The sequence below is a fragment of the Microcosmobacter mediterraneus genome, assembly GCF_031846265.1.
Taxonomy (GTDB): domain Bacteria; phylum Bacteroidota; class Bacteroidia; order Flavobacteriales; family Flavobacteriaceae; genus Microcosmobacter; species Microcosmobacter mediterraneus.
Window position 1 is genome coordinate 461374 of record NZ_JAVRIA010000001.1, and the last position, 115343, is coordinate 576716.

General features: G+C 32.2%; 117 protein-coding genes and 1 other RNA gene (2 of these 118 only partly in view). 49 read left to right on the forward strand and 69 right to left on the reverse strand.

What is annotated here, in order from left to right; genetic code table 11:
* Window positions 1-371: the 5' portion of a DUF6452 family protein gene (locus tag RM697_RS02120; protein WP_311426193.1), read on the reverse strand. Its footprint begins 178 nt before the window's first position; 371 of the gene's 549 nt are visible here — the first part of the coding sequence; the start codon lies at window positions 369-371; its stop codon lies beyond the left edge, outside the window.
* A 3-nt stretch (window positions 372-374) separates the two neighbouring features.
* Window positions 375-1826: a 23S rRNA (uracil(1939)-C(5))-methyltransferase RlmD gene (rlmD, locus tag RM697_RS02125; RefSeq protein WP_311426194.1), complete on the reverse strand. Its 1452-nt coding sequence runs from the start codon at window positions 1824-1826 to the stop codon at window positions 375-377.
* Between the two features lie 144 nt (window positions 1827-1970).
* On the opposite strand from rlmD, the gene RM697_RS02130 reads away from it, so the two are divergent.
* From RM697_RS02130 to rocD, 4 genes are all read left to right on the forward strand, one after another.
* The gene (locus RM697_RS02130) at window positions 1971-2477 is read left to right on the forward strand and encodes a hypothetical protein (RefSeq protein WP_311426195.1); all 507 of its coding nucleotides are present in this window, start codon (window positions 1971-1973) and stop codon (window positions 2475-2477) included.
* Window positions 2478-3029 (forward strand): RNA polymerase sigma factor, encoded by a 552-nt coding sequence (locus tag RM697_RS02135; protein ID WP_311426196.1) that lies wholly within the window; start codon window positions 2478-2480, stop codon window positions 3027-3029.
* Between the two features lie 74 nt (window positions 3030-3103).
* Complete coding sequence (locus RM697_RS02140) at window positions 3104-3490, forward strand: DUF6768 family protein (protein ID WP_311426197.1); 387 nt, start codon at window positions 3104-3106, stop codon at window positions 3488-3490.
* A 169-nt stretch (window positions 3491-3659) separates the two neighbouring features.
* Window positions 3660-4937, forward strand: a complete 1278-nt coding sequence (gene rocD / locus RM697_RS02145; RefSeq protein WP_311426198.1) for an ornithine--oxo-acid transaminase — start codon at window positions 3660-3662, stop codon at window positions 4935-4937.
* Window positions 4938-4997: 60 nt separating this feature from the next.
* Here rocD and RM697_RS02150 read toward each other — a convergent pair whose 3' ends face one another.
* Window positions 4998-5333, reverse strand: a complete 336-nt coding sequence (locus RM697_RS02150; RefSeq protein WP_311426199.1) for a CCC motif membrane protein — start codon at window positions 5331-5333, stop codon at window positions 4998-5000.
* 11 nt (window positions 5334-5344) lie between these two features.
* Window positions 5345-5629, reverse strand: coding sequence for a DUF2752 domain-containing protein (locus RM697_RS02155; protein ID WP_311426200.1), 285 nt, complete (start codon window positions 5627-5629; stop codon window positions 5345-5347).
* A 120-nt stretch (window positions 5630-5749) separates the two neighbouring features.
* On the opposite strand from RM697_RS02155, the gene RM697_RS02160 reads away from it, so the two are divergent.
* Window positions 5750-5962 carry a hypothetical protein gene (locus RM697_RS02160; protein ID WP_311426201.1) on the forward strand — a complete coding sequence of 71 codons (213 nt, stop codon included), beginning with the start codon at window positions 5750-5752 and terminating at the stop codon, window positions 5960-5962.
* A complete protein-coding gene (locus RM697_RS02165) occupies window positions 5952-6512 on the forward strand; it encodes a DUF8465 domain-containing protein (protein WP_311426202.1) in 561 nt (186 codons plus the stop codon). Before RM697_RS02160 ends, RM697_RS02165 begins: the two co-directional genes overlap by 11 nt.
* Here RM697_RS02165 and RM697_RS02170 read toward each other — a convergent pair.
* Window positions 6509-7450, reverse strand: coding sequence for a hypothetical protein (locus tag RM697_RS02170; RefSeq protein ID WP_311426203.1), 942 nt, complete (start codon window positions 7448-7450; stop codon window positions 6509-6511). The two genes, RM697_RS02165 and RM697_RS02170, sit on opposite strands and share 4 nt — an antisense overlap.
* Window positions 7451-7571: 121 nt before the next feature.
* Here RM697_RS02170 and RM697_RS02175 point away from each other — a divergent pair, with 121 nt between their 5' ends.
* The gene (locus tag RM697_RS02175) at window positions 7572-8711 is read left to right on the forward strand and encodes a cysteine desulfurase family protein (protein ID WP_311426204.1); all 1140 of its coding nucleotides are present in this window, start codon (window positions 7572-7574) and stop codon (window positions 8709-8711) included.
* The gene (locus RM697_RS02180) at window positions 8708-9340 is read left to right on the forward strand and encodes a CHAP domain-containing protein (RefSeq protein WP_311426205.1); all 633 of its coding nucleotides are present in this window, start codon (window positions 8708-8710) and stop codon (window positions 9338-9340) included. The genes RM697_RS02175 and RM697_RS02180 overlap by 4 nt, the downstream gene beginning before the upstream one ends.
* On the opposite strand, the gene RM697_RS02185 is transcribed toward RM697_RS02180, so the two are convergent.
* From RM697_RS02185 to RM697_RS02200, 4 genes are read right to left on the reverse strand one after another with little or no spacing between them, the layout of a single operon-like run.
* Window positions 9341-9988 (reverse strand): hypothetical protein, encoded by a 648-nt coding sequence (locus RM697_RS02185; RefSeq protein WP_311426206.1) that lies wholly within the window; start codon window positions 9986-9988, stop codon window positions 9341-9343.
* Window positions 9985-10647 (reverse strand): hypothetical protein, encoded by a 663-nt coding sequence (locus tag RM697_RS02190; RefSeq protein WP_311426207.1) that lies wholly within the window; start codon window positions 10645-10647, stop codon window positions 9985-9987. The genes RM697_RS02185 and RM697_RS02190 overlap by 4 nt, the downstream gene beginning before the upstream one ends.
* Entirely contained in the window at window positions 10648-13146 is a 2499-nt protein-coding gene (locus tag RM697_RS02195; RefSeq protein ID WP_311426208.1) for a TonB-dependent receptor, read from the reverse strand.
* A 12-nt stretch (window positions 13147-13158) separates the two neighbouring features.
* The gene (locus RM697_RS02200; protein WP_311426209.1) at window positions 13159-14844 is read right to left on the reverse strand and encodes a M23 family metallopeptidase; all 1686 of its coding nucleotides are present in this window, start codon (window positions 14842-14844) and stop codon (window positions 13159-13161) included.
* A 186-nt stretch (window positions 14845-15030) separates the two neighbouring features.
* On the opposite strand from RM697_RS02200, the gene RM697_RS02205 reads away from it, so the two are divergent.
* The 4 genes from RM697_RS02205 (at window position 15031) to rny (ending at window position 17417) form a co-directional block, all read left to right on the forward strand.
* Window positions 15031-15321, forward strand: a complete 291-nt coding sequence (locus RM697_RS02205) for a hypothetical protein (RefSeq protein WP_311426210.1) — start codon at window positions 15031-15033, stop codon at window positions 15319-15321.
* 13 nt (window positions 15322-15334) lie between these two features.
* Complete coding sequence (locus RM697_RS02210) at window positions 15335-15628, forward strand: cell division protein ZapA (protein ID WP_311426211.1); 294 nt, start codon at window positions 15335-15337, stop codon at window positions 15626-15628.
* A gap of 52 nt (window positions 15629-15680) precedes the next feature.
* Window positions 15681-15788: non-coding RNA, 6S RNA (gene ssrS, locus RM697_RS02215), on the forward strand.
* 51 nt (window positions 15789-15839) lie between these two features.
* The gene (gene rny / locus RM697_RS02220) at window positions 15840-17417 is read left to right on the forward strand and encodes a ribonuclease Y (protein WP_311426212.1); all 1578 of its coding nucleotides are present in this window, start codon (window positions 15840-15842) and stop codon (window positions 17415-17417) included.
* A 75-nt stretch (window positions 17418-17492) separates the two neighbouring features.
* Here rny and xerD read toward each other — a convergent pair whose 3' ends face one another.
* Window positions 17493-18389, reverse strand: coding sequence for a site-specific tyrosine recombinase XerD (gene xerD / locus RM697_RS02225; RefSeq protein ID WP_311426213.1), 897 nt, complete (start codon window positions 18387-18389; stop codon window positions 17493-17495).
* Window positions 18390-18602: 213 nt separating this feature from the next.
* Here xerD and RM697_RS02230 point away from each other — a divergent pair, with 213 nt between their 5' ends.
* From RM697_RS02230 to RM697_RS02240, 3 genes are all read left to right on the forward strand, one after another.
* Window positions 18603-19109, forward strand: coding sequence for a porin family protein (locus RM697_RS02230; RefSeq protein ID WP_311426214.1), 507 nt, complete (start codon window positions 18603-18605; stop codon window positions 19107-19109).
* 81 nt (window positions 19110-19190) lie between these two features.
* A complete protein-coding gene (gene aroQ / locus RM697_RS02235; RefSeq protein WP_311426215.1) occupies window positions 19191-19610 on the forward strand; it encodes a type II 3-dehydroquinate dehydratase in 420 nt (139 codons plus the stop codon).
* Window positions 19611-19620: 10 nt separating this feature from the next.
* Entirely contained in the window at window positions 19621-20109 is a 489-nt protein-coding gene (locus RM697_RS02240; protein ID WP_311426216.1) for a hypothetical protein, read from the forward strand.
* A gap of 55 nt (window positions 20110-20164) precedes the next feature.
* Here RM697_RS02240 and lpdA read toward each other — a convergent pair whose 3' ends face one another.
* From lpdA to smpB, 5 genes are all read right to left on the reverse strand, one after another.
* Window positions 20165-21541 carry a dihydrolipoyl dehydrogenase gene (gene lpdA, locus RM697_RS02245; RefSeq protein ID WP_311426217.1) on the reverse strand — a complete coding sequence of 459 codons (1377 nt, stop codon included), beginning with the start codon at window positions 21539-21541 and terminating at the stop codon, window positions 20165-20167.
* Between the two features lie 95 nt (window positions 21542-21636).
* Window positions 21637-23532: a Xaa-Pro dipeptidyl-peptidase gene (locus RM697_RS02250; RefSeq protein WP_311426218.1), complete on the reverse strand. Its 1896-nt coding sequence runs from the start codon at window positions 23530-23532 to the stop codon at window positions 21637-21639.
* Window positions 23533-23602: 70 nt separating this feature from the next.
* Entirely contained in the window at window positions 23603-24124 is a 522-nt protein-coding gene (locus tag RM697_RS02255; RefSeq protein ID WP_311426219.1) for a hypothetical protein, read from the reverse strand.
* 27 nt (window positions 24125-24151) lie between these two features.
* A complete protein-coding gene (locus RM697_RS02260; RefSeq protein WP_311426220.1) occupies window positions 24152-26734 on the reverse strand; it encodes a DUF5686 and carboxypeptidase regulatory-like domain-containing protein in 2583 nt (860 codons plus the stop codon).
* A 25-nt stretch (window positions 26735-26759) separates the two neighbouring features.
* Window positions 26760-27218, reverse strand: coding sequence for an SsrA-binding protein SmpB (gene smpB / locus RM697_RS02265; protein WP_311426221.1), 459 nt, complete (start codon window positions 27216-27218; stop codon window positions 26760-26762).
* Window positions 27219-27317: 99 nt separating this feature from the next.
* Here smpB and RM697_RS02270 point away from each other — a divergent pair, with 99 nt between their 5' ends.
* Window positions 27318-28070: a DUF6503 family protein gene (locus RM697_RS02270; RefSeq protein ID WP_311426222.1), complete on the forward strand. Its 753-nt coding sequence runs from the start codon at window positions 27318-27320 to the stop codon at window positions 28068-28070.
* On the opposite strand, the gene RM697_RS02275 is transcribed toward RM697_RS02270, so the two are convergent.
* Both RM697_RS02275 and deoC read right to left on the reverse strand, forming a co-directional pair.
* Window positions 28056-28940 (reverse strand): histidine phosphatase family protein, encoded by an 885-nt coding sequence (locus RM697_RS02275; RefSeq protein ID WP_311426223.1) that lies wholly within the window; start codon window positions 28938-28940, stop codon window positions 28056-28058. The two genes, RM697_RS02270 and RM697_RS02275, sit on opposite strands and share 15 nt — an antisense overlap.
* Window positions 28941-29015: 75 nt before the next feature.
* Window positions 29016-29675 (reverse strand): deoxyribose-phosphate aldolase, encoded by a 660-nt coding sequence (gene deoC, locus RM697_RS02280; protein WP_311426224.1) that lies wholly within the window; start codon window positions 29673-29675, stop codon window positions 29016-29018.
* 189 nt (window positions 29676-29864) lie between these two features.
* On the opposite strand from deoC, the gene RM697_RS02285 reads away from it, so the two are divergent.
* The 6 genes from RM697_RS02285 to ettA all read left to right on the forward strand — a co-directional run bounded on the left by RM697_RS02285 (window position 29865) and on the right by ettA (window position 34564).
* Window positions 29865-30398 carry an NADPH-dependent FMN reductase gene (locus RM697_RS02285; protein WP_311426225.1) on the forward strand — a complete coding sequence of 178 codons (534 nt, stop codon included), beginning with the start codon at window positions 29865-29867 and terminating at the stop codon, window positions 30396-30398.
* Window positions 30398-30835, forward strand: coding sequence for a MarR family winged helix-turn-helix transcriptional regulator (locus RM697_RS02290; RefSeq protein WP_311426226.1), 438 nt, complete (start codon window positions 30398-30400; stop codon window positions 30833-30835). Before RM697_RS02285 ends, RM697_RS02290 begins: the two co-directional genes overlap by 1 nt.
* Before the next feature lie 25 nt (window positions 30836-30860).
* Window positions 30861-31766, forward strand: coding sequence for a pirin family protein (locus RM697_RS02295; protein ID WP_311426227.1), 906 nt, complete (start codon window positions 30861-30863; stop codon window positions 31764-31766).
* A gap of 71 nt (window positions 31767-31837) precedes the next feature.
* Window positions 31838-32554: a pirin family protein gene (locus tag RM697_RS02300; RefSeq protein ID WP_311426228.1), complete on the forward strand. Its 717-nt coding sequence runs from the start codon at window positions 31838-31840 to the stop codon at window positions 32552-32554.
* Between the two features lie 107 nt (window positions 32555-32661).
* Window positions 32662-32844: a CAL67264 family membrane protein gene (locus RM697_RS02305; protein WP_311426229.1), complete on the forward strand. Its 183-nt coding sequence runs from the start codon at window positions 32662-32664 to the stop codon at window positions 32842-32844.
* 28 nt (window positions 32845-32872) lie between these two features.
* Entirely contained in the window at window positions 32873-34564 is a 1692-nt protein-coding gene (gene ettA, locus RM697_RS02310) for an energy-dependent translational throttle protein EttA (RefSeq protein WP_311426230.1), read from the forward strand.
* Between the two features lie 2 nt (window positions 34565-34566).
* Here ettA and RM697_RS02315 read toward each other — a convergent pair whose 3' ends face one another.
* The 16 genes from RM697_RS02315 to RM697_RS02390 all read right to left on the reverse strand — a co-directional run bounded on the left by RM697_RS02315 (window position 34567) and on the right by RM697_RS02390 (window position 53065).
* The gene (locus RM697_RS02315) at window positions 34567-35253 is read right to left on the reverse strand and encodes a LytR/AlgR family response regulator transcription factor (RefSeq protein WP_311426231.1); all 687 of its coding nucleotides are present in this window, start codon (window positions 35251-35253) and stop codon (window positions 34567-34569) included.
* Window positions 35250-36305, reverse strand: coding sequence for a sensor histidine kinase (locus RM697_RS02320; protein ID WP_311426232.1), 1056 nt, complete (start codon window positions 36303-36305; stop codon window positions 35250-35252). Before RM697_RS02320 ends, RM697_RS02315 begins: the two co-directional genes overlap by 4 nt.
* Window positions 36292-36951 carry a hypothetical protein gene (locus RM697_RS02325; protein WP_311426233.1) on the reverse strand — a complete coding sequence of 220 codons (660 nt, stop codon included), beginning with the start codon at window positions 36949-36951 and terminating at the stop codon, window positions 36292-36294. The genes RM697_RS02320 and RM697_RS02325 overlap by 14 nt, the downstream gene beginning before the upstream one ends.
* Window positions 36952-37071: 120 nt before the next feature.
* Entirely contained in the window at window positions 37072-37335 is a 264-nt protein-coding gene (locus RM697_RS02330) for a DUF202 domain-containing protein (RefSeq protein WP_311426234.1), read from the reverse strand.
* A complete protein-coding gene (locus tag RM697_RS02335) occupies window positions 37335-37712 on the reverse strand; it encodes a DoxX family protein (protein ID WP_311426235.1) in 378 nt (125 codons plus the stop codon). The genes RM697_RS02330 and RM697_RS02335 overlap by 1 nt, the downstream gene beginning before the upstream one ends.
* A 160-nt stretch (window positions 37713-37872) precedes the next feature.
* Window positions 37873-38241 carry a hypothetical protein gene (locus RM697_RS02340; protein ID WP_311426236.1) on the reverse strand — a complete coding sequence of 123 codons (369 nt, stop codon included), beginning with the start codon at window positions 38239-38241 and terminating at the stop codon, window positions 37873-37875.
* Complete coding sequence (locus RM697_RS02345; RefSeq protein ID WP_311426237.1) at window positions 38195-38581, reverse strand: hypothetical protein; 387 nt, start codon at window positions 38579-38581, stop codon at window positions 38195-38197. Before RM697_RS02345 ends, RM697_RS02340 begins: the two co-directional genes overlap by 47 nt.
* Window positions 38582-38585: 4 nt before the next feature.
* Window positions 38586-39080 carry a DoxX family protein gene (locus RM697_RS02350; protein WP_311426238.1) on the reverse strand — a complete coding sequence of 165 codons (495 nt, stop codon included), beginning with the start codon at window positions 39078-39080 and terminating at the stop codon, window positions 38586-38588.
* 108 nt (window positions 39081-39188) lie between these two features.
* Window positions 39189-40358, reverse strand: a complete 1170-nt coding sequence (locus RM697_RS02355; RefSeq protein ID WP_311426239.1) for a helix-turn-helix domain-containing protein — start codon at window positions 40356-40358, stop codon at window positions 39189-39191.
* Between the two features lie 101 nt (window positions 40359-40459).
* A complete protein-coding gene (locus RM697_RS02360; protein WP_311426240.1) occupies window positions 40460-41194 on the reverse strand; it encodes an FISUMP domain-containing protein in 735 nt (244 codons plus the stop codon).
* A gap of 70 nt (window positions 41195-41264) precedes the next feature.
* A complete protein-coding gene (locus RM697_RS02365) occupies window positions 41265-43676 on the reverse strand; it encodes an alpha-ketoacid dehydrogenase subunit alpha/beta (protein WP_311426241.1) in 2412 nt (803 codons plus the stop codon).
* 173 nt (window positions 43677-43849) lie between these two features.
* A complete protein-coding gene (locus RM697_RS02370; RefSeq protein WP_311426242.1) occupies window positions 43850-46618 on the reverse strand; it encodes a gluzincin family metallopeptidase in 2769 nt (922 codons plus the stop codon).
* A 66-nt stretch (window positions 46619-46684) separates the two neighbouring features.
* Entirely contained in the window at window positions 46685-47953 is a 1269-nt protein-coding gene (locus RM697_RS02375) for an endonuclease/exonuclease/phosphatase family protein (protein ID WP_311426243.1), read from the reverse strand.
* Window positions 47954-47989: 36 nt separating this feature from the next.
* A complete protein-coding gene (locus tag RM697_RS02380; protein WP_311426244.1) occupies window positions 47990-48679 on the reverse strand; it encodes an LOG family protein in 690 nt (229 codons plus the stop codon).
* A gap of 12 nt (window positions 48680-48691) precedes the next feature.
* Window positions 48692-51535 carry an excinuclease ABC subunit UvrA gene (gene uvrA / locus RM697_RS02385; RefSeq protein ID WP_311426245.1) on the reverse strand — a complete coding sequence of 948 codons (2844 nt, stop codon included), beginning with the start codon at window positions 51533-51535 and terminating at the stop codon, window positions 48692-48694.
* Window positions 51536-51646: 111 nt separating this feature from the next.
* Complete coding sequence (locus RM697_RS02390; protein ID WP_311426246.1) at window positions 51647-53065, reverse strand: alpha/beta fold hydrolase; 1419 nt, start codon at window positions 53063-53065, stop codon at window positions 51647-51649.
* A 134-nt stretch (window positions 53066-53199) separates the two neighbouring features.
* On the opposite strand from RM697_RS02390, the gene RM697_RS02395 reads away from it, so the two are divergent.
* The gene (locus RM697_RS02395; protein ID WP_311426247.1) at window positions 53200-53724 is read left to right on the forward strand and encodes a DUF8685 domain-containing protein; all 525 of its coding nucleotides are present in this window, start codon (window positions 53200-53202) and stop codon (window positions 53722-53724) included.
* Window positions 53725-53840: 116 nt separating this feature from the next.
* Here RM697_RS02395 and RM697_RS02400 read toward each other — a convergent pair whose 3' ends face one another.
* The 5 genes from RM697_RS02400 to RM697_RS02420 are packed head-to-tail and all read right to left on the reverse strand — an operon-like array spanning window position 53841 to window position 58867.
* Complete coding sequence (locus tag RM697_RS02400; RefSeq protein WP_311426248.1) at window positions 53841-54938, reverse strand: hypothetical protein; 1098 nt, start codon at window positions 54936-54938, stop codon at window positions 53841-53843.
* Window positions 54939-54980: 42 nt separating this feature from the next.
* Window positions 54981-55871 (reverse strand): ATP-grasp domain-containing protein, encoded by an 891-nt coding sequence (locus RM697_RS02405; RefSeq protein WP_311426249.1) that lies wholly within the window; start codon window positions 55869-55871, stop codon window positions 54981-54983.
* A complete protein-coding gene (locus tag RM697_RS02410) occupies window positions 55871-56539 on the reverse strand; it encodes a DNA alkylation repair protein (protein ID WP_311426250.1) in 669 nt (222 codons plus the stop codon). Before RM697_RS02410 ends, RM697_RS02405 begins: the two co-directional genes overlap by 1 nt.
* On the reverse strand, window positions 56539-58269 hold the full coding sequence (ggt, locus tag RM697_RS02415; RefSeq protein WP_311426251.1) for a gamma-glutamyltransferase: 1731 nt from the start codon (window positions 58267-58269) through the stop codon (window positions 56539-56541). The genes RM697_RS02410 and ggt overlap by 1 nt, the downstream gene beginning before the upstream one ends.
* Window positions 58262-58867, reverse strand: coding sequence for an acyl carrier protein phosphodiesterase (locus RM697_RS02420; protein WP_311426467.1), 606 nt, complete (start codon window positions 58865-58867; stop codon window positions 58262-58264). The genes ggt and RM697_RS02420 overlap by 8 nt, the downstream gene beginning before the upstream one ends.
* 70 nt (window positions 58868-58937) lie before the next feature.
* Between RM697_RS02420 and glmM the strand changes: the two genes are divergently transcribed.
* Window positions 58938-60326 carry a phosphoglucosamine mutase gene (gene glmM, locus RM697_RS02425; RefSeq protein ID WP_311426252.1) on the forward strand — a complete coding sequence of 463 codons (1389 nt, stop codon included), beginning with the start codon at window positions 58938-58940 and terminating at the stop codon, window positions 60324-60326.
* Between the two features lie 12 nt (window positions 60327-60338).
* The gene (locus RM697_RS02430) at window positions 60339-61844 is read left to right on the forward strand and encodes an aminotransferase class V-fold PLP-dependent enzyme (RefSeq protein WP_311426253.1); all 1506 of its coding nucleotides are present in this window, start codon (window positions 60339-60341) and stop codon (window positions 61842-61844) included.
* Here the strand turns inward: RM697_RS02430 and RM697_RS02435 are convergent.
* Complete coding sequence (locus tag RM697_RS02435) at window positions 61834-62736, reverse strand: lysophospholipid acyltransferase family protein (RefSeq protein WP_311426254.1); 903 nt, start codon at window positions 62734-62736, stop codon at window positions 61834-61836. The two genes, RM697_RS02430 and RM697_RS02435, sit on opposite strands and share 11 nt — an antisense overlap.
* A 60-nt stretch (window positions 62737-62796) precedes the next feature.
* Here RM697_RS02435 and RM697_RS02440 point away from each other — a divergent pair, with 60 nt between their 5' ends.
* A complete protein-coding gene (locus tag RM697_RS02440) occupies window positions 62797-63447 on the forward strand; it encodes a rhomboid family intramembrane serine protease (RefSeq protein WP_311426255.1) in 651 nt (216 codons plus the stop codon).
* Between the two features lie 157 nt (window positions 63448-63604).
* Window positions 63605-65098: a RagB/SusD family nutrient uptake outer membrane protein gene (locus RM697_RS02445; protein WP_311426256.1), complete on the forward strand. Its 1494-nt coding sequence runs from the start codon at window positions 63605-63607 to the stop codon at window positions 65096-65098.
* A gap of 60 nt (window positions 65099-65158) precedes the next feature.
* Here RM697_RS02445 and RM697_RS02450 read toward each other — a convergent pair whose 3' ends face one another.
* Complete coding sequence (locus tag RM697_RS02450; protein WP_311426257.1) at window positions 65159-66310, reverse strand: redoxin domain-containing protein; 1152 nt, start codon at window positions 66308-66310, stop codon at window positions 65159-65161.
* A 105-nt stretch (window positions 66311-66415) separates the two neighbouring features.
* Between RM697_RS02450 and mnmE the strand changes: the two genes are divergently transcribed.
* Entirely contained in the window at window positions 66416-67804 is a 1389-nt protein-coding gene (gene mnmE, locus RM697_RS02455; protein WP_311426258.1) for a tRNA uridine-5-carboxymethylaminomethyl(34) synthesis GTPase MnmE, read from the forward strand.
* Window positions 67805-67807: 3 nt separating this feature from the next.
* On the opposite strand, the gene RM697_RS02460 is transcribed toward mnmE, so the two are convergent.
* From RM697_RS02460 to RM697_RS02470, 3 genes are read right to left on the reverse strand one after another with little or no spacing between them, the layout of a single operon-like run.
* Window positions 67808-68197, reverse strand: a complete 390-nt coding sequence (locus RM697_RS02460; protein ID WP_311426259.1) for a hypothetical protein — start codon at window positions 68195-68197, stop codon at window positions 67808-67810.
* Between the two features lie 4 nt (window positions 68198-68201).
* A complete protein-coding gene (locus RM697_RS02465; RefSeq protein WP_311426468.1) occupies window positions 68202-68864 on the reverse strand; it encodes an ABC transporter ATP-binding protein in 663 nt (220 codons plus the stop codon).
* 49 nt (window positions 68865-68913) lie between these two features.
* A complete protein-coding gene (locus tag RM697_RS02470) occupies window positions 68914-71352 on the reverse strand; it encodes a DUF5916 domain-containing protein (RefSeq protein ID WP_311426260.1) in 2439 nt (812 codons plus the stop codon).
* A gap of 276 nt (window positions 71353-71628) precedes the next feature.
* Here RM697_RS02470 and RM697_RS02475 point away from each other — a divergent pair, with 276 nt between their 5' ends.
* The gene (locus RM697_RS02475; RefSeq protein WP_311426261.1) at window positions 71629-71898 is read left to right on the forward strand and encodes a hypothetical protein; all 270 of its coding nucleotides are present in this window, start codon (window positions 71629-71631) and stop codon (window positions 71896-71898) included.
* Here RM697_RS02475 and RM697_RS02480 read toward each other — a convergent pair whose 3' ends face one another.
* The 14 genes from RM697_RS02480 to RM697_RS02545 all read right to left on the reverse strand — a co-directional run bounded on the left by RM697_RS02480 (window position 71899) and on the right by RM697_RS02545 (window position 87230).
* Complete coding sequence (locus tag RM697_RS02480; RefSeq protein ID WP_311426262.1) at window positions 71899-72714, reverse strand: DUF4249 family protein; 816 nt, start codon at window positions 72712-72714, stop codon at window positions 71899-71901. It lies immediately after the preceding gene.
* Between the two features lie 2 nt (window positions 72715-72716).
* Complete coding sequence (locus RM697_RS02485) at window positions 72717-75092, reverse strand: TonB-dependent receptor (protein ID WP_311426263.1); 2376 nt, start codon at window positions 75090-75092, stop codon at window positions 72717-72719.
* Between the two features lie 50 nt (window positions 75093-75142).
* Window positions 75143-76078 carry a pyridoxal-phosphate dependent enzyme gene (locus RM697_RS02490; protein ID WP_311426264.1) on the reverse strand — a complete coding sequence of 312 codons (936 nt, stop codon included), beginning with the start codon at window positions 76076-76078 and terminating at the stop codon, window positions 75143-75145.
* A 78-nt stretch (window positions 76079-76156) separates the two neighbouring features.
* Window positions 76157-78376, reverse strand: coding sequence for an NADP-dependent isocitrate dehydrogenase (locus tag RM697_RS02495; protein WP_311426265.1), 2220 nt, complete (start codon window positions 78374-78376; stop codon window positions 76157-76159).
* 804 nt (window positions 78377-79180) lie between these two features.
* Window positions 79181-79531, reverse strand: a complete 351-nt coding sequence (rplS, locus tag RM697_RS02500; RefSeq protein ID WP_311426266.1) for a 50S ribosomal protein L19 — start codon at window positions 79529-79531, stop codon at window positions 79181-79183.
* 106 nt (window positions 79532-79637) lie between these two features.
* Entirely contained in the window at window positions 79638-79973 is a 336-nt protein-coding gene (locus RM697_RS02505) for a hypothetical protein (protein WP_311426267.1), read from the reverse strand.
* 6 nt (window positions 79974-79979) lie between these two features.
* On the reverse strand, window positions 79980-80459 hold the full coding sequence (locus RM697_RS02510) for a GyrI-like domain-containing protein (RefSeq protein WP_311426268.1): 480 nt from the start codon (window positions 80457-80459) through the stop codon (window positions 79980-79982).
* Between the two features lie 68 nt (window positions 80460-80527).
* Window positions 80528-81208 (reverse strand): tRNA (guanosine(37)-N1)-methyltransferase TrmD, encoded by a 681-nt coding sequence (gene trmD, locus RM697_RS02515; protein WP_311426269.1) that lies wholly within the window; start codon window positions 81206-81208, stop codon window positions 80528-80530.
* A 189-nt stretch (window positions 81209-81397) separates the two neighbouring features.
* Window positions 81398-82216: a hypothetical protein gene (locus tag RM697_RS02520; protein WP_311426270.1), complete on the reverse strand. Its 819-nt coding sequence runs from the start codon at window positions 82214-82216 to the stop codon at window positions 81398-81400.
* Between the two features lie 115 nt (window positions 82217-82331).
* Entirely contained in the window at window positions 82332-82769 is a 438-nt protein-coding gene (locus RM697_RS02525) for a GNAT family N-acetyltransferase (protein WP_311426271.1), read from the reverse strand.
* 127 nt (window positions 82770-82896) lie between these two features.
* A complete protein-coding gene (locus RM697_RS02530; protein ID WP_311426272.1) occupies window positions 82897-83385 on the reverse strand; it encodes a TlpA family protein disulfide reductase in 489 nt (162 codons plus the stop codon).
* Window positions 83386-83444: 59 nt separating this feature from the next.
* The gene (locus RM697_RS02535) at window positions 83445-84071 is read right to left on the reverse strand and encodes a tRNA (guanine-N1)-methyltransferase (protein WP_311426273.1); all 627 of its coding nucleotides are present in this window, start codon (window positions 84069-84071) and stop codon (window positions 83445-83447) included.
* Between the two features lie 135 nt (window positions 84072-84206).
* Window positions 84207-85655 carry a glyceraldehyde-3-phosphate dehydrogenase gene (locus tag RM697_RS02540; RefSeq protein ID WP_311426274.1) on the reverse strand — a complete coding sequence of 483 codons (1449 nt, stop codon included), beginning with the start codon at window positions 85653-85655 and terminating at the stop codon, window positions 84207-84209.
* Between the two features lie 159 nt (window positions 85656-85814).
* Window positions 85815-87230, reverse strand: a complete 1416-nt coding sequence (locus RM697_RS02545) for a trypsin-like peptidase domain-containing protein (RefSeq protein ID WP_311426275.1) — start codon at window positions 87228-87230, stop codon at window positions 85815-85817.
* A gap of 127 nt (window positions 87231-87357) precedes the next feature.
* Between RM697_RS02545 and dapF the strand changes: the two genes are divergently transcribed.
* From dapF to RM697_RS02570, 5 genes are all read left to right on the forward strand, one after another.
* A complete protein-coding gene (dapF, locus tag RM697_RS02550) occupies window positions 87358-88134 on the forward strand; it encodes a diaminopimelate epimerase (protein ID WP_311426276.1) in 777 nt (258 codons plus the stop codon).
* Window positions 88131-88655, forward strand: coding sequence for a GNAT family N-acetyltransferase (locus RM697_RS02555; protein ID WP_311426277.1), 525 nt, complete (start codon window positions 88131-88133; stop codon window positions 88653-88655). Before dapF ends, RM697_RS02555 begins: the two co-directional genes overlap by 4 nt.
* On the forward strand, window positions 88655-89701 hold the full coding sequence (gene mltG / locus RM697_RS02560; protein WP_311426278.1) for an endolytic transglycosylase MltG: 1047 nt from the start codon (window positions 88655-88657) through the stop codon (window positions 89699-89701). Before RM697_RS02555 ends, mltG begins: the two co-directional genes overlap by 1 nt.
* Window positions 89701-90612 carry a DUF2279 domain-containing protein gene (locus RM697_RS02565; RefSeq protein ID WP_311426279.1) on the forward strand — a complete coding sequence of 304 codons (912 nt, stop codon included), beginning with the start codon at window positions 89701-89703 and terminating at the stop codon, window positions 90610-90612. The genes mltG and RM697_RS02565 overlap by 1 nt, the downstream gene beginning before the upstream one ends.
* Before the next feature lie 114 nt (window positions 90613-90726).
* Window positions 90727-91386: a peptidoglycan-binding protein LysM gene (locus RM697_RS02570; protein ID WP_432277875.1), complete on the forward strand. Its 660-nt coding sequence runs from the start codon at window positions 90727-90729 to the stop codon at window positions 91384-91386.
* A 4-nt stretch (window positions 91387-91390) separates the two neighbouring features.
* On the opposite strand, the gene RM697_RS02575 is transcribed toward RM697_RS02570, so the two are convergent.
* The 4 genes from RM697_RS02575 to dnaA form a co-directional block, all read right to left on the reverse strand.
* Window positions 91391-92107 (reverse strand): SAM-dependent methyltransferase, encoded by a 717-nt coding sequence (locus RM697_RS02575; RefSeq protein WP_311426280.1) that lies wholly within the window; start codon window positions 92105-92107, stop codon window positions 91391-91393.
* On the reverse strand, window positions 92107-93513 hold the full coding sequence (locus RM697_RS02580; protein WP_311426281.1) for a PQQ-dependent sugar dehydrogenase: 1407 nt from the start codon (window positions 93511-93513) through the stop codon (window positions 92107-92109). The genes RM697_RS02575 and RM697_RS02580 overlap by 1 nt, the downstream gene beginning before the upstream one ends.
* A gap of 72 nt (window positions 93514-93585) precedes the next feature.
* A complete protein-coding gene (locus RM697_RS02585) occupies window positions 93586-94044 on the reverse strand; it encodes a low molecular weight protein-tyrosine-phosphatase (protein ID WP_311426282.1) in 459 nt (152 codons plus the stop codon).
* 12 nt (window positions 94045-94056) lie between these two features.
* On the reverse strand, window positions 94057-95484 hold the full coding sequence (gene dnaA, locus RM697_RS02590; RefSeq protein ID WP_311426283.1) for a chromosomal replication initiator protein DnaA: 1428 nt from the start codon (window positions 95482-95484) through the stop codon (window positions 94057-94059).
* A gap of 188 nt (window positions 95485-95672) precedes the next feature.
* Here dnaA and RM697_RS02595 point away from each other — a divergent pair, with 188 nt between their 5' ends.
* On the forward strand, window positions 95673-96083 hold the full coding sequence (locus RM697_RS02595) for an acyl-CoA thioesterase (protein ID WP_311426470.1): 411 nt from the start codon (window positions 95673-95675) through the stop codon (window positions 96081-96083).
* Here RM697_RS02595 and RM697_RS02600 read toward each other — a convergent pair.
* The 5 genes from RM697_RS02600 to RM697_RS02620 are packed head-to-tail and all read right to left on the reverse strand — an operon-like array spanning window position 96080 to window position 99714.
* Window positions 96080-96688: an IMPACT family protein gene (locus RM697_RS02600; protein ID WP_311426284.1), complete on the reverse strand. Its 609-nt coding sequence runs from the start codon at window positions 96686-96688 to the stop codon at window positions 96080-96082. The two genes, RM697_RS02595 and RM697_RS02600, sit on opposite strands and share 4 nt — an antisense overlap.
* Window positions 96685-97551 carry an EamA/RhaT family transporter gene (locus RM697_RS02605; protein WP_311426285.1) on the reverse strand — a complete coding sequence of 289 codons (867 nt, stop codon included), beginning with the start codon at window positions 97549-97551 and terminating at the stop codon, window positions 96685-96687. Before RM697_RS02605 ends, RM697_RS02600 begins: the two co-directional genes overlap by 4 nt.
* Window positions 97548-98159 carry an HAD-IA family hydrolase gene (locus RM697_RS02610; RefSeq protein WP_311426286.1) on the reverse strand — a complete coding sequence of 204 codons (612 nt, stop codon included), beginning with the start codon at window positions 98157-98159 and terminating at the stop codon, window positions 97548-97550. The genes RM697_RS02605 and RM697_RS02610 overlap by 4 nt, the downstream gene beginning before the upstream one ends.
* Window positions 98152-99258, reverse strand: coding sequence for a bifunctional diaminohydroxyphosphoribosylaminopyrimidine deaminase/5-amino-6-(5-phosphoribosylamino)uracil reductase RibD (gene ribD / locus RM697_RS02615; protein ID WP_311426287.1), 1107 nt, complete (start codon window positions 99256-99258; stop codon window positions 98152-98154). Before ribD ends, RM697_RS02610 begins: the two co-directional genes overlap by 8 nt.
* Window positions 99259-99714 (reverse strand): LEA type 2 family protein, encoded by a 456-nt coding sequence (locus RM697_RS02620; protein ID WP_311426288.1) that lies wholly within the window; start codon window positions 99712-99714, stop codon window positions 99259-99261.
* Window positions 99715-99799: 85 nt separating this feature from the next.
* On the opposite strand from RM697_RS02620, the gene RM697_RS02625 reads away from it, so the two are divergent.
* The 5 genes from RM697_RS02625 to RM697_RS02645 all read left to right on the forward strand — a co-directional run bounded on the left by RM697_RS02625 (window position 99800) and on the right by RM697_RS02645 (window position 104713).
* A complete protein-coding gene (locus RM697_RS02625; protein ID WP_311426289.1) occupies window positions 99800-100291 on the forward strand; it encodes a GNAT family N-acetyltransferase in 492 nt (163 codons plus the stop codon).
* A complete protein-coding gene (gene prmC, locus RM697_RS02630; RefSeq protein WP_311426290.1) occupies window positions 100288-101160 on the forward strand; it encodes a peptide chain release factor N(5)-glutamine methyltransferase in 873 nt (290 codons plus the stop codon). The genes RM697_RS02625 and prmC overlap by 4 nt, the downstream gene beginning before the upstream one ends.
* Window positions 101157-101738 (forward strand): LOG family protein, encoded by a 582-nt coding sequence (locus tag RM697_RS02635; protein ID WP_311426291.1) that lies wholly within the window; start codon window positions 101157-101159, stop codon window positions 101736-101738. The genes prmC and RM697_RS02635 overlap by 4 nt, the downstream gene beginning before the upstream one ends.
* Window positions 101739-103730 (forward strand): NAD-dependent DNA ligase LigA, encoded by a 1992-nt coding sequence (gene ligA, locus RM697_RS02640; protein ID WP_311426292.1) that lies wholly within the window; start codon window positions 101739-101741, stop codon window positions 103728-103730.
* Window positions 103731-103978: 248 nt separating this feature from the next.
* The gene (locus RM697_RS02645) at window positions 103979-104713 is read left to right on the forward strand and encodes a hypothetical protein (protein WP_311426293.1); all 735 of its coding nucleotides are present in this window, start codon (window positions 103979-103981) and stop codon (window positions 104711-104713) included.
* On the opposite strand, the gene RM697_RS02650 is transcribed toward RM697_RS02645, so the two are convergent.
* The 3 genes from RM697_RS02650 to RM697_RS02660 are packed head-to-tail and all read right to left on the reverse strand — an operon-like array spanning window position 104702 to window position 106819.
* Complete coding sequence (locus tag RM697_RS02650) at window positions 104702-105091, reverse strand: DoxX family protein (protein WP_311426294.1); 390 nt, start codon at window positions 105089-105091, stop codon at window positions 104702-104704. The two genes, RM697_RS02645 and RM697_RS02650, sit on opposite strands and share 12 nt — an antisense overlap.
* Window positions 105092-105146: 55 nt before the next feature.
* Window positions 105147-106058: a bifunctional metallophosphatase/5'-nucleotidase gene (locus tag RM697_RS02655; RefSeq protein ID WP_311426295.1), complete on the reverse strand. Its 912-nt coding sequence runs from the start codon at window positions 106056-106058 to the stop codon at window positions 105147-105149.
* 2 nt (window positions 106059-106060) lie between these two features.
* Complete coding sequence (locus tag RM697_RS02660; protein ID WP_311426296.1) at window positions 106061-106819, reverse strand: 5'-nucleotidase C-terminal domain-containing protein; 759 nt, start codon at window positions 106817-106819, stop codon at window positions 106061-106063.
* Between the two features lie 70 nt (window positions 106820-106889).
* Between RM697_RS02660 and RM697_RS02665 the strand changes: the two genes are divergently transcribed.
* From RM697_RS02665 to RM697_RS02705, 9 genes are all read left to right on the forward strand, one after another.
* Complete coding sequence (locus RM697_RS02665; protein ID WP_311426297.1) at window positions 106890-107408, forward strand: DUF6913 domain-containing protein; 519 nt, start codon at window positions 106890-106892, stop codon at window positions 107406-107408.
* A complete protein-coding gene (gene dapA, locus RM697_RS02670; protein WP_311426298.1) occupies window positions 107408-108286 on the forward strand; it encodes a 4-hydroxy-tetrahydrodipicolinate synthase in 879 nt (292 codons plus the stop codon). The genes RM697_RS02665 and dapA overlap by 1 nt, the downstream gene beginning before the upstream one ends.
* Before the next feature lie 121 nt (window positions 108287-108407).
* The gene (locus RM697_RS02675; RefSeq protein WP_311426299.1) at window positions 108408-109220 is read left to right on the forward strand and encodes an outer membrane protein assembly factor BamD; all 813 of its coding nucleotides are present in this window, start codon (window positions 108408-108410) and stop codon (window positions 109218-109220) included.
* A gap of 7 nt (window positions 109221-109227) precedes the next feature.
* On the forward strand, window positions 109228-109560 hold the full coding sequence (locus RM697_RS02680) for a DNA-directed RNA polymerase subunit omega (protein ID WP_311426300.1): 333 nt from the start codon (window positions 109228-109230) through the stop codon (window positions 109558-109560).
* 16 nt (window positions 109561-109576) lie between these two features.
* Window positions 109577-110788: a bifunctional phosphopantothenoylcysteine decarboxylase/phosphopantothenate--cysteine ligase CoaBC gene (coaBC, locus tag RM697_RS02685; protein WP_311426301.1), complete on the forward strand. Its 1212-nt coding sequence runs from the start codon at window positions 109577-109579 to the stop codon at window positions 110786-110788.
* Window positions 110781-111668 (forward strand): type IX secretion system protein PorD, encoded by an 888-nt coding sequence (porD, locus tag RM697_RS02690; RefSeq protein WP_311426302.1) that lies wholly within the window; start codon window positions 110781-110783, stop codon window positions 111666-111668. Before coaBC ends, porD begins: the two co-directional genes overlap by 8 nt.
* A 56-nt stretch (window positions 111669-111724) precedes the next feature.
* Window positions 111725-113377, forward strand: a complete 1653-nt coding sequence (gene recN, locus RM697_RS02695) for a DNA repair protein RecN (protein ID WP_311426303.1) — start codon at window positions 111725-111727, stop codon at window positions 113375-113377.
* Window positions 113378-113426: 49 nt separating this feature from the next.
* Entirely contained in the window at window positions 113427-114239 is an 813-nt protein-coding gene (locus RM697_RS02700) for an enoyl-ACP reductase FabI (RefSeq protein ID WP_311426304.1), read from the forward strand.
* 10 nt (window positions 114240-114249) lie between these two features.
* Window positions 114250-115343: the 5' portion of a T9SS type A sorting domain-containing protein gene (locus tag RM697_RS02705; protein WP_311426305.1), read on the forward strand. Its footprint extends 655 nt past the window's final position; the window shows 1094 of its 1749 coding nt (coding positions 1-1094); its start codon is at window positions 114250-114252; its stop codon lies beyond the right edge, outside the window.

Below are 115343 nucleotides of genomic sequence, written 5' to 3' on the forward strand. Positions count from 1 at the left end.
GTATATGTTATTTCTATAATATCTGTATTAGAAAACGTGGTATCATCTCCGTCATCATCAAAATCTGCATCTTGTATTAATGCATAACGTGTGGTAATTGGTGTGGTTTCGTTCTCGTCTTGTACGTGTAAAGGAAGTGCTATTGCATTTGTTGTAGATATAGATCCTATGGTAGCAATTGGTGTTAGAGATTGGTCTAAGGCTACCACCAGGAGCTGACGAACATTTTTAGGATCATCTAAAGTTTCGTTGTCATTAAAGTTAATAATTAATGTAGGAGTGGTTTCAGTTGCCTCTGCACAAATATCATCACGCTCACACCCTATTAGTCCGATGGCAATTATAAGTATAAATATATTTAGCTTTTTCATTAATTATTTCTCAAACAAAACTACAGTTTCAATGTGTGCTGTATGTGGAAACTGATCCACTAAGCTTATCTTTTTTAAGTGATATCCAGCAAGCATTAATTGCTCAGTATCTCTAGCTTGTGTAGCAGGATTACAAGATACATAAACCAAACGTTCTGCGTTAAGGTTTATTATTTTTTTAAGGGTTTTAGGTGCAATACCAGCACGAGCAGGATCTAAAATAATAGTTATAATTTTATTGGTATAATCTGGATGTTCAGATAAGAATTTACCAACATCTGCTGCATGAAATTTTAAACCACTGATATTATTACGCTTAGCATTTTTCTTAGCGTCTTCAATTGCTGAAGCAACTATATCTACTCCAACAATTTGAGTATTATTAGCTTTACTGGCTATAATTTGTCCTATTGTACCAGTACCACAGAATAAATCTAGCACAACAGAATTATCTATAGCTTCTTTATTTTCTAAAGCATAATCAATAACTTTTGAGTATAATTTTTCGGCACATTTTGGGTTGGTCTGAAAAAAGCTTTTCATACTTATTTCAAAGTTTAAACCTAACAGCTTCTCAACTATTTTATCCTCTCCATATACGAGGTTTATGCTTCCTGTAGTTGCTATTGTGCGATCTCCAACTTCATCATTAATGGTATGAAGTAAACCTGCAACTCTATTACCAAACAATTCTACCAAATAGTTTGCAAATTTATCCAAATCGAACTTAGACAGATCATAAGATGTAGTAACTAAATTAAATAAGAGTTTATCTGTTTTATAGGATTTTCTGACAACAAAGTATCTGAAAAAACCCTCTTTCCTTGGACCATGCCAAGCTGCTAAACCTGAAGATTCACAATAGTGTCTAATATCTTTTAGATGGTTCTCCAATTCCTTATCGAATAAGCCGGAATCCCGATTTAAGTTCTCACCACACCACCAAAGACCACGTCTTTTAAAGCCTAATGTAAATTCATCAACATCTGTTTTTTGCACTCTATCATAACCAATAGCAGAAAAACCATATTCCATTTTGTTTCTGTAATTAAACGTATGAGGTGATTTTACAAACTCATCAAATTTATCTTCAATATCAGCAACTTTACCAATACGTTTAAACAAATCTAGTGTGCTCTGTTTTTTGAAGTTATGTTGCTTTTCTATGGGTAATTGTATGTATGGAGCACCAGGAATATCTTGATAAGGGACTTCAATTTCGTCTTTAGAAGCTTTTAGAACTTCAAGTAATTTGCATTCAGCATACTTCTTACTCGATTTTTTTACTTGAGCTTTTACTAATTGTTCTGGTAAGGTATTGGGAACGAAAACTACAAATTCGCCATACTCATTTCGAATACGTCCAATACCTTTTCCACCAAAAGCATAATCTTCGATTAATATCTCAATGATTTGTCCGCGTTTTACAAATTTGTTGCGCTCTCTTCGTGGCATGTATTCTCAATTAGAGTGCAAATATATATAGATAGCTCAAATTTAATAGCCATATTTTAGGTTATCTTTATGACAAAATCCTATAAGATTCTCACTTTCTTGGGAAATAATTTGAACCTTTTTAATTTTCTTCGTCTATAGTGTATGAAAGTTGTAAATATTCATAAACGTCAAATTCATCAGCCTAAAGAACAAGTATCACGATTGTTTAAAACATTATCTAGTGCAAATGATTTGGTTTGGCCCTATGAAAACTGGCCAGCGATAAGATTTAAAGATGGATTAAGAGTTGGGAGTAAAGGTGGTCATGGACGTATACGATATACAATAATTGAATTTATTGAAGGCGAACGTATAAAATTCCAGTTCACTAAACCTGATGGTTTTAATGGAACACATGAATTAATAATAAATGCTATTAATGATTTGAACACAGAAATAATTCATGAGATTAGAGCAGAAACAACATTTAAAGCTACATTTTTTTGGGTCTTCGTAATTCGTTGGTTGCATAATGCTTTAATTGAAGAGGCTTTTGATAAAGTTGAAAATTATTTTACTGAAACTAAAAAAGAACGGAGATATAATCTTTGGGTAAAGTTACTAAGAGATGTTTACAAAAGAAGAACGTTTCAAACCAAACATGCGTAATTGAAAACTGACCAAAGCATAGATGAAAAATTAGTAGAATCCTTTAAGAAAGGTGATAAAAAAGCTTTAGCTACTTTAGTGAAACGTTGGCATAAACTTTTTTGTAATAAAGCCTATTGGATGGTTAAGGATAAAGATGCTGCAAAGGATATAGCTCAAGATACTTGGGCAATTATAATACATAGAATAAGCACACTTAAAGACCCTAAACAGTTTAAATATTGGGCTTACAGAGTTGTATGTAATAAATCAACAGATTGGCTTCGATTGCAAGCAAAAAAAAGAAATAAGGTTGTAGGTTACACCTTTGAGATTGAAAGCGATAGTACAGAATACTCAGAGAACGATCAATTAAAACAAAAACTATTAAAAGCTATAAATGATTTACCAGTCAACCAAAAGGTCATAGTAAGGCTTTTTTATATGGAGTCTTATAGCCTAAAACAGATTAGTGATTTGCAGAATATATCTGTGGGAACAGTTAAATCGAGATTATTTCACGCAAGAGAAAAATTAAAAACAATTTTAAATATAAAAACCAAGCATAGTTAAAAAGATTTTGCAAATAATAACTTTTATATGCCAACACATTTTTACAATAAACAATAAGAATTAAAAAATGAATTATGAAAACTAAAATGGAAGATATAGATCAATTAATAAAAGAAACACTTACCGAAGAAGAGGCTAAGTTTTATGATGAATTAGAAGAACAAAACTTGTTACAAATGATATCTGGTATTTTTTCAGGAAAAAATAGCTGGATCGTTTATATGATGAGTATAGTGCAAATTGTCTTTTTCGGATTTTTTATCTATTGTGCTATTCAATTTTTTAAGGTTGAAGTCACTAATGATCTTATAAAATGGGGAGTTTTAGGAACGATAGCTTTAATGGGTTCTTGTATGTTGAAACTATTCTCATGGATGCAAATGGACAAAAAAGCGATTGTAAGAGAAATAAAACGACTAGAGTTACAAGTATCTTCATTATCTGGAAAAATTTCTGACTAAGTTTTATATCACAGTTATATTTATTAATTTGCAATCCTCTAGGGATGATTTCTCTCCCACGCTGCTTTTTCAAGGCTTCACCATAACTACATTAATGGTACGCAAAGTCTTTGAAGGAATAAAGGTAGAGCAGGAATGGTTATTTTATTCACATTAAAATTTTATTAAAATGGCTGTTTTAGACCAATTAACGTCGCAAGAAGCGATCGATTTAGAAAACAAGTATGGTGCGCACAATTACCATCCATTACCAGTAGTATTGAGTAGAGGAGAAGGTGTGTATGTTTGGGATGTAGAAGGTAAGAAGTATTATGACTTTTTATCGGCTTATTCTGCAGTGAACCAAGGACATTGTCATCCTAAAATTGTTAATTCAATGACAAATCAGGCACAAACGTTATCCTTAACCTCTCGTGCATTTTATAATGATATGTTAGGACGTTATGAGAAATTTGCAACAGAATATTTCGGGTTTGATAAACTCTTACCAATGAATACAGGTGCAGAAGCTGTAGAAACTGCTTTAAAGTTATGTAGAAAGTGGGCTTATGAAGTAAAAGGTATTAATGAAAATAAAGCTCAGATTATTGTTTGTGAAAATAACTTTCATGGTCGTACAACAACAATCATATCATTTTCTAATGATCCTGTAGCGCGTAAGAATTTTGGACCTTACACAGATGGATTCATTAAAATTGAATATGATAATCTTGAAGCATTAGAAGATGTTCTGAGTAATAATGATAATGTAGCAGGATTTTTAGTAGAACCTATACAAGGTGAAGCTGGTGTGTATGTGCCTTCTGATAGTTATTTAGCAGAAGCAAAAGCCTTGTGCGAAAAACACAATGTATTATTTATAGCTGATGAAGTACAAACAGGTATTGCACGTACAGGGCGTTTATTAGCAACCTGCGGTAATTGTAATTGTTCTGATAAAAATTGTTCTTCTGTGCCAGATGTAAAGCCAGATATTTTAATACTTGGTAAAGCTTTATCTGGTGGCGCTTATCCTGTTTCTGCTGTTTTAGCTAATGATAGTATTATGAATGTCATCAAACCTGGAAATCATGGAAGTACATTTGGCGGCAACCCTATTGCAGCTGCCGTAGCTATTGCTGCTTTAGAAGTGGTTAGACATGAAAAGTTAGCTAAAAACGCCTTTGAATTAGGTAATCTATTCCGAACAGAGTTAAATAAATACATAGAAACTAGTACTATTGTTAATTTAGTAAGAGGTAAAGGTTTATTAAATGCCATCGTTATTAATGACGATGAAGACAGTGATACGGCTTGGAATATTTGTTTAAGGCTAAGAGATAATGGTTTATTAGCAAAACCAACGCATGGGAATATTATTCGTTTTGCGCCACCTTTGGTAATGACTAAAGATCAATTACTAGATTGTGTTACAATTATTATAAAAACCTTGAAAGAGTTTGAATAAAAGGACTACTTATGAAAAAAGGCGATTCCTAAGAATCGCCTTTTTTTATGACTGTTAATTCTATAAATCAAAACCAAGTTGTTTCATAATGTCACTTTGTTGCTCTAGGTATGCACTCCACCCACCAGCTTGGTATACCATATAAACAAAGTATAAGAATACAATTGTTGCAATGGCTAAACCAATGATAGCAATTATTCTTGCGGTATTTGCTTGACTATAATTATCATATAAATCTGGATTCTCATTATAAAGCTTAATGTCTTTATTAGCTAAAAATAAAGCAATACCAGAAAATAATAATCCACCAATACCTGAGCTGCAAAAACAGGCTATAAATGAAATAATACCAAGTACAATAGAAATGGTAGCATTAGGTAATTTTTGTTGTTCCATGTGATAAGTATTTAAGTTGAAATTTTTATGATATAGCTACCAAATATGACAATAACATTTAGGATAGCTAAGGTTATAATTATTTTGTGACTATTTTTAATAGGCTTAATGGCATTAAAAAATACGAAACCAAATAAAGGTATGAGTGTGTATATAGCTGGATACATATGAAATGCAGCACTAAATTCTCCTTTAAAAAGTAATACTACAGACCGTTGTAATCCACAACCCATACATTCAAATCCTAAAAAGGCTTTGTTTAGGCATGGTAACATATATTCTTCTGGACTAGTCATTGCATCAAAAATAATGAAAAAGCTAGTACTGTTATTTTTTATGATAATTTTTCTAAACCTAAATCTTAATTTATTATGTTTATTATTGTATTCCAAAATATATAAGACATAGTTAATATTATGAATTATTCAAGAATTTTAAGTTTACTCTGTATTCTTTTTGGTGGAGCAGTTGCAATATATGCTCAGGCTGATGCTGATCAAAATCTATATATACTCATTGGAGGTATAGTACTTTTAATGCTTGGTTTATATAGAATCTCTAGAAATATTCCAAGTAAAAATGATAACCAAGATACTACGGTAACCGAAGATCAAGACGATGAACTTTAAAGTTGGTGATACAGTGTCTGTATTAGATGATGATATAACTGGTAATGTCGTTAATATTATTGGACAAACCATTACCATTTTATCTACAGATGATTTTGAATTTAATTTTGAAACGCATGAGTTGGTAAGAGTAAATAATGAAGTTTCGTTAGAAACTTCATTATTTAAAGATACGTCCTTAAATAGTATTATTGAAGAAAAGGAATCTAGTGTAAAACAACAATCCAAAAAACTAAAACCAAAGGATCGTGCCAAGCCAATTTTAACAGTAGATCTTCATATTCATAAGTTAGTGGATTCTGTTAAAAATATGACAAATCACGATATGCTAAATCTACAGCTTAATACAGCAAAGCGTCAACTCGAGTTTGCAATACAAAAGCATATTCAAAAATTGGTGTTTATTCATGGCGTTGGTGAAGGTGTACTTAAAATGGAATTAGAAACCATGCTTCGAAGATATAACAACCTTAAATTCTATGATGCAGATTATAAAAACTATGGCTATGGAGCCACTGAAGTATATATTTTTCAGAATGTTAAACCTTAATTAAAAATAGTTGTTCTTTCAATTGGAGAACCATTTTCTACCTTAATTCCAAAGACACTAAAATCTATATTTTCAAAATCTCCAAAAGCAACATTTCCAAGCGTTATGGTAGTTGTAAATGTTCTAGATATAAAGTGACTTCTATATGCTGTAGCAGGGAAGGATTCTGTTATAGCACTATTCAAATAATCTGCTCCAACCTCATCATTTGTAATGTCATTTAGCGGATTATTATCTTGGCTAATACGCTCCTCATCTCTTGTAGGTACACCATCTCCATCATCATCATTATCTAAATAATTTGGTATGCCATCAGAATCTGTATCTAAAGGATTTGTAAAAGGGTTATCATCACTATCATCTTCAAAATTTTCATCAATGGTGTATACATTATCACCATCATCATCTTCATCTAAGTAGTTTGGTAATCCATCACTATCAGTATCTGTAGGATTTGTGGCAGGATTATTATCATTATCTAAATTTTCGTCCTCATCTTCCCAAGGAATACCATCATTATCATCTTCAAACACAATCACTTCAAAATTTGCAGTACCTTCGGTATCTTCTTCATCAAGTGTTATAGTTACAGAAGGTGGAATAGGAGAGCAAAACAATTCAGCACCATTTATAGAAATGTCACTGTAGCGTCTGTAATTAAATACGTTAGTGCTGTTTATGCTTTTATCTATACTTATGGTTTCTGTAACATCTTCTAAAATAGTATCAAAAGCTCTTAAATCCTCTATGGTAATATCATTGATGTACAAGGATAATGATTCTGAAGGATCATCAATGGTTTTATAAAAAATTAAACCATCATCCTCGCAATAATCAAAATCATCACCAAACTCTAATTGAGCTGTAATAATATCACCATCATCACAAGAGCAAATTAGTAAAAAGGTGCATAATAGTGTAATAAATTTTCTTGTCATAGTATATCTATAGATCACAAAAATATAAGAATTGTAGTTTTAAAACGTGTTCTAATACCTTAAATTTTATGACTCTTTTGAATTTATGATTTTATTCTGAAAATATTGCATCTTTGTACCTATGCAACAGGTATATTTAGATAATGCTGCAACAACACCTTTAAGAACAGAGGTTATTGATAAAATGGCTGAAGTATTGAGGTCTAATTTTGGCAACCCTTCCTCAACACATAGTTTTGGACGATCCTCAAAATCAATCATTGAGCAATGCAGAAAAAATATTGCTGCTCATTTCAATGTAGAAGCTTCTGAAATTTGTTTCACTTCTGGTGGTACTGAAGCTGATAACTTAGTATTACGAAGCGCTGTTAGAGATTTAGGAGTGGATGTTATAATTACTTCTAAAATAGAGCATCATGCTGTATTACATACTGTTGAGCATCTTGCAAAAGAGTTTAGTATAGATCTAAAATTTGTTGAAGTAGATGAGCAAGGTCATGTTAATATAAGTCATTTAAAAAGCTTACTAATTACATCTAAAAAGCCTCTAGTTAGCTTAATGCATATTAACAATGAAATAGGTAATATTTTAGATATTGAGCAAGTAGCTAAGACAGTTAAGTCAGCTAATGGATTATTTCATAGTGATACTGTGCAATCCATTGGACATTATAAGTTAGATCTTGCTGAATTACCTATTGATTTTTTAGCTGCTAGCGCTCATAAATTTCATGGTCCTAAAGGTGTAGGTTTTGCTTTTATTCGTAAAAATTCAGGATTAAGACCTTTAATTATTGGAGGAGATCAGGAGCGTGGTTTGCGAGCAGGAACTGAGGCTGTTCATAATATTGCAGCTTTGGATGAAGCACTCTCAATAGCGTATAAAAATCTTGAAGACGAAAAAGCTCATATAAAAACACTGAAACGCTATTTCATTGAGCAGCTTAACGCTAACATACCTAATGTAACATTTAATGGAGCATCAGGTCATATAGATAAAAGCACATATACCTTGCTCAGTGTTCGTTTACCATTAAAACCAGAAAAGGCCGCAATGCTTCAATTTCAATTAGATTTAAAAGGAATTGCTTGTTCTAAAGGTAGTGCTTGCCAAAGCGGAAGTACACAACAATCACATGTTCTGTCTGCTATTTTAAGCCATGCCGAATTACAAAAACCTTCAGTAAGATTCTCGTTTAGCATTTATAACACTAAAACAGAAGTAGATTACGTTGTTGATGTACTTAAATCATTAGTGTGAAGGGTTTAGCTATTTATTTTGGTTTACTTTTTTTAGTCTTGTCTTGTAAGGATAATACGTCTAAAAAGTATTCATCTCCAAATCGAAAAGTGCTTTCAAATTCTAAAAGCAAAGAAAACCCTGTACCATTTAAAGTGTCTAAAATAGGTGACACTTTAGATGTTTTTAATGGTGTTTATGTAATTTACAATAAGTCAATTTCAAATACCTCTGGTCGACATCTCACAAAAGATGGCTATAATTTAGGTTTAAAATGGCAATGTGTAGAATTTGTTAAGCGATATTATTTTGAACACCTAAATCACAAGATGTCTAATTCTTACGGACATGCTAAAGACTTTTACAACGCTAATTTAAGTGATGGATCTATTAATTCTGATAGGAATCTGATGCAGTTTTCTAATAGAAGTAAAACAAAACCTAAGGTGAATGATCTATTAATTTTTGATGGTAATATTTTTAATAAATTTGGTCATGTAGCTATAATCTCAAAAGTTAGTGAAGATACCATTGAGATAGTGCAACAGAATGTAGGTAAGCATTCAAGAGATACTATTGATTTAGAATTTAAAGACAATAAATGGTATTTAGATGATTCTGAAATTTTGGGATGGTTGCGGAAAAACTAGCTAATATATTTTGTAACCTATTTCTTTACAAGCTTCTAGGATTGTTTGCTTACCATATTCACCGTATACGCAAATAAATTCTCCGTTTTGATTAACTATAGCAAAGCTTCCGTATCTAATGTAAAATGGAAAAAATAGTTTTTGGATATTTTTATTTTTATCAAATAACCATTTAAATCTATCTGTATGATGAGTTTCAATCCCTTCACTATTGCCATAAACCCATAAGAATTCAAACTTATTAGTTTTTTTAAGTTTACGGATGTAATCTTTATGATACCTATTCCATTTAGACAGCCTATTTCCAGGATATTTATTCTCATATCCTGGATAATATTGAATTATTATTATATTATTTCTGTTTATTTTGAAAGTGTTTATTTCATCAATAGAATGGTACAAAAACTTTAATTGTTCTGGGCTAAGCCTACCCAATCTTTTACTTGGAAATTTTTTGTAGAAATAAGCCGTATCATTTTCGAAATAAAGATTTATGTTACGAATACCGTTGTAACTACTTTTTCTCTCAAATTCCTCTAAAGAAATAATACTCTCATCAATATCTTGATAATAAATTGGTTTTTCTTTGTCTTGACAATAAGATATTGAAGAGAATACAATAAAAATTAAAAAGATAAAAGATTTCATTTATCAGATTTTTTCATTTCATCTACTACATCTAATACAGTTGGCGCTCCAGATTCTCCAAATACTGAGATATATTCTCTAGTTTTATTATTGATGATGACAAAACTATTGCAAGAGTAGTGGTATTTAAAAAACATATTTTCTACATATTGGTCTTTATCTGATTGCCATTTTATAATACCTTTTTTAGTAAAATTAAGCTCACTATCTTTTTGATGAATCCAAAACACTGAGTAGTTTTCTTTTCTCCTTAAATGTTTTACATATTTAGTACTAAAAATATTTCTTGGAATTTTATGGACATTAAACGTTCTACCACCATTACATTGGTCTTTCCCTGGATGATAAAGAATTAAAGTATAATAGCTTATAATTTTTTTACTGTTATCTTTAATTTGGTTTAATAGGTTTAAATGTTCATTTTCTTTAAGTATACCATAATTTTTTCTTGGTATTAGTTTACTAACAAAACAAGTGTCATTTTCGAGATAAATATTTAAGTAACCACCATTATCAATTGGTTTTCTTTTTTTTTCAATAAATATTTTTTTTGTGATTATGGCACCATCAACATCAATGTAATAAATAGGCTTCTCTTTGTTTTGACAAAAAGCTAGCAAGCTAAAAAACAATATAAAAGATGTAGCAAGATGTTTCATTTAAAACCGAGCTGACAATCTTATATTAAAAATACGTGGCGATAAAAAGTTAGGAATAGCAAATTGTCTTTTGGTATACACATCTCTAACCCAAGTGTTGGTAATAGAATTTTGATTATTAAACATATTGTAGATTTCTATACCTAAAGATAATTCTTTAAAAGGTTGTTTCCATCGTGAAGTATATTCGTTTCGTTTCTTTTTCTCACGATCAACCAATACATAAGAAATACCTAAATCTGCACGTCTGTAATCGCGCAAACGCACCTGAAAATCATAAGGATCTGCATAACTAGGAGAACCACCAGGAACTCCTGTGTTATATACCAGGTTTAAGTACATTTTTAAATCAGGAATATTTGGTACGTAATCCTGAAATAATATACCAAACTTAAGACGCTGGTCTGTTGGTCTCGCTATATAACCACGACCATCTATGTTTTCTTCGGTTTTAAGATATCCAAAACTAAACCAAGATTCGGTACCAGGAACAAATTCACCATTTAGTCGCAAATCTATTCCATAAGCATAGGCTTTGGCATTATTACGCGCTCTGTAACGAATCCTGACATTTTCTAAAGTATATGGATTAACATCAGACATGTTTTTGTAATAGGCTTCAGAAATGAGTTTAAAAGGTCTGTCCCATATTTTAAAACTATACTCATTCCCAAGAACAACATGTATGGATCGCTGCGCTTTTACGTTAGGTTGAACTATACCAGAGGAATCTCGTAACTCTCTGTAAAAAGGTGGCTGATAATACAAGCCTGCGGAAGCTCTAAAAAGCATATCTTTTTCCCAATCTGGTTTAATGGCAAACTGACCACGAGGACTAAACACTACTTGGTTTGACGAGGTTTCACCTAATTGATTAGGTACTTCACTATCAACACTCCAACTATGCATTCTGGCACCAAGGTTATAAAACACTTCATGGTTACCAAGCAAACCTCGCTTGCTCCATTGTGCAAATGCTTGTATACGATTTATAGTAACACTATTGGTAGCTCTAACATTCTGAAAAGCCGTTAAAGGCCCTTCAAAAGGTGCGTAAGGTTGCTCGTTTGGAAATTGAAAATTAGGAGGTCTAATAGAAAATCCTGCAGAGTCAATCACTTCCCACTCAACCAAACGGTCTCTTATATCTTCTCTATTATATTTTATGGACCATTCAATAGTTGCCTCATTATCAATATCATCTTCAATTTTATAATCACCTCTGTGCTGAACAGTTGTAATTAAGGCATCTAAATCATTACGTGCATGCGTAAGTTGTGAGCCAATACCTTCACTAAATTCAACTTCACCTAAATTTTCATCTCCAATATTGGTATTAACTTCACCTAATCGGTATTGTGCTAAAATATCAAAATACTCTTCTTCAGTGGTATGATACGCAGAAGCCATGAGTTTTAGTGTAAGATTTTCATTGACAAAGTAATTAGCTTTAAAGGCGCCAAAAGTGGTTTGGTAACGTGTTTTTTCTTGACCATCATAGAATACCAATAGCGCAACTGGGTCTTGCAAGGTACCGAAGTTGGTTTGCCTATTTGTTGGCTGAAATTCGTATCGATTTAATGATAGATTACCTAGAAAATTTAATTGAAATTTATCCGAGAAATTATAGGTTAAGTAGGTTTGAATATCTCCAAATTCTGGTATAACATTACCTTCTGTTTCTAAATTATTTAAAATTAAACTATTATTTCTATATCGAAGACCTGTAATTCCAGAGAATTTAGAATCCTTAGACATAGTCTCTACAGCTACGCTACCTCCAAGTAAACTTAAATCTGTTCTAATTCCAAAGCTAACAGGCTTTCTGTAGGTAATATCTAATACTGAAGATAATCGATCTCCATATTTAGCTTGCCAACCACCAGCAGAAAAATCAACGTTTTGAACCATATCAGAATTTACAAAACTTAATCCTTCTTGATTTCCTGAACGTACCAAAAAGGGTCTGTAAACTTCTATTTCATTGACGTATACTAGGTTTTCATCAAAATTTCCACCACGTACGGAATATTGGGTACTTAATTCATTTGAAATGTTAACTCCTGGTAAAGTCTTTAATATATTTTCAACTCCAGGTTGTGCGCCTTTTATGGTTCTAATGAGTTCTGGAGAAATTGTAGTAACACCTTCAACTGATTTTCTAGAGTTTCCAATTACTACTACAGGTACAATCTGTTCTACATTCTCATTCATTAAAGGATTAAACTCATAAACTTGACCATTTTTTAAGTTTACAGTAATAACAATACGTTTGTGCGATAAATGGGTAAATTCTATGGTTAAATCTTGATCACTTGGTATTTTTAAACTAAAAAAGCCATTATTATTGGTTGTGGTTCCTAATGATCCTGCTTTAATACTAACATCTGAAAGTGGCTCTTGGTTAGCATCTAAAATAACACCTGTTATGGTTGCGGTTTGTGTAAAACCAAGTATTGGTATTAATATAATGAGTAAGCGAAAAAGTAGTGCTTTCAAGTGTGTTAGGTTTTATTTTTTATAAAAGGTTGCTTCAAATGTAGAACTATTTCCGACATTATCTGTAACGATAATCTTTAAATTATTTTCTGAATCTTGTATTACATTGTCTTCAAAATCATAAACTAATAGATCTGTTTTATAGTCATATTCCATTAAAATCCATTTACCATTTATAGTAGCTCTATAATTACTTATTCCTGAGTCTTCATCTTCAATCTTAACTTTTAGTTTAGTTAACTTACTTACCCATTTTCTATTCTGAAAGTTAATGGGTTTAATTATAGGTTTTTCTAAATCAGCCTCTAATGTAAAGGTGCCTAATAGTTTTGTTCTGGCAGAAATAAGATCTCCTTTTTTAGTGGTGTAAACATAACTTGGAGTTCTTTTGTAGCCAAACAATCTGGCAATGTAAAGTTTGCTTTTATCCTCTCCTTCATAACTGCTAATATCGTAAGTTATTGTGAGGCTTTTCTGCAGAGGAATTTCATCTCTATGTAGTGTTAAGGTATCGCTTCTAACACTAAAATCTATATGAAAATCATCATAAAATGTACCATTTGGAATATAAACCGAAACGTCCTGATCTTTTAAACTAGCAACTTGGTCTGCATGAATAAAATACTGACTAGACAGTTCTGTTTGTATGGGTTTTGGTGCTTTGTATTTACCTAGAATAGGAATAGTAAGCCAACTTTCATTGCCTTTAAAATCTCTTAATCTTACCTTGTAAACAGATGAGGTGCTGTCTTCAATTTTCAAATAACCATCTGCATTAATATCTTTGTATAAACTCAATGAATTTCCGTTCTGTACAAATAACTTTTGTATTCTAGATCGCTTACTTTTATATACCTCATAGTCAATTAAACGATTTATATGCTTGGTTTCACTAAAGCTGAAGCGTTTAAAATCTAGTTCAAAGTTTTTATTGCCATTAAAAAAACTCTGTATGTTACTCAATCCGTTTTTATTAGGTGCCATATCTTGCTGATCGTAACTAACAATACCAAAACCTATTTCACCAAAAGCTTTTATAGGCTCTACAGAATAATCTCCATTTTTATTAGGAATTAATCTAAGTTCTTTTCTTGAGTAAGAATCGTTAACATGTGAGGCATCTGTTTTAGGATAGGCATAAACCGCAGAAATAAAAGGGGCTTTGGTGTCCTTAATATCTATACCAAACAACATTGGGTTTATTGGTCGTTCAGCATTATCTCTTATCTCAAAATGAAGATGAGGACCTCCAGAACCACCAGAGTTTCCTGAAAATGCAATAATTTCACCTTTACTTACAGGCAGTTCAGAAGGATCAGGAAACACCTCTACTTCATAGGATTCTTTTTGGTATTGGCATTCTTTAATGTAGCGTTCAATAGCATCATCAAACTTTTTTAAATGTGCATAAACAGTTACATAACCATTAGGATGTGTAATGTATATAGCTTTACCATAACCATAATGCGATATCTTAATTCTACTCACATAGCCATCTGCTGTTGCATAAACATTTAATCCTGTACGTTGTTGTGTTTTAATATCTAATCCTGAGTGAAAATGATTAGAACGTAACTCGGCAAAAGTTCCAGATAATACTAATGGTATATCTAATGGTTCTCTAAAATAATCTTTGGGATATTCAACTTGAGCGGAACATAAACCAGTTAATAATAAAAAAAAGATCAATGATCTCATATACAAGTAAAGGGTATTGACTAGCTAAAATATTAATTTGTTTGAACCCAACAAATATTGAGTCATTAATTATTATGTTTTGCTATTGTACATAGTAATACGTGTTAAAACGAAAAAATATTGTGAAACAGTTTTAATTTCTAACTTGGAATGTTAACTTTGTGAGGTAAGTATTGTTATTTGCAAATGAGTAAAATTGAAGATATTGTTGATTCCTTAGAGAATAAAATCAGCAAAGTTCTGCACAAACAAGAGGTTTTGAGGCAAACTAATGCAAAATTATCTGAAGAATTAGTAAAATATCAGCAAGAAGTCATAAGACATCAAGAAGAGTTAAGTACTTGGATAGATAAATATGAATCACTCAAAGTAGCCAATGCAATGCTAGGCAGTGATGATAATAAACGAGATACTAAGCTCAAAATAAATACATTAATAAGAGAAATTGACCATTGTATAGCGCAATTGTCAGAATAATCTAAAACATGTTATGGCAGAGCAGCTTAAAATAAAACTTTCTATAGCCAATAGAGTATATCCATTAACGATAGCTCCAAGCCAAGAGGAAGGTTTACGAAAAGCAGCTAAGAAGATTGAAGCCATGATTAGTCAATTTGAGCAAAATTACTCTGTAAGAGATAAACAAGATGTTTTAGCCATGTGTGCTTTACAATTTGCATCTCAAACAGAACAAAAAAATATAGATACTATACATGTTAGTGAAGAGGTTGAAGACAGATTAGCTGCTTTAAACGATTTACTAAAATCACATCTAGTATCGTAACGTTCTTTAAAATAAAAGGTTACTGCCTACATTAGTTATTATTTTTTGATAAACTCAACGTTAATTCTTTAAAAAGGGTGAGTTTAAGCTGTAAGAACAAGCCATCTTAGAATGGATCTTCGACCAGTTTGTTAGCCCTAAACTTGTTTTTAAGGAGTTTATACAGAATCCAAAACTGATGTAGGCTTTTTTTATACACTAAACTAAAAATATGGATACAAACACAATATTAATGATCGTAGGTGGAGCAGTTGTTGGTGTTATTATTGGTTATATCATTGCTAAGTCATTAGAAAAAAGCAATGCATCAAAAATCATTAAAAATGCGCAAAGCGAAGCTAAAACTATATTAAAAGAGGCAAAGATTGAAGGCGAGAGTCTCAGGAAAGAAAAAGAATTAAAGGCCAAAGAAAAGTTTATTGAACTTAAAGCAGAACATGAGAAAGTTATTTTATCTCGTGATAAAAAAATGGCCGAAGCTGAAAAACGTACTCGAGATAAAGAATCGCAAATAAGTAATGAGCTTTCTAGAGCTAAAAAGGCTACGCAAAGCCTAGAAGATAAAATTAAAGATTACGATTTCCGCTTAGAATTTGTTGACAAGAAAAAAGAAGAATTAGATAAAGCACACAAAAGCCAAATCAAACAATTAGAGGTTATCTCAGGTTTATCTGCTGAAGATGCTAAAGAGCAACTTGTAGAGTCACTCAAAGAAGAAGCTAAGACTGACGCCATGTCTTTTGTACAAGATAAAGTAGAAGAGGCTAAGCTAACTGCACAACAAGAAGCAAAAAAGATTATAATTAATACCATACAACGTATTGGTACCGAAGAAGCTATCGATAACTGTGTTTCTGTATTTAATATTGAATCAGACGACGTAAAAGGTAGAATCATTGGTAGAGAAGGACGTAATATTAGAGCCATAGAAGCAGCCACAGGAGTAGAAATTATTGTAGATGATACACCAGAAGCAATTATCTTATCATGCTTTGATTCTGTAAGAAGAGAAATTGCTAGACTATCACTTCATAAATTGGTAACAGATGGTAGAATTCATCCAGCACGAATAGAAGAGGTTGTTCGTAAAACTGAGAAACAGATTAACCAAGAAATTATAGAAGTCGGTAAACGCACTGTCATCGATTTAGGAATTCATGGTTTACATCCAGAATTAATTAAACTCGTTGGTAGAATGAAGTATCGTTCGTCTTACGGACAAAACTTATTGCAACACTCTAGAGAAGTTGCTAAACTATGTGGTGTTATGGCAGCAGAGTTAGGATTAAACCCAAAATTAGCCAAGCGAGCAGGACTTTTACACGATATTGGTAAAGTACCATCTTCTGAAACTGATGTAGAGACTCCTCATGCTATTCTAGGTATGAAATGGGCCGAAAAACATGGTGAAAAATCAGAAGTTTGTAATGCTATTGGAGCTCACCATGATGAAATTGAAATGACAACGCTATTATCACCAATTATACAAGTTTGTGATGCTATTTCAGGAGCTCGACCAGGAGCTCGACGACAAGTTTTAGATTCTTACATACAACGTTTAAAAGATCTCGAAGCAGTTGCTTTCGGATTTACAGGTGTTAAAAAGGCCTATGCCATACAAGCTGGTAGAGAACTAAGAGTTATTGTTGAGAGTGAAAAAGTCTCTGATGATGTTGCTTCAAAACTGTCTTTTGAGATATCTCAGAAAATCCAAACAGATATGACCTATCCAGGACAAGTTAAGGTTACTGTTATTAGAGAAACCAGAGCTGTAAATATTGCTAAATAGTTAAAAAAAACATTAAAGATTAGAGTATTTATGGTCTTTTTGAGCTTAAGCTTAATTTTGCTCTAATATCTATTATCATCGTCTAGGATGAAATGTTTCTAAGATATCTTTTAGATGCGACTTATCTAAATGAACATATATTTCAGTGGTAGTTATACTCTCATGGCCAAGCATCATTTGTATAGCTCTTAAGTCTGCGCCATTTTCTAATAAGTGTGTTGCGAAAGAATGCCTAAATGTATGTGGAGACACATTCTTTTTTAAACCAATTTTTTCTACGAGCTGTTTTATTATGGTAAATATCATAGCTCTGGTCAATTGCTTACCTCGCCTATTTAAAAATAAAATATCCCTATGTTCTTCAGTAATAGTTTGATGATTTCTAATACTATTTCTGTAAATATCAATATACTTCTGAGTAGATGCTCCAATTGGCACAAAACGCTGCTTATCACCTTTACCAGTAACTTTAATAAAACCTTCATTAAAAAAGAGGTCAGAGATTTTTAGATTAATAAGCTCGCTTACACGTAGACCACAACTGTATAAAGTTTCTAAAATAGCTCTATTACGCTCGCCTTGAGGTTTTGATAAATCTACTGCATTAATAATAGAATCTATATCATTAATATTTAATGTATCTGGAAGTTTTCGTCCAATTTTTGGTGATTCAATGTGTTCTAAAGGGTTGGTTTTTCTATAATTTTCAAAAACTAGATAATTAAAAAAGCTTCGTAATCCAGAAATTAAACGCGATTGTGATCTTGGATTAAGAGATTTTGATGCATCATAGATAAACGATTGTATGGTTTCAGAATCTATGGTTACAGGAGAGCTTTCGTTATGGTGCAGATTAAGAAATCCTATTAATCGCTCTACATCATGAGTATAACTATCTATAGAATTCTTTAATAAACCACGTTCTAATTTTAAGTAGTGCTTAAAATCAGTTAAAATCTGCTTCCAAGTCATTTAATAATCAGCTTATAAGAGTAAAATTAAGTTATTATCTAAGTAATATGTCGTATTTTTTACAGTAATTGTTAATAACGATAAAATTAAAATTCTGAAAATCAATTAATTAAATTTTTATGTTTATTAAATTGTTAATAAGTAGCTTTTTATTTTTTAATATGTCAAAAAAAAGTGTTTAGTTTGCTTATCAATTTTAAAACTTAAAGAATTATGAAAAAATTATTTTTTGCAGCTTTAGCTGTATTTGCTTTTGCTTCAGTTGATGCACAAACTGGCTTTGGTTTAACCGCTGGTTATTCTAATGTCTCTATCGATGGAGAATCTGGTTCTGGTTTCAATGTAGGTGCTTTTGCTGATATTGGAATTTCAGATAGTTTTAGTGTACAACCAGAATTAGTTTACACAAATTCATCTAGTGAAGATGTGACTTACAATTTATTTAACGTTAATGCTATGGCTAAGTACCATGTATCTGAAGAATTTAGCATTTTAGCTGGTCCGCAGATTGGTTTTGCTAGTGGTGATGTTCCTGATGCATTAGACATGGCTTTTGGAGATGACTTTTCATCATTAAATTTACAATTAGCTCTTGGTGTAGCATATTCTTTTACTGAGAATATTTTTGCTCAAGCACGTTATGGTTTCCAATTAAACGAACACGTTGAAGGAATTGGTTCTGTTAATACATTAAACGTTGGTGTAGGATACAGATTCTAAATCTAACGCATTTAATACAAAATAAAAAAAGAGACAATTAAGTCTCTTTTTTTATGCTCTAAAAAGTAATATCTTTACTATATGAAGACATTAATTATCATCAATGGTCCAAATCTCAATCTATTAGGTAAGCGTGAGCCTAATATTTATGGTAGTTTAAGTTTTACAGAATTTTTACAAGAGATAAAGCAAAAGTATTCTGAGATTAAAATTGAGTATTTTCAAAGTAATATAGAAGGAGAGCTTATAGATAAATTACAAAGCGTTGGGTTTTCTTATGATGGCATAATTCTTAATGCTGCGGCGTATACTCATACTTCAGTTGGTATTGGAGATGCTGTAAAAGCTATTAAAACACCTGTTGTTGAGGTTCATATTTCTAATACGTTTTCTAGAGAGGAATTTAGACACCATTCATATATTTCGCCTAATGCTAAAGGTGTAATCTTAGGATTTGGTTTGCAAAGTTATGAGTTAGCTATAGAGAGTTTTATGAAATAGCTGTAATATTATGAAAGTATCTAAATTAATTATTAGTGTAGTTTTTTTTAGTCAGTTGATTTTCTCTCAATCAGAGTCTAATACAAGATTTGGTATAAAAGGTGGTGTAAGCCTTACATTTTTTAATCAATTTGATGGAGCAAATTTTGGATTTGATCAAAGAGTTTTAACTGAAGCCTATGGAGGCGTTTTTGTAGATTTTAAAATAGATGAAGGATTTCATATACAACCAGAATTACTCTATATTGGACTTGGTGATTTTGAGTTTTTAAATGCTCCTATTTATGTAAAGTACGATGTAGCAAAAGCAATAAGCCTAGCTGTTGGGCCAAGTATGAATTACTTTTTCGATTTATTTGTAAATAAATTTAAGATCAGAGGTGATATCAATACGGCATGGCATCTTAATGATGATTTAGATATTAATTTAAAGTATACATTAGGCTTTGAAGAGTTTTCACCTAAAGTCTTATTTATTGGTCTTGGATATCGCTTCTAATAAAAAAAAGCGATCCATTACTGAATCGCTTCTTTAGTTATAATTTATTTATTTTTTAAAGATGAATAACTTCATCATAAGCATCTGCAGTAGCTTCCATAACCGCTTCGCTCATTGTTGGATGAGGATGCACAGCTTTTAAAACTTCATGACCTGTAGTTTCTAGTTTTCGTCCTAATACAGCTTCGGCAATCATATCAGTTACACCAGCTCCAATCATGTGACAGCCTAACCATTCGCCATATTTAGCATCGTAAATGACTTTTACAAAACCATCTTTAGCACCTGAAGCACTGGCCTTACCAGAAGCTGAAAATGGAAACTTTCCAACTTTGATGTCATAGCCTTCCTCTTTGGCTTTTTTCTCTGTTAAACCAACGCTAGCGACTTCTGGATGGCAATAGGTACAACCAGGAATATTTCCGTAGTCTAAAGCCTCAACATGCTGACCAGCAATTTTCTCTACACACAAAATACCTTCAGCAGAAGCAACGTGAGCTAATGCTTGGCCTGGAGTAACATCACCAATAGCATAATAACCGGGAATGTTAGTCTGATAGTAATCATTTACTAAAATTTTATCTCTATCTACAGCAATACCAACATCTTCTAAACCAATATTTTCGATATTAGATTTAATACCAACGGCTGAGAGTACTAGATCTGCTTCTAAGATTTCTTCTCCTTTTTTTGTTTTTACTGTTGCTTTTACACCTTTTCCTTTGGTATCAACACTTGTTACTTCTGCAGAGGTCATGATGTTAATTCCAGATTTTTTAAAGCTACGCTCTAATTGTTTAGAGACATCTTCATCTTCTACAGGAACAATATTTGGCATATATTCTACTATAGTAACTTCAGTTCCCATAGAATTATAGAAATACGCAAACTCAACACCAATGGCACCAGAACCTACAACAATCATTTTCTTTGGCTGCTTATCTAATGTCATAGCCTCTCTATAACCTATGACATTTTTTCCATCTTGTGGTAAGCTAGGTATCTCTCTAGAACGAGCTCCTGTAGCAACAATAATATGGTCAGCGCTATATTCTTTTCCGTCAACATCTACTTTTTTTCCAGGTTTAAGTTTACCAAAACCTTCAATAACGTCTATTTTATTTTTCTTCATTAAAAACTGAACACCTTTACTCATTCCATCAGCAACACCTCGACTACGTTTTACAACAGCATCGAAATCATGCTCAGCATTCTTAACTTTTAAACCATAATCTTCTGCATGCTTTAAGTATTCAAAAACTTGAGCAGATTTAAGAAGTGCTTTTGTTGGAATACAGCCCCAATTTAAACAAACTCCACCAAGACTTTCCTTTTCAACTATAGCTGTTTTAAAGCCTAATTGTGAGGCTCTAATCGCTGTGACATAACCACCTGGTCCACTTCCTAAAACAATAATATCGTATTTACTCATTGTATAAACGTTTAAATTCTAAAATTGAAGCACAAATTTAGGGAATTCCTATTGGAATTTCTAACCCTTTAATATTAATAATTACAGAATATTAACTAGTTATTTGTAGCTTTACTATAGCTTGCTTTTCCACCTAAGATTGGTAATGTTAAGCTTGTGTCTTCTAATTTAATAGTAAGTTCTGTGCCAGCCTCAGGTAATAAGGTAAAATTACTATCGCTTGAAAAAATCATTAGCCCAATTTGCTGACCTTTTTTAATAATTTGATCGTCTGGTTGTAAATCGAAAGTAACCGTGTAAAATTTCCCAGGTTCCAAAGGTTCACTTTCAGTAAGCGATTTATAATTTTGAGGATCTGCCCAACCTCTTGTTATTATGTTCTCAGTAATTCTAGTTTTTTTTGTATTGCCTGCATTCCAAGGTAAGGATACTAACCAAACTGAAAGATTGGCTGCAGGCTTACTACTAGATAAGGTAATACTCACTTTTGGAACGCCTGAAATATGCAAATCTTCAGTAAGTATAGGTGTTGTATATAACAAACGATTTTTAGAAGTTTCGGCAGTAGCTAAGTCTTTACCTGAGAATGAGTAATCGTCTACAAGCGTCTCTTTACCATTTGTTTTTTTGGAGGACAGAGTTCCTTTTGTATTGCCTCCAGCACCTAATTGTAGGGTAACATCTTTCGCATCAGGATTTGGATAATCCTTATAAGCTGTAGGTTTTGCCATGTCATCAAATTCTCTAACGATCCAAGCTCTAGCATCTTGTTCTACACCATTTTCTACACCATGTAAATAACGCGTAAACCAACGATTCATCATAGTTATTGGTGGTGGACCTCCATGTCCAAACTGATGATAGTAAATTTGTGTTGGCAATCCCATTTCCTTAGCTTTTTTATAAATTCTATAGCTATGCTCTGGCATCACATTCCAATCATTAAAACCATGAGACATTAGTAAGGCAGCTTTCATGGGTTTCATATCGTTTAAGTAATCTCTACTTGCCCAAAACTCATTATAATCACCAGATGCTCTATCCATACCATTTGCCATTTCTGTATCACGAACCGTTTTATTAGCGTAATCTCTTTTTCGGATGAATTTCTTAGAGGACTTACTGTCCTTAATGTATTCTTTATTAGGTATTAATTCTTCGCCACCACTATTGATGAAGTCGTATAATACATCTATATCTTCTCCTAAATAGCCACCAGGAGAACGTACCAATCCGTTAGATCTATAATAATGATAGTAGGATGTGTTTGGTGCAATAGGAATAATAGCTTCCAAGCCTTTAACTCCTGTTGTAGCAGCAGCTAAAGGTAATGTGCCATTGTATGAAGTTCCAGTCATACCAACTTTTCCTGTAGACCAAAAGGCTTCTACTTTTTCATTTCCATCTGGTGAAGTATAGCCATTTGCTCTTCCGCATAGCCAATCGACAACTGCTTTTGGTGCTAATGACTCATTGTCGCCACCAACAGTTGGAGCACCTTGAGATAAGCCAGTTCCAGGTGAAGACGAATGCACAACGATATAACCACGAGGCACCCATTTTCCAATATGTGAATTTGAAATGATAGGTCGCTGTCCACGTCGTGTGACTTCAGGATGCATACGTTCTGTTTTAGAGGCTTCGCCTAATTCATGTTTAACATCCCAAAACAGACCATCGACATCACCAGCTACACCAGCAAAATAAGGGCTAGTGACATAAATTATAGGCAATTTTAGACCTTCTGAGTCTGTCTGTGCTGGCCTAGTTACAGAAACATGCATACGATCTGGTTTGTCATCACCATCTGTATTAAATTCTGTTTCTACCCATAAATCATGTCGTATCCATTTATCAGGATTACTAAAAGCACCTACAATTTGAGCTTCACCATCTTTAAAAACAGGTTTTGCATTTTCTTGTGCTAATGCAGTAATACCAATTAAAAAAGAAAAGAATAGTAATAAGGATTGCTTATAAACTTTAATCATGATTTGATATTTTATGTGAATTTGAATATTGTAAAGTTATAGTTTTTGATAAGAAAAAATTTATTAGAGATCAATCTGGTAAATATGCTTTGGGTATTGGATTGTCTTTAGATTCTTGTTGCCAATAGATATTTACAATCCACCAACGTTGACCATCATTTAGTAATTGAATGCTATTAATGCCACGCATAAAGGGTTTAGTGTCGTTTTTACTTTTGAAAGATTCGTAAGAACTGAATACTTGAGTAATATTACCAAAAGTTTGAACTGTTCTATGAAGTTCTTTTTCGTAGAATCCATTTTCAATGAGCCATTTACCCGAAGATTCTATATAATCTTGAGGCGACATGTAGCGTACAACATGTATATTGTCTTTGTCTCTTCCTGAAGGAATTAGTTTTGCATTTGGTTTAAATAGGTATTTAAACAAGTCCCAATTACGTTCTTCTCCTTTTTCTCCTGAGATCACACTATATAAAGTTTCAATGGTAGAGTCTAAGGTTTTTACATATTTTGAATAATCTGTTGTTTGCTGAGCTAAAGTATTGCTAAGACATAAGAGTAGAGCAATTAGAGATATGCTGAATTTCATAAAATATGATTAATCCTCTAAAGATACTTAAAACAATTTCAACCCAAACAAAATAGCATCACTTTGAAAGCCGCTTTGATAAGAACGAACGTAATCTATTCGTAAAAACCTAAACTTTCCCCAACCTATATTGTCTAAACCAATAGTGTATTCTTGGTAAGGATTATTGCCAGGTGTTGCTAAGGCGTGTGCACCAACTACAAGATTAAAATTGAGTTTTTTAAGTAGTGGAATTCTACCTAAAATAAAACCATTAAAGTCATGCTCAGCATGCATTTCTAAATACGAATCATTAGTACTTGCAGTATAGTATGGCAGGTTATTAAATACATCTAAATACGATCCTGAACCAATTTGAGTTTGATTACCATTAAAATGTTGATAATCTACAAAAGCTATATCATCTGCATTAAAGAATTTACCAGCTCTTATATTATACTGAAAACGTCCTTTATCTGCTAGATTAAGTCCTTGTCGTATTCTAATCTTAATCTGATCAAAATCATAGTCAGAAATAGAAGATGAAAATCCTTTTTCGTAACCTAAAATAACAGTAGGATATTTAGAATTTTGAATATTGAATTTCCCATTAGGATAGCTTAGATAATTTTGAGCAAAATTAATACGTGCTAAAACATTTAATTTCATAATGCTATGCGTATCAAAAGGTGCTACACCAAATGCGTTTTCGTTTAGTGGATTATTACTTGTATAATCCCTGTTATCTTGAGGATACCAAGCTTGGTCTGTAGTGTTAAATAAGGCTTGTCGTCTTTGATATCCTATACTAGCATTAACTCTAAATCCGTTGAACAATTCATTAGAATAAGACGCTTGAATGAAACTGTTTTCAAAAATCTTCATGAAATTTTGTTCAGAAAACAAAGAGAATCCTGTATTTAAACTTTTTGATATTGGATTACTCGTATTAAATTGTTGCGTTACAACACCACCCGAAAGTGTTAAAAATGGTCTACTTTTATTATTAAACTTATAGGTTGCAGAAATACTACCTCGTAAACGATCATCACTAAAGCCATAATTAATATTTCCTCTTATGGAGAAGTAACGTTCATAATTTTCATCAAATCCTTTAGTGTAGTAAGCACCAACATTTGCATTCCAACCTTGAACTGTGTTAAAACTAATAGCTTCTATAGGAGACGTGATTCCTGCACTCCAGTTTTCGTAAGAGTTACTATAATTGTAACCTCCTATAATATTGCCTAGTTTAAATTTGTTTCTTACTGTATCTACAGAATCTTTATATTCTTTAGAATCTCTGACGATTTGAATACTATCCTTTTTTATATAATCAGTTATTTCTTCTGTGGTTAAAGGTACTGGTCTTATCGTATTCCAAAACGTCGAATCCTTTTTATTAGCTTCATTCTCAAAGGATACAATTTCTCTTGTGAAATTATTTCGTGTTAATCCTGGATTAAATTCATAATTGCTATACACTGCTGTAAATCTGCCATCACCTTTTATTCCAAATATGCCATATTTGAAATCAATATTTTGAGAAATTTTAGCCCAAATATTATCACTTTCTGAATAGGAGAAATTTTGCGTAATTCTGATTTTATCTACAGCAGGAATACGTGCTTGTATACCTGTGATGTCTAATTCTGCAGCATAAATTGTCCACTGATCTTCAACGATGTAGATGTAACCTTCAAAAACAGGGTCGTTTTCTCGTCTGGGTGTTGCTTTTATTTTATTAATAAGATTTCCTCTAACATCATAGAATACACCTTCTAGTTTAAAGCGATAATAACCAAAGGCATTATTAGCAATTGGTGTGATAATCTGATTTCCGATTTCAACAGTATTACTGTATAAATCGTAATCTACATCTATAGCATTATTAAAGCTAAATCCGTTGTCATTACCACTAACTTTAGATGCTAGTATTTTTTCTTTTAGCTTGTCTGGTCTTAGAAATTCTAATTTAGAAACCGTTTCTGATAAATAGATAACACCACTTCTAGTAGAATCTAATCCACCACCTAAATCTCCAATCTCTTCTCCAAGTATTTTTTCTGGAGCATCTTTAATACGTATTAAACCACGAGAATAAAAGTTAGATTTATAACTCTGAATTTTACTCTGGTTTTCTTTACGCTTAGCTATTGCTTTTCGTATTATAATATTAGCTGGATTTTCTTCGGCATTGATAACCACCTCATCAAGCGATATATCTTCCTCTATAAGAGCAGCATTTAACTGATAAGGAAATGATTGAATATCTACTTGCTTCTTAACGGTTTTAAAACCTAAATACTGAAATACAACTGTATAAGATCCTGTTTTTGTGACGTTAAGCTCGTAAACACCATCCTCATTACTAGTGGTACCTATATAGGTGTTTTCAATAAAAATGTTCACAAAGGATAAGGGTTCGTTTTTGGTATTACTAACTATCCCAGTTATTTGCGCAAAAGTTTGAAAACTTACTAAAAAAAATAATGTTATAGCGAAGTAGCGTTGAGCTTTATACATAGTTGTCGATTGGTGTTCTATTACTATAGACGTATAATTTAGTAAAAAGGTTGCCTGGAATAGAGTAATAAATGTTAAAGCACCAAACATAGATATATTTGACACTATAAAGAGTTATAGCAATCTTAAATTATTTAAAATTTTTCTTAATACGGTCGAGGTTACGTTTGTTGTCTCTGTCTTTAATGGTCTCTCGTTTATCAAAAATTTTCTTTCCTTTGGCTAATGCTATTTCAAGTTTTGCAAAGCCATTTTCATTAATATATAAACGTAACGGAATAACCGTTAGACCTTTGGTGTTAACATCGCGTTCTAGTTTTTTGAGTTCTTTCCTGTTTAATAATAACTTACGCTCAGCTTTAGGCTTATGATTAAAATACGTGCCATATAAGTATTCTTCTATGGTCATGTTAATCACAAAGAGTTCGCCACGCTCATTAAACTCACAAAAGCTTTCTGCAATAGAGGCTTTACTATACCTAATAGATTTTATTTCTGTACCAGTTAAAACAATACCTGCAGTATACTTATCCAGAATTTCATACTGAAATTTGGCCTTTTTGTTGAGTATGTTTACGTTTTTTTGCACAGTGGTCAAAGGTAATTGTAAAAGTAATAAGTAATAAGTAAAAAGGTTAAAAATGTAATCAAAGACTTAGCTTTACGACTTTAATACGAAAGCTGTAATATGAGATATTTAGTTGTTATTTTTAGTTTAGTCTTATTTGCTTGTAATGAAAAGCCTAAATCTAAAAGTTTATCAGCAGATGACATAGTAAATAAATCTATTGCGATTTCTGGAGGTGAGAAGTTTGGGAATTCTAAAATAGAATTTGATTTTAGAGATAAGCATTACTTGGCTAAGCGTAGTAAAGGCAATTTTATATTAACAAGAGCTTTTAAAATTGATGAAGACTCGGTTTTTGACATACTATCTAATGAAGGTTTTGAGCGCTTTATTAATGCGGATTTTATTAAACTTCCAGATTCAACTAAGGTGAAGTATACAGCTTCAGTAAACTCAGTACACTATTTTTCAGTTTTACCTTATGGATTAAATGATGGTGCAGTTAATAAAAAATTATTACGGGGAGTTACAGTAAAAGGCCAACCATACTATAAAATTAATGTAACATTTAACGAAGATGGAGGAGGAGAAGACTTCGAAGATGTATTTATTTACTGGATTAATAAAAATACGTTTAAGGTTGATTATTTAGCCTATTCTTATAATGAAGATGATGGAAAAGGCTTACGGTTTAGAGAATCCTATAATGAGCGCACTACTAATGGTTTGCGCTTTGTGGATTACAATAATTACAAACCAAAAGATAATACTATAGTACTTTCTAATTTAGATCAACTCTTTGAAACTGATAGTTTGATATTGTTGTCTAAAATTGAGTTAGAAAATATTAGTGTAGATCTAATTAATAACTAGTAGTTCACTGGTTATTGAATCTCCTAATACTTTTATTATATATACATTACCATTACTAGAATCATTTATTAGCTTGTATTTTTTTTCACCAAGTACAGCATTGGCAAACATTGGTGTTGTATTGCTGTGACCAACCACTAAAACCGTTTTTCCTTTATTGGTTTCCATAAAAGCTTTTCCGTCTAATTTTCTAGGATCATAAAGTGATATCTCAACATTGTTTTGTTTTGCGGTAGGTAAGGCAGTTTCTTTTGTTCTGTTGTAATCTGTAGAGTACACTAGATCAAACTTTACATTAGAGAAAATCTTAGCCCAATGCTCTGCACGTTCTAAGCCTTCTTTGGTTAAGTGAGGATTTCTGTTGGTTTTGTCGCTTCTGTCTTTTTCCGCATGTCTAATAAAATAATATGTTGTTGTTTGTTCTTCAACCTCTTTTTGATAAGGTCCTTCCCAAATCACTTGTTCAATCATCCATTTACCATTATCTTTAGAAAGAAGCACATAGTCAATTCCCCAATTAGCTGTGACTTTAGCAGATGCAATATGATTTCCAATGTCTAGTACTTTAACATTCCTAATTTTATTTTCATCTCTTGTTTTACCTTCTGTTTTCATTTTTGTTACAAAAGCTAGAGCTTTGTCATAACTCATATGATCGTAATAATCGTAATTACCAGACTCTTTATTTTTCCAGTACCCAAACTTATTAAGTCTAGGTTTTATTGCTGCTTTTAACTTAAGAGTATCGCCTTTGTAAAAAGCATCTATATAATTGTTAAGTGTAGCTTCTATTTGCTCCTGATCTGATTTTTCTTGACCAAACGAAAAGAAAGTAAATAAGATGAAAGTTAAAGTCAGAAAAGATTTCATTAGCCTAAGTGATTGGTTGTTATCCAAAAATAGACTAGATATTTAGTTTTTAATATAAATAACTGTTAAAAAATATTAACTTGCTAACTTAGGTGCTTTAGAAATAATTTCAATTCCACTAGAAGTCCCTATCCTATCCACACCAGCTTCAATATACTTTAATGCAGTTTCGTAGTCTCTTATTCCACCAGATGCCTTTATTTTAAGACGATCCTTAACAGTTTTCTTCATTATTTTAACAGCTGTTAGAGTAGCACCACTAGAGCTGAAACCAGTTGAGGTTTTAACAAAGTCGGCTTTTCCATCAATACAAATTTCACAAGCTTTTACAATTTCATTTTTAGAAAGTTCACTTATTTCAATAATCACTTTAAGCGGAATCCTTCCAATTGCAGTTTTAACTTCGGCAATATCTTTAAGAACAGCCATATAGTTTCTACTTTTTAATAAACCGATATTGAGTACCATATCAATTTCATTAGCGCCATTAGCAACAGCATCTTTGGCTTCAAATACCTTTGCATTTGTTGAAGAATTACCGAGAGGAAAACCAACAACTGTGCAAATTTTAACATGGCTTGATTTAAGAATTTGTTTCGCTAAGGGAATAAAACAACTATTTACACAAACAGCATAAAATCTATGTTGCATCGCCTCTTGGCAGAGTGTAATGATGTCGCGTTCTGTAGTCGTTGCTTTTAATGAAGTATGATCTAAATAATGATTTAATAACATAAGTAGGTATTTAAACGATAAAACTAAGTGTTTAAACGATAAAATAAAAATTTGGAACGTGTAGTTCATCGAAAATATTGTTAAATATTAATAATTCTCTATAAATTATAATCTATGGAAATATATTCCTTGGAATATAAAATTATTTATTGTAAATTTGTACTATAATTAATAATTAAAGATAAGAATATGAAAAAAATAATAGCATTTGCAGGAAGTAATAGTAGTGCTTCAATAAACAAACAATTAGCTGTTTATGCTTCAGGATTAGTAGATAATGCTTCTGTGGAGGTGTTAGATTTAAATGATTTTGAATTACCACTATATGGTATTGACTACGAGTTATCTCACGGTATTCCAGATAATGCGCAAAAGTTTCTAAATGAAATAAAACACTCTGATGGAATCGTGTTATCGCTAGCCGAACACAATGGCGCTTATGCCACTGTTTTTAAGAATTTATTTGATTGGATGTCGAGGATAGATAATAAATTGTGGAGCGATAAACCAATGTTATTAATGGCAACTTCACCAGGAGGAAGAGGAGGAGTTACTGTACTAGACATCGCTAAAGGTCGTTTTCCTTTTATGGGAGGAAATATTGTTGGTAGTTTTAGTTTACCGTCTTTTGGAGATAATTTTTCTAACGGTGAAATAATTAACCAAGAATTAAAGAATTTGCTATTAGAAGAGATTAATCTTTTTGATAATGCACTTTATTAATGGGAGATATTTCAAAAGATATTAAATCGCGTTTTGCAAATAATAAAGTGAAGGCCTTATTGAATCTTATTTACACAGCAAATTGGATTACAAGTAAGCAAAATGCATTTTTTAAACCTTATGGCATTTCACCACAACAGTATAATATCCTTAGAATATTACGAGGTGCTAACGAACCTTTAAAAGTTCAGACTATTAAAGAACGTATGATAGAACGCGCGCCAAATGCTACAAGGCTTATGGATAAACTTTGCGATAAAGCATTGATACAACGCTTTAATTGTAAAGATGATAGACGTGTAGTTAAAATTGAAATTCTACATTCTGGTTTAAATTTACTTGACGAAATTAGTCAAGAAATGAAGCAGGATTATTTAAATAATCTTACTGAAGAAGAAGCAGGAGTGCTTAGTGATCTCCTTGATAAAATTCGCTAGCTATTTTTTTAATAAAATAGTTTCCATGGAAACTATTTATAATGAAAGGAAATTTAAAATGAAACTAAATTCAATAAAAAGAGCAGGGAAGAGTCATGTTGTAAATATGGGACCTATAGAATTGAGACAACCGTTTCCAACACAACATATAGAGATGGTAGATCCATTTGTATTATTACATCATTACGGACCATTTGAAATATCTGAAGAAGACAATCCTTTTGATTTAGGACCACATCCACACAGAGGGTTTGAGCCTGTAACTTTTTTAATTCAAGGTGAGCAATTACATAGAGATTCTTTAGGACACGAGAGTGTTGTTAAGGCAGGTGATGTGCAATGGACAACTGCTGGAAGAGGAATCATCCATGCTGAAGGTCCTACCAAAGATTTTGTTCGAAAAGGTGGAACGCTAGAGGGTATTCAATTATGGTTGAATTTACCAGCCAAAAAGAAAATGATTCAACCTAACTATCAGCACGTTAAAAATGATGAGTTTACAGCGATAACCTCTAAAGATGGTAAAGTAGAAACGAGCATTATTGCTGGTGCTTTTGATGGTAAACCTGGCAAGATTACCACACAGACTTCTGTAAATGCATTTATGATTATTGCAAAAGATGGAGGAGAACAAACATGGTCATATTCCAATTTGCATCAAGGATTACTCTATCTCATAAAAGGTAAAGTCACTGTTAATGGCGAAGAAGTTTTAGAATTAGATAAAAATCAATTGATGGAATTTAACCAAGATGGTGAAGGTTTTTCCATTAAGGCTGAAAAAGACAGCATGCTATTGTTTTTATCAGGCGAACCTTTAAAAGAAACGATTGCAACTTATGGCCCTTATGTTATGAATTCTCAAACAGAGTTGTTAGAAGCAATGAGAGATTTTCAAATGGGTAAAATGGGTTTTTTACCACGTAATTAATAACGCTGTCATTCAGAGCGAAGCGAAGAATCTAAATAATTTTAACTTAATTATAAAAACAAATAGAAACTATGAAAACTGTAATACATAAATCAGAAACAAGAGGATTTGCTAATCATGGATGGTTAAAATCGAATCACACCTTTAGTTTTGCGAGTTATCAAAATCCAGATCGCATGAATTTTGGAGCACTACGAGTTCTAAATGACGATGTAGTACAACCTAAAATGGGATTTGGAACGCATCCACATCAAAATATGGAAATCATATCAATTCCTTTAAAAGGTGCTTTATCTCACAAGGATAGTATGGGAAATAAACGTGCTATAGAAGTTGGTGAAGTTCAAGTTATGACAGCAGGAACAGGATTAACCCATTCAGAGTTTAACGACAGTAAAACAGACGAAGTTAACTTCTTGCAACTATGGATTCTTCCAGAAGAACTAGGCGTAGAGCCAAATTATGAACAACGTCAATTCTCTGAAGAAGACAAGAAGAATAGACTACAAACAGTTGTAGCTCCTAAGGACAAATTAGAAGGAGAAGCTTTACCAATAAGTCAGCAGGCTTATATTTATAGAGCTAACCTAGAATCAGGTAAATCATTAGATGTAGAATTAAAATCTAAGCAAAATGGAATCTATGTTTTCCTAGTAGATGGCGAGGTTAAAATTGATGATATTAAGTTGGCTAATAGGGATGCTTTAGGTATAACTGAAACAGAAAGAGTCTCTATTAATGCGACTAAACATTCAGAATTAGTGATTATTGAAGTTCCTGTAAAATAAAACACGATTCGTTTTTTGCAAAAGGCATCCTTAATGGGATGCTTTTTTTATTTAAAAAACACGATATTTGTGTTTCGACTAACTATCAAAAAATTAAGATTGAGATTATGGCAATGAATAAAAATACAGTTTTGGCTTGGGCTACAACTATTATGATAATAGTAGGATTAGGACTAATTGCACTTGGCGCATTTAGATATGATGAAGTTGCAGGATGGGGTTTTGGAGCTGTTGGTGTTGGATTCTTTGCTATTGCTTGGGTTTTTAATGCCTTAAAAGGTCGAGTTTAATATATTCTATCAATTTATTTAATTACACATGAGCGATGATAAGAAAATAATCTTTTCCATGTCTGGTGTTACAAAGACGTTTCAAAGTGCTAACACACCAGTTTTAAAAAACATTTACTTAAGCTTCTTTTATGGCGCAAAAATTGGAATTCTAGGTCTTAATGGTTCTGGTAAATCTACATTACTTAAAATTATTGCTGGAGTAGATAAGAATTACCAAGGTGATGTTGTGTTTTCGCAAGACTATTCTGTAGGTTATCTAGAACAAGAACCACAATTAGATGAAGAAAAAACGGTCATGGAAGTGGTTCGTGAAGGTGCAGCAGAAACCGTAGCTATATTAGATGAGTATAATAGTATTAATGATCAGTTTGGCTTAGAAGAGGTGTATAGTAATCCCGATAAGATGGAAAAGCTGATGAATCGCCAGGCAGAGCTACAAGATCAAATTGATGCAGCTAATGCTTGGGAACTTGATACTAAATTAGAAATTGCCATGGATGCATTGCGCACTCCAGATGGTGATAAAAAAATTGGTGTACTTTCTGGCGGTGAAAGGCGTCGTGTTGCTTTATGTAGATTACTTTTAAAAGAACCAGATGTGTTACTACTGGATGAACCTACGAACCATTTGGATGCAGAATCTGTACACTGGTTAGAGCATCATTTAGCGCAGTATAAAGGAACTGTAATTGCTGTAACACACGATAGATACTTTTTAGATAATGTAGCAGGTTGGATTTTAGAACTTGATAGAGGAGAAGGGATTCCATGGAAAGGGAATTACTCGTCTTGGTTAGACCAGAAATCTAAACGTATGGCACAAGAAGGTAAAGCTGCTTCAAAACGTCAAAAGACTTTAGAACGCGAGTTAGAATGGGTAAGACAAGGTGCTAAAGGTCGTCAGACCAAACAGAAAGCACGTTTGAAGAATTATGATAAGCTGATGAGTCAAGATCAAAAACAACTTGATGAAAAGCTTGAAATATATATACCAAATGGTCCAAGATTAGGAACTAATGTCATTGAAGCTGTTAATGTTGCAAAAGGTTATGATAATAAATTACTTTATGATGATTTAAACTTCAATTTGCCACAAGCTGGAATTGTTGGTATAATTGGACCTAATGGTGCTGGTAAGACCACAATATTTAGGATGATAATGGGAGAAGAATCTCCGGATAAAGGAGAGTTTAAAGTCGGAGATACAGCTAAGTTAGCCTATGTAGATCAAAAACATTCTAACATAGATCCTAACAAAACCATCTGGCAAAACTTTAGTGATGAACAAGAGTTAGTAATGATGGGAGGTAAGCAGGTAAATTCTAGAGCCTATTTAAGTCGATTTAATTTTTCGGGTAGCGAACAAAACAAGAAAGTAAATCTACTTTCTGGTGGTGAAAGAAACCGTTTGCATCTTGCAATGACGCTCAAAGAAGAAGGTAATGTATTGCTTTTAGACGAACCTACTAATGATCTTGATGTCAACACATTAAGAGCCTTAGAAGAAGGGCTTGAAAATTTTGCTGGATGTGCTGTTGTTATTTCTCACGACAGATGGTTCTTGGATCGTATTTGCACACATATTTTGGCTTTTGAAGGCGATAGTCAAGTGTATTTTTTTGAAGGAAGTTTTAGCGATTATGAAGAGAATAAAAAGAAACGACTTGGAGGAGATTTAATGCCAAAGCGCATTAAATATAAAAAGTTAATTAGGTAGTTTTATTCTTTTAATCGTTCTAATAATTTAGCCTTATAAGATTGCCCTATTGGTAACGATTTTTTTTGAACCTGTGCGGTATTACCTTTAATAATTTCTAAGTAGTTTAAATTTATTGAAAATGATTTATGTATTTGTACAAATAATTCATTTGGTAGTTGATTAAGCATATTTTTAAACGTGCTGTTAGTTAGAATAAATTCATCTCGTAAATGTACTTTTATATAATCTCCGAAAGCTTCAATATAAATAATATCTTTTGTATTTACTTTATGTAATACTTTATTTGCTTTAATGATAAGCGATTCAGTTTGATTAGATTTTTCATGTTTTATAGCAGTTTTTAGTTTATTCACAGCAGTTAAAAAACGTTCAAAAGAGAATGGTTTTAATAGATAATCTATAGCATTTACCTCAAAACCTTCAAGTGCATAGTCACTATAAGCTGTAGTAAAAATTACGTTAGGTGGATTTTGTAGTGATTTGTAAAAACTTAAGCCAGAAAGTTTTGGCATATTAATATCTAAAAAAATAAGGTCTATTTCTTTATTATCATTTAAGACATCTATTGCTTCTAAAGCAGAGTTGCAGACGCCTTTAAGCTTTAGAAAACTCACATCACTTATAAAATGCTTAATAACAGATTGCGCAGAAGGCTCATCATCTATGATAAGACAATTTATGATCATAAGTTAAATAGTTTAAGTTCAACTTTAAATTTAGTATTTTCGGATGTTATGTTAAGTAAATGTTGGTTTGGGTAAACTATCTCTAAATTCTTTTTTATGCTTTCTAAACCAAAACCAGAATAAAAGTCTACAGTTTCAGTTGAGTTATTTTCGGAAATAGGATTGGAGACACTAAACATAAAATCAGTTTTATTTTGAATAAAATCTAGTGTAATAGTTTTACCTAATTTACTGAAATCTGCATGTTTAAAAGCATTTTCAACAATTGGCAAAAGTAGCATCGGATAAATATGAAACGTTTCATTATCTACAGATGTATTAAAACGAACTGTATTTATATTGTGAGTCCTATATTTTTGAAATTCAATATAATTAGATAGTAATTCTATTTCCTTGCTAAGAGGCACTTTTTTGGTGTCAGCATCATAAATAATATATCTTAAAATATCAGATAATTGTAAAATAGCGCTTTTTATATCTTTTTTTTCTTCGATTGCCATACTGTATATAACATTAAGAGAATTGAATAAAAAATGAGGATTTATTTGAGAGCGTAGAGCTAACAATTGCGATTCTATGATTTGATTATTTTCACGAAGAAGCTTACTCTCATTTGCATTGTAGTAAATCCAATCCTCCGTAAGTTTTACGAATGCTGTAACCACTAGTACAACAATAAAGATAATGGTAATACTGGTGTTAGAATGATAAGAGACAAAAAAATAGTCCTTAAAAATAGCGTCTAAAGTATCTCTAAAAAGCCATGAATGAAGCCGCTCCCAAATAGCAATGTTGGCAATGAATCCAAGAATATAAAGCAGATAACGTTGACGTTTTAAAAGCTTTGGGATTAAAATGTAAAAATTAAGTAGTACAGGAGAAATTAGAGTAAAAATGAAACCTGCTGTATAGATATAATCTATTTTTATGGGTTTGGAAGTTTTAGAGAAAATAAATAGTAAAATCCAGAACACAACAAACCACAATACCAAATTAAATACAATGATATTGTGGCGTGTAGGTGGCTTTACAAGTTGATTAAGGTTGTACATTTATTTTTTTCAAATTAAAAACATCACTACTTCTCCATTTGTTTTCTATATCGAGTTTATCAAACTTTGTTAAAAAATTATGTAGTTCTGATGAGTTTGCTGTAAGTAGCAGATTATCATCAATTCCTGTATTAGTATGGTTTAACCTAATTTTATTCTCTTTAAAGATGTCTTTCATTACTTCTTCGCTTAGAAATGAAAAGCTTATTTCACTAGTATTTACAATTAACTTTGCCACAGAATGAGTTTTAAGTAAGTGCTGTGATAACAGGTTGTTTAAGTCATCATCTTCATAATAAAAGGGTGTGAAATCTATATAAAGCTGTTCATTTACTTTAAAAGGCACAGCAATAAATATGGCTTCTTTATCAGATTTAGTGTAAGATATTATATAGCCATCTTTGTACTTTTCCAAAGACTCTTTATCTTCATTATTAAGGTATTCTTGTCCACTATTTTCTTTTTCAAACTCTTCTTTAAATGATGCTATTTGCCATTTTCCTTTTTTAGAGTCTTTCCATTCGCCAATGAGAGAAGCATTATAAACGATGCTTTCTTTTTTGTAAAACGGATTTAAAGATTTCATGATGCATGATTGCATAAGAAGGAGAATAAGAACGATAATAATACATTTTGAAGTTTTCATAATTCTTTGTTTTATAATTCTTATACAAATCAAAGACACATTAGAATCTTATACAATAAATTTCGACAAACAAGAGCCAACTCATGCCAAACAATGTATTGCAGTAAACAAAAATTTGATTTAATCTGAGTAATGATTTCTGATTTTCTTTTTAACACTAACTAATCTAACAATTCCAATTATTAGTAGAATAGGTGATAAAGCTGTTAAAACAATTCCAAATGATTTTAAATCTTGAAACAATTCAAGTTTTAGAATAGTAATACCTGTTCCTAAAAAAACGATGAATGTTCTAAAGTAAGCAAGAAATGTTCTTTCATTTGCTAACTTAGTACGTTCTATTGCCAACCAATCTCTTGTAATGAGTTTTTGTTTTTGTCCCATTACTTTTTATCAAGTGAGAACTTTCCTGGTCCAGCCAAAAATATCACTAAAAATGCTATGAGATAGAGCAGCGCTTTCTCTTTAGTTGCGATATCATCATTAAGATGTACTACAAAAGCAGCAACCAACATGGTAATAGTAGCAGGTATTGCAGCTAGTTTTGTTTTAAAACCGATAATGATAAGTGCAGGTCCTAGGACTTCACCAATTAATACTAAAATTAATGATAAAGTTGCACCGACTCCAATTGGATCTGGAAATTCTATAGGACTATCTCCCAATTTTGAAAGTTTTGGAATACCATGAGTTAGCATTAAACCACCAAAACCAACTCTTAATATTAAGAGAGCTAAATCGTTAAAGTTTTTTTTAATCATTATGTTTTCCTTTTAATAAGTTAAATCTATTACTAAATGCTATAAAAATATAACAGCATAATTTTTATAACTTAACTTTATAGCATTTGGGGTTAAGTTATTTGTTAAATATAAAAAAACCATCACAACTGTGATGGTTTAATGACTAAATGATTTTATGTTATTTAAATAAATTTACCACCTTACCTTCATCATTTGCTGTTATTGTTACTAATAATTTCCTGAAGCCTAGTTTATTTTCTTTATAAATTTTAGTACCAACTGACCATTTTTCTTTCCGTTTTTCGTAAGGCATCATAGGGAATCCATACCCAAACTTACTTCCCTCTGCCTTAGGCCCTTTTACTACAAAATGATTTCTGTTTTTTGAATTGTTTTTAATTTTAAAATTGATCCATTGAATATTTTTTGATTCATGTTTATCATTTTGAGCACTAGTAATATTAAAAGCGAAAAGACATAGGATTAGAATAAGTGATACTCTAATTCTTAGTAATAGTGGCTTCTGAGTTGTTGAATATAGTTTCATAAATAATCGTTTCAGGTTTATATTCAAAATTGATGACTCTGTTGTCATATCCTTTTAATTCATAATCAGAGTTATTAATTACAAATTTGAATTCTATACTATTGATTGCAGTTTTTTCAGAGAGTGTAATTTCATATATACTATCATTGTTATTGTCTATAAGCGGAAGTGTTTCTTGCCATTGCTTATCTGTCATTGAGCCTCTTACTCCAACGCTATTAAAGTCATTTACACTTCTCATATCTACTTTAAGTGTTAAATGTTTTATATGCGTTTCTTGTACGCAACTAGAAAGATTTAAAGCCATTGTAATTATTATAAGCCTAAGTATTGTTTTCATAATTTTAATTTTTAGTGTTTAATTTTTTTGAAATGAGATAATCTAAACCAAATCTTCCAGAGCCGAGAATTAGATTGTATAATGCTACCCAAAGAAAGCCCATTGCTGGGAGCATAGCCCAAAGGCCTTGATTCCATTTCTGCATAAAAATTGCAACAAGCATTGTACACATTATTAAGAATGAGGCTATTCTGGTTTTAAAACCTAACATTAAGAACAAGCCACCAACAGCTTCACTAAATGCTCCCATCCATGCAAAGAATATTGGTGCCATAGCAAAAATGCCACCAAATTCGGCCACATCTTTTGGGAACCAAGCTGAGACTTCAAAAAAATTAAGGTTTTGACTATCAGCTGTCCAAGGCATTCCAAATTTGTCTGCCCCAAACATTGTGGTTAAAAACAATCCGGATAATATCCTTGGAATTGCGATTATTAAATCGTTAATCCAGTGTTTTTGTAAGACAGGAGTGATTAATTTTTTTAAAATTGATTTCATAAGTATTGCATTTATTGTTATCGTTTTGTTTGATACAAATTTGCGATAGAATAAATGTTTAGGCGACTTAAACTGTATTAAGACGTACCAAATACGATATGAGACGTCTTAATTTAACTCTGAATTGAGGTATTGGGTAGGAGAGAAGTTTGTAATTTTTTTGAATACACGGTTGAAGGTGGCTTTACTATTAAAACCACATTCAAAGGCAACGCCAAGTAGCGAAAGCTGCTTATGCTTGCCTTCTTGAAGCATGCTTTTAAATGCATTAACTCTGTATCCATTAACAAAGTCATTAAAGTTCTTATTAAAGCCTGAATTGATTATCTCAGATAATTGTGCACGAGTCATATTGGCTTGTTTTGCCAAATCAGATAAATTTAATTCTGGATTGAGGTAAGCTTTTTCAGTTTCCATTAAGGACTTTATATGGTCTATATCTTCTTGAGAAATATTTTTAAATTCAAATGTATCTTCACTATCAGGTATGCTTTTGGTACTTGGTGAAAAGCTAAAATCTAATTTATTGAGTTTAGTTGTGTCTGTGAAATAGCCCCTTATACCAACATATAAAGTTACAAGAGCAGTTAATAGATTAAGCCACCAACGCTGCTGATAATTCAAATCGATATATTGGCCAATTACAGTTTGAATGGTACCATATAAGAACAATAGTGTAAAAAGAATTAAAAAACTAAGAATCCAATTTAATTCCAATCGATATGTATTTGAAAAATACTGCTGAATCTTTTTTCTGTAATTATAAAATAATTGGAGTGTGAAAGCCAAATACAGCAGCATAAAAGGAAATTCGACGTAGCTCATTATGGGCTGAATGTAAGCTTCATCGAGATTAATTTTTAAAAACCCATTCTGTGTTTCATTGAAACCTGGTTGCAGAGCATCATAAGTGTATATACTTATTCTATAAATAACAAAGCTTAGAGCAAGAGCAAAATGCCACCAATCTTTTCGTCTAAATTTAAAGTTTGAAGTTGTAATGGATTTCACATAGAGATATATCATTGGTGCTAATGCGATACCAATATTATAAAGAAAGTAGTTGATTTTTGTAGTTCTAAATTCATTATACCAACCCATAAAACCTACTGTATAACAAGTTTGACTATAACATGTTAGTAAGAGAATTAGTCCAAGATATAAATCAGATGGATTTCTTTTGTCGTTGTATCTGTACAACAAAAGAAATGCAAAAATTAAGCCTTGAATTACAAGAACTAGTAGTGGTGTGCTGTAGAGGTTAAAATCAGGAAACATAAAAAACGTTCAAGTCTAAGTCACTTGAACGTTAAAATTACAAATGTTTATTAAAGACCAAAGTATAATGTGGTCTCAAATTGTATTTTAAGCCTAAAAGATTATTCTTTTATACATCTAACTGCAGCTCCTAAAACAATTGAAGTGTCTGAATATAGTATGTCAGTTTCATCGAAAAGTTGTACCCATGTTCTAGTTAAAGAAGAGTTGACTGCGCCATCTGCAACATCAGATGTTACCCAAGAGCAAATAGCTTCGGAGGCAGTTGCTGTTCCTCCAGCAGCCACATAGCCATTTGGCAGGCCGTTAAATCCAGATGCATTGCTTCCGCTTCCACTAAATTCTGACCAGCCTGTTTCTGATTTTAAAGCTTGTGCAACATTGCCAGCAAATCCGTTTTCAGCTAAATAATTTTCAAGCTCCATAAAATCTTGTTTAGAAGGAATACGCCAGCCTTGAGGTGCTAACTTTCCGCTCTCTAAAGCAAAATGATTATACATAGCACCATAATAGTCGAAAGGTAATTCTTCGTCATGAATATTACTTAAATCGTCAGTTCCAGCCCATTGATAGAAGTCTTGCTGATTATTTAAACTTCCCCAAGATTCTCCAAAAACCCATTCAGTTATCGGTGAACCATCATTATATTTAGTAGTTTTTAAATTTTCTAACATCCAGGTTTGGTTACCAATAGTAATGGTGTTATAAACATTGCCATCTGCATCTGTTACTGTTTCCTGGATTGGTGGATTATCTGGAGTGTTGTCATCGTTAGAACATTGTACGAACAATAATGCAACTAAGGCTAAAAGTGATAGTTTAAATAATTTTTTCATGAGTAAGATTTTAGTGTTTGTCTATTAAACAACCAATTCTAAATATCTCCTGAAAATAATTGATAAACAATTAATATAACGCAGGAAAATCTTCAGGATTTACCTCATGTATTATGCTATAAACCTTTTCAAAAATATCTTCTGTAGAGGGTTTTGAGAAATAATCACCATCACTGCCATAAGCTGGTCTATGTGGCTTTGCAGTTAAAGTATGTGGCTTACTATCTAGAAACTCATAGGCATTTTGACGCTCTAATATTTCCTGCAAAATATAAGCGGAAGCACCACCTGGAACATCTTCATCAATAACTAAAAGACGGTTTGTTTTAGTAATACTTTTTACAATATCATGATTGAGATCGAATGGTAATAACGATTGACAGTCTATAATTTCAACATCTATTCCTACCTGAAGTAATTCTCTGGCAGCTTCTTCAATAAGACGTAAAGTAGAACCATAAGAGACCAAAGTAATGTCTGTACCTTCTTTAATGGTTTCTACTAAACCAATAGGTGTTTTAAATTCGCCTAAATTATTAGGCATTTTTTCCTTTAATCGATATCCATTAAGACATTCTACAATTAATGCAGGCTCATCACATTCTAAAAGAGTGTTATAAAAACCAGCAGCTTTTGTCATGTTTCTAGGCACCAAAATATGAATACCTCTTAGTAGATGAATAAGTCCACCCATTTGAGAGCCTGAGTGCCAAATACCTTCTAATCGATGACCTCTTGTTCTAATAATTAAAGGTGCTTTTTGTCGACCTTTGGTTCTATATTGTACAGTGGCCAAATCATCACTCATAATTTGCAGAGCATACAGTATATAGTCTAAATACTGAATTTCAGCTATTGGTCTTAAACCTCGCATGGCTAAACCAATCCCTTGGCCTAAGATAGAAGCTTCTCTAATACCTACATCAGCTACTCGCAACTCACCATATTTTTCTTGTAATCCTTCTAAGCCTTGGTTAACATCACCTATATGTCCTGCATCTTCTCCAAAAACTAAAGCTTCTGGATATTTAGAAAAAATGGCATCAAAATTATCACGTAAAATTAAACGTGCATCAACGTCCTCTGCATTAACATCATAGGTAGGAAGTTCTTCAAAACACTCTAAAACATTGCTATCAGATTGACTGTGTAAATAAGATCCATAACGATTTTCATTTACTGAGATGTAATTCTTAATCCAATCTTGAAGATTTGCTTTTTCAGCAGAATCTTCATTTATGATATAGCGTAAAGCTTTACGTGCTGAGGAAATAACATCTTTACGTATTGGTTCATCAATGATTGCTAAGTCATTAGCAATTTTATTAATAAAGTTTTTATTACTACTCGTCTCAGCAATTGCATTTAATAGTACAATTAATTCTTCTTGTTCCTCTTTTATAGGATTTATAAATGCAGACCATGCTGCTTTTTTACCATTTCGTACTTGTTTTTTAATACTTTTTTCAAGGTTTTTGAGTTCCTCTTCAGTAGAGAATCCGTTAGCTAAAACCCATTCACGGAATTTTACATTACAATCGTATTCGTTCTCCCATTGTAAACGTTCTTGAGATTTATAACGTTCGTGTGATCCTGAAGTAGAATGACCTTGCGGTTGCGTTAATTCAGTAACATGTATTAAAACTGGTGTATGATCTTCTCTAGCAATTTTACCAGCCTTTTGATATGTCTCTACTAAATTGGCATAATCCCAACCTTTAACTTTTAAGATATCATAACCATTAGTACCTTCTTCTCTTTGAAAACCTGCTAATATTTCTGAAATGTTTTCTTTGGTTGTTTGATGCTTTGCATGCACAGAAATTCCATACTCATCATCCCAAACACTCATAACCATTGGCACTTCTAATACTCCAGCGGCATTTATAGTTTCAAAAAATAAACCTTCACTTGTACTAGCATTACCAATAGTTCCCCAAGCAACTTCGTTTCCGTTATCTGAAAAATTGGTAGTGTCAATCCCTTTTACATTTCTGTATATTTTAGAAGCTTGAGCTAAACCAAGTAATCTAGGCATTTGTCCTGCAGTAGGAGAGATGTCAGCACTAGAATTTTTTTGATTTGTGAGGTCTTTCCAGTTCCCATTATCATCTAAACTATGTGTTGCAAAATGACCACCCATTTGGCGACCAGCAGACATTGGTTCTTCTTCTAAGTCTGTATTGGCGTACAAACCAGCAAAAAATTGTTGAATGCTAAGTTCTCCAATAGCCATCATAAAGGTTTGATCTCTGTAATAGCCAGATCTAAAATCTCCATGTTTAAAAGCTTTGGCCCAAGCTAGCTGAGGAATTTCTTTTCCATCACCAAAGATTCCAAATTTTGCCTTACCTGTTAAAACTTCTCTGCGTCCTAGTAGGCTACATTCTCTAGACGTGACAGCAATCTTGTAATCGTTTAAGATTTCTATTTTGAAATCTTCAAAAGACAAGTTTTTATCTAAGTCAGGATTGGTTTGCATACTCTTGAAATCTTTGGTGCAAATTTAGCTAAAACGCTTAAATATCACAATGTTGTTAGTTGTTAAAAACTTAATAAAAATCTAGTAAAAACTGGTTTTTAGTAAGAATGATATAAAAAAAATAAAAGAATCAAATTTCAATTATGAAATTGATAAATTAAAGAGATCTAAATTTAATACCATTTACGTCTAAATAAACCAAATAATGTATCTAAATCTGCTGTAAAAATAAATCTAATCTTTTGGTCGTAATTATCTTGTGCAATTTCCCATCCAAGGTTAGAATATACTGGGAAATAGATTTCAAAATAGTCTTGCACAAGATTTAACCGAATACCAGAGCCATAGACAAATTCCGCGTTGAAATCTTTATTTTTTACTAAGCCTAAATCACCATAAGCCTGTATATAACGCCAAATGGAAATACTTACATTGCTTGTTGTCATCCATTGATTGGCAAAAGCTGGTTGCAACTTTGATTTAAATCCACCTTCAGCTAAAATTAATTGCTGGCTAAATATTCCTGATGCTTCTGAACGTCCGAGATAATTATAGTCAAACAGGTAATCTGTTGGTCTATCTAACGCAAAACTAAAATAATTTGATGTTGGATCAGTATTGTTATAGATAAATAAACCTGCAAAAAACCTAAAGCTGAATTGCTGATTGCTATTTAATAATTTTCTATATCTATAATTAAATGATGCTTTTCCGAAATCTTTGGCAAATTGTAAATCGAATCTAGAATTCTCAAACTTTAACAAGTCTATATACGATTGCGAAAACCTTAAATTAAATACATTATAATCTGGCTCAACAACATCTACAATTGCGTCATCACCAATCTCTTGTTTTATACTAGAAAACCTGGCTAGGATGGAGTATCGTTTGTTAGATCTAAAATTGTCTTTATCCCTAAAACTTAAACGAATACTAGGAGTAATTTTTGTAACAAAGGCATCTTCAGCAAACGAAGAGTAACTTCCACCAACACCATAAGTTATACTAAATAAATCTTGATTTTTTTCAATGTTTTGTATGTAAAATACAGAGCCACCTCCAGTTAGAGCTCTTGAATTAGTTGCATACTGAGGCGAAAACCTGTAGTTAAGTCGTTTACGCAAAAGCGTCTTATTGTAAAATTTAGTCCCTAAGGTAAGACCATCGTAAATATTCTTAAACTGCACTATTGGCATTAAAAATATTTGATTATAGTAAGGGTCTTCAATGTCTTTTACTAATCGTAACTGCAAGGGCTTATTTCCAAAAATCGAAGGTTTTAAAGATTTATAATTATCTCGCAGATTAAATTCAGGAATAGTACCATCAAAGTTTAATGCTAGCTTATCTAAATTGTCTTTGGGTAGAGTGAGTGTTTTTTCTCCTGTTATATTTTCAATCCATTCTTTACTAACGATGGTATCGTTCTTTAACTTAAAGAGTGAAACAGGCATTGAGTTTTGTCGTTTATTTTTTATTGTAAACGTAACGGAATCCTCCTGTGTTTCAATATCTTTTATTCTAAAATCTAACTTTACTCTAGAAGCTATATATTCATTAAAAAACCAATCAATATTTTTTTCTGAATTTTGTTTTAAAATAGTTTCAAAAGCCTTAGTTTTCGTAGATTTAAGTTGATTATCTTTTAAAAATTGTTGAATCGATTTTTCTACGACACCATTATTTATAAAGTTATCTAAATAACGAAGACCTACACCTGCTTTATATTTTCCTGCAATACTTGCATTAAATTTTATGAGCGAATCTTTAGATGTTGTTAAGGGCTGATCTCTGTTCGTTCTTGCCATTTGCATATAATACAAATTAAACTGATCATTGTATTTTAAATCTGCTGCATGAAACGAGCGAATTCCCCAAATATTAGCAAGTGTTCCAATAAGTTTGGTATTTGGATAAAAAGTTTCAATGTACTTCATTAAATAATAAATGATTAGACCATCTCTTAACCAATAATCGGTTCTAGGATTTACCAAGAGTGTATTATCTAAATATCTTTTTAAAGCTGTTTTAAAGAGTTTTATTTCATATTGAAAGTTGTCTGGAAAAGGTCTTAAAAAATCAGGAAGTTGGTTTAAACCATAAAGTGGATCTTTTTTATATTCAATTTCTGAAACCAATAACGATTTATGAGGATATTGTCCAAGATGCTCAGTTATAAAACGAGTAATTTTATCTGTGATTATTGCTTTCTCAGCACCATCTATTCCCTTGTCTGGAAGATTAGAGATAATCGTAAAATCATCAGTCTGTACAAATTCATACGTTGAAAGTCTGGTAAAAATAATTTCACTACTTACTCTATCTTTTCCAGTAAAAAAGGTTTGTTGTTTACTTCCTAATGGCTCTGTATTAGCTCTGTCTAAATCTGAAACTAGGGTATAATTTAATGGATAGGTTAGCTTTAGAGTAATATCGTTTTTTTCTACATAAAGATCATCTATATTTTTATTACTATAATATTGCCAATTACCATCAAAAACAGCCAACGTCATATACCAATATTTTAAATTATAAACATTGTCTTCAGTAACACCATTAGACGTAAATTTATCACTAGGAACAATGACATCGTAGCTTAAAGTTAGCGTGTAAGATGATTTTGGTAAAACAGGTTGTTTTAAAAATACTCTAACCACATCTTGCTGATTATCTAATCTTTTAAAGGTTAAGTCTTGATTTTTATCACCTTTTATAGCAGAAATCATCGTATAGCCTCTATCTTTTTTCTTAGCAAAATGAAACTTGTTATTAAACTCCTCAGCAAAACGTTTAGCAAGTGGTGTTGATTTTGATGAGTAACTGTGATTCCAATCATTTAGATATAATGAAAATAGTGGTTGCTCGTAATTATTATAGAAAGTTATGGTTTGTTCAATATGAATAGTTTTGGTATATGGATCTAGCTCAGCATCAATAGTCATAGTGTTTTGTGCCTTAATTGTGACACAAAAAAGAAAACTAAATAGTATGTAGATATTGATTTTCAACTAGTTTTTAATAAATTTTAAAGTCTCTATGTTAACTTCAGGAAAACGTAAAAAGTATAATCCATTAGATAATTCTGAAACTGTAACTGTTTGAATTATTGAATTTGACAGCGTAATAGTTTTTACTAAATGCCCTAAAGCATCATATATTTCTATAGGACTTGTGATTACAATAGAAGGATTAATTTTTAATCGTAATTGATCTGAAATTAAGTTGCCATCAACAAACTCTATATTGGCCTCAGCTAAAAATTCTTGATTTGTAAGTGATGCATTGGTTTGTAGCTCAATCGTAACAGGCAGATGATCACTAAAGTTATGAAGCGCTTCTCTTATAGCAAAAGAAAAATCAGAGCCTGAACAATCACTGCTATTTATTCTGCTATTATAACAGTTTGGGTTGTTATTATTACCAAACACCTTATAAGAGTTAGCTACATAAGACAATTCAGGATCAATCATTAGATTTTCTGTTGTCATTATAAAATCGAAACGATCATCAAAACCTCCAGTTGCGCCTCCCAATCCTGTTTGTGTTCTCGTAGATTGTGTAAATACATCTAAGTAGTTTGTGTTATTACTCCAACTACCAACACGATCTGCAGGATCCATAAACCAAATATTATTGTTAAAGTCGGTTAGTGCCTGAAAACCATCTTCTGAACTTGTATACATATTAAAGTCACCAGCTAATAACACTTTGGTTTCTGCTGGTAAGAGGTCTAAATAATCTTCCAAGTCTTCAACCATTTGTTCTCTTAACGCTTCATTCGCAAGTCCATTAGATGCTTTGAGATGACAAACGATTGCAGTAAAATCAATAGGATTCGTATTTTGATCTGTAGAGTTTAATCGTAAGTTATAGACATTAAAATCTCTAAAAATTGTAGTGACAATATCTTGGCTTTGTAAACTAAATTTTTCACTATTGTAATAGATTAAATTCTGCAGATCGTTTTGATCACTTCCTGTATCATCAGATGTATTAAGCTCAAAATTGGCCATTTCAAAATTAGCAGATACATTGGTTTTAAGTGAATTAAGAATATCCATGGCTCCAGATTCATTATTGAGTTCACAAATCATAAATAAATCTGGCTCATAATCGTTTAATATTACGCCTAAATCGTCTATTCTATTTGGTACAGCATCTTCAAGAGGATAGTTAAGCACATTGTAGAACATCACTTTTAAGTTCTCTTGCCCTTTAACACCACTAAAACATAGCATAATGCCATAGATTAGCAATGTAATTTTTTTCTTTTTCATAGTTGTGTCATTGTTATAAGTAGGCGCTTAGATTTCCTAGAAATTTGGACTTAATCCGTATTCTTTATAGAAACTATCTAGGATGTTTATGACTTCATCAGATGTATCTACTAAGTGTATTAGATCTAAGTCTTTAGCACTAATATTGTTGTTTGATTCTAATAAAGTTTTCTTAACCCAATCCATTAAACCTACCCAAAACTCTTTCCCAACTAAAATAATTGGAAACTTTTCAATTTTATGAGTCTGTATTAGTGTAATGGCTTCAAATAATTCATCTAATGTTCCAAAACCACCAGGCATTACCACAAAACCTTGAGAGTATTTTACAAACATTACCTTTCTAACAAAGAAATAATCGAAATCAAGACTCTTATCAGAATCTATATAAGGATTGTCATGCTGTTCAAAAGGTAATTCAATGTTTAGACCAACCGAAGTTCCACCAGCAATATGAGCACCTTTGTTACCAGCTTCCATAATTCCTGGTCCACCACCAGTGATAACACCATAACCATGAGCTACAATTTTTTCAGCAACTTCTACAGCGAGTTTGTAGTATTTATGATCTGGTTTTGTCCGTGCAGAACCAAAAATTGATACACAAGGACCAATTTTACTGAGCTTTTCGTAACCATTAACGAATTCACCCATGATTTTGAAAATTGCCCATGAATCATTGGTTTTAATTTCATTCCAGCCTTTGTGATTGTGTTCTTTTCTCATAATCGTTTCGTTTTATACGTTTTGTTTCACTAATTCCTTTTTTAAGAATTTAGCTGTGTAACTTTTTTTATCTTTTATTAATTGTTCTGGAGACCCTTTGGCAACAATTTCGCCACCACCTTTTCCGCCTTCGTAGCCAATATCTATGATGTGATCCACCATTTTAATAACATCTAAGTTATGCTCAATTATTAAAACCGTATTGCCTTTGTCTACTAATTTATTAAGGACTTGCATTAACACTCTAATATCTTCAAAATGAAGACCAGTCGTAGGTTCATCTAGTATGTAAAAAGTATTGCCAGTATCTCGTTTACTCAATTCTGTAGCTAGTTTAATACGCTGTGCTTCACCACCAGAAAGGGTTGTGCTCTGCTGACCAAGTGTAATATACCCTAAGCCAACATCTTTTATGGTTTTTAGTTTTTTGTGAATTTTTGGAATATGCTCAAAGAAATCTACAGCTTCATTTATGGTCATATTTAGGACATCACTGATCGATTTTCCTTTATAACGAATTTCTAAGGTTTCTCTATTAAAACGTTTGCCTTGGCAGGTTTCACATTCTACATAAACATCTGGTAAAAAATTCATTTCTATAACACGTAATCCACCACCTTGACAAGTTTCGCAACGACCTCCTTTTACATTAAAACTGAAACGTCCTGGCTTATAACCACGAATCATAGCCTCAGGGATTTTAGAAAATAAACTTCTAATTTCACTAAAGGTTCCAGTATAAGTAGCAGGATTACTTCGAGGTGTTCGTCCTATTGGTGATTGATTAATATCAATAACCTTATCTATATGTTCTAATCCTTTAATGGATTTATAAGGCATTGGTCGTTTTACGCCATTAAAATAATGTGCATTCATTATTGGGTATAGCGTCTCATTTATAAGCGTTGATTTACCACTACCAGAAACTCCTGTGACGCCTATCATTTTACCAAGCGGAATTTCTATGGAGACATTCTTTAAATTATTCCCTGTGCAACCAGTGAGTTTTATCGACTTTCCGTTTCCTTTTCGTCGTTTTGCTGGCACCTCAATTTCTTTAGTACCATTAAGGTAATCAGCAGTAAGTGTATTGTGTGATTTTAGTTCATCAGGATTTCCTATACTTATTATTTCGCCACCATATTTACCTGCTTTTGGACCAATATCAATAACATAATCTGCACGTTCTATCATATCCTTATCGTGCTCAACTACGATGACAGAATTTCCAACATCTCGAAGAGATTCTAAAGAATTAATCAATTTTTCATTATCACGTTGATGTAAACCAATACTAGGTTCATCTAAAATATAAAGGACTCCAACGAGTTGAGAGCCAATTTGAGTTGCCAAACGAATACGTTGCGCTTCTCCTCCTGATAGTGATTTAGAACTTCGGTTTAAGGATAAATAGTTCAAGCCAACATCTAATAAAAACTGAAGTCTGGTCTTGATTTCTTTTATAATCTCTTCAGCAATTTTTAGTTGCTTTTCACTGAGATTATTACTTAAGCTACTAAACCATTCTGAGAGTTCGGAAATATCCATATGTGCTAATTCCGAAATATTTTTGTCATTCACTTTAAAGTAAAGTGATTCTTTTTTCAATCGAGAACCTTCGCAAGTAGGACATGATATTTTATCCATATAATCTTTAGCCCAACGTTTTAAAGATCTAGAGTCTGAATTTTTATACTGACTTTCAATAAAATTGGCTACGCCTTCAAAATCAATATTATAATCTCTTGTAACACCAAGACTTTTACTTTCTACTGAGAACTTTTCATTGCCACCGTAAAGTATCATCTCTTTAGCGTCCTTAGGAATAGATTTATATGGATCACTTAACGAAAACTTATAGCGTTGCGCTATCGTTTCAAACTGCTTAAATATCCAACTGTTTTTTTGAGGTCCATGAGGTGCTAATGCACCATTTTGGATAGATAGACTATCATCTGGAATTATTTTTTTCTCATTAACTTTATAAAGTTCTCCAATACCATTACAATTGTCACAAGCACCTTTTGGAGAATTAAAAGAAAAGTTATTAGGTTCTGGATTTGGATAGGATATTCCAGAAGAAGGACACATTAAATTACGACTAAAATAACGAACTTCACCAGAATCTTGATCTATAACCATAAGTACATTATTTCCATGATACATGGCTGTGTTAATAGTTTCAGTTAAGCGTTTATCATTATCTACTGTAGCATCAATTTTAAGACGATCGATGACTATTTCTATATCATGTGTTTTATAACGATCTAGTTTCATGCCTTTAACAAGGTCTTTAATCTCACCATCTGTTCTAACTTTCACAAACCCTTGTTTTGCTATTTGCTCAAAGAGTTCGCGATAATGTCCTTTCCTAGATCGTATAACTGGAGCTAAAATATTAATGCGTTTGCCTTCAAAACTGTTAACAATGAGTGCTTTAATTTGCTCATCACTATAGCTTACCATTTTTTCGCCAGTATTATAACTGTAAGCATCACTTGCTCTGGCAAACAATAGACGTAAGAAGTCATAAATTTCAGTGATAGTTCCTACAGTAGATCGTGGCGATTTGCTTGTTGTTTTTTGCTCGATAGCAATGACAGGAGAGAGACCATCAATTTTATCTACATCTGGTCGTTCTAATCCACCAAGAAATTGCCTTGCATACGCGGAAAATGTTTCGATGTAACGTCGTTGACCTTCGGCATAAATCGTGTCAAATGCTAAAGACGACTTCCCACTTCCAGATAAACCAGTAATTACAACTAATTGTTCTCTAGGAATCGTAACATCGATGTTCTTTAAATTATGAACACGTGCACCTTTAACTTCAATATGCTCTTCAAATTGACTCATAAATGGGTTAAGCTACCTGTTGGATAGACAAAGTTGCAAAGTTACTCATTTGAGTATTAAAAAAGAAAGGCTTAACACTTTGTTATAAACAAAACTTTAGGCATTAAATCCTTAATTAAATTGGATAGGATTTGGTGTTTTAGCACAAGCATCATCTACTTTTTCTAATGGATTATTTAGAAAACCCTTAGCCATATTAAAGAAACATAAGTTAATAGGACAATGACCATCGTTTGGAAAGACAACATGAGAACCATTTTTTAAGGATTTTAAAACTATCTCTCCGTTAGAAGGTGGCGTTACTGGATCCCATTCTCCACTAATTAGTAAGGTAGGAATATCAGATTTTAAGGCTATCATAGGAGTTTGGTCTGCTGTATTTGAAGGCCAATGTTTCATAACATCAGGATCTGAGCCAAACAGGCTAATTCCTGAGCTTAGTAGTGGGTATTGCGCTGCATCCTTTTGCAGTAAACTTTTATTCTTAAACTTTTTCTCATCAAGGCTATTCACTGACCAATATGTAGCAACATTGATTACACTTAATCTGGCTGCAAAAGCTTGGATTGATTGAGAGAGCACTTCTGTATTACCAGACTTAAATGCCATGATAAAATTAGGTGTATTAGCTATGGTTTGTCTGTCATACAGTAATTGCTGTAATAGTAGTAAGAAATCTTGCTTATTAATTACAAAATTAGTTTCGCCTATGAGAAACGTTTTTGGTTGTTTATCTAGAGCCTTACAAATGGCTTCAAATTCTAATTTAAGATTTGGGTATTTTGTATTGCAGTCTGCATCTTGTTTACAAGTCGTAAATAGGAGTTCAATAGAACGATTAATATTTGTGTAAATTTTATCGTATAATCTTATTTCTGGTGGAAACAAACCTGATAAAATAGCTGTTCTTACACTATTTGGGTACAACTCCATATATTTCATAGACAATCGTGTGCCATAAGAACCTCCAAATAAATTGAGTTGTTTATAACCCAAATGTTTCCTGAGAGCTTCTAAATCTTTGGCACTCTCTGTGGTCCCAAAAGCCATTTTAAAGGATTGGTCTTTTAAAGATTTTATACAATCTGAACTAGCTTCTAGCAATGCTTCATCTTCTTTGTCTAATGTAATATCACTAGCCATTAGTTCTAAGAACGATGCACTTAGTCCTGGGCAAATTTCATTAGAAAATCCAATACCACGTTGATCATATAAAATAAAATCGCGATCAGCATCTAAATTTATATTGGCGTATAAATGTGCTGATGGTAAAACATTTCCACCTGGTCCACCCTGTACAAAAACTACAGGATCTTCTTTAGGGTTTTCAGATTTAGATTTAAAAACGATATAAGCAATTTTGGTGTAACCTTGAGATAAATCACTCCATGTGTTTGGAACTTCAACATAACCACAGTCATCATAAGGTATCGTAATTTTATCTTTAAATTCACAAGAGTCATTGTCTTGCGATTGGCAAGACCACGTTGCTAGAAAAAGGAAGCAGAGTAAAAGTGATTGTAATCTCATTATAGCTGATTTAGTATTAAAGTTCTCAATAATTCCTGAAATAGAATTATGTATTAACATAAATATAGGAAATCCTTAAAATAGTTTTGAATAATTAGTATACTTGTTACAACAAATCATTTAATAAATTGCATATGAAATTACTTGGCATTGGATCTCGGATTAACCATTCTGAATTTGGAAAAGGTGTGGTCACTAATGTAACGGCAATACATTATTGGGTAACCTTTATTGATAATGGATTAGAAACTATTGATATTGATTCTGAATTTGAAGTTATCGACGCTGCAGAAGATGAGGTTGATACCGTTAGCTTTTATGAGGTAGAGAAAAGTTTACTTGATATACTTAAAAAATGGAGTGATGTTTCTGAAGTGGTTTCAATTGCAGATAAATGGAAAGGTGGTAAACTTATTATGCAACCAGGTGACGACAATTTAAAGTCTAATGAATTGCCTATTGATAAGTTTTTTCATAAAATAACGATGGTTCGTGATCGCTTGCGCGTTATGGAACAAAAGATTAATTCTAGTAATTTAGAGGAACAAGAGAAAATAGACCTTCAGCAATATATTACCAGAAGTTACGGAAGCTTAACCAGTTTTAATGTGCTTTTTAAGTTAAAGACTCAGCAGTTTGTTGGGCAACGTTCTAAATAGTTAATAGTAAGTAGGTTTGTCATTTTTATAGTAATGGCGAAATCTTATAAATAGATATCTCGACTCCGCTCGATATGACATTTAATCAACTATTTAATTTTGGATAGAGTATTGAATTAATATTTGATGTAATACAATAATTCTTTTTTTAAAATATTTGCTAGCCTTTCTGAACTTTCATAAAGTGAATCATTTATGGTGATTATACCACCTTCTTCAGTTAATCCTAGTGTATCTGTATCTTTTGATTTATAATTTACTAAAATAGAGAACCTGGAATCTTTAAAATGACCATCTTGATTTAATGGCTTTAATTTTTTATAAGCTTTTATGAATTTATTTAAAAAAGTTCTGTTTGTGATCACTTTTTTATGTATTCTATCATCATTAGATTCAAATAAACTTCTTAAATACATATCTTGAATTGGGATAGGTGAGGACATTCCTGTTCTCATGAAAATGACATCTAAACTAGAAATATCATCTTTTTTTAATTCATCTTTATTTTGAATTCCAATAACATCTCCAATCTCAATCCCTAAAAATAGTAGTTTGTGAAATGTTGGCATCTGAGCACCACTTTCAGTTGTGATCCAATTTGTCCATGTGGCCTCTAAACCATCGATTGGTAGAATAGAGGTCCACATTTGAAAACTCTTAGGTTTACCGAAATCATCTAAATGCCATAAATACGAATCTCCAGGTGTTGATCCGCCAGATGTATAGGTAACTAACAATGCTTCTTTATTATCTTTGGTTTTTACTAAACGACGCTCTACACCTGGATCAAATACTTTATATGGAGCTACTAACCAAAAGGTGTCATTATTAAAGTAGGACAATCCTTTTTTAATATAATCTTGTTTTTCAATACCATTATATTCGTTGTTAGCCACAAAAACTTTAGAGCTATCTTTTTCTTCTAAATCTAGTAAAACAATGAAATGATCCCAATGAACTTCGCATGTATTGTCAGATTTAAACCATTTGTAATGGTGTCTGTTTTCAAATGTAAATTCAATATAATCTGTGTTATGATAAGCGTTATCATTTAAAGCATCTAGCATTTTAATGGCAAGATTATCAGCATCATTTCCTTGCGCACCCTCTGGTAGAGGCTCATTGTATTTAAAAAACAAAAACCCAAAGAATAGGAGCGATGGTAAGGTTAGGAACACAATTGTACCTAATATTTTTTTAAATCTTTTAGTCATTTTTTTATTTATTCCGCTTCATTTGCGGAACGACAAAACGTATCAAAGGGCTTCTTTAATACCTTCGGCTAAAATCTCAGCAGCTTTTGGATGATTTCTAAACCAAAGTTCGGGTTCTATTAATTCTAACTCTGCTAGTGCTAATTTTCCGGAATTATCAATAAATGCATCAACCCTTGCATATAAAGGCATTTCTTTACAAGCATTCACAGTATTCTCGGCAAATTTCACCTCTTCTTCTGAAGCTATGTAATTATGTACTGTACCTCCAAAATCGTCTTGAACTCTAAAATCGCCTTGTTTCGCCTTTTTTAAAACTGCATGTGTAAACTGTCCATTAAAGACCATAAAGGAGACTTCACCTTTACTCACAATATTATGTTGAAAGGGTTGTAATATCATAGATTGTTGAGCTATAAGCTTCTCAAATATTGCTTCATGCTGCGGAATAGTTTCAGAATTTAAACGATAGGTATGCCATCCACCACCAGACACACAAGGTTTAAGCACTGTTTCAGCCCAATTTAACTCTTCGTGAATTTGTTTCAAGGATTTTAAAGAGCCTTTCTCAATAAAATAGGTTTCTGCTATATGCACACCATTGTTGCTTAAATCTTTTAAATAATGTTTATCAATATTCCAACGAATAATTGCCTCAGAATTAATGAGTCTTGTTTGTTTTGAAACCGTATTCAACCATGATGAGAATTCATCAAAGCGGTCAAAATAATCCCAAGTTGTTCTAAATAAAACAGATCTTGTTGAAGACCAATCAAAATGCTCATCGTCCCAAGATAATCTCAGAGTTTTTAATCCAATTTTCCCTAATGCATTTTGAAGTAATGCATCTTCAACGATGACATTTTTCACATAACCATCTATGTCATTTGGGTAAGCATGTTTTCTGTCAGTAAGTATAACTACATCGTACATTATTGTATTCGTTTTAATGCCTCACGAGCGCTTAAAGGTTTTAATTTATTTGTTTCAACAAAGTTAAGTACAGCATCAGGATTAGTTTTGCTGTATTCTCGTAAAGCCCAACCAATAGCTTTTTGTATAAAAAATTCTTTAGAGTGCTTATGAGCTAGGCATTGTTCAAAAAGTATGGTTTCATCTGTTCGTTCTTTGTAGCCCAATTGAAATAAGATAGCAGAACGATTTAACCACATATTATCTGATTGCGATATTTTTGTAATAACCTCTTGTTTGTTTTCCCAGAATTGTAGAAGGTAAGAACCTAAAATATGCTTTGCAATAAAATCTACAGTATCCCAATGCGAGTTTGTATAGATTAATGCTGTGATATATTCTAAATCTTCTTCTTTGTATTTTTTGCTTAATATTTTAGCTAAAATTTCAATGGCGCAATAGTGATATTCTCGCTCTGACTTAGCGTATAAAGTTTCAGCAATGTTGCGTACATTCTTAATAACGTCTTCTTTATGATTGGCTAGTACTTCTTTTAATAGTTGCTTTCTAAGAGGTGATTTTACACCTAAAAAGGGAAACTGACGTTTCATGTACTCATGCATTTGCAAAGCGAATTCTGCATGTCGTTCTGATTCTAAGCGATTTGTTAGTTCTGTAATAAAATTCATTAGTAACCCTTTGCAGTGTCGTCTCCTCTAGAATCAGCTCCTGCTTCATAAGTACCATCCTCTCTAACTAGAATAGCATCAACTTTTCCAGTTATAATATTAGTTTTTTCAACAGTCTTATAACCTAAGCTCTTTAGTTGATTTAAGAGTGATTTATTAAACCTATCTGGTTCAAAAGTAATTTGATCTGGTAGCCATTGATGATGAAAACGTGGTGCATCTACAGCCTCTTGCATGGTCATACCATATTCTTCTACATTTAAAATAACTTGTGCTACAGTGGTAATAATTGTAGATCCTCCTGGTGTACCAACAATCATCCATAAATCGCCATCTTTTTCTACAATTGTTGGAGTCATAGAACTTAGCATTCGTTTTTTTGGTTCTATACTATTAGCTTCGGCACCTACCAAGCCATATAAATTGGGTTCTCCTGGTTTACTACTAAAATCATCCATTTCATTGTTGAGAAAAAAACCTAACTCTTCAATAAAAAGTTTTGAACCATATGCTCCATTTAGAGTTGTTGTTACCGAAATAGCATTACCATGTTGGTCTACAATAGAGTAGTGCGTAGTTTCATTACTTTCGAGAGGTAAATCGCTAGCTTCAAAACTGTAACCTTCAATCATACCAAAACTAGTTGAGTCTGATGATGTTGCTTTATTGAAATTGAAATCTTTCATGCGTTCTTCTAGATACACATCGCTCAATAAATGCCGCTTAGGAATATCAATAAAGTCTGGGTCACCCAAAAAGAAACTTCTATCTGCATAGGATCGTCTAGCAGCTTCTGTAAATACTTGAACCATTTTCTTAGAATTATGACCATAAGACTTTAGATCATAAGGCTCTATAGTTTTTAAGATTTGTCCTAAGCATATGCCACCACTAGATGGTGGAGCCATTGAAATTATTCTTAAATCTTTATAATTAAAGGTTAGAGGCTTACGCCATTTGGACTCGTATTGTTTTAGATCTTCATGTGTAATTATACCTCCTTTTTCTGAAATCTCATCGATTAGAATATCAGCAGTTTTACCTGTGTAAAATTCAGTATAGCCATATTTAGAAATTCGTTTTAAAGTTTCAGCAAGTTTTATGTTTTTAAGTGTATCTCCTTGCTTTATTGTAGCATTATAAATGATTGGTTTTTCATTAACAACTTTAAATATGCTATCGTATTTTTTGAAACGAGCAGCTTGCTTTTCTGTAACTATAAAACCGTTTTCAGCTAATGCAATGACTGGTTTAAGTATGGTTTCAACAGGAAGTAAACCAAATTCAGCATGTGCAGTAAAAACACCTTCAACACTGCCAGGTACACCTATAGCTAAAGCACCTTGAGTGCTTAAATTTTCAATAATGTTTCCGTCTTTGTCTAAGTACATATCACGTGTTGCCGCAAGTGGTGCTTTTTCTCTAAAATCTAGTGTCTCTGAGAAAGTATTTTCTAATCTATATACCAAAAAACCACCACCACCTAGATTACCTGCGTAAGGATAAGTTACTGCTAATGCAAAATGTGTTGCGAGCATCGCATCAAAGGCGTTACCACCTTGTTTCATAATATCTACACCAATTTTAGAAGCTTCTTCTCTAGCTGAGACCACTAGACCATTTTCAAAACTAGCAATGGGTTTATCTTTAGTTGTATTTTTACTTTTACTGTCTTTACAGGAAACGTGTATTACGAACATTAATAGTAAAAGATAAAATCCTTTATTCATAGTTGTAGGTAGCTTTTAAGTCTAACAAAATCTGGTTAGAGAATAATCTAAGTTCCTCAAAAAAAACAGTGAATTCATTTTCAAATTCATCATAATATAACTGTAATTCCTTAACAGCTTTATTCATTTGAGATTTATTTTGTGTTCTCCGATTCATACCTTCTAAAACCCGCTGTATACCTTCAATGTTGGCGTAGCTTAAAAGCCAATTATCAGAAATCATATGTGGCATCATTCGTTTAATACGCATAGGTAATATTTCTAAATTATTCTCTAAAGTGTCATAGAAATTATGTGTGTATATTTCTAAATCTATTTGAGAATACGATGTCCAATTCTTAGCAAGATAATGATCATATAAAATATCTACAATAACACCACTGTAATGTCCATAATTTTTATGAAGCCGCTTAGTACTTTGCTTAACTATGATGTTTGAGTCTGTGAATGTATCTATCTGTCTATGCAAAAGAATACCAATTTGAACTGCTTTTGGGTAATCTTTGTAGGTTTTTCCTCGTATACCATCTGCAATAAAATTACCAATTGTAATTAAGTCATCATCACCAGAAAGATAAATATGAGCCAAAAAATTCATTAGCCTAAAATACAAATTCATAATTTATAAACGCTATTCAAATTGTATATTTGCGGAAACAAATTTTAGAATGACTTTAATTAAATCTATATCAGGAATTAGAGGAACAATTGGTGGAAAAGTATCCGAAAATCTTACACCTATTGACGCTGTTAAATTTGCGTCTGCTTATGGTACTTGGCTAAAACAAAGGCGTGAGAAAGAAAATTATCGTGTTGTGGTTGGTAGAGACGCAAGGATTTCTGGAGAAATGATTCAGAATTTAGTAATGAATACCTTAGTTGGTCTAGGAATCCATGTTATTGATTTGGGGCTTTCTACTACACCAACTGTTGAGGTAGCTGTGCCAATGGAACATGCAGATGGAGGGATTATTTTAACTGCGAGTCATAATCCAAAACAATGGAACGCTTTAAAACTGTTAAATGAGAAAGGTGAATTTTTAGATGCAGAAAATGGTGCGAAAATTCTAGAGATTGCAGATAGTGATTCTATGTTGTTTTCTGATGTTGATAGCTTAGGGAAAATTACTAAAAATGAAGCTTACATTGATATGCACATAGATGAAGTACTTAAAATGAATTTGGTTAATAGAAAAGCAATAGAGAATGCTAATTTTAAAGTTGTTGTAGATGGTGTAAACTCAACAGGTGGAATTGCAATACCACTGCTTCTTGATAGATTAGGTGTTCATGGTGTGAAACTTTTTTGTGAACCTAATGGTCATTTTCCTCATAATCCAGAACCTTTAAAAGAACATTTAACAGATTTGTCTGAGGCTGTAGTTAAAGAGCGTGCAGATTTTGGTATTGTTGTAGATCCAGATGTAGATCGTTTAGCTTTTATAGACGAGAATGGTGAAATGTTTGGAGAAGAATATACACTTGTAGCTTGTGCAGATTATGTATTAAGTAAAACTCCAGGTAATACTGTAAGTAATATGAGTTCAACGAGAGCACTTAGAGATATTACAGAAAAACATCATGGACAATACCAAGCTAGCGCAGTAGGAGAGGTGAATGTTGTTAATTTAATGAAAAAGACCAATGCTGTAATAGGAGGTGAAGGTAATGGTGGTATTATCTACCCTGAATTGCATTATGGACGAGACGCTTTAGTTGGTGTGGCTTTATTTTTAAGTTTATTAGCTGAGAAGAAAATGAGTGTAAGTGAACTTAAAGCCTCATATCCTATCTATTATATGAGTAAGAAAAAAATTCAGCTTACTCCACAGTTAGATGTTGATACTATATTAGATACAATGGAGTCTAATTATAATCATGAGAATATATCAACCATTGATGGTGTAAAAATTGATTTTGCTGATAGTTGGGTACATCTAAGAAAAAGTAACACAGAACCTATTATCAGAATATATACAGAAGCACCATCTCAAGAGAGTGCTAATAATTTGGCTGATCGATTTATTGCAGAAATTAAAGCAGTTGCTAATATTTAGTATCTTTAGATAATGATTACTACTCCAAAACATAAGACTAATTCTACAGATTTAGAATCTTATTTTAATCAGTTTCGAAAGCATATTATTGGTATAGATCAAGAGTTTGAATCGCCATTTGGTCTAAAAAAGATTCTTTATACAGATTGGACTGCATCTGGAAGATTATACAGACCCATTGAGGAAAAACTTTGTAATGAGTTTGGACCTTATGTAGCCAATACACATACAGAAACAACAGTTTCTGGAACTGCAATGACTAAAGCGTATCATAAAGCTAAGCATATTATTAAAAACCATGTTCATTGTAATGAAGATGATGTTTTGATAGTTTCAGGAAACGGAATGACTGGAGTTGTAAATAAATTTCAGCGCATTTTAGGTTTAAAAGTTCCAGAAAATATTAGACAATATACTAGTGTTCCTGATGAAATTAAACCTGTAGTATTTGTATCTCATATGGAGCATCATTCTAACCATACATCATGGTTAGAAACTATAGCAAAAGTAGAGGTGATTCCGCCTGGAAAAGAAGGATTATTTAGTCTGGAAAACTTAGAAGAACTTTTGCTTGAATATAAAGATTATACACTCAAAATTGCTTCTGTTATAGGTGGTTCTAATGTTACTGGAATCGAAACTCCATATCACGATATTGCAGAACTGATGCATAAACATGGAGGCGTTTGTTTTGTGGATTTTGCTTGTTCTGCACCTTATGTTAATATTGATATGCATCCAGAAAATGAAGACAGAGCCTTAGATGCTATATTCTTTTCACCTCATAAATTTTTAGGAGGTCCTGGAACATGTGGCGTTCTTATTTTTAATAAGAAACTTTATAAGAATATGATTCCTGATTGTCCTGGAGGTGGTACAGTGAGTTGGACTAATCCTTGGGGAGAACACAAGTACATAGATAATATTGAAGATCGTGAAGATGGTGGTACACCAGGTTTTTTACAAACGATTAAAACAGCTCTAGCCATTAAACTAAAAGAGCAAATGGGAGTAAAAAAAATGTTAGAGCGTGAACATCAAATCCTAAATACGATTTTTAAGGCCTTAGAGCCTGTTAAAAATTTGCATATTCTTGCAGAACAGCATAAAGAGAGATTGGGAGTTATATCGTTTTATATTGATGAATTGCATTATAATTTAGGTGTAAAACTTCTCAATGATCGTTTCGGGATTCAAACGAGAGGTGGTTGTAGTTGTGCAGGTACTTATGGTCATTATTTATTGCATGTAGATTATGAAACTTCTCACGAACTTACTAATGAGATAACCATTGGTGACTTAGTGAGAAAACCTGGTTGGATTAGACTTTCAATTCATCCTACAACCACTAATGCAGAAGTAAAATTTATTTGTAATAGTTTGGTAGCATTATCAAAACATCATAAAACTTGGGCTAATGACTATAGATATGTAGGCGAGTCTAACGAGTTTATTCACAATAATGTAGTAGATAATTGCACAGAAGATTTGCTTTTAAAGCAATGGTTTACGTTTTAAGTTTATGCCCATATTCTTCATATAAATCTTTGTGTTTCCAACGTTTGTGAGTCCAGAGGTAATATTCTGGAGCTTCATTAATTTGGTCTTCAACAAGTTTTAAAAATAAATCTGTGATTTCATAATCTTTAAAATCATTAGGGTTTTCTGCTAAGGTTTTAAATGTGGTTCTGTAATAACCACGTTTTAAACGCTCAACACCAAAGAATACAACAGCCATATCTAGTTTTTTAGCAATCATTTCTGCACCAGTGTGTACAGGAACTTTTATACCCATAAACTCTTGCCAATGAAATGCCGTTTGTGGTTTGGGTGTTTGATCAGAAACAAAACCATTAATGGTTAATTCACCCTTTGATTTAGATGATTTTAAAATCGGAATCGTTTCTTTGGTAACAATGAGATGGCTATTGTAACGAGCACGAATGCGCTTAACTAAACGATCAAAGTACTTATTTGCAAGTCGTTTATAAACTGCATACCCTTTTGATTTTACATACGTTTGTAGAATAAAAATCCATTCCCAGCTACCATAATGAGCACACATTAATATAATACTCTTATTGTTATTTTCTATCCTCTGAATTTCTTCAACATTAGAAAAAGTAAAGCGCTTTTTCATCTCTTTTTCAGAGATTGTCATAGATTTAATGGCTTCAACCATCATATCACATAAGTGATGATAAAAAGCTTTAGTTATTCGTTTTAATTCATCATCATTCTTATTAGGAAACACTAATTTTAAGTTAGAAATAACTACTTTTTTTCTGTATCCAAAAACTCGATAAATAAGTAAGTAAACAACATCTGAAAAAGCGTATAGTAGCCTAAATGGTAATATAGATATTAACCACAAAAAAGGATACGTAATAAGATATACTAAAAGCTGCATTAAATCATTAATTTTGCAGGAGCAAATATATGTTTTATTTGACTGAAAGTTTTATAGATTATGATGGATTTAAGTTTAGCTACTATTGTTATTATTGCTGCAAATGTTATAATAACATATAAAGCATTGGGAGATTATAGTTTTTTTGAACGTTATAAATTTAATGTCGGAAGTATAAGAAGAGGCGAACAAATACGTATGTTTAGCTCTGGGTTTTTACATGTTAATACCATGCACTTGGTCTTTAACATGTTTACTTTATTCTTTTTTGCAGATGTGGTTATCGATGCTTTAGGAACTTTAAACTTTATTATCGTCTATATAATCAGTTTAATCTTAGGGAATTTACTATCACTTTACTTTCATAAAGATGAGTATTATTACAGTGCTGTTGGAGCTAGTGGTGCTGTTACAGGAATTTTGTATGCTGCTATTCTTATCAGACCAGATATGAGTTTATATATGTTTTTTGTTCCTGTACCAATACCAGCATATTTATTCGGAATAGGCTATTTATTATATTCTATATATGGTATGAAAAAGCAAATAGGAAATATTGGACACGATGCACATTTTGGTGGCGCTATTGGTGGCTATGTGGTTACACTATTATTATTACCTCAACTCATAGAAACGAACTTACTTATGGTATTACTTTTAGCTGTTCCAATTATTATTTTATTTGTTATGCATAAAACAGGTAAGTTATAATAGCATAATTAATCATAATATTTTAATGGACTTAACTTGTTTTTTTTAAAGTATTACACTATTATTTTGGACGTATTCACTTCAGGATTTTAACATTTAATTATAATTTTAACGCAACCTTTTTTTCATTCTAGCATCTTAAAAGAAAAAGAAAGCTATGAAAAAGAAAAACAATTTAGTGGTAATTGCATTATTAGTATTACTAGTAGGATGCAGTGATTCAATCGACATTAGACAGCCTGGTCGTTTAGATGCAGAAAATGCGTTTAGCACAGTGACTGATTTACAATTAGGATTATTAGGTGTTTACGATCAATGGGATTTAACTCCTGAGATATCTTTATCCGCAAACTTTTGTGATGAGGTTTCAATAGGATTTGATAGTGGAGGACAAGGATTAGCACTCTATGATTTTGTACTTAATGCTGCAAGTGATGCAGCACGAGATTTTTGGGTAAGAAATTACAGGGTTAATAATAGAGCAACGTTGTTAATTGAAGCTGCAGCAAATATTACACCTGAGGCTAATGAGCAAAATCAATTTAATAGTATTTTATCTCAAGCTCACGCTATTAGAGCATATGCTAATTTAGAATTACTAACGTATTTTAGTCCAGATCCAACCAACGATAATGCTCCAGGAACTCCAGTAATTGATTTTATTCCAGGTTTAGACATAACTCCTAGCAGAAATACAACAGGTGAACTTTGGGATTATATTAATTCTGATTTAAACTTAGCATCTACTTTAAGTACTGAACAATCTAATACAACATTTATATCTAGAGATGCTATAACTGCTATACGTGCTAGAGCTGCTATTACAAGAGGAGACTATGATACTGGTGCTACTTTAGCTTCTCAGTTGCTTGCTAGTTATCCTTTAGCAAATACAACTCAATATCAACTAATGTTTTTAGATGCTGATAATACTGAAGTTATTTTAAAATTAGAGCGAACCCAAAATGACAATTATGATGGACAAGTAAATACTGGCTCTGTTGCTACTGGAGGAGGTTGGGCTGGTTCGGTGTTTGCTTTTGTAGATGCTACTATAACTGGTGGACCTTATTTTGAAATGGATAGGTCTTTATTTAATGCTTTAGATCCTAATGATATTCGTTATACTGTTAACGTAGCACCAACATCAATTATAAATCCTAATTACAATACAGATCCCGATCCTGTAAATACTGATGTTATTGTAATCCAAAAATATCAAGGCTCTGAAGGGCAACCGCTTATGAATGATCTTAAAGTGTTTAGATCTTCTGAAATGTTATTAATTTTAGCAGAAGCTAGAGCAGCACAAAATAATCTTACGGCTGCAGCTTCATTGATAGATCAGCTAAGAGATGCTCGTTTTGGGTCTGACCAACCAACACCTTCCTATGGATCTCAAGCTGAAGCTTTTGGTGCAATATTAGACGAACGTCGTATAGAGTTGTGCTTTGAAGGACATCGTTACAAAGATTTAAAACGATTAGGCGTTTCTGGAAATAGAGAAATTTCTAGAGATCTAACAGATTGTAATAATCAAAGTGGTGCTTGTACGCTGTCAGCCAATGATTACAGGTTTACTTTACCGATACCAATTATAGAGATTAATGCTAATCCTGGTATTGGCACAGAACAAAATCCTGGTTATTAACGTATAGTTATAAAAAAGAGCTTCTCTATTAAAGAAGCTCTTTTAAATTTTTTTTTACATCTAGTTTAGTAACTCTGCAATTTTAGTCTCTAAAGCAGGTCCTCTAAGGTTTTTTGCTACAATTGTTCCGTTCTCGTCTAATATATAGGTTGCAGGTATAGAAGAAATGTTATATAGCTTAGCAACTGGGTCATTAAAATATTGCAGATTAGAAACATGTTTCCATGTAAGTTTATCGTCTTGTATAGCTTTTAACCAACGTTCTTTTTGTCCTGGTCTATCTAAGGAAACACCAATAATTTCTAATCCCTTATCATGGTATTTGTTGTAAACTTTTACCACATTAGGATTTTCTCTACGACATGGACCACACCAAGATGCCCAAAAATCTATAATGGTAACTTTTCCTTTTGCATCATTGAGAGCTAATTGGTTTCCATTGGTATCAGGAGCAGTAAATGTAGGAGCAGGTTTACCAATATTAAGAGCTTCGTTACGTTTAAGCGTTTCAACTATGGCAGTCACTTTTTGGTTTAATGCCTTTCCTTTAAATGAATTCTTTAATTCATCGTCTAAGTTATTATAACTCTGCATAAACCTATCAGGATTTAAATCTCTCGAGGCAGTTTGACGATCTAATAAAATTAAGGAAACAATACTGTTAGGATGTTCATCTATAAACTTATAACCCATTTCTTTTAAGTCTAAGTCTTTTTTAGTCATCTCAGCTGTTAACTCTTTTACCTTAGAATCATCCTTTTTTTGTTTCGCTAACCTTATTCGGTTATTTAAATTAACCAAGTCTTTTTTAGCATCTTGATAATCTAAATTAAATTGATTAAACAATACTGTTGATCCGGATCCCTTTAATTCAGAATTAGCAATATTAGTTTTGTTAACATCAATAATAACATCATCACCATTGTCTAATATTAACTGCTTTGTTCCTATAACATTGTCTACAGTTATAAAATGCATATTTGGGTCTTCTAATTTACCTTCAAAAACAAATTTTTCGTTCATAACAATTGCAGTATCCATAGGAATTTGCCTACCTCTAGCATCAGCAACTTTTAAATAAGCTCTTATACCATTATAAACACCTGGAGCATTTCCTGTAATTAAATAACCATCTCTGGTAGGTTTATTAGATTCAGTTTTGCATGAGCTAACTAATAGTGCAAGGATAAAAAGTATACTTAAATTCTTCATAACAAATAATTTTATTTGAGTTGATGCAAATATAAAAAGTTATCCTACAAAAGAGAATAGCTTTAACACTTATAACTTGTACTTTTGTATAATTAAATTTGAATAATGATTCCTAATGATACCATAGTGGCTTTGGCTACACCATCTGGAGCAGGAGCTATAGCAGTAATACGTTTGTCTGGTCTTGATGCGATTACGATAGCATCTGGCGTTTTTAAATCTGTAAGCAAAAAAGTATTATCAGAGCAGAAAACTCATACTATTCATCTTGGACATATTGTTGATGGTAAGCGTGAAATAGATGAAGTTCTAGTATCTGTGTTTAATAATCCTAATTCTTATACTGGTGAAAATGTGGTTGAGATTTCATGTCATGGATCTTTATACATCCAACAAGAAATTATTCAGTTATTATTACGAGAAGGTTGTAGAATGGCCAATGCAGGTGAGTTTACACTTCGTGCTTTTTTAAATGGCAAATTAGATTTATCTCAGGCCGAAGCTGTTGCAGATTTAATTTCTAGTGATAATGAAGCATCTCACCAAATTGCAATGCAGCAAATGCGTGGTGGTTTTTCTACAGAAATTGCCAAACTTAGGCAAGAACTTATGAATTTTGCGAGTTTAATAGAATTGGAACTAGATTTTGCTGAAGAAGATGTTGAGTTTGCAGATCGTTCAGCATTTAAAGCATTAATTGATAAAATTGTAGTTGTATTAAAGCGATTAATCGATTCTTTTGCTGTTGGTAATGTTATTAAAAACGGAATACCTGTAGCTATAGTTGGTGAACCTAATGTTGGCAAATCTACCTTGCTTAATGCTCTACTAAATGAAGATCGCGCCATAGTCTCTGAAATTGCGGGAACAACTAGAGATACAATTGAAGATGAAATCTCTTTAGGAGGTATAGGTTTTAGATTTATAGATACAGCAGGAATTAGAGAAACTAAAGATGTTGTTGAGAGTATTGGTATAAAAAAGACCTTTGAAAAAATTGAGCAGTCTCAAGTCACCATGTATTTGTTTGATGCTGAAAAAAATATTAATAACCTTGAAACTGTTAGAGTTGAGATTGAAAAGATAAGAAATAAATATCCTCAGAAGCCACTATTGGTCATTGCAAATAAGATCGATACGCTTGATGACATTCAGTTAACCGAGATTAATAATACTATTGTTGAAGTATTATTATTATCGGCTAAAACAGGTTTTGGTGTAGAACAATTGACCAATTCACTCCTAAATCTCATAAATACTGGTGCACTTCGAAACAACGAAACTATTATCACCAATACACGTCATTATGATGCCTTATTAAAGGCCTTTGAAGAAATCCAAAAAGTAAAGCATGGACTAGAAACTGGGCTTTCAGGTGACTTGTTAGCAATTGATATCCGACAAGCCTTGTATCATTTTGGTGAGATCACAGGTGAGATTACTAACGATGACCTTCTTGGCAATATCTTTACTAATTTCTGCATTGGAAAATAAATTCTATTTTTTTAAATAAGCCACACCTTTTTCAACCCTTAATTTCTGATTGGCTTTTTTTGCAGCTAACTTGTATTCAAAAGTATACGAAGAGTCAGTAGTCGTTAAAATTTTAAAGTGTATTGCTTCTTGTTCAAACATAGATTTCGGATTTATCTTTCTCTGTATAAACTCACAATCATTAATCCAACGAATAGAGGCGGAGTCTACTTTGCCATTAAAGTAATCGATGTTTAAATTTTCGGTTCGGGTAAATGTACCTTTTGTTTCAACGCCATCAATAGTATAGGTAAAGTAGAAAGTACCAGTTTTGTAGTCTTTACAGTCTCGTTCAATAGTATAACAGCTAGTAAAGCCAAAAAAGAGTATAAGTAATAGTTCGATTCTTATCATAATGTTAAGCTACAATTATTCCATCTTTCATCACTAATTTACGATCTGCCATATCTGCTAATTCTTTATTATGAGTAACGATGATAAAGGTTTGACCAAACTCATCTCTAAGTTTAAAAAACAATTGATGTAATTGTTCAGCAGATTCACTATCTAAATTACCTGACGGCTCATCTGCAAAGATTAGGTTTGGGTTATTTATAAGTGCTCTTGCAACAGCAACACGTTGTTGTTCGCCACCAGATAGTTCACTAGGTTTGTGATGAATTCTATCGTTGAGACCTAAATATGTTAATAATTCTTTGGCTCTTTTTTCAGCCTCCTGTTTTGGAGTTTTATTTATAAATGCAGGAATGCAAACATTCTCTAATGCAGAAAACTCAGGTAATAACTGATGAAACTGAAAAATAAATCCGATATTTTGATTCCTAAATTTTGCTAAGGCTTTATCCTCTAAATCCTTTATAGATTTAGAGTTGATTATGAGTTCGGTATCTGTTTTATAATCTGGTTTATCAAGCGTGCCAAGTATTTGAAGTAATGTAGTTTTACCTGCTCCAGAAGCACCAACAATAGAGATGATTTCGCTTTCAGAAATTGAAAGGTTCACACCTTTTAAAACCTTAAGATCATCATAAGATTTTATAATATTGGTTGCTGAAATTATCGTATAACTCATCAGCTGTGAAAATACTACTTAAACTATAAATGAACAATTACGATGAAGGTTTATTTTTCTTAAAAAAAGATTTCATACCATTGAAATCAATGAAATACTGCAAACGTATAGAAAACGTATTTTGCATTGGCTGTCTAAATAGTAAATCTAAACTATCTGAAAATCCGTCTTCTGCATTTTCATCAAAATTAAAAAGCTGATTTCTGTATAAAAACGTCAAGAAACTCCCTTGTGCAAACTGCCAAGAATAGCTTAAATCTATATTCCACGTACTAAAATTAATATTAGGATTGCCTCCAACATTATCAACGGTAAATCCTTCGGCAGTGGTAAGCCTTCCATTATCTAGTAAGGTATATAGTTCATAATCGTAATTAACTGTGTCCCAATAATGCCTGAAGGTGAGTCCTAGTGTATGAAAAGGATTGAAGGTATAATTAGCAGAAATACTATTAGTAACAATTTGTCGATTACGCTCACCTAATATCGGTTGGTCATCTACTGCAGTTGCGTAACCTCTGTCTCCATTTCTGTGGTTAAATGAAATTCCGTAAACCATTAGTAATTTGTCAGATACTCGTACTCTTGGTTCTATATTAAAATCGTAAGTAAATAGATCGCGACCATCTTCAAATAGAGCACCAATATTGGCTCTTATATCAATAGCAAATATCCTGTTGTAATTGGTAGAAACCCAGCCACCTGTACTTATAAAATTTTCAAAAATAAATGGACGACCATCTCTAGACTCAAAGAAATCGTATTGCTTACCAGGCTCAATGTTTAATCTAAAGCCATAAGCATCTAACTTTTTTGTAAATGCTCTGTAACCACCTCCTAAATTGAAACGCGAATAAGTATCTGGTTTTACTAAGCGTCTGTAATTGGTAAAGAAATTAATTCTGTAACTATTTAATTTACCTGAAGGTTCAAATGTTTGGTAAGATAAATCCATGCCAAAATCGTTACGATTGTTCCTAAAATTAAGCCCAAGATCATTGATTTCGTATTTAGTATCGGCAAACCGATGATCAAAACTATAACGGAAGTTACCAGCAACTTTTCCCACAAACATAAAACTGCTAAACCCAGTTTCACTGTCTTGACTTTGGTAGTTTACATTACTCATTCTAAGCTCAGTATCGAACCTAAAAGTGTTTTTTTTGTTTACTAGATTGGCTACAATAGCTGTGGCATTTCCATCTCTAAATTCGCCTTCTCTTAGCACATTAGTATTAATTAAGCTTATAGCAGAATTGCCACCAAACTGTTTATCTACTACTAAAATATTATAGTTTGTAAAGGGTTCTACCACTTCTCTGCGACTTTCACCACTATCAGTATTAGTGACAGTAGCAAAGGTTTTTTCGGTAATAGCATTAAAAATGCCAAGTCCCCAACCATTTTTTGTTCTACCAGATACTTTTAAAGCGTTTAAGACCTTAACCACATTGGGTACATTGGCTTCTTCGTTTTCGGCCAAATTCAATTCTCCAGTTGGAGCGCTACCAACGCGTCTTGAAAAGAATAAACCACCTTTTGAAAATAGATCAACACCTTCTGTAAAAAATTGTCGCTGCTCTGAGAAGGTCTGCTCAAAAGGACCAAGATTGAGTACTACATTATCGAAACCAGCTTGACTGAAATCAGGAACAAGTGTAGCGTCTAATGTAAAATTATCGGTAATACCATATTTTACATCCATACCAAAAGTAAGGTCAGTTTTCGTTTCACCATCAAAATTGTTAAGTATACCTGTGGTAAAGGGATAGAGGTTAAGTCGTATAGGTGGTTTTAAACCTTCTAATCCATGAAGCTCTCCATGGTATAAGCCAAAATTACCTTTCGTTGGATCAATTGGGTTCCAAGTGTACTGTGATCGGTCTCGTCTAAATTGTCTACTAAACTGCAATCCCCAAATTGGGTTTTCCTCATCTGCAAACCTTAATGTTCTGTAGGGTATTTCCATTTCAACCGTCCAACCATCGTCATTTATTTTAACAGCACTTCGCCAAACGGCATTCCAACTAAAGTCTTCTCCTATACTAGGATTTGCAATAGCATCTGCTTGCTGTCCCGAACTAAACACAAAAAAATTAGTATCGTTTTGAGCATCATTATTTGGGTTAATAATTACAGAGAAAAAATCGGTCTGCCCAAAATTGTCACGGTTTATCAATTGCTTCATTATCAGTTCTGGGTCGTCGTAAAGATAAGCAGCAACATAAATAGCTTTATCATCAAAAGTTATTCTCACTTCAGTTCGCTTATCCTGAGGAGCTGTTGTCCCAATTTCTGGTCTAAACTGTACAAAGTCGGTTGCAATTTCGGCATTTTGCCAAGCGACATCATTTAAAACACCATCTATTTTAGGTGCTACTTTTGTACGCTTTGTTTGAAGTATTTTCTTATTCTGAGCAAAAGACGAGCTTAGGAAACTGAATAAGAACAAAAGGAAAATTAAGCGGATTTTCATTATTTGACTTATGTTATGCAGCGCTATTGGTATGAAATCTTTGTTAAAAGACTAGGTTAAACATTTATGCAAAGCTAAACTTAGCATATTCTTATTTTCCTAAATTAACGTTAAAAAGAAGCCAAGAAAAGCAGTAATAAATTTTTAAATAGAAGTGGTTTCAAAATTAATAAGTGAACGTTCGTCTTAAACTAATTATGTATTATAAAAACATATAATTAATAGTGTCTTTAAAAATTGGCACTTTTTTTGCTTTAAAATAGAAAACGAAACCTTTTGAATTTAAAACATAAATATAGAAATCTAACGCTTAGTATACTATTTGATCTTATTGGGTTAATACCTTTTATAGATTTTATTTGGGCTCCAATATCTGCCTATTTAATGATACGATTATATAAAGGCGACTCAGGTAAAATTGCTGGTGTATTTGCATTTATAGAAGAAATTATTCCTGGTACAGATTTCATACCATCATTTACTATTATGTGGATTTATACCTACGTTTTTAAAAGAGTAGATAATAATAGTATAGTAGAAGTATAGTTACAGCACAGTATAAATATACTCATCAACTTCAGACACTCTAAAATAACCAAACGGAAAATTATCTGAGTTGGTTTGGTTAACACAGTTTCCTCTTACTGTAGCTGGTTGTGTTTCAAAAGGTCCACCACCTTCTTCACCATTTTGTTGCAGTAGAATAAACATAAATTCATAAAAACGTTCTGAAATACCATAATTTCGGATGGTAACTATATCTCCTGTTTCTAAATCTTCTTCAGTGTAAAATCCGAATATTTGGTTTCCATTAGTAAATTCATCATTATAAACTTCTAAATCCGGAATAGCAGGAATATCATTAATAAATTCAAAGAAATAATAATTCTCCTCATTTACTGGATCTGTATAAAAGGCTTTTAGTTCAGTCTCTTCTCCTGTGAAACCTCCTTCGTCATTTTGCTCCACAAAATCTATCGATACTACAGATTTAAGTGTTTCTGTAGCTGTATAAGTTTCACCTTCATAGGTAACAACAAGTGTGTAAATACCATTAATTTCCGGAATAAAATTAGTGTTGTTATACAAACCAGAGACACCATCTTCTATAAAACTGAATGTATTATTATTAGCATCAGTTATAATAACTGTAGCTCCATTTGCAGGAGGAATTTCATCAGCAAGATATGGTGCTGATAAAGATAACTTTATCTGTTGCTCGTTTCCTGAGGTACCTTTAAACCAATTAATTGAAGCATCAATAACTAAACGAGGAGGAGCAGTATTTAAATCTACTGCGATCTCATCCTCACAGGACAATAATAGACATGTAGTTAGAATAAGTATTACATATTTTTTCATAACTAAAATTTAAAGTTATACGATACAGAAGGAACAATGCCAAAAATAGCAGTTCTAATCGCTTCGTTTCTTGCTGTCATTCTATTTTCTCTAAAGGTTATTGAGGCTGCATTTCTTCTATTATAAATATTATAAATACTAAAAACCCATTGACCTTTCCATCGTTTTGTACTATCTGGTTTTGGGTTGTAAGTTGCTGAGATATCTAATCTATGGTAAGCTGGCAATCTACTAGTATTTCTAGAATCGAAGCTAGGAATGCTAATACCATTAAATTGGTATTGACCATTCGGAAATGTAGTTGGTAATCCGGTTTGAAACAGAAAATTACTACCGAAAGACCATTTTTCATTGAGCTCGTAACTTGTGGTCACTGAGACATCATGTGTTTTATCAAAAGGTGTATTGTACCATTTGCCTTTATTAATACCTGTTTCTAGAGGTGTTCTTCCTTCTGTTTGTTGTTCAGATTTTGAGAGCGTGTAAGCAATCCAACCTTTAAAATCACCTTCATTTTTTCTAAACAAAAGTTCTAAGCCATAAGCTCTTGCTCTTCCATTTAAGATAATTTGCTCTATGGCATTATTAGCAATAAGATCTGCACCATCTATATAATCTATCCGGTTTTGTATAGTTTTATAAAAGGCTTCAACTTCAAGAGAATAATCGTTATCATTTATAGTTTTAAAGTAGCCGACAGCAAACTGATCTAGTAGTTGGGGTTTTGCGTATCTACCACTTGGTGTCCAAACATCTAAAGGAGTTGGAGAGCTTGTATTTGATAGCAAATGCAAGTACTGCGTCATCCTGTTATAACTAGCCTTTAAAGAGCTTTCATTATTTAATTGATACGCGAGAGAAAACCTTGGTTCAATATTAAAAAAAGACTCAATAACATCACTACGCTTAAAGCTTTCCGTACCTATAGGATCTGCTTTTTCATAAATTTGCAGATCTTCATTAAATAGGAGAGGATTATCATTGGTATATACATTGAGTTCATCTTGTCCTAACCTCAAAAAGGAACTAAATCTTACGCCATAACCAAGAGCTAACTTGTCTGTAATTTGATGCTCTGCATCAATATATACAGCATTTTCAAAAGCATACTTGTCAATAAGTTTAAATGTGTTAATACCAGAGCTTTCTGTCGTTGGTTCTATTTCTCCAGGATTAAACTTATAGTAAATACTATTTATACCATATTCTAGTTTAAACCCATCTTTGATGTAATGTTTGAAGTCGTATTTTAAATTAAAATTTCTGATTCCAGAAGTCCAATCAAACTCTACGAAATTTAGTTTTAAATCATAATCGTAGTCAGAATATATTAGCGATAAGTTAGAAAATAACTTATCAGAGAATAAATGATTCCATCTAAAGTTCAATACAGCATTACCATACTCATTTTCAAAACTATCTGCAATTTGAAAAACATCTCTTCCAAAATAACCAGATAAGTAAATACTATTGTTAGTATTTATTCTATAACTCAATTTAGTATTAAGGTCATAGAAATAGGCTTTACTATCAATATCAAATAGTGGAAGAAATAAATGCGCATAACTACTTCGTCCACCAAGTAAAAACGAACCTCTATTTTTTTCAATAGGACCTTCTAGTAATAATCTACTGGCTACAATACCAATACCACCATTCATATGAAATTCCTTACTATTACCTTCCTTTTGATATATGTCTAATACAGAAGATATACGTCCTCCATACTTAGCAGGAATTCCTCCTTTATATAACTTAATATCCTTTATTGCATCTGGATTAAACACGGAAAAGAACCCAAATAAATGCGATGAGTTAAAAATAGTAGCTTCATCTAGCAAGATAAGATTCTGATCTGCTGCGCCACCACGTACATTAAAACCAGAAGAGCCTTCACCAGCATTTGTAACTCCCGGCAAAAGTGTAATTGATTTAATAATATCTACTTCTCCTAAAACCACAGGCATTTGCTTAATGGTTTTTATAGATAAAGAATTAAGACTCATTTGAGGCTTTCTAATATTAAGCTTTTCAACATCTTTGGTAATTACAACTTCGTCTAAGCTCTCTGATGATTCACGCAATTGAAAATTGAGCGTTTTACCTGAGTTTAATTCTATGGTTTGAGATGTGGTCTGATATCCTAAATAACTCAGTTGTACTTTGTAGGTACCTTCACTCAAAGTAATAGAGTAGAAACCGTATTCATTTGTGGCTGTACCAGTTTGTAACTCTGGAAATAATATAGTAACACCAATTAAAGTTTCGTTACTTTCAGAATCCGTTACAATTCCACTCAAGGTAAATTTCTCTTGAGAAAACGTTAAATTAAGAGTTATAAGAAGACAGAAAAATAGTCCTTTTTGTATGCGATTCATTATGCAAAAATAAGGATAAGTTGTAAGACGATTTTTACTTTAACACTTTCTTAAAACGGAAGCTTTGCTAAATCTACATTACCACCAGAAATGACTATACCTACTTTTTTACCCTTGACTAATAACTTACTTTTTATAGTAGCAGCTACTGTAACTGCACTAGAAGGTTCTATAATTATTTTCATACGCTCCCAAACGAGTTGCATCGCCTCGATGATATCCTCTTCAGTTACTCTTATAATAGAAGACACATGCTCTTTTATAATCGGAAAATTCTTATCGCCAAGTTGCGTTTTTAAGCCATCAGCTATGGTATTAGTTGTATCGTTAGTTTCAATTTTGCCTGAAATTAAAGAACGATAGGCATCATCAGCTTCAAACGGTTCAGCACCATAAACTAAACAACCGTTTTGATGAGAATTTACTGCTAAACAGGTTCCTGCAATAAGGCCACCTCCACCAACAGGACAAAAAATAGCATCTAAATTAGCATGCTTGTTGAGTAACTCAAAAGCTGCTGTGCCCTGACCAATTATTACATTGGTGTTATTTGATGGATGAATAAAGGTTGCTCCTGTTTTATCAACAATGTCTTGAGCCGTTTTTTCTCTAGCCTCTAAGGTTGGTTCGCATAAAATAATATCACCTTCGTATTGTTTTACAGCTTCCATTTTTACTTGAGGTGCAGAGGTTGGCATAACGATATAGGCTCTAATACCAATGGATTTAGCTGCTAAGGATAAGGCTTGCGCAAAGTTTCCTGATGAATGCGTAACGACACCTTTAGACTTTTGTTCTTCTGAAAGATTTAAAATAGCATTTGTAGCACCACGAATTTTATACGATCCTGCGCGTTGAAAGTTCTCACATTTAAAAAATAGCTCAGCTCCAACAATATCATTGATAAGGGAAGAGCTTAGAACTGGTGTATGATGAATGTAATTAGTAATTGCCTTATGGCAATTAGCAACTAAGTTAGTTTTCATAGGCTAAAGATACTATACACAACAAAAACAAAAAAGACTACCAAAAAAGGTAGTCTTTTTTTAAAAGTTTTAGATCGTCTATTGTATTGTAGCTAAAATAGTATTCAACGTTTCATTAGGTCTCATGGCAGAATCTGCCAAGTTATCAGTTGGTTCGTAATAACCTCCAATACTCATGGCAACTCCTTGGATATCGTTTAACTCAGAAACAATTTTTGATTCGTTATTTGATAATGCTTCAGATACTGAAGAAAAACGTGCTTTCAATTCAGCATCTTTATTTTGCTTAGCTAATTCTTCAGCCCAATACATGGCTAAATAAAAATGACTACCACGATTATCTAGTTCTTTGACTTTACGAGATGGTCCTTTTTTGTTTTCGAGTAATCGTTCAGTAGCTTCGTCTAAAGCTTCACCAATTACTCTAGCTTTTTCATTGTTATTTACATCTGCATAGTGATCTAAAGACACTGCTAAGGCTAAGAATTCGCCTAAAGAGTCCCAACGTAAGTGGTTTTCTTTTTCAAACTGTTGTACATGCTTAGGAGCAGAACCTCCAGCACCTGTTTCAAATAAACCACCACCATTCATTAATGGCACAATGGATAGCATTTTTGCAGAAGTACCTAATTCTAAAATAGGGAAGAGGTCTGTTAAATAATCACGCAATACATTACCAGAAACTGAGATCGTATCTTTACCGTCTTTAACACGAGCTAAAGTAAACTCAGTAGCTTTGATAGGTGATAAAATTCTAATATCTAAACCAGACGTATCATGGTCTTTTAAATAGGTATTTACTTTTTTAATCAATTCGGCATCGTGAGCTCTGTTTTCATTTAACCAAAATACTGCTGGCCAACCTGTTGCTTTTGCCCTTGTGATTGCTAATTTCACCCAATCTTGTATTGGTGCATCTTTAACTTGACACATACGCCAAATATCTCCTTTTTCTACAGTATGCTCAGTTAAGATAGTTCCGATTGCATCTACAACTTGCACAGTTCCATCAGAAACAATTTCAAAAGTTTTGTCATGAGAGCCATACTCTTCCGCTTTTTGAGCCATTAAACCAACATTAGGTACAGTTCCCATTGTTGTAGGATCAAAGGCACCATGCTTTTTACAAAAGTTAAAGGTAGCAGTATAGATTCCTGCATAACTACTATCAGGAATTACAGCTTTTGTTTCTTGCAATTGTCCATCTTTATTCCACATCATACCAGAGGTGCGAATCATAGCTGGCATTGAAGCATCAATAATTACATCACTAGGAACATGAAGGTTAGTGATACCTTTATCACTATTAACCATAGCTAAATCTGGACCCTGATCTAGAGCTTGAATAATATCGTACTGAATCTCCTGACGCTTTGCTTCAGGTAATTCTTCTAGGTTACTTAATAAGTTACCAAAACCATTATTAACATCAACACCAATCTTTTCAAAAGTATCATTATGCTTCGTAAATACATCTGCAAAATAAGTGCGTACAGCATGCCCAAAAATAATAGGATCACTCACTTTCATCATCGTTGCTTTCATGTGTAATGAAAACAAAATGCCTTGATCTTTGGCATCTTTAATTTGTTCTTCTAAAAACGTAAGAAGTGCTTTTTTACTCATTACAGTAGCATCAATAACTTCTGCTTCTAAAAGTGCAATACCTCCTTTTAAAGTTGATGTATTACCATTCTTATCTGTATGTAAAATGTTTACACTTGTAGCAGATGGTATGGTAACTGATTGTTCGTTGTGCGCAAAATCACCATGAGACATTGTTGCTACATGAGATTTAGAATCACTACTCCAAGCTCCCATGGAGTGTGGATTCTTTTTTGCATAATTTTTTACAGCTTTTGGTGCACGACGATCAGAGTTACCTTCTCTAAGAACAGGATTAACAGCACTTCCTTTAATTTTATCGTAGCGCGCTTTTAGAGTTTTATCTTCTTCAGTCTCAAGGTCATCTGGATAATCTGGTAAAGCATAACCCTTAGCTTGTAATTCTTTAATGGCAGCTTTAAGTTGAGGAATGGAAGCACTAATATTAGGAAGTTTTATAACATTAGCTTCTGGTTGTTTAACAAGCTCTCCCAATTGTGCTAAGGCATCTTCTACCTTTTGATCATCATTTAAATAATCTGAGAAGTTTGCCAAAATTCTAGCAGCTAAAGAAATATCTTTTGTATCAATTTCTATACCTGATGGCTCTACAAAAGCTTTTACAATGGGTAAAAAAGAACGTGTAGCTAAAGCTGGTGCTTCATCAGTGATAGTGTATATAATCTTTGACATTGATTGAAATTTAGTGTAATTAAATTAAGCGAATATTTAAATGCTTATTCGGCTTATTTTTGAGAGTGCAAATATACAAAATATTCGGACTTTTTTTTATGCTGATATGATGCAACAACACAATCACTTAATGGGAATATACAAAAACAAAAAGCCATCTCACAGTAGCAAAACTACGTTGACATGGCTTCTTTTGAAATGTTCTGCATAAACCTATTTAATGTTACCACTAAATTCAGCTGATTGCTCTTACGAGCCTCGTCCTTTTCAGTTTAAGTTCACAATTTCAACGAAACGGTTCTTAACTTTCAAAATGTATTGACTTGTTAATACTAAGCTTCAGTTTTGGATTATTTTTTTTGATCTCTTGTCGCTTATCCTTCGCTTGCGCGTTAAACTCACTTCAAGACATTGCTCTATTGTGTTCAAGTTCACTTTCGATTCCTTTACTTGTCTAGAACTTTTCACTTTTTCCGTTTTGCCTACTTGCGCATGCATCACTTTCAAAGTGTCATGATCTGTTAACTACACATGCATACACATGCTGTCTTCAAACCTCAAAAAACAATACCTATAAAGAACGTTACTTTATTCACAATTTAACATAAATTCAAGATTAATCTCAAAACCAAACACTGTTTGTTGTTAATTGTTCAGCTAATATATAACTAGGTTACATATTTCCAAATTTTTTCACTGTATAGATATTCACAACTTTTAAACTGAACTTATTAACATTTGTTAATAAAGAAAGCCTTAGATGTCTCTAAGGCTTTGATTGTTTCAAAAAACAAACGGTTTTGTTTATTTTCTAACTTCTTTAATTCTTGCTTTCTTACCAGTAAGACCTCTAAAGTAGAAGATTCTTGCTCTACGCACTTTACCTTTTTTGTTCACCTCAATTTTTTGAAGTGCAGGTAAGTTTACTGGGAAAATACGTTCTACACCAACAGTTCCAGACATTTTACGAATTGTAAAAGTTTCAGAACTTCCTGTTCCTTTACGTTGTAATACTACACCTTTAAAGAACTGTGTACGTGTTTTGTTTCCTTCCTTAATTTCGTAATACACTGTAACAGTATCACCTGCTCCAAATTCCGGAAAATCTTTTCGTGTTACGAACTCGTCTTGTACAAATTTTACTAAAGAATTCATTTTGTTGTTTTAAAATGGTTCTTATCGAATCAACATTCACGTATCTCGTCAGAGGTTAATCCGAAATTGGCTGCAAAGATAGTTAAAAAGTTAATATTGAAAAGTTTTAGATATTATTATTTTCATGTTTTAAATCTTTAACAGCGAATAAAAAGAAACCGATAGTAAAAACAAAAAAAGAAATAGTGTTTAGATATGTTATTATAATCTGATTTTTAAAAAATTCTTCATCACTTGGATGATCTAAAATTAAAGGACCAATTTGGGATAAGATAATTGATAATAAAGTTAACAAGGTACCTACTAATATAATTTTGGCTCCAATTGATTTTTTATATTTTATAATTATAATAATACTAGCTGCAATTACTAATAACTGAAATATAAATATAGCAATACCAGTAATGGTATAATGAAAAGTTAGATTTTCAATATTTTCCATATGAAATTATATTTTTATTGGTATATAAACTTTTTCCTCTGAATCTGGATGATTTCTTTTATAGGCTTCACCAAGCACATTAAAATGTGGTCTGTGGTCTAATTGGTAGTTAGATTGTGGTAACCATTCGCTAAGTATATAGCGCATAAGCCTTCCGAAATCCTTAGGTAAACCTTTGTACAAAAATACAGCATACAAGCCTTCATCTATAACTAAGGTATTTATGTGGTTTGGAATCTTGTCTGTATTAGACACTTCTAAGGTTGCCCATTTGGTAAAGGTGTTTTTAGGACTAAATGCTTTAAAATGTGTGTTGTTGTAAAGCATTACTTCATAAATATCCTCACTTATAGCATTGACTATCTGTTTTCGTTTTGGCATAAATCCAGAAAACAACTCAAAAGTTTTATTCTCTTGTAATGACATCTCTACAGAATGGCCTACGAGTACTTTTTTAGAAACCTGTTCTATTTTTGGTGTTTGCATTACTATTTTGTGTGTTGAAGCGTTTAAGTGTTTTTCAAATTTATTTTCCGTTAGCCATTAATTTTTAATCATTCATCATTTAGCAGGTCTGGTCGTCGTTCTTTAGTACGCTTATAGGCTTGCTCTTCGCGCCATTTTTCTATTTCTGGGAAATTACCACTAAACAAAACTTCTGGAACTTTCATGCCATCATATTCTCGTGGTTTGGTGTATATTGGTGGAGCTAACAAACCATCTTGAAACGAATCGGTTAGGGCAGAAGTCTCGTTACCTAATACACCAGGAATTAAACGGATTACTGCATCACACAAAACAGCAGCTCCAAGCTCGCCACCAGATAACACATAATCGCCAATAGAAATTTCTTTAGTAATAAACTTATCTCGCACACGTTGGTCTACACCTTTATAATGACCACAGAGTACTATAATATTTTCTTTTAAAGAGATATGATTAGCAATACCTTGGTTTAGAGTCTCACCATCTGGTGTCATATAAATAATCTCATCATAGTTACGCTCTGCTTGGAGTTTACTAATGCATTTATCTATGGGTTCTATCATCATTACCATACCAGCTCCTCCACCAAATTGGGTATCGTCAATGGCTTTGTAGCCACCAGTTGCATAGTCTCTAAGATTATGAAAATTTACTTGTACCAAACCAGCTTCTATAGCACGTTTTAATATGGATGCCTCAAACGGACTTTTAAGCAATTCTGGTAACACGGTTATAATATCTATACGCATACTGCAAAGATGCGATTAATCTGTTTAATTGAAAAGCGAAGATTTTGAGAGGTTTCGTTAACGTGTTCGTGTATGGCTCGTTGTGGAAAATCAGCTATGATTTCCCTCCGTAACTGAAAGATAATTAATAAGATTGAATTTCCGAGAGGAAATTCAGCCGCAATTAATTATACACGGTGTTGGCAAACGTTATTCTTTTTTGTTTTCTATTGCAATAATCATTAGCGCCTCTAATGTATATCTACGATAGAATTTCATAAACGCCATAAAAAATATATATGAACAAAGGCTAATTATCAAATAATGGTATGCAAATATGAATTCATTTTGTTCAAAGAGTTGTAGATAAACTAAATACCAAAAGATTATAACGCAAATAAAAGTCAAAGAGCGAAGAAAACCATAAAGAACAACATAGTTTACCATTTTGAATTGATGGCTTTTGGTATGTTCAAATGCATAATGATGCAGTATTCTGAAAAAGTCATAATCATTTATGCTTTCAGGTAAATTATTCGACTCATCTTCAGGAATTAGTTCCGTAAGTATTTTACTGCTTTTTGTTTTTATTCCGTGAATTAGAAAATCATCCAAATGTTGAACGTAGAGGTTCTTAAAATTAAATAATTGTCCTAACAATAAGTCTAAAATGGACACAGGAAGAATACTAATAAATATTCCAATTCTCTTAATTGTTATGGTTTTAAAACTAAATTTTTTATGAATTTTTAAAAGATATTTAGAAGGATAATCGTACATCCAATTTCCATATCGTTCAACGAGAATCGATGAAAGGAAGTTTATTAAATGTCCAACAGCATAACTGATAATTATAAAGAACAAATAGTTCTGAATACTCACATTATCAGAACCTACCACATTATTAAAATCCCAAGCATATTCAGATGAATCTAAATTCGAGAAGAATAACATCAGATATATTAATGTTGCTCCAGGTATAAAATAGCCAAGAAAATCATAAAGCGAAAATGGGTTTTGTCTAATCATAAGTTATTCTTAATGTTTGCTAATGCAAAGATAAAGACTGTTTTAATAGCCTTTATCAGCTGTTAACGAAGTTAGTATATTTAATACTTAAAGACAATACGTAACTTTACGTATATTATGCTGTACTCCAAAAAAAGTGCAAATCGGTATCTTTTACAAAACCTAAGCGTTGGTAGAGCTGTTGCGCAGGATTATCAACTGCCGTTTGTATGGCTAAGCCTTTTTGTTTTTCTTGTCTACATAAGTCTTTTGCAGCAGTAATTAAGGCTTCTCCAATGCCTTGATTACGATAGTTTGAGTCTATAAACAAATCGTTAAGTAAATACATAGGTTGCATAGACACTGAGGAAAATAATGGATACAGTTGCGTAAAACCTACAGCCTTTTCAGCTTTATATGCCAAGAAAATGACAGAGTCATTTTTACTAAGTCGTTGGTTTAAAAAGGCTTTAGTTGCTGTTAGATTAGAGGTTTGTTTATAAAATATTCTGTAGCCATCAAATAATGGAGCAAAATCATCTAAATCGTTTTTGGTGGCTTGCCGAATGGTCATGATGTATTATGTTTTTTAGAGACTGATTAGCTAAGTAGTTCTCGACTGCGCTCGAACAGACATTTTATATAATGATAGTTTTGCTTCTTAACTACGCTTTAACTGACATTCCTAGCAAGGACAAAAGTTAATAAGCTTCAATGAGTTCTTTTATAACTTCTGCAGTAAGCTCGTAACCCTCTAAATGAGGCCAACCTTCCCAAACGACAATACCTTTTGGGTTTATGATAACACAATGTGGTATGCCTTGTACTTTGTATTGACGTTCTAAGCGTTCTTTGGTATCAATAGCGCTGTAATACTCCATTTTGGGAGTTTTCATTTTATTAATGGTAGCTTCAGTTTCGTCACTAAGACCAATAACAACCAAATGGTCTTTAAATTCTTTTTGGTACGCATTAAGTTCTGGGATAGCTTTTTTGCAAGGACCACACCATGTTGCCCAAAAATCGATAAGTACAAATTTACCTTCGGTTTTTGGTGCCTCTGTTAACCATTGTTCAACAATAAGTTTTGGTGCTTCTTCACCCAAAAAGGATTTTGCCCAAAGTTGTTTTTTTTGTGCAAAACTCATCATGGTAATTAAACCAATAACTAGCGTAAATACGTATTTCATTTTAAAAGGATTAAGATATAGCACTTTTTTGCTAGAATTTATATTAAGTTTATTATGAATTAAGTATTTCCTTTTTGCTTGTTAATTTCATCCTGTAATTGACGTCTTACTTTTTGCTCACGCTCTAAGGCGGTTTTTCTGTGTTCATCAAATTCTTCTTCTACTTCAGCTAGTTTATGATTAGCTTTTCTAGTAATAGCATTACTATTTTTAAATTTATAGATAAAAAAAAGGAGTAGAGCTAGTAATCCTCCAATGATAGACCACATAATAATATTGTAGTTGGTTTTGCTGGTTTGCATACCTAACAATGCCATATTGTTTTTTTCGTCGTTTGTAGCATTTAAATTAGACTGTGTACTGCTTAAATTATGTTTAAGGTCTTCAATTTCTTTAGCTTGTGAACTAACAACGGTTTTAGTATCGCTTAAATTTTTCTTTAATGTATTTATGGTGTCGTTAGTATGCGCTTTTAACCTTAAAAACATGTTGCGTTGCACAGCTTCGTAAGCAGCGCCATTGGTACCTTTAAAGTTTCCAGATTTTCTTAGAACATACTCAAACTTATCATCAATGGTACCATCGTTAATAGTTTGTTTAGGCTCTTGGGTTGGTGTTTGTTGGGCATTGCTAAAATGAAAACTTATGCAAATGATAGCAAGAATACACAGTTTAAGTGATTTCATCTAGGGTTATATTTAGTTGATTAAATTTTGAACAATATAAGAATTTATCTCCTTTAATTTTTAAACAAATAGCCTCACTTATTAAGAGAGGCTATTCTTATATACGGTAAACGTTTTTGTTTAGATGTTATAAATCTAGTAATACGTATAGCGTCTTACTTTAGAGATATATTTGGCAAGCCTGATCACTTGATGGCTATAACCATACTCATTATCATACCAAATGTAAAGCACAGCATTTTTACCATCTGCTCTTACTAAGGTAGCTTTACTATCGTAGATAGCAGGAGCAGAGCTTCCAACAATATCACTTGAGACAAGCTCATCGCTCATTTCGTATTTAATTTGCTCAACCAAATCACCTTCTAAAGCGTATTTTTTCATCACAGAATTAATACTATCTACAGAGGCTTTGTTTTCTAATTCTAAATTTAAAATGGCTAGAGATCCATTAGGCACAGGAACTCTGATAGCATTGGAGGTTAGTTTTCCTTCAAATGATGGTAACGCTTTGCTTACTGCTTTACCAGCACCAGTTTCTGTAATCACCATATTTAATCCAGCAGCACGTCCACGTCTGTATTTTTTATGGAAGTTATCCACTAAATTTTGATCATTAGTGTATGCATGAATAGTCTCTAAATGACCACTTTTTACACCATAAGAATCTTCCATTACTTTTAGGATTGGTGTAATGGCATTTGTTGTACAAGATGCAGCTGAAAACATATTAATGTCATCAGGATTGTTTTCTAAATGATTAACACCATGAACAATATTAGGGACACCTTTTCCTGGTGCTGTTAATAAGACTTTGTCTGCACCTTTAGATTGTAGATGTCTATTAAGTGCTTCATCGTCTCTAAAAGCACCAGTATTATCTATTACCAAGGCATTGTTTATGCCATAAGCTGTGTAATCTATATCTTCAGGCGCATTAGCTGAAATAATATTAACTGTTGTTCCATTAATGAGTAATGCCGAATTTTTAGCGTCAGCGACAACTGTACCAGAGAAATCACCATGAACAGAATCGTTACGTAATAATGATGCACGTTTTTCTAAAACAGTTTGGTTAATATCTCCACGAGTTACAATAGCTCTTAGACGTAATTGATTGCCTTTACCAGTTCTGGTCATTAACTCTCGTGCTACTAAACGTCCTATACGACCAAAACCATAAAGAACAACATCTTTTGGTTTTATACTTCCGTTTTTATTGGCATCGATAAGTTTGTCTGCTACAAAAGCTGTAGCATTGTTATAATTACCATCTTCTAGATGATACTCGTAGGTAAGTTTACCAATATCTAATTTTGATGGCGGAAAATCTAAATCATTAATAGCCTTTGCAAGTTCTACTGAATCAAAAATTGAAATTGGTTTTTGTACAAACTCACCTGCATATTCATGCAGATTAAGAATATCACTAACTGTTCTATCAATCAACTGATTTCTAAACAGGACCAATTCAATAGATTTGTCGTACCAAAGGTCGCTTACTATTCTAATAAATTCTACTGTTGCTTTTCTTCGATCTGCCTGAAAAGCGAGTTCTTTTTCGTAAGTTCCGTTAAGACTCATTTTAAAGTGTTTTGTGTTGTGTTGTTCTGACCAAGTCAGGTTTAAAATTTGCCGCAAAAATACTATATTTCAATCGTTTTCGTAATAATTTTTTGAAAAAATAAAAACCCTTCAAAATTACTCTTGAAGGGTTAGATTTTATATTGAATTTAATTGCTTTTATCTAAAGTAAAAGCGGTCTTTTTCTCCCTTAATATTCATAATTTCAAGAGTTAAAGGTTCATAATCTGATCTAGAGTCAATAATTCGTTTAACATCATCAATAGAACTTACTTTTTCTTCATTAATGGATAAGATAATTGAGCCTTCTTCAACATTATTATTCTTCCAGTATTCACTAAGACGTTTATTATCTGTTAGATTACTAATCTTAACACCATACTCTAAATCATATCGTTTTAAATCTTTTTTTGTAGCAGGTTTAACCAAACCAACCATTGGTACAACTTGAGTCTCGTTTTTAATGAGTTTAACTGGGACAATTTTTGTATCACCATCTCTAAGAAGTGTAACATCAACGATATCGTTTGGCTGCTTCGTTTTTAGGTAACCACTTAAATCTGAAAATTTATTAATTTCAATTTGATCTAGTTTTTTAATGATATCTCCACTTTTAATACCAGCTTTTTCTGCACCAGAGTCACTCTCTATTCCACTTACATAAAAGCCCTCGGTTTCGTCTGTATTTAATTCTTCAGCTACTTTACCATTAAGAGCACCACCACGAATGCCTAACACTACATTTTGAACACTACCAAACTCCATAATATCGTAAACAATTTTTCTGGCAATATTGCTTGGTACTGCAAAAGAATATCCAACGTAAGACCCTGTTTGAGAAGTTATCGCAGTATTAATACCAATTAAATCACCATTGGTATTAACTAAAGCTCCACCAGAGTTTCCTGGATTAACTGCAGCATCTGTTTGTATAAATGATTGTTCTGATTTGCCAGATAAATCTCTAGATTTTGCACTAATAATTCCTGCTGTAACTGTAGAGGTAAGGTTAAATGGGTTACCTACTGCTAAAACCCATTCGCCAATTTTTGCTTGATCAGAGTCACCAAATGTTAAAAATGGTAATGCCTCATCAGGTTCTATTTTTAATAATGCAATGTCTGTTTTTGGATCTGTACCTACTAATTCTGCAGTATATGTTTTGTTGTTATTTAAAGTAATACTAATATCTCTGGCTCCTGCAATAACGTGGTTGTTAGTAACAATATAACCTTGTGCATCAATGATAACACCACTTCCTGTACCAACTTGAGCGCGTTGAGACGATCTACCAAAGAAAAAATCTTCAAATGAATTCTGTCCACTAACAATAGCTGTATTTTTAACATGTACAACAGCATCTAGAGTTTTATCTGCTGCATCAACAAAACTTGGTGTATTAACATTACTATTAATACTTCTATTGTTTGTATTGTTTACAGGAACTACAAATTGTGGTTTATCTTCAGACTTAACTGCCAAATCCGATTCTTTTTCGAAATAAAGTTTGTAAGATCCAAGTGTAATTAGTCCACCTAATGCTGAAACTAATACCAATGTCAAAATCTTCTTCATAATTTTTTAGTTTTTAGGTTTATAAATCAACGTTTAAAATTAATTGATTATTGAATTTGTAATTCAACTTTAACGACTATTTAACAGCATATCGTGATATCATAATTCTTATATTTGCGATTCACTTATGGCACAAACGTTTTATAAATATCAAGGAACTGGCAATGATTTTATCATCATTGATAATCGTCTGTTAAAATTCGACAAAAATAATACCAAACACATTACAGGATTATGTGATAGACGTTTTGGCATAGGAGCTGATGGTTTGATACTACTCGAGAATCATGATGAGTTAGATTTTAAAATGATTTATTTTAATGCTGATGGTAACGAAAGTTCCATGTGTGGTAATGGTGGTCGTTGTATAACTGCCTTTGCAAAACAACTTGGTATTATTGAAAAGACGACAAGCTTTGAAGCTATTGATGGCATACACGATGCCGTAATTGAAGACGATATGGTGAGTTTGCAAATGCAAAATGTAGCAAATGTTTTGGTTACTAAAGGCGGACTTTTTTTAGATACAGGATCGCCTCACCATGTGCAAATAGAGCATAGAGTTGATCATCTAAACGTAGATAAATTAGGAGCAGAGATTCGTTTTAGTGGTTTATATGGTGAAGCTGGTAGTAATGTTAATTTTGTAGAACAATTAGATGACACTACATTTAAAATGAGAACCTATGAGCGTGGTGTTGAGGCCGAAACTTTATCCTGTGGAACAGGAGTTACTGCTGCAGCTATTGCGATGTATCATTCTAATAAGAGTTCTGAAGAAAATATTACTATTAAAACTAAAGGCGGAAATTTAAACGTTAGCTTTAAAAAAACTGATAACGGTTTTGAAAATATTTGGTTAACAGGTAAAGCTACGTTTGTGTTCAAAGGAGAATTATCTTGAAAACATTACAAGGAAAATATATTGGTCTAAGAGCATTAGAGCCAGAAGATTTGGAGTTTTTATATCAGATAGAAAATGATGAATCTATTTGGGAACTCAGCAATACACAAACACCGTATTCTAAATTTTTATTAGAACAATATTTAGAAAACGCACACAAAGATATTTTTGAAGCTAAACAGTTACGATTAGTAATAACCTCTCTAGAGCATAAGACTTTTGGGTTAGTTGATATTTTTGATTTCGACCCAAAAAACAAACGAGCTGGTATAGGTATATTAATTTCTAATCCAGAAGATAGAGATAAAGGTTATGGATCTGAAGCGTTATCATTAGTCATTAAGTATTGCTTTAAGCATTTATTTTTACATCAATTGTATGCCAACATTGATGAACATAATGTAAAGAGTTTAAAACTTTTTGAAACTCAAGGATTCAAAAAAATTGGACTCAAGGAAGATTGGAATTTTAATGGAATATCTTTCAGTAACGAATACATATTACAATTAATAACTAACTAATGTATATAAAGAAAATACTTTTAGGTGTTATACTAATAGGCTTATGCATAGCAGGCTATTTTGCTTATTTTGTTTATAGCGCAATGTTAGCTCCAAACACAGCTTTTGAATCGGATAAGGAATATATTTTCATTTCATCTAACGCCAGCTATGATGATGTTAGAGCAATACTTGAACCTCTTTTAGAAGATATCGATGGTTTTGATGCTTTAGCCAAACGTAAAGAATATGTTCATAACATCAGGGCTGGTAGATATGCTATTGAAAAAGGAATGACTAATAATGATATTATTAATACAATTCGTAGTAAAAACCTTCCTGTAAAAGTATCGTTTAACAATCAAACCAACATTGAAAATCTAGCAGGACGAATTTCAAAACAAATAGAAGCAGATAGTGCATCATTAGTTGCAGTTATGCATGATGAAGTCTTCTTAAAAGCTAATGATTTAGAGAAATTAAGAGCGTTACAGATATATATTCCAAATAGTTATGAATTCTTCTGGAACACTTCTGCAGAAGAATTTAGAGGTAAAATGCTCAAGGAATACAATAAATTTTGGAATACTGCATCCAGATCTAAAAAAGCAGAGGCATTAGAAATGTCTAAAAAGGATGTTATGACATTGGCTTCTATAGTATATGAAGAATCTAAACAAAAAGAAGAGCAACCTAGAGTTGCTGGTGTTTATATTAATAGATTAAAAATAGGTATGCCACTTCAGGCTGATCCTACTCTAAAGTTTGCAGCTTATCAGTTACCAAAGTATAAGAATACAATTATTAAGCGTGTTCTTAATGTTCATAAAGAGATAAATTCACCTTATAATACATACAAAAACGCTGGTTTACCTCCAGGATTAATTACTATGCCAGATATTTCAGCCATAGATGCAGTACTTAATTACGAAAAGCATAAATATCTATACTTTGCTGCAGATGCGCAACGATTAGGATATCATAAATTTGCAAAATCACTTGCTCAGCATAATATTAATGCCAGAGCATATCAACGTTACTTAACATCTCAAGGAATCAATAGATAATGTATTACTTAAAGGCCATTTCTATTTGTATATGTGTCTTGTGCAGTTTAAACGGATTTAGTCAATCTAAGTTTGATAAATTTTTAAAACCTAGTGATTCTTTAAATACTAATAGAAAACGTGCAGTTATTATTTCAGAAATTTCAATTGTAACAGCAACGCTTATTGGTTTAGATAGATTGTGGTATAAAGATTTTCAACGTTCTAGTTTTAAAACAGCTAATGATAATGATGAATGGTTACAAGTGGATAAAATTGGTCATTCGTTCTCATCATATCATTTAACACGTCTTGGCGCAGAAACTATGGCTTGGAGTGGTGCTAATAAGAAAGCACAGTTAATTAATGGTGCTGCTTTATCTCTCGGATTTTTAACCACAGTTGAAATTTTTGATGGATTTTCGGAAGAATGGGGATTTTCTTGGGGAGATATGGCTGCTAATTTTGGCGGAACAGGTTTATATGTTGGTCAGGAATTGTTATGGCAAGAGCAGCGTATTAGTTTAAAGTATTCGTTCCATAGAACAAGTTTTGCAAATCAAAACCCAGATAAGCTTGGTAGTGGACTATTAGAAGAAGCCTTAAAAGATTATAATGGACAAACGTATTGGTTAAGTGGAAATTTATATTCTTTTTTTAAGGAGAGTAAATTACCAAAATGGCTTAATTTAGCTATTGGATATGGAGGAGAAGGTATGCTTTCAGCTCGTGAAAATACGTCAATTTTATTTCCAAATCAGCAGCATACTCGACAATTCTACCTTAGTTTAGATGTTGATTTGACTAAAATACCAACAAAATCAAGGGTTTTGAGTACTATATTCTCTATAGTGAATACAGTTAAAATACCAGCGCCAACACTTGAAATTAGTGGTAAAAGAGGTATTGCATTTCATCTATTGTACTTCTAAATCAAACACTTTATCGATTTATTTTGACGTTTATAAGAATAGTTGTAGTTTTGCACGCTGAAAAATTGTAAAGCTTTTGGGGAAAATATTTGCTTTACCTTAAAATAGGCAGTTATGATTAAACAAAAATTTAATTATTACGCAATCCCTCTTGCAATTTGTACCTTGCTAGTATTAGCATTGTATCCAGATTCTAAAGTAGATATGACAAAATATTCTACGGATGGATTAGAGCTTAACTTCACAGTTTCAAAAGATTTAGCTTCCGCTGACATCGAAACTAAGAAAGATGATTTTAATGAATATGCACCAGTTCTAGGTAATTCTTTTACAGGCTTTAAAGAAGCTTTGGCATTTAAAGAATCTAGAGGTAATTATTTTACTGTAAATACATTAGGTTATTTAGGGAAATATCAATTTGGAGCGGAAACGCTTAAAATGATAGGTGTTTACAATCCTCAAGTATTTTTACAATCTCCAAAATTACAGGAGAAAGCTTTTTTAGCTAACACTTCTAGAAATAAATGGATTCTTAGAAAGGATATTAAACGATTTGTTGGAAAACAAATTGCTGGTGTGAAAATTACAGAATCAGGTATTTTAGCTGCTGCACATTTAGCAGGACCAGGTAGTGTAAAAAAGTTTTTGAGAAGCTATGGTAAAACTAATTTTTCTGATGCTTACGGAACAACGATTCGTTACTACATGAAGAAGTTTTCAGGATATGATACCTCTTCAATAGAAGCGAATAAAAAAGCAAAAGCTAGAGTTTAATTAACTAGTCTTTTTGAATGATAAATATAGTAGGCCTCTTATGGAGGTCTACTTTTGTTTTTTGCCAATCTGATACAGTCTGAGTATTTATATATTCTGTTGGCAAAGTTAGATCACAAGCAACACATACTCTTGTGCTAGGATGAAGATGCTTTGATAGTTCGTCTAACATTTTATTATTTCTGTAAGGAGTCTCTATAAATATTTGTGCATGTTGTAAATCAAAAGATTGCTTTTCTAATTGTTTGATTTTACGTTTTCTTTCTGTGTTATCAATTGGTAGATAACCATTAAAAGTAAAGCCTTGCCCATTCATACCTGATGCCATAAGTGCTAAGAGTAGAGAAGAAGGACCAACTAAAGGAATCACCCTAATACCTTCTTTATGAGCTATGTCAACAATATCAGAACCAGGATCTGCAATTGCAGGACAACCAGCTTCAGACAATAAACCAACATCTTTACCTTGTTTACAGTCTTCTAAAAAAGTATACAGTTCTGAAGAATCCGTATACTTATTTAATAATTTGATCTTTAAAGACGGTTGAGATTTATTAGGAGTAACACGCTTTATAAAACGCCTAGCAGTTTTTTCATTCTCAACAATGTAATGATCTATACGTTCAATTATTTTTTTAATTGAAATAGGTAATACCTCAAGAGGAGGATTATCTCCTAAGCGCGTTGGAATTAAATAAAGCTTACCAATGCTATCTTGCATTAATTGATGATGAGTTTTTTACTAACAGAATTTCCGTTTGAGGCTTCAATTTCAGCAAAATAAACACCTTTTGCAATTGATTGAACATCTAAGGTGTAATTTTGTAGACCACTAACATTTATCTCTTTAACAAATTTACCTTGCAAATCGATAATTCTAATTATTGTTAGCTGTGTATTTTGAAACTCAAAATTAACAAAGGCATTTGAAGGGTTAGGATGTATAGAAATACTATTAAGATCATTTTCATCAATACTAAGAGCTGTATCAATAATTTTAAATATAGAACCAGATACTATACCTGCAACATATATCTCGCCATTACTATCCTCTCCAAAAGCTGTCCAACGATTGGTACCAGCTTGAGATAAAAATGTTCTATTCCAATTACCTCCATTTTCAGTTAAGTATCCAATCTCATCACTACAGTAATCGGCAAAGAAATAGAGACCTTGCATATTAGTAAACTCAGTTCCTCTGTAGCGATAACCTCCAGTTATGGAGCATTTAAAATCACCATCTCCAAAATGAGAGTATTGAGCCACAGGAAACGTTAATGTACCTGCCGAAGGACAACCACTTGTGTTAAAAGGATCGTTACCTTCATAGCAACGCCATCCATAATTTAGACCAACTGAGGTTTCAGAAAATGGTACTCTGTTCATTTCTTCAATATCGTATTGTCCAACATCTGCGATCCAAACATCATCATTTGCTCTATCGAAAGAGAATTTCCATGCATTTCTTATGCCATAAGCCCAAATTTCATCTAGAGCATTAGGATCTGAGACAAATGGATTATCATTAGGAATACCATAGTTATTACCGTTTTCAGCTGTATCTACATCGATACGTAAAATTTTACCTAAAAGCGTGTTAAGACGTTGTCCATTATTTTGCGGATCCTCAGCAGATCCTCCATCTCCGACCGAGATATATAAATAGCCATCTGGACCAAATGCCATATCACCTCCATTGTGATTGGCAAAAGGTTGATTTATAGTTAGTAGATTAACTTCAGAATTAGGATCAGCACTAGTTGGACTTAATCTTGAGAATCTAGAGACTACAGTATCTCCGCTAGAGTTTATATAATTAACATAAAAAAACCCATTTGTTGCGTAATTTGGATGAAATGCTAGACCAAGAAAGCCTCTCTCGTCACCAATACCACCAATAGCACCAACACGATCAGTGATCGTTAAAAAAGGAGCAGAATTTACAGTGCCATCAGAATTAACAATACTTATAGAGCCTTGCTGTTCTACTACAAATAAACGATCATCACCAGCATTTTTAATATTAACTGGTCTGACTAATCCGTTTGCAAAAGCTTCTAATTCAACAGTTTGAGCAAAATTATAGGAACAGAAAAGTCCTAACAAAAGTATAAGTAGTTTTTTCATAGCAGTTTAACTTAGGGTTTTGTTGTGTTTAAAAATACGAAAAAATAGGCTTAAATGTTAAAAATTATCAGATTAGGATGCTTTTAATTTCTTAGCAATGATCTGACAAGTAGAATTCAAGACATTATAAACATGATTGAAATCTGAACGATCACCATAATAAGGATCTGGAACATCTTTTAGTTGTAAATTAGGATTTTGGTCTAAAATTAAAGACACTTTTTTAAGGTCTTTGTCAGATTTTGCAAGATGAGATATATTGTTGTAATTGCTAGAGTCCATCACATATATATAATCAAAAGTATCAAAGTCTTTAGCATTAAACTGTCTAGCACTTTGATGACTGATATCTATGTTATGGTCCTTAGCAGTAGCTATAGATCTATAATCTGGCTGCTTTCCAATGTGGTAAGCTGCAGTTCCAGCAGAATCTACATAAAATAATTCTTTGGGTAGATAAGTTTCTAATATACCTTGTGCTAGAGGTGAACGGCATATATTACCTAAACACACCATTAGTATTTTAGTCATGTAATCTGTTATCTAAAGCGAAAGTTTCTTGGCAAGATCTTCTACATACTTTCTAAACTGTTTATCTGTAGAGGATAAGTTATCTACAGTTTTACAAGCATGGAGTACTGTAGCATGGTCTCTTTTTCCTATTTGCGAACCAATACTAGCTAATGAAGCTTTTGTATATTTTTTCGCAAAGAACATGGCTAGTTGACGCGCTTGAACAATATGACGTTTACGAGTTTTAGATTGCAGAGTGCTAACATCCATTTGAAAATAGTCTGAAACTACTTTTTGAATGTAATCTATTGAAACTTCACGTTTGGTATTCTTTACAAACTTCTCAACTATATCTTTAGCAAGAGATAACGTAATCTCTTTTCTGTTAAATGAAGATTGTGCAATTAAAGAGATAATAGCGCCTTCTAATTCTCTAACATTAGTTTTAATATTTTTAGCCACATATTCAATAATGTCTTCTGGCATTTCAACACCATCTCTGTAGAGTTTATTCTTTAGTATAGATACTCTAGTTTCAAAATCAGGTGTTTGTAATTCAGCAGAAAGTCCCCATTTAAAACGTGATAGTAATCGTTGTTCAATATCTTGCATATCAACAGGAGCCTTGTCGCTAGTTAAAATTACTTGTTTCCCATTTTGATGTAGATGATTAAATATATGGAAGAAAACATCTTGTGTTCCCGATTTACCAGAGAAAAACTGAACATCATCAATGATCAAGACATCAATGATTTGATAAAAATGAATAAAATCATTCCTGTTATTTTTCTTTACTGAGTCTATATATTGTTGGGTAAATTTTTCAGCTGAAATATAGAGTACAGTTTTTTCCGGATACTTATCTTTAATGTCAACTCCTATAGCATGTGCTAGATGCGTTTTTCCTAATCCAACACCACCAAATATTAATAATGGATTAAATGAGGTGCCTCCTGGTTTATTGGCTACTGCAATACCAGCATTTCTTGCTAATCGGTTAGAGTCACCTTCTAAGAAATTTTCGAAATTATAATTAGGATTAAGCTGAGACTCTATCTTAACATTTCTGATACCTGGAATAATAAAAGGATTTTTTAATTCTGGGCTTTTGTTATTTAATGGAATATCTACGTCTTGAGATTTTACGGCTGGTCTATTTGTACTCGGAATTTTCTCTGTAAAGGGTTGTTTATTACCATATGTATTTTCCATTTTAATAACGTAAACCAGCTTAGCATCTTCACCTAACTCTTTGGTTAGAGCTACTTTAAGGATTTTAACGTAATGTTCTTCTAACCACTCGTAGAAAAATTTACTAGGAACTTGTATACTTAATGCTTGATCAGTAAGCTTAACTGCTACAATTGGCTCAAACCATGTTTTGTAGGCTTGCGGTTGAATATTATCTTTTATAAATGACAGACAGTTATTCCATACCGATTGCGCAGTTACACTCATTCTTTTAGTTAATTATTGTTGTTAGTTAGTTTAGCAAAAAAAAAGAGAATTTAGCTTTTCTCTTGTCTTTTAATGCATAGCAAATATGTGAACAAAATTCTTAAAAAAAAAATCTATTTCTATTGAATTTTTAAAAATATTTTACCATGTTTAAAGCTTTCGAAAATACAAAATATTTTTCAAATACTATGGTTGGTAATTCTCACTCTTATGAAATTGAATTTAGAATACGTTATGGTGAAACCGACCAAATGGGAGTTGTTTATCATGGTAATTATGCGCAATATTTTGAAATGGGAAGAACAGAATGGCTAAGAAATTTAGGTATTACTTACAAGGCTATGGAGGATAATGGAATTATGCTTCCTGTTATTTCTTTGCAGATAAACTACAAAAAATCTGCATGTTATGACGACTTAGTTAAAGTGATTACTACTTTAAAAAAAACACCAACAGCATCTATTGAGTTTGATTATAAATTAGTAAATGAGAAAAATGAAATTCTAGCTTTGGGAAATACCGTTTTAGCATTTATTGACATGAGTAAGAATAGACCTACGAGATGTCCACAATACATTTTAGATAAACTGCATAATTAATCGTTCATCTTCATTACTTCTAAACCATAAATTGACGAAATCTGATTAAAAACAGATTCAAAATCTCGTTTTCTTACGGCTAAAATTATTTTACAGCTTAATTCTAAATCTTGTTTTACTATTTTTAATTGCTTTTCTTTAATGATTCTCATAACAGAATTCATTAATTTATATTCAAACTTAAGTTCTAATTCTTCTAAAATTAATTGCTCTTTAATATCAGAATGCTGTAATGCTAATTGCGCAGCTGTTTTATAGGCATTAATGAGTCCTCCTACACCAAGTTTAACACCACCAAAATAGCGTACTACCACAATAAGCACATTGGTAACATCAAAAGATTGGATTTGACCATAAATTGGCATTCCTGCACTGTTATTGGGTTCTCCATCATCATTAACTCTGTAGTTAATAGTATCTGTACCAATTTGGTAAGCATAGCACCAATGTCTTGCAGAGTTGTGGAGCTTCTTTAAGGTTTCAATATTAGTTTTTATATCTTCCTCACTTTTAACAGGAAATGCATAACCAAAGAATTTACTGTTTCTGTCTTTAAACAATATTTCTTGAGAAGGTACTGATATCGTTTTATAAGTGTCTTTCAAATGGCTAGCGTTACTAAAATTATAGATACAAGAGCTAAGCAAATACCAACCCAATTGGTTTTAGAAATGGCTTCTTTAAATACTAATAAACCAATTAAAGTAGATATAGCAACAATAGCCACATTATTAATGGTAAATAATGTAGAACTTTCTAAGTCTTTATAATTTAAGGCCAATAATAGATAATACATGGAGCAGTAGTTTACAATACCTAAAATGATTCCGCCAATAATACTTAAAGGTGTAAATCTGAGTGTTCCATTTAATTTTTGTATAGCTAAAAGTACTAAACCTATAATAAAACCAACACCAAAAATTGTTGCTGTAAACATTGGGATTCCACCTTCTTTAACATAAGTAGTCTCTATATATTTTACTGATGTATCTATGATACCAGAACCAAAAAACAGAATAACAGGTAACCATAGATTAGTTTTTAAGTTTGCTTTAGTTTCTTTTTTAACTGAGGTAAGATAGACTGCTATTAAGGCAATGATGATACCTAATAACTTTTGAAATCCAATAGATTCATTATAAACATAGATGCCAAATACTACTGGGATAATAACACTCATTTTACTGGCAACAGATGATACAGATAATCCGTTGCGTTGTGCAGTTAGTGCCATAACATTAAAAATAGAAATGAATAGAAACCCAAGCAAAATTGCTCCTGTAAACCATTCTGCTTCAATTACATCGTTTATACTAAACTTTACATCTGTTGCAATTAAACCCACGAAACAGGCTGTTATGTAATTTACAACAATAGCTTGTAGTGTATTGATTTTAAATTTCCCAAGTAATTTAAAAATTACAAAGATGAGTGTCGATGCTGTTATGCTGAGTAATAAATAAATCAAAACAAATCTGATTTTATTGTAAATAAATCTATGACATCCTCTGAAGTTTCATCTATATTCCAAACATTTAGTCCTAGTTCTTTTGCAGCATTAGTATTTTCGATAGTATCATCAATAAATAAGCAGTTATTAGGATTAAGTGAATGCTGTTCAAAAACATACTGAAAGATATTTTTATTAGGTTTTCGCATTCCAATTTTGTGCGATAAATAAAAGGCATTAAAAAGCGATTTGAACTCATTGTAAAATGATACATGCTTTTTAATATAATCTATATGCAAACTATTGGTGTTACTTAGCAATATTAAATTATAGTTTCCAATATTTTTTAGTGCTTTTAACCATTCTACTCTGTGATAAGGAAAGTCTTTAAGTATGAAGTTCCAAGCCTCGATAATGGTGTTTTCTGTGTGTTGAGGAAAATTAACTTTATAAAATTCTAAAAAGATATCTGTAGTAATAAACCCTTGTTCATAGTCCATATTGATTTTGAGCATGTCTTCAGAAAAGGTTTTTATATTAAACAGCTTTAAGGCATTATCAATAGCACCTTGCTTATCTAAGTTGATAAAGACATCACCAAAATCAAAAATTAGCGTTTTAATCATTGGAGTATATTGTTAATACGTCATCTTTAATAAGCACTTGGTTTTTAATTTTCTTAGATATTACAGGTGCTTTTACTCCACCATCAAACAAAGTTGGACCTTTAAAAATTCTGGCTTCATCCCAAAGGTTTTCTTCAATAAAGGTTTGAAGTGTTTTTGCACCACCTTCAATAATAATAGATTGTATTTTATATTTATACAGTGTTTCAGAAATTTGATGAGCAATTGTCTTTTCTTTCGAGTAATCAATAAACGATACCATATTACTATTAAATTTAGAATCATTAATATCTTGAGGAGGATGTATCGTCCATTGATTTGAATTATCGCTTTTCTGACTATTATTACTTATATCTGTTATCGTAATACAGTCATCAGGATTTTTGAATATAGATACAAACTTAGGTAGCTTAAGTTCTCTATCTAAGACAACTTTTATAGGATTACTTCCTTTCCAATCTCTTGCAGTTAGACTTGGGTTATCCTCAAGTACAGTATTTGTGCCAACAAGGATAGCATGTTCCTCTGTTCGCCATTTATGTACTAGTTGTCTAGAAATAGTATTAGTTATCCAAACTGGTCGTTGTTCTTTTTTTTGTTTTGGAGCTAAGTAACCATCAGAGGTTTCAGCCCATTTTAAAATAATATATGGTCTTTTTTTATTATGAAATGTGAAAAAACGTCTATGGTGTGTTTTACATTGTTCTTCTAAAATTCCGATTGTAACATTACATCCAGCTTTTTTAAGTTTTGCAATACCTTTTCCGTTGACCTCAGGATTATCATCTAAGCAACCAATAACGACCTCAGGAATTTCATGTTTGATGATAATGTCTGAGCAAGGTGGAGTTTTTCCATGATGAGAGCAAGGCTCTAAAGTAACATAAAGTGTTGCGAGCTTTAAAAGCGATTTATCTTGGACAGAATTAATAGCATTAACCTCTGCATGAGGTCCTCCATAAGGACTTGTAAATCCTTCCCCAATAATGATGTTATTAGCAACAATAACACAACCAACAGAAGGGTTTGGTCGAGTTGTTCCTAAACCCAGTTTTGCGATTTCTAAGCAGCGTTTTATATAATACTCGTGAGACTGCAATTATAATTTAATCTTAATAGTTTCGGTTTTATCTATTTTATATTTATGAGAGAAACCAATAACCTTGTATTTAATATCGCCTTTATACTGCACTTTAAGCTTTTGTGTTAATAAGCTCCCTAAAAGACCAGCAATACTTTTGTTACTGATAATGCTGTCTGTTGGGATTTTAACTTCTAAAGGAATAGAAAAATGTTCTTTGGCTGGTACTTTAAATTCATCAGATAATAATGTTGCCATTTCTACATCATTAACGTAAACTTTGATGCTCTCTGTGCTTAATTTTCCACCAATATCATTTGGATTGTTAAAGGTAGCATCAGCAGTAATTTGAACAGTAATATTATTTGCATCACTAATTTTAATATTTTCTAAACCAATGAATTCTGGTTTTTCTTTTACAGAGCAATTGCTTAGAGTCAAAAAAGAAAAAATGACTAAAATTAATTTCTTCATAAGTGTTTAATAATTATGCTGAATTAGGTAGTTCATGAAACTCCCAAAACATGTATATTCACAATCGCAAAGCTAACCTATTTTTATGATTACAGATGCCATAATAATTAGAGAGATTGAAGCTAAGGATAACGCTTCCATTGAATCTGTTATAAGAGCGTGTTTTCCTGAGTTTAAGCTTCCTTTAGAAGGTACGGCTTATGCAGATTCTGAAACTCCAAAAATGTATGAAAGTTATCAGGCTAATAATGAAGTGTATTATGTTGTTGATTATAAAGGAGAGATTCTTGGAGGTGCTGGCATAAAACCATTACAGGATTTTGAAAGCCATGTTTGTGAGCTTCAAAAAATGTACTTTTCTCCTAAGGTTAGAGGTTTAGGTATTGGAAAAAGTATGTTTCAAAAATGTTTAGATAAAGCAAAACAACTAGGTTATAAGCAGTGTTACTTAGAATCTGCTTCACAACTAAAAGTAGCAATTCATATTTATGAGCAGTTCCAATTTAAACACCTAGAAGGTCCTTTGGGTAACACAGGTCATTTTTCTTGTGGTGTATGGATGATTAAAGATTTATGATACTAAAAATTTTAAAGCGCAATTGTATTGAAGCCTTAGTTGATCTCTATCCTAAAGAGGAATGTGAAGCATTTTTTTATCGATTAGCAGAGCATATTTTAAGTATGCAACGAACAGATATTGCGCTTAATGGTTATGTTGTAGTGAGCGGAAAAAAACAAGAAAAGTTTACCGAAGCCATAGAACGCTTAAAAACTTTTGAACCTATTCAATACATTATTGGTAGTACAGCGTTTTTTGGCTTAGAATTTAAAGTTAATACCAAAGTCTTAATACCACGTCCAGAAACAGAAGAATTAGTAGACTTCATTATTAAGGATTCGTCTGTAAGAGCAACTGAAAATCCTTTAAGAATTTTAGATATTGGTACAGGAAGTGGTTGTATTTCTATAGCTTTAGCAAAGCACTTAAGTAAAGTCAATGTATTTGCAGTAGATGTGTCTGAGGAAGCTTTAAATCTAGCTAAAACAAATGCGACATTGAATGACGTAGATGTTAGGTTTTTAAACGTTGATATTCTAAACGACTTCACTAGGGAAGATGATTTTAATGAATTAGAGTTTGATGTTATCGTTTCTAATCCACCTTACGTAAGAGAATCAGAAAAAGAATTGATGCAACCTAATGTGCTAAACTATGAGCCACACATAGCATTATTTGTTGAGAATAATGATCCTTTACTATTTTATAAAGCCATTATTGCATTTTCTCAACGTTTTCTTGCGGTTAAAGGCATATTATATTTCGAAATTAATGAAACTTTAGGTAAGGATATGGTTAAATTATTAAACGATAGTGGTTTTGGTGATATTGAATTAAAACTAGATATTTTTGGTAAAGACCGAATGATTAAAGCAATAAAGCAATGAAAAGTGTAGCTGTATTTTGTGGTAGTAGTTTAGGTAATAATGAAACTATTACAGATGACGCTTTTAGATTAGGTAAAACTCTAGCAGAACGCAATATTACGTTGGTTTATGGTGCTGCAAAAATCGGTATTATGGGAAGAGTAGCAGATGGTGTAATGCAGCATAACGGAAACTCCATAGGAGTAATTCCTCATTTTTTATCTACAAAAGAAATTGTTCATAATAATCTATCAGAACTAATACAAACCAAAACCATGCACGAGCGTAAGGTTATTATGTATCAAAAGTCAGAAGGTTTTATTATAATTCCAGGAGGTTTTGGAACTATGGATGAGTTTTTTGAGATTGCAACTTGGGGACAATTAGGATTACATACCAAACCGATAGGTATCTTAAATATAGATGGTTATTACGATGATTTAATAGAACAATGTAAAACTATGGTTAAAAAAGGATTTCTAAAACAAGATCATCTAGATGCTATACTTGTTGATAATTCAATAGCAGGTTTATTAGAAAAAATGAATAATTTTATACCATTACCCAAGCCAAAATGGTTAGACTTAGATCAAACTTAAATGAGTATTAAAGATAAATTACAATCCCTCAGAGACGAATTGCGTCTTCATAATTACAATTATTACGTTTTAGATAATCCTACCATAAGCGATTATGAATTTGATATAAAACTAAAAGAACTTCAAGCTTTAGAAGAACAACATCCAGAGTATTACGATCCAAGCTCACCAACCTTACGTGTTGGAGGAGAAGTCACTAAGAATTTTGAGACTGTAAAGCACAACTTTAGAATGTACTCTTTAGATAATTCATATTCTAAAGACGATTTAGAAGATTGGGAAAAACGTATTAAGAAAATGATTGATGGTAGTGTCCAATACACCTGTGAGTTAAAATACGATGGTGCTTCTATTAGTTTAACCTATGAAAACGGACGCTTATTACGAGCAATAACCAGAGGTGATGGTGTACAAGGCGATAATGTTACTGCGAATATCAAAACCATCAAATCGGTTCCTTTACAATTAAAAGGTGATTTTCCTGATCGGTTTGATATACGAGGCGAGATTGTTTTGCCTTTTGAAGGATTTAATAGAATGAATGAAAAACGATTAGCTGAAGGAGAAGAACCTTATAGAAATCCAAGAAATACGGCATCAGGGAGTTTAAAACTACAGGATAGTGCAGAGGTTGCTAAACGTCCTTTAGAGTGTTTGTTATATAACATGAAGGGTAATAATCTAGGTGTAAACACACAATTTGAAAGTTTAGAGAAAGCAAGAGCCCTAGGCTTTAAAGTTCCTGTAGCAGCAACACTAGCAAACTCAATTGATGAAGTTTTAGACTTTGTAAATTATTGGGATATAGAGCGTCATAATTTACCTTATGAAACTGATGGTGTTGTTATTAAGGTTAATAGTTTGTTTCTGCAAGAGGAATTAGGTTATACAGCTAAAGCACCTCGTTGGGCAATGGCTTATAAGTTTAAAGCAGAGCAGGTTTTTACTCGTTTAAACAGTATATCATATCAAGTTGGTAGAACAGGAGCTATTACACCAGTTGCAAATCTTGAGCCAGTGGAATTAGCAGGAACCACAGTTAAACGAGCCTCTTTGCATAATGCAGACCAGATTAAAAAGTTAGATGTTAGAATAAACGATACTGTTTTTGTTGAAAAAGGTGGTGAAATTATACCTAAGATTATTGCTGTAGATTTTAATAAACGCCCAATAGACGCTGAGACTACGGTTTATATAGATCATTGTCCTGAGTGTGAGACTGAACTCATTAGAGAAGAAGGTGATGCCAAGCATTATTGTCCAAATTACAATGGTTGCAAACCACAAATTGTAGGAAGAATACAGCATTTTATATCTAGAAAAGCAATGGATATCGATGGCTTAGGAGGAGAAACTGTAGCCTTGTTAGTTAATGAGAGTCTTATTTCAAATTATTCAGATTTATACGAATTAAAAAAGGAACAGGTGCTTCCTTTAGAACGAATGGCTGAAAAAAGTGCTGAAAATTTAATTGAAGGGATTAAAAAGTCTAAGTCTATTCCTTTTGAACGCGTATTGTTTGCCTTAGGTATTAGATATGTAGGTGAAACAGTTGCAAAAAAGTTAGCTAAGCATTATAAATCTATAGAAGCCTTAATGCAAGCTACACATAATGACCTTATTAATGTGGATGAAATAGGTGAGCGTATTGCAGAGAGTGTTATTGAGTTTTTTAAAGATGAAATCAATATAGCTACAGTAAAACGTTTAATGACTTATGGTTTACAATTTCAGTTATCCGAAGAGGACTTAGCCAATCAGACCAATATATTATCAGGATTAACTTTTGTGGTGTCTGGTGTTTTTGAAAAGATGTCACGAAACGAACTCAAAAAAACAATTGATGACAATGGAGGTAAAGTAGGCTCTTCTATCTCCTCTAAAACAAGTTATTTGGTTGCAGGTGATAAAATGGGACCTTCTAAGCGTACTAAAGCTGAAAAATTAGAAATTCCTATTATTACAGAACAAGACTTCTTAAATATGTTGTGATAAACAACACTATGCATTTCATCGATTTTAACATAACATTTTTGTTATTAATACATTACATGTTATTTTTGTCTTAATTCCCTCAAAAGCTTATTATTACTAATTAAAATCAATTACTCTATATTTTGAGTAAAAGTAATATTGTAAGAATTAACTTATTTTATAATTTTTTTTACCGATAAAAAGCATAATTATTCGTTTAATTGTAAAATTTTATTATATTTGACAAGATTTAACCTACAAATCAAATGGTAATTAATAAAGTAATTAAGGTATCCCTTATATGTCTTAGTGTATTATTTGTGTATTTACAAATAATACAGTCTGAGTATTATGCAGATCTTATTAAAACAATATTGTTTTTAGGACTTACCTCCCTTTTTCTATTTGATAAAGAATGTGATTGTATATTCTTCAAACTTTTCTTGTTATTATATACCGTAGGACAGATACTTAGTTTTGCTACTTGGTATATTGAAATAGATTATACTAATGATATAGATTATATATATTATGTTGCTAATAGTTTATATATATTGTCTTACATCTTATTAATTTGGCAAATTCTCTCAAGATTAAATTTAAGAGAAATTGTATCTAAGTACTACATCGCTATTGCTGTATTGATAATACTAGATATATTTTGTGTTTCAATAGTTTCTGCTACAACTGAAGGTGTATTAGGATTTTATGAGTATACCTTAGAGTTTTTATACAATGGCGTTATTATGGCCTTGCTTTCTGTGTCTATGATAAATTTTATGCATAGAGATGACAAGCGTTCAATAAATATGTTAATGGCTTCTATATTTATAGTATTTTCTGAGATCATTCAGCTTGCGTATTTTTATGTAGCAGAATATCCAGAGCTCAATATTATTAGTAGTATATTTCTAGTCTTTGCTTTTACATTACTTTACTTAACAGCTAAATTGGAAAATGAAGAACCTGTAGATTTCTTAGAAAAATCTTTAGAAGCTTAATTTCTTTCCTATAAATGGTATTGTTTTTCGGTAGATGAAAAGAATAACTAGCGATAAAACAAACACTGTAACTGCAGTATAAAACAAAACACCATTATCTCCATTTATTTCTATACCTAATTGTGTTAAGTGCATCATAATAGCTCCACCAATTATGCCTAGTGTAAGTGCAGCTCCTGCCCAAACGGTTTTTGGTATTAATAATAGAATTCCGGCTAAGAGTTCTAAAACACCAATTCCTATTCTACCATAAGGTTCTAAGCCAACAGTTTCAAAAATATATACACTATCTGGATGTGCTGTGAATTTAAAACGAAGTGTTTGAATAAGAATTACTGCGACAACAATTCTAAGAATTAAAGGAATGTGTTTTTTCATCTGGTTAGTTTTTATAAATGCTTTGACGTATCAGTTTTAAAAACTTTACAAGACTTTAAACAATAATGGTTGTACTTTCATTAGAACTATTTCCATTTTCATCAAAATAAAAATCAATTTTCCCTAAGTATAAACCATAACAGCCAACTTGGTTGACTAAAACATTTTTACCTTCTACATTTTTAACAATTGTTGGTTTCTTTAAAAAAGTATGTGTATGTCCACCGATAATTAAATCAATGTTTTTAGTTTGTTTTGCAAGGTTTAAATCGCTTTTTCGCTCAGGATGATTTTTGTAGTTATAACCAATGTGAGACAGACAAATAACTAAATCACAATTCTGATTATCTTTAAGTTCTCTAGACATGTCTTTAGCTATCTCATAAGGATCTAAATACTTAGTTTCTTTATACATTTTTTTATCCACTAAGCCTTCTAACTGAATACCTAACCCAAAAACACCAATTTTAACTCCGTTCTTATTAAAGATTTTATAAGGCTTTACATGAGTGTCTAAAACCGTATTTTTAAAATCGTAGTTAGCAGATACAAAATCGAATGAAGCATTAGGCAATTGCGCATATAATCCATCAATACTATTGTCAAAATCATGATTTCCTATGGTTGCCAAATCATAATTAAGCTTACTCATGAGTTTAAATTCTAACTCGCCACCATAATAATTAAAGTAAGGCGTGCCTTGAAAAATATCTCCAGCATCTAGGAGTAACGTATTCGGATTTTCTTTTCTAATATTAGCAATAAGTGTTGCTCGCCTTGCAACACCACCTTTATTGGCATTTCTTCCGTCATCTGGTCCAAAAGGATCAATATGACTATGCACATCATTGGTATGAAGAATTGTGATTTTTCGTGTGGCTGGTGCAAAAGATTGTAACCCTAAACTACTTAGACCTAGTAATGCTGAGGCTGCTGCACTTTGTTGAATAAACGCTCTTCTTTTCATAATTAATTCGCCTGTTTAATAAACCTGTTATCAATCTTTGGATTTAGTGTATCTACTTTTTTAAAATAATCTATTAAAGCATTTCTAACTTTATAGTCTAGTACATATAGACTATCGTTGGTTTTAAAAAAATTCATACGATCTCCTCCATTATACAAGTAATCGTTAGTAGCGACGTAGTAGTTTTTTGTAAAATCAATAGCGTTGTCTTTTACTTTTGAAGAGATAATGTTATAATCATTATCTAATATTAATTCTAATTTAGAAATAGGATGCGCACGTTTAGCCTCAGCCAGATAATCTAACAACTCCTTAACTTGCTCACCCTTAAGATCAACAACCACTATAGCATTATCAAAAGGCATAACTTCGTATGCTGTTCTGCTTGTTATCTGTCCTTTAGAAATGATAGAACGTATACCACCATGATTTAATAGTACAAAATCAATGTCTTTACCTGTTCTTTTGTTAAATACTGCATTACCTTGCTCATAAACAATATCTGCCATTAAATTACCAATAGCAGTATTTAATTCACCATCACGCTTAGAGTAGGTGTCTAAAGCATAAGCAATTATGCTATCTAAATCATTATTTACATGCTCTCGGTAAGGTTTTATGTAAGCTTCAATATCTACGTCTGAAGAAAGACTATCATTTATCTCTATACGTTTACCTTCAATTTTGTTGAGATGTATCTCTTTTTTACAAGAAACGATTCCTAATGCTAAAAAGAGAATTAAAAAGTGTTTAAAAGTCATTTAAAAACTATGAATAGATTAACAAATTGTGAATAAGCTTTTGCTAAATTTGCTCAAAGGTTAAATATAAATGATTTTAAAGGTTTTTAAAGAAAAATCAAATCAAAAATTCATTAATTCGTTGTTAAGCGCAAGGCGTGCTGCGTTTAGTAACTCTAAGGTTCAAACTATTGGTGTTTTACTAAATATTGAGGAGTATGATGATTTTGAATCTTTTAGAGTTTATTTTAAATCATTAGGATTAGTATCTCCAAAATGTAAAGTTGTAGCTTTTATAGATGACGAAAAAAAGATATCTAACCTTTGGGACACCTACTTTATATCTAAAAATTTTGGTTGGAAAGGGAAAATATTAAGTGTAGACTTGCAATCCTTTATAAATTATGAATTTGATGTTTTAATTAGTTATTATAAAAAAGATCAATTAGAAACTAATTTAATAACGGCAATGTCTAAAGCCAAATTTAAGGTTGGATTATCTGGTTTAGACGAGCGATTATATGATTTAATTATAGATGTTCCGATTAATAATTTTAAGACCTTTAAATTCGAATTAAAAAAATATCTAACAGTTTTAAGAAAGCTATAATGAATAAATTTCTAGGAACAGGAGTAGCCTTAATTACTCCATTTAATAACGATCTTTCAGTAGATCATGATGCTTTATCCGAGCTTGTAAATTTTAATATTGAAAATGGAATCAACTATTTGGTAATCAGTGGCACAACTGGAGAGAGTGTTACTATTACTTCAAGAGAAAAAATAGAAATTATTTCTACAATATCTAAAGCAAATGGAGGTAGAGTCCCTATGGTTTTGGGTATAGGAGGTAATAATACGAGCTCTGTTTTAAATGAGCTTAAAACCACAAATTTTAGTGATATCGATGCTATTTTATCTGTAGCGCCTTATTACAGTAAACCTACACAAGAAGGGTTTTATCAACACTTTAAAGCAGTAGCTGAAGCAAGTCCTGTTCCTGTTATTTTGTATAATGTACCAGGCAGAACAGCCAAAAATATGGAGCCAGAGACTACACTTCGTTTAGCTAAAAAATTTAAGAATATCATTGCTGTAAAAGAAGCAGGAAATAATACACAACAGTATCTAGAGCTAATAAAATACAAACCTGATGATTTTTTAATTATTTCTGGTGATGACGATTTAGCGTTAGGCGTAACTTTAGCTGGTGGAGCAGGAGTGATTTCAGTTATTGGTCAAGCATTTCCAAAGAAATTTTCTAAAATGATTCAATTAGGTTTAGAAGATGAAGCAAAAGCAGCCTATAAATTACATTTTGAGTTAATGGAACTAATTAGTCTCATTTTTTCAGAGAATAATCCAGCAGGAATCAAAGCTGTTTTGTCTGAATTGCATATTTCTAATTGTACTGTAAGATTGCCTTTGGTAGAAGCCACAGAAGCTTTAAAATCTAAAATTAAATTAGCAGTAAATACGCTGAATTAAATCACCTTTAGTTAAAGTTTATTTAAAAGTTCAGTAGGTTAGATGAACTCTACTATTTTAGTATGAAAATATGATTTCCAAAATCCGTTTAATTTATGTAATTTTGCAGACTGTTTTAGATATGAAAAAATTAATAGCCATATTTAGTGTTTTATTAGTGTTGAGCTCTTGTAGTGAGTTTCAGAAAGCTCTTAAATCTGAAGATATAAAAACTAAATTTGATTTAGGTATAAAACTATACGAAGAAGGTAAGTTTAACAAAGCCAATAGGTTATTTGCTCAAATTGTACCAAACTACAGAGGTAAGCCTCAAGCTGAAAAGCTAATGTTTATGTATTCTAATACATTTTATATGATGAGAGATTATCACATTTCAGGTTATCAGTTTGATCGTTTTACTAATGCTTATGCCAATAGCGAAAAAGTAGAAGAAGCCGCTTTCTTAGCAGCTAAAAGCTATTATATGCTATCACCTGTGCACAGCAAAGAACAAAAAGAGACTTATGAAGCAATTGATAAATTGCAATTATTTATTAATAAATACCCTGAGTCTGATAAGCTAGCAGAATGTAACGCTATGGTTAAAGAGTTAAATGCAAAGCTAGAGCGCAAAGCTTTTGAAATAGCTAAGCAATACAATATTACAGCTCGAGTTGCTATAGACTACGAAGCGTGTATTAAATCTATGGACAATTTGTTATTAGAGTATCCAGGAACTGCGTTTAGAGAAGATGCATTGTTTTGGAAATTAGATTCTGAATTTAAATTAGCAACCAATAGTATAGAGCGTAAAAAAGCAGATAGAACAGAAAAAGGAATTGAATTTTATAACGCTTTTAAGAAAATTGCCCAAAAGCCAGAATTAATTGAAGCTGCAGATAAAATGTATGCTGAACTCATAGAAATAAAAAGTTTAAACGATATAAAAAGTTAAAAATATAATGAAGGATCTAAAAAACACCAATGCTCCTGCAACAACGTTAACGTATAACAGAAACGAAATTGATGCTCCAACAGATAACATCTATGAAGCTATCTCCGTAATTTCTAAACGTGCAGAACAAATTAACACAGATATAAGACGTGAGCTTATTGATAAGTTAGAAGAGTTCGCTACATATAACGATAGTTTAGAAGAGATTTTTGAAAACAAAGAGCAAATAGAAGTTTCTAAGTTTTACGAAAAATTACCAAAGCCTCATGCACTAGCTGTTCAAGAATGGTTAGACGATAAAATTTACTTCAGAAATACTGAAGATTCTACAGAAGAGTAATTTAACTCTAAAATAAATGTCTGTTTTAAGTGGTAAAAATGTTCTATTAGGCGTAACGGCTGGTATTGCTGCTTATAAAACAGCTCATTTGGTGAGACAATTTATAAAAGCAGGTGCTAAGGTACAAGTCATCATGACACCTGCTTCTAAAGATTTTATAACACCACTTACACTTTCAACCTTATCTAAAAATCCTGTTCACTCGTCGTTTGTTAATGAAGAAGATGAAAATGCTGTCTGGAATAATCATGTTGAATTAGGATTATGGGCAGATCTATTTATCATTGCGCCTGCCACAGCAAATACAATGGCAAAAATGGCTCATGGTGTTTGTGATAATCTATTACTAGCCACATATTTATCAGCTAAATGCCCTGTGTATTTTGCACCAGCTATGGATTTAGATATGTATAAGCATAAGTCTACCAAGACCTCTTTTAATAAATTAGAAGGATATGGTAATATTATGATTCCTGCAACATCTGGCGAATTGGCTAGTGGATTAGTTGGTGAAGGACGAATGGCTGAACCTGAAGATATCGTTTCTTATATAGAAAACGATATCATAAGTAAATTACCTTTTAAGGACTATAAAGTGTTAATCACTGCAGGTCCAACTTATGAGGCTATAGACCCTGTACGTTTTATTGGTAATCACTCTAGTGGTAAAATGGGTTTTGAAATTGCTAAAGCTGCTGCCAACTTAGGTGCAGAAGTACAATTAATTACAGGACCATCAAAAGAAACAGTGACTCATAGTTTAATTAATGTAACAAGAGTTACTAATGGTGAAGCCATGTATAATGCTGTACATACCTATTATGAAGACACAGATGTAGCGATTATGTCTGCTGCTGTTGCAGATTATAAACCAAAACAAGTTGCTGATAAGAAAATAAAAAAGTCTGATAGTTCGTTAACTATAGAATTAGAGAAAACAAAAGATATCTTAAAATCTTGTGGCAAAATTAAAGCCAACCAGTATTTAGTTGGCTTTGCACTAGAAACCAATAATGAATTAGAACACGCAAAGGGTAAGTTATTATCAAAAAATTTAGACCTTATAGTTCTTAATTCACTCAATGATAAAGGTGCAGGTTTTGGTGTTTCCACAAATAAAGTTACTTTTATCTCTAAGGATGGAGATGTTATAGAAAATGAACTTAAATCTAAGGCAGATGTGGCCAAAGATTTAATGGACTTAATACTTAAAAAAAGAAATGCGTAAATTTTTACTTGTCTTATGTGTTGCATTTGCGACGACCTCTTATTCTCAAGAGCTTAACTGTAATTTTGTGGTCAATGCACAACTTACAGGTAATGAAAATGTTCAGGTATTTAAGACCTTAGAGAATCAGTTAAGAGAATTTATTAATACAACCGAATGGACAGATAAAAACTACAAGCCACAAGAGCGAATAGATTGCAGCATGGTATTAACCATTCAGAATTATAATAATGATTCTTTTGAAGCTACTTTACAGATTCAATCCTCTAGACCAGTTTTTAACTCTGCCTATTCTACTTCGTTATATAATTTTAACGATCAAGACTTTAATTTTAAATACCTAGAATTTCAGAATTTAGTATACAATCCTAATCAGTTTAGTTCTAATCTAATTTCTGTACTTACATTTCATATTTATATGATATTAGGTATAGATGCTGATAGCTTTTCAAAAAACGGAGGAGATGAATATTTTAGACAAGCCCAGATTATCTTACAATATTCACAAGATAACAATGCTAAAGGTTGGAAACTACAAGATGGAAGACAAACTAGATTTACTCTAATCACAGATCTCTTATCTCAAACGTTTAAGGAATACAGAGACGTTATGTATAATTACCATAGAGTTGGCTTAGATACAATGAGCGAGGATGTAAAAGGTGCTAAGAATAACATTGCTAAAGCCTTAAATAACCTTAATGCTTTAAATCAAAGACGACCTAATTCGTTTTTAATGCGAGTGTTTTTTGATGCAAAAGCAGATGAAATAAAGGATATTTTTAGTGGAGGTCCAAGTGTAAATATTACAGACCTTATTACTACGTTAAACAAAGTTGCACCTATGCACTCTGCAAAATGGAGAGATATTAGTTTTTAACCTAGTATCTTTATAGCATAATTTTAGTTTTCATTTAATCTTTTTAATATAAAGATTTGCTTACAAACTTATCCATAAAAAATTACGCGCTCATTGAGGATATCAATGTAGCTTTTAGTAAAGGATTAACCATTATTACAGGAGAAACTGGAGCAGGTAAATCTATACTTCTTGGAGGTTTATCCTTAATTCTAGGAAAACGTGCAGATTTAAGTATGGTAAAAGAGCCAGAAAAAAAGTGCATTATTGAAGGGGTTTTTAATATTGAAAAGTATAAACTAAAATCTTTTTTTGAATCTGAAAACTTAGATTACGAATCACAAACCATTATTAGACGAGAGATTCTACCTTCTGGGAAATCTAGAGCTTTCGTTAATGATTCACCAGTTAAGTTAGAAGCACTTCAAAAACTCAGTACACATCTAATAGATGTACATTCTCAAAACGAAACTTTAGAGCTAACCACAAATCATTTTCAGTTTCAAATTATAGATGCTATTGCTAATAATAATGATCTTTTAGAAGCTTATACAAAATCATTGGCTGACTATAAAAGTGTCTTAGAAAAATTAGAAAACCTAAAAGTTTTAAAAGCTGACGCCTTAAAAGAGTATGATTATAACTCGTTTTTATTACAAGAATTATTAGAGGTTGATTTTAAACCTAGTGATTTAGAAGTTTTAGAAAACGAATTTAAAATACTTGATAATGTAGAGCAGCTAAAAGATAAACTAGATATTTCAAATCTAATATTAAATGATGGTGAGGTTGGATTATTAAATAGTTTAAGAACTCTGTCTCTTACGCTTTTGGATATGTCTAAAGTCTCTGATTCTTACACATCTATCTATGAAAGAATTAATAGCTGTTTTATTGAGTTAGACGATATCAATAATGAATTAGAACTACTAGGTAGTAATATTGAAGCAGATCCTAAACGACTTCAAGATATTTCAAACAAACTTTCAGAAATCAATACATTATTCAATAAACATAATGTTAACACAATTAATGAACTAATCGATATAAAAAACGATTTAGAGTTAAAAGTTAACAAAACTGAACATCTAGATACTGATATTGATGTATTAGAAAAACAATCCAATACGTTAAAGCATTCTCTTTTTAAACTAAGCAAGCAAATTCATCATAAACGTAAATCTGTTATTCCAGATTTAAAAGATAAACTCAAGTTTCAACTTAAAGATTTGGGTATGGAAAATGCCGAATTTGATATTTCTGTAGTACATACTAATGAATTGTTTTCTAATGGAATGGATGAACTTTCCTTCTTATTTTCAGCTAATAAAGGAGGGAATTTCAATGCTTTAAAAAAATCTGCTTCTGGAGGTGAATTATCTCGTATAATGCTAGCATTAAAATCTATTTTAAGTAAGTATTCTAATTTACCAACAATAATGTTTGATGAAATAGACACTGGAGTTTCTGGTGAAATTTCTAATCAAATGGCTCGTATTATGAAGCAAATGAGTGCTTTTATGCAAGTGTTTACTATCACACATTTGCCTCAGATTGCAGCCAAAGGCGATACGCACTTTAAAGTCTATAAAACAGAGGTAAATGAAGTCACACAGACTCAACTTAAAGAATTAGATAGAGACGAACGTATTGTAGAAATTGCACAGATGCTTGGAGGTTCTAAAATTTCAGAATCAGCAGTTATACATGCAAAAGAGTTACTCAATTAATAGTATCTTTGAATAGAAATTAAATACAACTAACTAAAATATATTTTACATGTCATACAATCTTTTAAAAGGTAAACGAGGAATTATTTTTGGAGCTTTAGATGCTAATTCTATTGCATGGAAAACTGCTGAGCGTGTTCATGAAGAAGGCGGAAAGTTTGTATTAACAAATGCGCCAATTGCAATGCGTATGGGACAAATTAATGAACTTGCTGAAAAAACTGGCTCACAAATTATTCCTGCAGATGCAACTTCTATAGAAGATTTAGAAAATTTAGTATCGCAGTCTGTAGAAATCTTAGGTGGTAAATTAGATTTTGTTTTGCATTCAATAGGTATGTCTATTAACGTTAGAAAAGGACGTGCTTACACGGATCAGAAATACGATTGGACTCAAAAAGGAACAGATGTTTCGGCAATGTCTTTTCATAAAGTAATGCAATGTCTATACCAAGCCGATGCTATGAATGAATGGGGAAGTATTGTTGCTTTAACTTATATGGCAGCACAACGCGTTTTTCCAGATTATAATGATATGGCAGATAATAAGGCGTATTTAGAGAGTATTGCCAGAAGTTTTGGGTATTTCTTTGGAAGAGATAAAAAAGTAAGAGTTAACACCATTTCACAATCACCGACTCCAACTACAGCAGGTCAGGGTGTAAAAGGATTTGATGGCTTTATTAGCTATGCTGAAAAAATGTCTCCTCTTGGTAATGCAACAGCATTAGATTGTGCCAATTATACAGTTACTCTGTTTAGTGATTTAACTAAACGAGTTACACTACAGAATTTATATAATGATGGAGGTTTTAGTAATATGGGAGTTAGTGATGCTGTTATGGAGACGTTTATAGAATAAAAATAAAATCATGAACCTCAGGTCTATACTATTTTTCATCTGCTTCTTTTTATTGAGTTTTAATGTCATTATAGCACAGATGACCTTTGATGAGGTGTCTTCTCAATTAGGAATTACAAATAGTTCTGGAAACTTACAATTAGGAGCCGGAGTTAGTTTTGTTGATTTTGACGACGATGGTTGGGATGATTTAACAGTTGCCTCAGGTAATAATATTCCACTTAGATTTTATAAAAATAATAATGGAACTTTTGTAGAAATATTTCCATTATCTATACCAATTTTAGGACAAACTAAATCTACAACTTGGGTTGATATTGATAACGATGGTGATAAAGATCTTTATGTTACTACAGATAATGAAGGTAATAAATTGTTTGAGAATGATGGCAACCTTGGTTTAACTGATATTACTTCTACTTCAGGCCTTCCTACAGGAAATTTATACACTTATGGCGCTTCTTGGGGAGAAATAGATAATGATGGTTATTTGGATGTTTTTATTTCTAACAGAAGAGTTTTTGAAACTAGTGTCACCAACTATTTATATAAGAATAATGGCGATGGTACTTTTACTGATTATACCGAAATAGCAGGGATAGAATTAGATATTGAATTAACCTTTTGTTCTGGGTTTATTGATTATGATAATGATGGGTGGCAAGATATTTACATTGCTAATGATAAGAGCTTTCCCAATAAAATGTATCATAACAATGGAGATGGAACATATTCAGATGCAAGTTTATCAACTGGAACAGGTATAGTAATAGATGCCATGTCTGTTAGTGTCGAAGATTTTAATGCAGATGGATACTTAGATATTTATGTAACTAACACACATTCTCCAATAAGTGAACCAGGTGGTAACGTATTTTTTAGAAACAATGGAGATGGCACTTTTACTAATATAGCAACAATATCTGGTACAATATTTAATAGTTTTTGTTGGGGAGCTTCGTTTATAGATGCTGATAATGATATGGATTTAGATCTTTATGTAAGTTCAAGTAGAGATGGAAGTGATCCAACATTAGCATCGTATAATTTATACGTTAACCAAGGATTCGATTCTTTTACCATTGCTACGTCTACAGGTATGGA

Excerpts from the sequence above, each read along its gene's own strand:
- RM697_RS02315 (WP_311426231.1), bottom strand. The coding sequence starts at position 35,253 with ATGATCATAAATTGTCTTATCATAGATGATGAGCCTTCTGCGCAATCT.
- RM697_RS02255 (WP_311426219.1), bottom strand. The coding sequence starts at position 24,124 with ATGAAATTCAGCATATCTCTAATTGCTCTACTCTTATGTCTTAGCAAT.
- rlmD (WP_311426194.1), bottom strand. The coding sequence starts at position 1,826 with ATGCCACGAAGAGAGCGCAACAAATTTGTAAAACGCGGACAAATCATT.
- RM697_RS02405 (WP_311426249.1), bottom strand. The coding sequence starts at position 55,871 with ATGTACGATGTAGTTATACTTACTGACAGAAAACATGCTTACCCAAAT.
- lpdA (WP_311426217.1), bottom strand. The coding sequence starts at position 21,541 with ATGAGTAAATACGATATTATTGTTTTAGGAAGTGGACCAGGTGGTTAT.
- RM697_RS02680 (WP_311426300.1), top strand. The coding sequence starts at position 109,228 with ATGAAGGATCTAAAAAACACCAATGCTCCTGCAACAACGTTAACGTAT.
- RM697_RS02390 (WP_311426246.1), bottom strand. The coding sequence starts at position 53,065 with ATGAGATTACAATCACTTTTACTCTGCTTCCTTTTTCTAGCAACGTGG.
- RM697_RS02350 (WP_311426238.1), bottom strand. The coding sequence starts at position 39,080 with ATGAAATCAATTTTAAAAAAATTAATCACTCCTGTCTTACAAAAACAC.
- RM697_RS02660 (WP_311426296.1), bottom strand. The coding sequence starts at position 106,819 with ATGACTTTTAAACACTTTTTAATTCTCTTTTTAGCATTAGGAATCGTT.
- RM697_RS02510 (WP_311426268.1), bottom strand. The coding sequence starts at position 80,459 with ATGCAAACACCAAAAATAGAACAGGTTTCTAAAAAAGTACTCGTAGGC.
- RM697_RS02150 (WP_311426199.1), bottom strand. The coding sequence starts at position 5,333 with ATGGAACAACAAAAATTACCTAATGCTACCATTTCTATTGTACTTGGT.
- mltG (WP_311426278.1), top strand. The coding sequence starts at position 88,655 with ATGTATATAAAGAAAATACTTTTAGGTGTTATACTAATAGGCTTATGC.
- RM697_RS02595 (WP_311426470.1), top strand. The coding sequence starts at position 95,673 with ATGGTTGGTAATTCTCACTCTTATGAAATTGAATTTAGAATACGTTAT.
- RM697_RS02155 (WP_311426200.1), bottom strand. The coding sequence starts at position 5,629 with ATGACTAGTCCAGAAGAATATATGTTACCATGCCTAAACAAAGCCTTT.
- RM697_RS02210 (WP_311426211.1), top strand. The coding sequence starts at position 15,335 with ATGGCAGAGCAGCTTAAAATAAAACTTTCTATAGCCAATAGAGTATAT.
- RM697_RS02495 (WP_311426265.1), bottom strand. The coding sequence starts at position 78,376 with ATGTCAAAGATTATATACACTATCACTGATGAAGCACCAGCTTTAGCT.
- ligA (WP_311426292.1), top strand. The coding sequence starts at position 101,739 with ATGAGTATTAAAGATAAATTACAATCCCTCAGAGACGAATTGCGTCTT.
- RM697_RS02335 (WP_311426235.1), bottom strand. The coding sequence starts at position 37,712 with ATGATTAAAAAAAACTTTAACGATTTAGCTCTCTTAATATTAAGAGTT.
- RM697_RS02130 (WP_311426195.1), top strand. The coding sequence starts at position 1,971 with ATGAAAGTTGTAAATATTCATAAACGTCAAATTCATCAGCCTAAAGAA.
- RM697_RS02420 (WP_311426467.1), bottom strand. The coding sequence starts at position 58,867 with ATGAATTTTTTGGCTCATATTTATCTTTCTGGTGATGATGACTTAATT.
- RM697_RS02535 (WP_311426273.1), bottom strand. The coding sequence starts at position 84,071 with ATGAAATCACTTAAACTGTGTATTCTTGCTATCATTTGCATAAGTTTT.
- RM697_RS02505 (WP_311426267.1), bottom strand. The coding sequence starts at position 79,973 with ATGGAAAATATTGAAAATCTAACTTTTCATTATACCATTACTGGTATT.
- RM697_RS02530 (WP_311426272.1), bottom strand. The coding sequence starts at position 83,385 with ATGAAATACGTATTTACGCTAGTTATTGGTTTAATTACCATGATGAGT.
- RM697_RS02610 (WP_311426286.1), bottom strand. The coding sequence starts at position 98,159 with ATGATTAAAACGCTAATTTTTGATTTTGGTGATGTCTTTATCAACTTA.
- RM697_RS02410 (WP_311426250.1), bottom strand. The coding sequence starts at position 56,539 with ATGAATTTTATTACAGAACTAACAAATCGCTTAGAATCAGAACGACAT.
- RM697_RS02520 (WP_311426270.1), bottom strand. The coding sequence starts at position 82,216 with ATGATTAGACAAAACCCATTTTCGCTTTATGATTTTCTTGGCTATTTT.
- RM697_RS02200 (WP_311426209.1), bottom strand. The coding sequence starts at position 14,844 with ATGAGATCATTGATCTTTTTTTTATTATTAACTGGTTTATGTTCCGCT.
- RM697_RS02575 (WP_311426280.1), bottom strand. The coding sequence starts at position 92,107 with ATGCAAGATAGCATTGGTAAGCTTTATTTAATTCCAACGCGCTTAGGA.
- rny (WP_311426212.1), top strand. The coding sequence starts at position 15,840 with ATGGATACAAACACAATATTAATGATCGTAGGTGGAGCAGTTGTTGGT.
- RM697_RS02185 (WP_311426206.1), bottom strand. The coding sequence starts at position 9,988 with ATGAAATCTTTTATCTTTTTAATTTTTATTGTATTCTCTTCAATATCT.
- RM697_RS02190 (WP_311426207.1), bottom strand. The coding sequence starts at position 10,647 with ATGAAACATCTTGCTACATCTTTTATATTGTTTTTTAGCTTGCTAGCT.
- RM697_RS02170 (WP_311426203.1), bottom strand. The coding sequence starts at position 7,450 with ATGACAAGAAAATTTATTACACTATTATGCACCTTTTTACTAATTTGC.
- RM697_RS02645 (WP_311426293.1), top strand. The coding sequence starts at position 103,979 with ATGGTAATTAATAAAGTAATTAAGGTATCCCTTATATGTCTTAGTGTA.
- RM697_RS02445 (WP_311426256.1), top strand. The coding sequence starts at position 63,605 with ATGAAAAAGAAAAACAATTTAGTGGTAATTGCATTATTAGTATTACTA.
- coaBC (WP_311426301.1), top strand. The coding sequence starts at position 109,577 with ATGTCTGTTTTAAGTGGTAAAAATGTTCTATTAGGCGTAACGGCTGGT.
- RM697_RS02620 (WP_311426288.1), bottom strand. The coding sequence starts at position 99,714 with ATGAAGAAATTAATTTTAGTCATTTTTTCTTTTTTGACTCTAAGCAAT.
- RM697_RS02635 (WP_311426291.1), top strand. The coding sequence starts at position 101,157 with ATGAAAAGTGTAGCTGTATTTTGTGGTAGTAGTTTAGGTAATAATGAA.
- trmD (WP_311426269.1), bottom strand. The coding sequence starts at position 81,208 with ATGCGTATAGATATTATAACCGTGTTACCAGAATTGCTTAAAAGTCCG.
- RM697_RS02160 (WP_311426201.1), top strand. The coding sequence starts at position 5,750 with ATGAATTATTCAAGAATTTTAAGTTTACTCTGTATTCTTTTTGGTGGA.
- RM697_RS02325 (WP_311426233.1), bottom strand. The coding sequence starts at position 36,951 with ATGAAAACTTCAAAATGTATTATTATCGTTCTTATTCTCCTTCTTATG.
- uvrA (WP_311426245.1), bottom strand. The coding sequence starts at position 51,535 with ATGAGTCAATTTGAAGAGCATATTGAAGTTAAAGGTGCACGTGTTCAT.
- RM697_RS02290 (WP_311426226.1), top strand. The coding sequence starts at position 30,398 with ATGGGAGATATTTCAAAAGATATTAAATCGCGTTTTGCAAATAATAAA.
- RM697_RS02700 (WP_311426304.1), top strand. The coding sequence starts at position 113,427 with ATGTCATACAATCTTTTAAAAGGTAAACGAGGAATTATTTTTGGAGCT.
- RM697_RS02360 (WP_311426240.1), bottom strand. The coding sequence starts at position 41,194 with ATGAAAAAATTATTTAAACTATCACTTTTAGCCTTAGTTGCATTATTG.
- RM697_RS02395 (WP_311426247.1), top strand. The coding sequence starts at position 53,200 with ATGAAATTACTTGGCATTGGATCTCGGATTAACCATTCTGAATTTGGA.
- RM697_RS02450 (WP_311426257.1), bottom strand. The coding sequence starts at position 66,310 with ATGAAGAATTTAAGTATACTTTTTATCCTTGCACTATTAGTTAGCTCA.
- RM697_RS02525 (WP_311426271.1), bottom strand. The coding sequence starts at position 82,769 with ATGACCATTCGGCAAGCCACCAAAAACGATTTAGATGATTTTGCTCCA.
- ettA (WP_311426230.1), top strand. The coding sequence starts at position 32,873 with ATGAGCGATGATAAGAAAATAATCTTTTCCATGTCTGGTGTTACAAAG.
- RM697_RS02540 (WP_311426274.1), bottom strand. The coding sequence starts at position 85,655 with ATGAGTCTTAACGGAACTTACGAAAAAGAACTCGCTTTTCAGGCAGAT.
- RM697_RS02305 (WP_311426229.1), top strand. The coding sequence starts at position 32,662 with ATGGCAATGAATAAAAATACAGTTTTGGCTTGGGCTACAACTATTATG.
- RM697_RS02140 (WP_311426197.1), top strand. The coding sequence starts at position 3,104 with ATGAAAACTAAAATGGAAGATATAGATCAATTAATAAAAGAAACACTT.
- porD (WP_311426302.1), top strand. The coding sequence starts at position 110,781 with ATGCGTAAATTTTTACTTGTCTTATGTGTTGCATTTGCGACGACCTCT.
- RM697_RS02285 (WP_311426225.1), top strand. The coding sequence starts at position 29,865 with ATGAAAAAAATAATAGCATTTGCAGGAAGTAATAGTAGTGCTTCAATA.
- RM697_RS02625 (WP_311426289.1), top strand. The coding sequence starts at position 99,800 with ATGATTACAGATGCCATAATAATTAGAGAGATTGAAGCTAAGGATAAC.
- RM697_RS02230 (WP_311426214.1), top strand. The coding sequence starts at position 18,603 with ATGAAAAAATTATTTTTTGCAGCTTTAGCTGTATTTGCTTTTGCTTCA.
- RM697_RS02490 (WP_311426264.1), bottom strand. The coding sequence starts at position 76,078 with ATGAAAACTAACTTAGTTGCTAATTGCCATAAGGCAATTACTAATTAC.
- RM697_RS02585 (WP_311426282.1), bottom strand. The coding sequence starts at position 94,044 with ATGACTAAAATACTAATGGTGTGTTTAGGTAATATATGCCGTTCACCT.
- RM697_RS02375 (WP_311426243.1), bottom strand. The coding sequence starts at position 47,953 with ATGAAAAAGAAAAAAATTACATTGCTAATCTATGGCATTATGCTATGT.
- RM697_RS02365 (WP_311426241.1), bottom strand. The coding sequence starts at position 43,676 with ATGCAAACCAATCCTGACTTAGATAAAAACTTGTCTTTTGAAGATTTC.
- RM697_RS02655 (WP_311426295.1), bottom strand. The coding sequence starts at position 106,058 with ATGAAAAGAAGAGCGTTTATTCAACAAAGTGCAGCAGCCTCAGCATTA.
- RM697_RS02665 (WP_311426297.1), top strand. The coding sequence starts at position 106,890 with ATGATTTTAAAGGTTTTTAAAGAAAAATCAAATCAAAAATTCATTAAT.
- RM697_RS02440 (WP_311426255.1), top strand. The coding sequence starts at position 62,797 with ATGATGGATTTAAGTTTAGCTACTATTGTTATTATTGCTGCAAATGTT.
- rplS (WP_311426266.1), bottom strand. The coding sequence starts at position 79,531 with ATGAATTCTTTAGTAAAATTTGTACAAGACGAGTTCGTAACACGAAAA.
- RM697_RS02275 (WP_311426223.1), bottom strand. The coding sequence starts at position 28,940 with ATGAAATCTTTTCTGACTTTAACTTTCATCTTATTTACTTTCTTTTCG.
- RM697_RS02165 (WP_311426202.1), top strand. The coding sequence starts at position 5,952 with ATGAACTTTAAAGTTGGTGATACAGTGTCTGTATTAGATGATGATATA.
- RM697_RS02485 (WP_311426263.1), bottom strand. The coding sequence starts at position 75,092 with ATGAATCGCATACAAAAAGGACTATTTTTCTGTCTTCTTATAACTCTT.
- ggt (WP_311426251.1), bottom strand. The coding sequence starts at position 58,269 with ATGAATAAAGGATTTTATCTTTTACTATTAATGTTCGTAATACACGTT.
- RM697_RS02250 (WP_311426218.1), bottom strand. The coding sequence starts at position 23,532 with ATGATTAAAGTTTATAAGCAATCCTTATTACTATTCTTTTCTTTTTTA.
- RM697_RS02295 (WP_311426227.1), top strand. The coding sequence starts at position 30,861 with ATGGAAACTATTTATAATGAAAGGAAATTTAAAATGAAACTAAATTCA.
- prmC (WP_311426290.1), top strand. The coding sequence starts at position 100,288 with ATGATACTAAAAATTTTAAAGCGCAATTGTATTGAAGCCTTAGTTGAT.
- RM697_RS02675 (WP_311426299.1), top strand. The coding sequence starts at position 108,408 with ATGAAAAAATTAATAGCCATATTTAGTGTTTTATTAGTGTTGAGCTCT.
- RM697_RS02355 (WP_311426239.1), bottom strand. The coding sequence starts at position 40,358 with ATGTTTCCTGATTTTAACCTCTACAGCACACCACTACTAGTTCTTGTA.
- RM697_RS02270 (WP_311426222.1), top strand. The coding sequence starts at position 27,318 with ATGAGATATTTAGTTGTTATTTTTAGTTTAGTCTTATTTGCTTGTAAT.
- RM697_RS02435 (WP_311426254.1), bottom strand. The coding sequence starts at position 62,736 with ATGCAGCTTTTAGTATATCTTATTACGTATCCTTTTTTGTGGTTAATA.
- RM697_RS02320 (WP_311426232.1), bottom strand. The coding sequence starts at position 36,305 with ATGTACAACCTTAATCAACTTGTAAAGCCACCTACACGCCACAATATC.
- dapF (WP_311426276.1), top strand. The coding sequence starts at position 87,358 with ATGGCACAAACGTTTTATAAATATCAAGGAACTGGCAATGATTTTATC.
- RM697_RS02175 (WP_311426204.1), top strand. The coding sequence starts at position 7,572 with ATGCAACAGGTATATTTAGATAATGCTGCAACAACACCTTTAAGAACA.
- glmM (WP_311426252.1), top strand. The coding sequence starts at position 58,938 with ATGACTTTAATTAAATCTATATCAGGAATTAGAGGAACAATTGGTGGA.
- RM697_RS02400 (WP_311426248.1), bottom strand. The coding sequence starts at position 54,938 with ATGACTAAAAGATTTAAAAAAATATTAGGTACAATTGTGTTCCTAACC.
- RM697_RS02545 (WP_311426275.1), bottom strand. The coding sequence starts at position 87,230 with ATGAAGAAGATTTTGACATTGGTATTAGTTTCAGCATTAGGTGGACTA.
- mnmE (WP_311426258.1), top strand. The coding sequence starts at position 66,416 with ATGATTCCTAATGATACCATAGTGGCTTTGGCTACACCATCTGGAGCA.
- RM697_RS02580 (WP_311426281.1), bottom strand. The coding sequence starts at position 93,513 with ATGAAAAAACTACTTATACTTTTGTTAGGACTTTTCTGTTCCTATAAT.
- RM697_RS02470 (WP_311426260.1), bottom strand. The coding sequence starts at position 71,352 with ATGAAAATCCGCTTAATTTTCCTTTTGTTCTTATTCAGTTTCCTAAGC.
- dnaA (WP_311426283.1), bottom strand. The coding sequence starts at position 95,484 with ATGAGTGTAACTGCGCAATCGGTATGGAATAACTGTCTGTCATTTATA.
- rocD (WP_311426198.1), top strand. The coding sequence starts at position 3,660 with ATGGCTGTTTTAGACCAATTAACGTCGCAAGAAGCGATCGATTTAGAA.
- RM697_RS02345 (WP_311426237.1), bottom strand. The coding sequence starts at position 38,581 with ATGAAAACAATACTTAGGCTTATAATAATTACAATGGCTTTAAATCTT.
- xerD (WP_311426213.1), bottom strand. The coding sequence starts at position 18,389 with ATGACTTGGAAGCAGATTTTAACTGATTTTAAGCACTACTTAAAATTA.
- RM697_RS02340 (WP_311426236.1), bottom strand. The coding sequence starts at position 38,241 with ATGAAACTATATTCAACAACTCAGAAGCCACTATTACTAAGAATTAGA.
- RM697_RS02650 (WP_311426294.1), bottom strand. The coding sequence starts at position 105,091 with ATGAAAAAACACATTCCTTTAATTCTTAGAATTGTTGTCGCAGTAATT.
- RM697_RS02480 (WP_311426262.1), bottom strand. The coding sequence starts at position 72,714 with ATGAAAAAATATGTAATACTTATTCTAACTACATGTCTATTATTGTCC.
- RM697_RS02300 (WP_311426228.1), top strand. The coding sequence starts at position 31,838 with ATGAAAACTGTAATACATAAATCAGAAACAAGAGGATTTGCTAATCAT.
- deoC (WP_311426224.1), bottom strand. The coding sequence starts at position 29,675 with ATGTTATTAAATCATTATTTAGATCATACTTCATTAAAAGCAACGACT.
- RM697_RS02240 (WP_311426216.1), top strand. The coding sequence starts at position 19,621 with ATGAAAGTATCTAAATTAATTATTAGTGTAGTTTTTTTTAGTCAGTTG.
- RM697_RS02460 (WP_311426259.1), bottom strand. The coding sequence starts at position 68,197 with ATGATAAGAATCGAACTATTACTTATACTCTTTTTTGGCTTTACTAGC.
- aroQ (WP_311426215.1), top strand. The coding sequence starts at position 19,191 with ATGAAGACATTAATTATCATCAATGGTCCAAATCTCAATCTATTAGGT.
- RM697_RS02565 (WP_311426279.1), top strand. The coding sequence starts at position 89,701 with ATGTATTACTTAAAGGCCATTTCTATTTGTATATGTGTCTTGTGCAGT.
- dapA (WP_311426298.1), top strand. The coding sequence starts at position 107,408 with ATGAATAAATTTCTAGGAACAGGAGTAGCCTTAATTACTCCATTTAAT.
- RM697_RS02370 (WP_311426242.1), bottom strand. The coding sequence starts at position 46,618 with ATGACTATTGATGCTGAGCTAGATCCATATACCAAAACTATTCATATT.
- RM697_RS02430 (WP_311426253.1), top strand. The coding sequence starts at position 60,339 with ATGATTACTACTCCAAAACATAAGACTAATTCTACAGATTTAGAATCT.
- RM697_RS02380 (WP_311426244.1), bottom strand. The coding sequence starts at position 48,679 with ATGAGAAAAGAACACAATCACAAAGGCTGGAATGAAATTAAAACCAAT.
- RM697_RS02205 (WP_311426210.1), top strand. The coding sequence starts at position 15,031 with ATGAGTAAAATTGAAGATATTGTTGATTCCTTAGAGAATAAAATCAGC.
- RM697_RS02570 (WP_432277875.1), top strand. The coding sequence starts at position 90,727 with ATGATTAAACAAAAATTTAATTATTACGCAATCCCTCTTGCAATTTGT.
- RM697_RS02330 (WP_311426234.1), bottom strand. The coding sequence starts at position 37,335 with ATGGGACAAAAACAAAAACTCATTACAAGAGATTGGTTGGCAATAGAA.